At 45.3% G+C, this 115,343-nt stretch carries 46 protein-coding genes and 5 pseudogenes (2 of these 51 only partly in view); 34 read left to right on the forward strand and 17 right to left on the reverse strand.

Annotated elements, in window-relative coordinates:
• The 10 genes from PPM_RS12370 to PPM_RS12415 all read left to right on the forward strand — a co-directional run.
• Positions 1 to 36,324, forward strand: partial view of a non-ribosomal peptide synthase/polyketide synthase gene (locus tag PPM_RS12370; RefSeq protein ID WP_043921404.1) — the 3' portion only. Its footprint begins 5,928 nt before the window's first position; the window shows 36,324 of its 42,252 coding nt (coding positions 5,929-42,252); its start codon lies beyond the left edge, outside the window; the stop codon is at positions 36,322 to 36,324.
• A 692-nt stretch (positions 36,325 to 37,016) separates the two neighbouring features.
• Complete coding sequence (locus PPM_RS12375; protein WP_013371212.1) at positions 37,017 to 38,924, forward strand: carbohydrate-binding protein; 1,908 nt, start codon at positions 37,017 to 37,019, stop codon at positions 38,922 to 38,924.
• Between the two features lie 186 nt (positions 38,925 to 39,110).
• A complete protein-coding gene (bglS, locus tag PPM_RS12380; protein WP_013371213.1) occupies positions 39,111 to 39,824 on the forward strand; it encodes a beta-glucanase in 714 nt (237 codons plus the stop codon).
• A gap of 723 nt (positions 39,825 to 40,547) precedes the next feature.
• Positions 40,548 to 41,087 (forward strand): GNAT family N-acetyltransferase, encoded by a 540-nt coding sequence (locus PPM_RS12385; protein WP_013371214.1) that lies wholly within the window; start codon positions 40,548 to 40,550, stop codon positions 41,085 to 41,087.
• Positions 41,088 to 41,602: 515 nt separating this feature from the next.
• Complete coding sequence (locus tag PPM_RS12390; protein WP_025677748.1) at positions 41,603 to 42,343, forward strand: LytR/AlgR family response regulator transcription factor; 741 nt, start codon at positions 41,603 to 41,605, stop codon at positions 42,341 to 42,343.
• A gap of 1 nt (position 42,344) precedes the next feature.
• Positions 42,345 to 43,646, forward strand: coding sequence for a sensor histidine kinase (locus PPM_RS12395; protein WP_013371216.1), 1,302 nt, complete (start codon positions 42,345 to 42,347; stop codon positions 43,644 to 43,646).
• Positions 43,647 to 43,769: 123 nt separating this feature from the next.
• Positions 43,770 to 45,812: a serine hydrolase domain-containing protein gene (locus PPM_RS12400; RefSeq protein ID WP_013371217.1), complete on the forward strand. Its 2,043-nt coding sequence runs from the start codon at positions 43,770 to 43,772 to the stop codon at positions 45,810 to 45,812.
• 316 nt (positions 45,813 to 46,128) lie between these two features.
• Complete coding sequence (locus PPM_RS12405; protein WP_025677743.1) at positions 46,129 to 47,112, forward strand: LacI family DNA-binding transcriptional regulator; 984 nt, start codon at positions 46,129 to 46,131, stop codon at positions 47,110 to 47,112.
• A 198-nt stretch (positions 47,113 to 47,310) separates the two neighbouring features.
• Positions 47,311 to 48,546 (forward strand): MFS transporter, encoded by a 1,236-nt coding sequence (locus PPM_RS12410; protein ID WP_013371219.1) that lies wholly within the window; start codon positions 47,311 to 47,313, stop codon positions 48,544 to 48,546.
• Between the two features lie 26 nt (positions 48,547 to 48,572).
• Positions 48,573 to 50,042 carry a glycoside hydrolase family 32 protein gene (locus PPM_RS12415; RefSeq protein ID WP_043886105.1) on the forward strand — a complete coding sequence of 490 codons (1,470 nt, stop codon included), beginning with the start codon at positions 48,573 to 48,575 and terminating at the stop codon, positions 50,040 to 50,042.
• A 249-nt stretch (positions 50,043 to 50,291) separates the two neighbouring features.
• Here PPM_RS12415 and PPM_RS12420 read toward each other — a convergent pair whose 3' ends face one another.
• Positions 50,292 to 51,305, reverse strand: coding sequence for a LacI family DNA-binding transcriptional regulator (locus PPM_RS12420; protein WP_014599762.1), 1,014 nt, complete (start codon positions 51,303 to 51,305; stop codon positions 50,292 to 50,294).
• A 317-nt stretch (positions 51,306 to 51,622) separates the two neighbouring features.
• Between PPM_RS12420 and PPM_RS12425 the strand changes: the two genes are divergently transcribed.
• The 9 genes from PPM_RS12425 (at position 51,623) to PPM_RS12470 (ending at position 81,267) form a co-directional block, all read left to right on the forward strand.
• Positions 51,623 to 53,011: an MFS transporter gene (locus PPM_RS12425; protein WP_013371222.1), complete on the forward strand. Its 1,389-nt coding sequence runs from the start codon at positions 51,623 to 51,625 to the stop codon at positions 53,009 to 53,011.
• Between the two features lie 530 nt (positions 53,012 to 53,541).
• Positions 53,542 to 53,766, forward strand: coding sequence for a hypothetical protein (locus PPM_RS12435; protein ID WP_013371223.1), 225 nt, complete (start codon positions 53,542 to 53,544; stop codon positions 53,764 to 53,766).
• Between the two features lie 628 nt (positions 53,767 to 54,394).
• A complete protein-coding gene (fabD, locus tag PPM_RS12440) occupies positions 54,395 to 55,606 on the forward strand; it encodes an ACP S-malonyltransferase (RefSeq protein WP_013371224.1) in 1,212 nt (403 codons plus the stop codon).
• Positions 55,593 to 68,240 carry a non-ribosomal peptide synthetase gene (locus tag PPM_RS12445; protein ID WP_013371225.1) on the forward strand — a complete coding sequence of 4,216 codons (12,648 nt, stop codon included), beginning with the start codon at positions 55,593 to 55,595 and terminating at the stop codon, positions 68,238 to 68,240. The genes fabD and PPM_RS12445 overlap by 14 nt, the downstream gene beginning before the upstream one ends.
• 23 nt (positions 68,241 to 68,263) lie before the next feature.
• Positions 68,264 to 77,623 (forward strand): non-ribosomal peptide synthetase, encoded by a 9,360-nt coding sequence (locus PPM_RS12450; RefSeq protein ID WP_013371226.1) that lies wholly within the window; start codon positions 68,264 to 68,266, stop codon positions 77,621 to 77,623.
• A 12-nt stretch (positions 77,624 to 77,635) separates the two neighbouring features.
• On the forward strand, positions 77,636 to 77,986 hold the full coding sequence (locus tag PPM_RS12455; protein WP_014599764.1) for a hypothetical protein: 351 nt from the start codon (positions 77,636 to 77,638) through the stop codon (positions 77,984 to 77,986).
• A 39-nt stretch (positions 77,987 to 78,025) separates the two neighbouring features.
• Positions 78,026 to 78,718 (forward strand): response regulator transcription factor, encoded by a 693-nt coding sequence (locus tag PPM_RS12460; protein WP_013371228.1) that lies wholly within the window; start codon positions 78,026 to 78,028, stop codon positions 78,716 to 78,718.
• A 4-nt stretch (positions 78,719 to 78,722) separates the two neighbouring features.
• Positions 78,723 to 79,775 carry a HAMP domain-containing sensor histidine kinase gene (locus PPM_RS12465; RefSeq protein ID WP_013371229.1) on the forward strand — a complete coding sequence of 351 codons (1,053 nt, stop codon included), beginning with the start codon at positions 78,723 to 78,725 and terminating at the stop codon, positions 79,773 to 79,775.
• Positions 79,776 to 80,100: 325 nt separating this feature from the next.
• Positions 80,101 to 81,267: an alpha/beta hydrolase family protein gene (locus PPM_RS12470; RefSeq protein WP_013371230.1), complete on the forward strand. Its 1,167-nt coding sequence runs from the start codon at positions 80,101 to 80,103 to the stop codon at positions 81,265 to 81,267.
• A 192-nt stretch (positions 81,268 to 81,459) separates the two neighbouring features.
• On the opposite strand, the pseudogene PPM_RS12475 reads toward PPM_RS12470, so the two are convergent.
• Both PPM_RS12475 and PPM_RS12480 read right to left on the reverse strand, forming a co-directional pair.
• Positions 81,460 to 81,651, reverse strand: a pseudogene (locus PPM_RS12475) (TetR/AcrR family transcriptional regulator); the annotation flags it as partial.
• Positions 81,652 to 81,791: 140 nt separating this feature from the next.
• On the reverse strand, positions 81,792 to 82,667 hold the full coding sequence (locus PPM_RS12480; protein WP_013371232.1) for a LysR family transcriptional regulator: 876 nt from the start codon (positions 82,665 to 82,667) through the stop codon (positions 81,792 to 81,794).
• A 133-nt stretch (positions 82,668 to 82,800) separates the two neighbouring features.
• Here PPM_RS12480 and PPM_RS12485 point away from each other — a divergent pair, with 133 nt between their 5' ends.
• From PPM_RS12485 to PPM_RS12500, 4 genes are all read left to right on the forward strand, one after another.
• Positions 82,801 to 83,649 (forward strand): alpha/beta fold hydrolase, encoded by an 849-nt coding sequence (locus PPM_RS12485; protein WP_013371233.1) that lies wholly within the window; start codon positions 82,801 to 82,803, stop codon positions 83,647 to 83,649.
• Between the two features lie 155 nt (positions 83,650 to 83,804).
• On the forward strand, positions 83,805 to 85,046 hold the full coding sequence (locus PPM_RS12490; protein ID WP_013371234.1) for a YbfB/YjiJ family MFS transporter: 1,242 nt from the start codon (positions 83,805 to 83,807) through the stop codon (positions 85,044 to 85,046).
• A 72-nt stretch (positions 85,047 to 85,118) separates the two neighbouring features.
• Complete coding sequence (murI, locus tag PPM_RS12495; RefSeq protein WP_013371235.1) at positions 85,119 to 85,907, forward strand: glutamate racemase; 789 nt, start codon at positions 85,119 to 85,121, stop codon at positions 85,905 to 85,907.
• Positions 85,908 to 86,182: 275 nt separating this feature from the next.
• Positions 86,183 to 86,575 carry a tautomerase family protein gene (locus tag PPM_RS12500; RefSeq protein ID WP_013371236.1) on the forward strand — a complete coding sequence of 131 codons (393 nt, stop codon included), beginning with the start codon at positions 86,183 to 86,185 and terminating at the stop codon, positions 86,573 to 86,575.
• Positions 86,576 to 86,732: 157 nt separating this feature from the next.
• Here the strand turns inward: PPM_RS12500 and PPM_RS12505 are convergent, their stop codons facing one another.
• Complete coding sequence (locus tag PPM_RS12505; RefSeq protein WP_014599766.1) at positions 86,733 to 87,284, reverse strand: GNAT family acetyltransferase; 552 nt, start codon at positions 87,282 to 87,284, stop codon at positions 86,733 to 86,735.
• Positions 87,285 to 87,551: 267 nt separating this feature from the next.
• Here PPM_RS12505 and PPM_RS12510 point away from each other — a divergent pair.
• From PPM_RS12510 to PPM_RS12525, 4 genes and pseudogenes are all read left to right on the forward strand, one after another.
• Positions 87,552 to 88,211, forward strand: a pseudogene (locus tag PPM_RS12510) (MBL fold metallo-hydrolase); the annotation flags it as partial.
• 663 nt (positions 88,212 to 88,874) lie between these two features.
• Complete coding sequence (locus PPM_RS12515) at positions 88,875 to 89,621, forward strand: DeoR/GlpR family DNA-binding transcription regulator (RefSeq protein WP_013371240.1); 747 nt, start codon at positions 88,875 to 88,877, stop codon at positions 89,619 to 89,621.
• A gap of 26 nt (positions 89,622 to 89,647) precedes the next feature.
• On the forward strand, positions 89,648 to 90,502 hold the full coding sequence (locus tag PPM_RS12520) for a Cof-type HAD-IIB family hydrolase (protein ID WP_013371241.1): 855 nt from the start codon (positions 89,648 to 89,650) through the stop codon (positions 90,500 to 90,502).
• 582 nt (positions 90,503 to 91,084) lie between these two features.
• Positions 91,085 to 91,828, forward strand: a complete 744-nt coding sequence (locus tag PPM_RS12525) for a hypothetical protein (protein WP_014599767.1) — start codon at positions 91,085 to 91,087, stop codon at positions 91,826 to 91,828.
• A 1,089-nt stretch (positions 91,829 to 92,917) separates the two neighbouring features.
• Here the strand turns inward: PPM_RS12525 and PPM_RS12530 are convergent.
• From PPM_RS12530 to PPM_RS30045, 3 genes are all read right to left on the reverse strand, one after another.
• Positions 92,918 to 94,138, reverse strand: a complete 1,221-nt coding sequence (locus PPM_RS12530; protein WP_013371245.1) for a CynX/NimT family MFS transporter — start codon at positions 94,136 to 94,138, stop codon at positions 92,918 to 92,920.
• A gap of 202 nt (positions 94,139 to 94,340) precedes the next feature.
• Positions 94,341 to 95,138, reverse strand: a complete 798-nt coding sequence (locus tag PPM_RS12535; protein ID WP_013371246.1) for a dihydrodipicolinate synthase family protein — start codon at positions 95,136 to 95,138, stop codon at positions 94,341 to 94,343.
• 311 nt (positions 95,139 to 95,449) lie between these two features.
• A complete protein-coding gene (locus PPM_RS30045) occupies positions 95,450 to 95,638 on the reverse strand; it encodes a cupin domain-containing protein (protein WP_025679522.1) in 189 nt (62 codons plus the stop codon).
• Between the two features lie 473 nt (positions 95,639 to 96,111).
• Here PPM_RS30045 and PPM_RS12545 point away from each other — a divergent pair, with 473 nt between their 5' ends.
• Positions 96,112 to 97,026, forward strand: a complete 915-nt coding sequence (locus tag PPM_RS12545) for a LysR family transcriptional regulator (RefSeq protein ID WP_013371247.1) — start codon at positions 96,112 to 96,114, stop codon at positions 97,024 to 97,026.
• A gap of 840 nt (positions 97,027 to 97,866) precedes the next feature.
• Positions 97,867 to 98,952 carry an L-dopachrome tautomerase-related protein gene (locus PPM_RS12550; RefSeq protein WP_013371248.1) on the forward strand — a complete coding sequence of 362 codons (1,086 nt, stop codon included), beginning with the start codon at positions 97,867 to 97,869 and terminating at the stop codon, positions 98,950 to 98,952.
• Between the two features lie 592 nt (positions 98,953 to 99,544).
• On the opposite strand, the pseudogene PPM_RS12560 reads toward PPM_RS12550, so the two are convergent.
• The 4 genes and pseudogenes from PPM_RS12560 to PPM_RS12575 all read right to left on the reverse strand — a co-directional run.
• Positions 99,545 to 100,354: pseudogene (locus PPM_RS12560) on the reverse strand (zinc-binding dehydrogenase); the annotation flags it as partial.
• Between the two features lie 64 nt (positions 100,355 to 100,418).
• On the reverse strand, positions 100,419 to 101,522 hold the full coding sequence (locus PPM_RS12565) for a Ger(x)C family spore germination C-terminal domain-containing protein (protein ID WP_013371250.1): 1,104 nt from the start codon (positions 101,520 to 101,522) through the stop codon (positions 100,419 to 100,421).
• Positions 101,519 to 102,640, reverse strand: coding sequence for a GerAB/ArcD/ProY family transporter (locus tag PPM_RS12570; protein ID WP_013371251.1), 1,122 nt, complete (start codon positions 102,638 to 102,640; stop codon positions 101,519 to 101,521). The genes PPM_RS12565 and PPM_RS12570 overlap by 4 nt, the downstream gene beginning before the upstream one ends.
• A 1-nt stretch (position 102,641) precedes the next feature.
• A complete protein-coding gene (locus PPM_RS12575; protein ID WP_014599771.1) occupies positions 102,642 to 104,090 on the reverse strand; it encodes a spore germination protein in 1,449 nt (482 codons plus the stop codon).
• A gap of 604 nt (positions 104,091 to 104,694) precedes the next feature.
• On the opposite strand from PPM_RS12575, the gene PPM_RS12580 reads away from it, so the two are divergent.
• From PPM_RS12580 to PPM_RS12590, 4 genes and pseudogenes are all read left to right on the forward strand, one after another.
• Entirely contained in the window at positions 104,695 to 105,138 is a 444-nt protein-coding gene (locus PPM_RS12580) for an ASCH domain-containing protein (protein WP_013371254.1), read from the forward strand.
• A 43-nt stretch (positions 105,139 to 105,181) separates the two neighbouring features.
• A pseudogene (locus PPM_RS30620) lies at positions 105,182 to 105,475 on the forward strand (transposase); the annotation flags it as partial.
• Between the two features lie 230 nt (positions 105,476 to 105,705).
• Positions 105,706 to 106,089, forward strand: a complete 384-nt coding sequence (locus PPM_RS12585; protein ID WP_014599773.1) for a copper amine oxidase N-terminal domain-containing protein — start codon at positions 105,706 to 105,708, stop codon at positions 106,087 to 106,089.
• A 418-nt stretch (positions 106,090 to 106,507) separates the two neighbouring features.
• Positions 106,508 to 106,924: a hypothetical protein gene (locus PPM_RS12590; RefSeq protein ID WP_013371258.1), complete on the forward strand. Its 417-nt coding sequence runs from the start codon at positions 106,508 to 106,510 to the stop codon at positions 106,922 to 106,924.
• 220 nt (positions 106,925 to 107,144) lie between these two features.
• Here the strand turns inward: PPM_RS12590 and PPM_RS12595 are convergent, their stop codons facing one another.
• The 3 genes from PPM_RS12595 to PPM_RS12605 all read right to left on the reverse strand — a co-directional run bounded on the left by PPM_RS12595 (position 107,145) and on the right by PPM_RS12605 (position 111,021).
• A complete protein-coding gene (locus PPM_RS12595) occupies positions 107,145 to 108,491 on the reverse strand; it encodes a cellulase family glycosylhydrolase (RefSeq protein WP_013371259.1) in 1,347 nt (448 codons plus the stop codon).
• Between the two features lie 738 nt (positions 108,492 to 109,229).
• Complete coding sequence (locus PPM_RS12600; RefSeq protein ID WP_014599775.1) at positions 109,230 to 110,261, reverse strand: ketopantoate reductase family protein; 1,032 nt, start codon at positions 110,259 to 110,261, stop codon at positions 109,230 to 109,232.
• 13 nt (positions 110,262 to 110,274) lie between these two features.
• Positions 110,275 to 111,021, reverse strand: coding sequence for an acetoacetate decarboxylase (locus PPM_RS12605; protein ID WP_013371261.1), 747 nt, complete (start codon positions 111,019 to 111,021; stop codon positions 110,275 to 110,277).
• A gap of 170 nt (positions 111,022 to 111,191) precedes the next feature.
• Here PPM_RS12605 and PPM_RS12610 point away from each other — a divergent pair, with 170 nt between their 5' ends.
• A complete protein-coding gene (locus tag PPM_RS12610) occupies positions 111,192 to 112,076 on the forward strand; it encodes a LysR family transcriptional regulator (RefSeq protein ID WP_013371262.1) in 885 nt (294 codons plus the stop codon).
• A gap of 233 nt (positions 112,077 to 112,309) precedes the next feature.
• Here the strand turns inward: PPM_RS12610 and PPM_RS12615 are convergent.
• The 3 genes and pseudogenes from PPM_RS12615 to PPM_RS12625 form a co-directional block, all read right to left on the reverse strand.
• Positions 112,310 to 112,693: pseudogene (locus PPM_RS12615) on the reverse strand (Tn3 family transposase); the annotation flags it as partial.
• 176 nt (positions 112,694 to 112,869) lie between these two features.
• On the reverse strand, positions 112,870 to 114,021 hold the full coding sequence (locus PPM_RS12620; RefSeq protein WP_013371265.1) for a serine hydrolase domain-containing protein: 1,152 nt from the start codon (positions 114,019 to 114,021) through the stop codon (positions 112,870 to 112,872).
• A 30-nt stretch (positions 114,022 to 114,051) separates the two neighbouring features.
• Positions 114,052 to 115,343: the 3' portion of an erythromycin esterase family protein gene (locus PPM_RS12625; protein ID WP_013371266.1), read on the reverse strand. 64 nt of this gene lie beyond the right edge of the window; only the last 1,292 of its 1,356 coding nucleotides appear in the window; the start codon falls outside the window, past its right edge; its stop codon occupies positions 114,052 to 114,054.

Genomic DNA, 115,343 nt, shown 5'->3' on the forward strand with positions numbered 1-115,343 from the left:
GCTGCGTGGACTGATGAAAAAGAATCTAATTTGTTGTTCCACGCCTATGTGGAAGAACAGGCACAGCTTGTGCCGGATCACGTGGCCGTTGTATACGAGGAACGGCAGTTTACGTACCGCGAGCTGAACGAGCGTGGAAACCAGCTTGCTCGCAGATTGCGGAATGAGGGCATTGGACGCGAGTCCATTGTGGGTATTTTGAGCGAACGCTCGGTAGACATGCTGGTCGGTGTATTGGCGGTCTGGAAAGCAGGAGGCGCATATGTGCCGCTGGATGCGGATTATCCGTCCGAACGGATTCGCTTTATGCTCGAGGACAGTGGTGCGACGGTGCTGCTAACGCAAACCGGTTTGCAAGAGTGTGCACAGGTTTGGCTGGAGGCAAGTCGGCAGGCCTTGGTCGGAGGGCAGACTGAGGGTGAATTGAAAACAGCGGCTGGCGCTGAAACGATGGAAAGAGACAGCCTGAGTGAAGGCATAAGCTTGAAATTAGATTCGAAGTCTGACAGCGAAGAAGCATCCAAACCAGCAACAGGGCTGCGTCTGCATACCGTATTGGCATTGGACGATGAGTCGCTGTACACCGGGGATGCCACGGATGTTGAACCTATCAATGAACCACACGATTTGGCATATGTGATCTATACGTCCGGTACAACCGGACGTCCGAAAGGCGTCATGATCGAACATCGCAGCTTGGTGAATACGGCTGCGGCGTATCGCCGGGATTACCGTCTGAACCAGTTCCCGGTACGACTGTTGCAACTGGCCAGCTTTTCCTTCGACGTGTTCGTCGGCGATATTGCACGGACGCTTTATAACGGCGGCACGATGGTTATCTGTCCGAAAGATGATCGCATTGATCCAAGCCGTTTGTACGGATGGATTCGTGATTATCAGATTACCGTGTTCGAATCGACTCCGGCCTTGATCGTACCGTTTATGCAGCATGTGCATGAACAGGGGCTGGACATGAGCAACATGGAACTGCTGATCACCAGCTCGGATAGCTGCAGCGTGACGGACTACCGGGTGCTGCAAGAACGGTTTGGCGCAGATATCCGCATGATCAACAGCTACGGCGTCACGGAAGCGGCGATTGACTCCAGCTTCTATGACGAAGAGCTGTCGAAGTTGCCAAGCAGTGGCCATGTGCCGATTGGCCAAGCGTGGCTGAACGCACGCTTCTACATCGTGGACAGCCAGCTGAATCCGGTGCCGATCGGTGTACTGGGTGAGCTGTGCATTGGCGGTGCTGGCGTGGCACGGGGGTACCTGAACCGTGCGGACCTGACCGCCGAGAAATTCGTAGCGAACCCTTACGTACCGGGGGAACGTTTGTATCGCACAGGCGATTTGGCGCGGTGGATGCCGGACGGTAATGTGGACTTTATCGGCCGGATGGACTACCAGGTCAAAATCCGGGGATACCGGATTGAGCTGGGCGAGATTGAAACGGCGATCCAGCGAGTGCCAGGTGTGCGTCAAGCCGTAGTCATCGACCGGACGGACGAGCGTGGAAACAAATATTTGTGCGGATACATCACGGGAGAAGCCGAGCTGCGGATGGAGGAAGTACAGACCGAGCTGGAAGCCGGACTGCCAGCACACATGGTGCCTACACGTCTGATGCGACTGGAGACCATCCCGCTGACCAGCAACGGCAAAATCGACCGCAAGGCCTTGCCGGAGCCGGAAGGCAGCATCTATACGGGAGCAGGCTATGTAGCCCCGCGTACCCAGGTGGAGCAAGTACTGGCTGCGGTATGGGCTGGAGTACTGGGCGTGGAAGCCGTAGGCACGCAGGATAACTTCTTTGAGCTGGGTGGCGATTCGATCAAAGCACTGCAAGTCTCGTCTCGCTTGCTGCAAGCAGGCTATCGATTGAACATGAAAGACCTCTTTAGTAATCCGACAGTAGCAGCACTCAGTCCTTTGCTTCGTACAGATGTCAAGATGGCCAGTCAGGAAGAGGCAGTAGGCCCGGTGGAACTGACACCTATTCAGCGATGGTTCTTCGAGCAGCAGCCGGCCGACCTGCACCACAGCAACCAGGCGATGATGCTGTATCGAGCTGGGCGCTTTGACGTCGACGCGTTGCGCCGTACGATGGACCGTATGGTCCAGCATCATGACGCATTGCGCACGGTATTCCGTGAGACGGAGCAGGGCTATGTCGCTTGGAACCGCAGTGTAGCGGAAGGCGAGCTATACACGCTGGACATTGTAGATTTCAGCGCAGTGGAAGACGAATCCACCGCTGTTGAAGCCAAGGCGAGTGAAATTCAAGAGAGCATTCATTTGAGTGAGGGTCCACTTGTGAAGCTTGGTCTGTTTCACTGCGCTGAGGGCGACCATTTGCTAATCGTCATTCATCATTTGGTTGTGGACGGTGTATCGTGGCGTATTTTACTGGAAGATTTGGCATCCGGTTATGAGCAGGCTGTTGCAGGTCAAACCGGCACAGCGATCCGACTGCCGCATAAAACAGATTCATTCCAGGTATGGGCCAAACAGCTGTCAGCCTATGCCAGCAGTGCGACGATGGAGCGGGAGCTTGCTTACTGGCAGCATATCGAACAAGCAGAAGCTAGCCTTGTGAAGCCTTTGCCGAAGGATTTTGCAAATGACAATGCACGGCTTGGAGACAGTGAGGTTGTGACGGTCCGCTGGACGAAGCAGGAAACCGAGCAGCTGCTCAAACAAGCTCATCGCGCGTACAACACGGAAATGAATGACCTGTTGCTGGCTGCGCTCGGAAAAGCAGTCTATGACTGGTCTGGTTCCGAACGGGTGCTGGTCAATCTGGAGGGCCATGGACGGGAAGCCATTGTACCGGATGTGGATATTACGCGCACGGTCGGCTGGTTTACGAGCCAGTTCCCGGTTGTACTGGATGGAAGTTTGGGACAAGGGGGACATACCGCTCGTCTGATCAAAAGGATCAAGGAAGGGCTGCGTCATATTCCGCAAAAAGGCATCGGCTACGGTATTTTACGATACCTGTCGGATATGAATATGCTGGAGAAAGCAGGCGTGCGGTTACAGGCTCAGCCTGAGATCAGTTTTAACTACTTGGGCCAATTCGATCAGGATTATAAAGGCAATGATCTACAGCCTTCCGCCTATTCTATCGGTGTGCCTGTCAGCACGAACGCGACTATGGATTTTGCGCTGGATATCAATGGAGTAATCGAAGATGGCGAGTTGATGTTCACGATTCGCTACGGCACAACGCAGTTCCGTCATGAAACGATTGAACGGCTTGGAGAGCTGCTGGCATCCAGCTTGCGTGAGGTGATTCATCACTGTGTTGCCCAAGAAAGAACGATGCTAACCCCAAGTGATGTCCTGTTAAACCATGTAACGCTGGATGAGCTGGAGCAATTGGTGGAAGATACGCGAGATCTGGGCGAGCTGGAAAATGTGTATGCCTTAACGCCGATGCAAAAGGGGATGCTCTTCTACAGCCTGATGGATGAGAATTCGGCGGCTTATTTTGAGCAGGCCACCTTTGAGTTGAACGGACGCTTCGATGTGGTTACTTTCGGTAAAAGTTTTGATTTGCTCGTGCAGCGTCATGAGGCATTGCGGACGAACTTTATCAACTCCTGGAAGGATGAGCCTGTACAGGTCGTTTTCCGCAATCGTAGCGGACAATTATACTATGAAGACCTGCGCGGACTGGAAAAAGAGGAACGAAAAGCTCAAGTTGAAGCTTTTACCCTTGCCGATAAAGCGAAAGGATTCAATCTCGCAGAGGGCGCACTCATTCGTATCTCCATCCTGCAAACCGGGGATGAAACGTATCACTTTATCTGGAGCTTCCATCACATTTTGATGGATGGCTGGTGCTTGTCCTTTATGACACAGGAGGTATTCGGTAGCTATCTGGCACTGCGTGCGGGAGGGGAGCCAGTACTGGAGCCAGTCACGCCGTTCAGTCGATTTATTGAATGGCTGGAACGTCAGGACCGTGAGGCAGCCTTGCAATACTGGAGTGGGTATTTGGCGGACTATGAGCAGCAAATTACGCTTCCTCAGCAAAAAACACAGCCTAAATCGATGCACGTCGGGGAATATATCGCTGAAGATCTGGATTGCGAATTCCAGCCAGAGCTGGTTGCCCAGATTGAACGGGTGGCGAAGCAAAATCAGGTCACGATCAACACACTGATTCAGACGGTATGGGGCGTCTTGTTGCAAAAATATAACAATAGTTCGGATGTCGTGTTCGGCAGCGTTGTGTCTGGTCGCCCAGGGGATATTCCAGGTGTAGAGCACATGATCGGGCTATTTATTAATACCATTCCAGTGCGTGTGCAGTCTGAACAAGGCGAAACCTTTGTCGAGCTGATGAAACGAACCCAGCAGCAGGCGCTGGCTTCCAATGCCTACGATGCGTTCCCGCTGTATGAAATTCAGGCGCTGGCCGAGCAGAAACAGGATTTAATCAATCATATTATGATATTTGAAAATTATCCGGTGGAGCAACAGGTAGAGCAGTTGGGCAGTGAAGGACAGGAGCCCTTCACAATTTCGAATGTGGTGTCTACAGAGGAAACCAACTACGATCTGAACGTCGTCGTTATGCCGGGAGAAGGCATTAAAATTCGTTTTATGTATAACGCGCTCAGCTTTGATCAAGCAGGTATTGAGCGTCTATATGGGCATTTTGCACGTCTGCTGGAGCAAATTTCGCTCAACCCGCATATTCGGGTTGAAGAGCTGGAACTACTCACAGCAGCGGAAAAACAACAGATTACAGCGGCATTTAATGACACCGCTTGTGCATTCCCATGCAAACAGACGATCCATCAGCTGTTCGAGGAGCAGGTAGAATATACGCCAGACCAGGTGGCATTGGTGTTTGGACATCAGAGTCTGACTTATCGGGAACTGAATGAACGGGCCAACTCATTGGCACGCATACTTCAAGCACAGGGAGTAGAACCTGACAAACTGGTCGGCCTGATGGTGCATCGCTCAGTGGAAATGATCGTAGGTCTGCTGGCCGTTCTAAAAGCAGGTGGTGCTTATGTGCCAATTGATCCCGAATTTCCGTCCTCTCGTATTGCATACATGCTGGAAGATAGCGAGGCCACAGTGCTTCTGACCAGTCGTGATCTGTTGGAAGAGCATCATTGCCACGCCAATGCAATATTTCTTGAAGATAAAGAATTGTATCAGGGAGAGAACGGCAACCTGGAGACAGTTGCTCAGCCAGAGCATTTGGCATACGTCATCTATACGTCTGGTTCGACTGGAAATCCGAAAGGAGTTATGCTCCAGCACCGCTCGGTCCTCAATTTTATTACAGGGATGCGCGAAGTCATTGACTTTGAAGCCAGCCAAACCATTTTGTCACTGACGACCATTTCATTCGATATTTTTGTCTTGGAAACCATCTTGCCTCTGCTGGGTGGAATGACGGTCGTGCTTGGCGACAGCCAGCATCAGGTGAATCCTCAGGCACTAGGTGATTTGATTGCTCATCATCATATTGAGATGTTGCAAATGACACCATCCCGGGTGCAAATGCTGCTGGGTCATGAAGCAGGCTCCCGCGCGCTGCAAGGCGTGAAGGCAATTATGGTCGGGGGCGAAGCTCTTCCGTCCAAGCTGCTCGCAGCACTGCAAGAAATAAACGGTCCCCGTATTTACAATATGTACGGACCTACAGAAACGACAGTTTGGTCGACTGTGCAGGAACTGACCCATGCTCAACAAATCAACATTGGACGCCCTATCGCGAATACCCAAATATTTATCATGAATGCGAATGGGGAGTTGCAGCCAGTCGGTGTGCCGGGTGAGTTATGTATTGCCGGGGAAGGATTGGCCCGTGGGTATTGGAAACGTGAAGAACTGACGGCCGAGAAATTTGTAAATAATCCGTTTGCTGGTGACAAGGCAGACCATGAGCGGATGTATCGTACAGGCGATTTGGCAAGATGGATGCCGGATGGCAACATTGAATATTTGGGTCGGATGGACCATCAAGTGAAAATCAGAGGCTACCGGATCGAACTGGGCGAGATCGAATCGCAGCTGCTGCAGATGGAGTCCGTACAAGAAGCGGTCATCATGGCCCGCACGGACGAAACGGGTCAAACCCAGCTAGTGGCGTACTACGTGGCGAGTCAAGAGCTTGGAGCTAATGAGCTGAGGCAGGAGCTGGGACAAGAGCTGCCAAGCTATATGGTGCCGTCGTATTTCATCTGGTTGGAGCAGATGCCGCTGACACCGAACGGTAAAATCGACCGCAAGGCACTGCCTGCACCGGAAGGCAGTCTGCACAGCGGTGCGGATTATGCAGTGCCACGCACTGTAACGGAACGAGCACTCGTAGCGATCTGGCAGTCCGTCCTGGGCGTGCCAACTGTAGGTACTTTGGACAATTTCTTTGACCTGGGCGGCGATTCCATCAAGGCGATTCAAATCGTGTCGCGTGCGTTCCAGGTAGGCTACAAGCTGGACATGAAAGATTTGTTCCGCTATCCAACCGTTGCAACACTGGCACCGCATATGCATGAGACAAGTCGTATGATAGATCAGGGAGAAGTAACTGGAGAAACGACTTTGCTTCCGATCCAGCACGGGTTCTTTGCACAGGAGCAAGTAGACGTGCATCACTTTAATCAGGCGGTTATGCTGCACCGGGAGCAGGGTTTTGATGAGTCTGCTCTGCGTCAGGCACTTGGCAAACTAGCAGCGCACCATGATGCACTGCGGATGGTGTTCAGCAAGACCGAGCAAGGCTACCAAGCATGGAACCGCGGAATACAGGAGGGCGAGCTGTACCACCTGGATGTGCTGGACTTTAGCAATTTGACGGATGAAGTCATGCTCAGCACGGCAATTGAGACGAAAGCCAGTGAAATTCAAAGCAGTATTCAACTGCAAGAAGGGCCGCTGTTAAAGGCTGGCTTGTTCCACTGTGCAGACGGGGATCATCTCCTGATGGCAATTCACCATTTGGTCGTGGACGGGGTATCATGGCGTATTTTGTTCGAGGATTTGGCTGTAGCTTATGAACAGGCCATCCGTGAAGAGGCGCTCCAGTTACCAGACAAAACGGAATCATTCCGTTCCTGGTCACAAAAACTTTCCACCTATGCGAATAGCGCAGCCATGGAAAGTGAACACGCCTACTGGGAAGAATGGAATGCAGCCGCTTTGTTAGACCAAGTACGTTTGCCTGAGGATCAAGGGCAGGCTGAACCGTTTACCCTAGCTGACACGGATACAGTGGTCTTCCAGCTTACGGAGGAAGAGACAGAAAAACTATTGAAGCAAGCACACCGCGCATATAACACGGAAGTGAACGATCTGCTGCTGACCGCATTGGGCATGACGCTGTACACGTGGACGGGTCATGAACGCAGTCTGATTCATTTAGAGGGACACGGACGTGAGAACATTTTGCCGGATACGGACCTTTCTCGTACAGTAGGCTGGTTTACGAGTCAATATCCGGTATGGCTTGACATCGGCCGTGATCACGCTTTGTCGGAATGCATCAAACAGGTCAAAGAGAGTCTGCGTCATATTCCTAATAAAGGAATTGGCTATGGAATTTGGAGATATTTGAATGAATCTGGTCAAGCCGTTGGTCAACATCAAGCTTTTGCCGAGCCACAAGTAAGCTTTAACTATCTCGGACAGTTTGATCAGGACTTGCAAAACAGCGATATCCGTATGTCTCCTTACTCGATGGGATCGGTCATTAGTGACCGTACGAAGATGAAATATGCGCTCGAAGTGAGCGGAATCGTAACGAACGGCATCCTGGAACTGGAGATTCGGTATAACGGAAAAGCCTTCCGTAAGGACACCGTGCAGATGCTGGCTGATCTGTTGAAATCCAATCTGCTTGAAATGATCGAGCATTGTGTCACACGGGAGCGGACCGAATTGACTCCAAGTGATGTACTGTTTAAAGGTCTGACCCTGGAGCAATTAGATACGATTAAGGAGCAGACAAAGACGCTTGGGGAATTGGAAAATGTGTACCCGCTAACGCCAATGCAAAAGGGTATGCTGTTCCACAGTTTGATGAATGCAGAAACAGGCGTGTATTTTGAGCAGGCGACCTTTGATCTTGAGGGCTACTTTACACCGTCTATATTCGAGGAAAGCTTGAAGCTGCTGGTTAGTCGACATGCTATATTACGGACGAATTTCTATAGTGGCTGGCATGGTCAACCGTTGCAGATTGTCTATCGTCATAAAAATCCGAGCTTCTTTTATGAGGATGTCAGAGGGTGTGAACAGGCTGTAGCTGAATTTGTGGCCCAGGACAAAGCTCGAGGCTTTGATTTAAGCAAGGATGCGCTCATGCGCGTAGCTGTCTTCCGCACGGGTGATCGCTCATACCGTTTTGTATGGAGCTTCCATCATATTGTGATGGACGGCTGGTGCCTGTCCCTGATGACGGACGAAGTGTTTGGTGCATATGTTGCCTTGCTGGAGAATAAGCAGCCAGAGCTCGCACCTGTCAAGCCGTATAGTGACTATATCGAATGGTTGGAACATCAAGATGCACGGGAAGCGACCCGTTATTGGAGTAACTATTTGGCAGGTTTTGAGCAGCAAACATTGTTGCCTAGTGAGAACGTGCAAGCTTCTGTAGTAGAACGCGATGAAGATACAGACAGAAGCGGTGGAAGTTCAAATTCCGGTTATGTTTCGGAAAAGCTGCCATTTATGTTGGGTAAAGAACGGAGTGCCACATTAAACCGAATTGCCAAGCAACAACATGTAACGATTAACACATTGCTGCAGAGCGTTTGGGGCGTTATTTTACAGAAATACAATAATAATCAGGATGTTGTGTTTGGTAGTGTTGTATCCGGTCGTCCGGCAGAAATTGCAGGCGTAGAGAACATGATCGGTTTGTTTATCAACACGATTCCGGTACGGATATGCAGTGCACCGGATGCTACATTTGCTGAAGTATTGCAGCGTACACAGGAACAGGCTTTGGCCTCCAGTGTCTATGATACGTTCCCGCTGTACGACATTCAGGCACTGACTGAACAAAAACAAGACCTAATTCATCACATCATGGTCTTTGAAAACTACCCAATCGGGCAGCAGATGAAGCAGATGGGCGGTTCCGGCGAGACAAAGGCACAAACAGGCTTCTCTATTGCCAATGTGGCACTTGCAGAGCAAACCAACTACGATTTTAATCTGATTGTCGTACCTGATGAGGATATCTCTATCCTGTTTGAATACAATGCGCTGGTGTATAACCGGTCTGCAGTGGAGCGTATCTATGGTCATATCAACCACGTCATCGGACAAATCGTGGACAATCCGCATATCCATGTGAATGAGCTGGAATTGGTGACACCGGAAGAGCAGACACAGATCGTTCAGGTGTGGGGAGATACGGCGGCAGCCTATCCGCAGGATCAAACGCTAAGCGCATTATTCGAGCAGCAGGCAGCGAACACGCCGGAGCAAGTGGCGGTGTTGTGCGGAGCGGAATCGTTGACCTACGCAGAGCTGAATGAGCGAGCCAACCGTCTCGCACGCACCTTGCGTGCCGAAGGGGTTGAACCGGATCAGCCGGTAGGCATTCTGGTCCACCGTTCACTGGACATGATCGTAGGCATCTATGCGATCCTGAAGGCAGGCGGAGCCTATGTGCCGATTGATCCGGAATATCCGGCCGACCGCATCCGCTTTATGCTGGAGGACTCAGGCGCGAAGCTGGTGCTGACGCAATCGCATCTGGCGGAGCAAGCATCGCTGAGTTTCGACGGCCAGGTGCTGATACTGGATCACGAGGACATCTATCACGAAGATGGCTCGAATCTGGAGCCACTGGCTGGATCGCACCATGTCGCCTATGTCATTTATACCTCTGGCTCCACGGGAAAACCGAAGGGCGTGATGGTGGAACACTATTCCGTGCTGAACCGGATTTTGTGGATGCATGATCGGTACGGCTTGAGTGCGGAAGATACGATCCTGCAAAAGACCGCCTTCACCTTCGACGTGTCGGTGTGGGAGCTGTTCTGGTGGTCGATGGTCGGCTCGAAGGTAAGCCTGCTGTCCGTGGGCGGGGAAAAGAACCCGGAAGATATCGTCGACACGATTGCCCGCGATGGCGTGAGCACGATGCACTTTGTTCCAGCCATGCTGCATGCGTTCCTGGAGTACGTTGAGCAGCAGCCACGGGAAGTGATGCAAGCGAAGCTGGGCACACTGCGCCATGTCTTTGCCAGTGGTGAAGCGTTGCCGCCACAACATGTGGCCCGGTTCCAGCGGCTCGTATCGAGCCTGACCGGAGCGAAGCTGATCAACCTGTACGGCCCAACCGAAGCGACGGTGGACGTATCGTACTTTGATTGCGATCCGGATGAGGAATATACAGTTATCCCGATCGGGAAACCGATTCAAAATATCCGTCTGTATATCGTGAAGGAAGGCACGGAGCAATTGCAGCCGATTGGTGTGGCAGGGGAACTGTGCATCGGCGGTGTCGGCGTAGCCAGAGGTTACCTGAACCGTCCGGAGCTGACGGCCGAGAAATTTGTAGAGAACCCGTTTGCCGGAGGCAAAGCAGGCTATGAACGGATGTACCGCACCGGCGATTTGGCGAGATGGATGCCGGACGGCAACATTGAATATCTGGGCCGGATCGATCATCAGGTGAAAATCAGGGGTTATCGGATTGAGCTGGGCGAGGTCGAATCGCAGCTGCTCCAGGTGGAATCGGTACGAGAAGCCGTGGTCGTGGCCCGTACGGACGAAAAGGGCCAAAACCACATGGTGGCCTACTATGTCGCGGGACAAGTAGTCGAGGCCAGCGAGCTAAGAAGTGAGCTGGGACGGGAGCTGCCAGGCTACATGGTGCCATCCTACTTTGTACAACTGGAACAGCTGCCACAGACACCGAATGGCAAAATCGACCGCAAGGCCTTGCCGGCACCGGAAGGCAGCCTGCAAACTGGAGTCGATTATGCCGAGCCGCGTACGGCGCAAGAACGCGCTTTGGTAGCGGTCTGGCAGTCGGTACTGGGACTACAGACGGTTGGTATTTTGGACAATTTCTTTGATCTGGGCGGTGATTCGATCAAGGCGATCCAAATCGCCTCCCGTGCGTTCCAGGCTGGCTATAAGCTGGACATGAAGGATTTGTTCCAGTATCCAACCGTTGAAGCCCTGGCACCGCATATGCATGAGGTCCGTCGTATGGCAGATCAGGAAGAAGTCAGCGGGGAAACGGCGCTACTTCCGATCCAGCATTGGTTCTTTGCGCAGGAGCGCGAGCGTCCACAGCACTTTAATCAGGCGGTTATGCTCTATCGCGCCGAGGGTTTTGATGAGACAGCGGTTCGCCAAGCCATGGATCACCTCGTGAAGCATCATGATGCGCTGCGTACGGTATTCCATCAGACTTCCGCTGGTTATACAGCTTGGACTCGCCATGTAGAGGAAGGCACGTTATATACACTGGAAACTTTGGATTACCGTGAACGGGCCGCTTATGCGGAAGCGCTGGAAGCGAAGGCAACGGAAATCCAAAGCAGCATGGACCTGTCCGCAGGACCTTTGGTGAAACTCGGATGGTTCCGCACAGCGGAGGGCGACCATCTGCTGATCGCCATTCACCATTTGGTGGTGGACGGAGTGTCGTGGCGGATTCTGTTTGAAGATTTCTCGACAGGCTACGAGCAGGCGATCCAGGGAGAGTCCGTACGATTGCCATATAAAACAGATTCCTTCCAAACTTGGGCACGGGAGTTATCCTCTTATGCTAACCGTCCTGAGGCTGCATCGGATGAAGTCTATTGGAAGCAGCTGGAACAGGTCAAAGCTGAAGCTGCACCACTGCCTAAGGATTTTGCCTACGAGGGCTCCGTGAATGCAGACAGCGAAGTGCTAACGGTGGAGTGGACTGAAGCTGAAACCCAGCAACTGCTGAAGCATGCACATCGCGCCTATAACACCGAGGTCAATGATTTGCTGCTGACCGCGCTGGGACTCGCGGTGCACAACTGGACAGGCGCAGGACATGTACTGGTGAACCTGGAGGGCCATGGCCGGGAAGCGATCCTGCCAGAGGTGGATATTACGCGTACGATCGGCTGGTTTACGAGCTTGTATCCGGTGCTGCTGGATACAGGTGCAAACCTGACGCTGGCTCAGCGGATTAAAGAAACGAAGGAAGGATTGCGCCGGATTCCGCATAAAGGCCTGACCTATGGCACTTGGCGTTACCTGTCCTCTGCGTTGCCTGCAGATGAAGTGGGCACGATCGCAGCCGAACCGGAAATCAGCTTTAACTATTTGGGGCAGGTCGATCAGGATCTGCAAAACAGTGGAATTACGTTGTCCTCCTACCGTGCAGGGGAGACAGAGGATGCCCATTCACCGTTACTGTACACGCTGGATTTGAACGCAATGATCTCGGAAGGCACGCTGCGTTTGACGATCGCTTACAGCCGTAAGCAGTATCGTAAAGAAACGCTGGAACGAGTGGCGGGGCTAATGAAATCCGCTTTGCAGGAGGTCATTACGCATTGCGTCGCTCAGGAGCGGCCAGAGCTTACCCCAAGTGATGTATCCTTCAAAGGTCTGACGACTGGTGAGCTGGAACAGATTGCGGAACAGGCGGCACGTATCGGTGAGCTGGAAAATGTATACGCACTGACGCCGATGCAGAAGGGCATGCTCTTTTACAATCTGATGGATTCGCAATCGGGAGCTTATTTTGAACAGGCCTCCTTTGATCTGCGAGGACATTTTAATATCGCTGCCTTTGCAGCCAGTTTGGATGTCTTGGTGCAGCGGCATACGGTACTGCGCACGAACTTCTACAGCGGCTGGAAGGATGAACCGCTTCAGGTCGTGTACCGGAATAAGCGCAGCGAACTGTATGTTGAAGATTTAAGGGACATGGAGGACGAGCAGCAAAACGAATACATGCTCGAATTTACGCGTAAAGACAAGCAAAGAGGCTTTGACCTGGCACAAGACGCCTTGATGCGTGTCGCTGTGTTGCGCACAGGTGAGGAGACGTATCGTTTTGTATGGAGCTTCCACCATATTGTGATGGACGGCTGGTGCTTGTCGCTGGTGACCAACGAAGTGTTTGCAAGTTATTTTGCGATACTGGCTCATAAACAACCGGAACTGGCCCCTGTAACCCCGTACAGTCAATATATCGAATGGCTAGAGCAGCAGGATCGTCAGGCTGCATCGAGCTACTGGAGCAAGGTTTTGGAAGGGTATGAGGAGCAGTCCCGCTTGCCACAGGCAAAAATTCAGGGTAAGACGGGGTATCAGTCGGAGCGTTTGGATTTTGATCTGGGCGCAGATCTCACAGCTGGTATTCAGCGCATAGCCAAGCGTTATCAGGTCACCATCAATACGTTGATGCAAACCGTATGGGGCCTTTTACTGCAAAAATATAATGGCACCGATGATGTCGTGTTTGGCAGTGTAGTATCTGGACGTCCGGCAGACATTCCGAATGTGGAGCATATCATTGGTCTGTTTATCAATACGATTCCGGTGCGTATCCGCAGTCAGGTGGACAGCGTATTCTCCGACGTGATGAAGCAAACCCAGGAGCAATCGATTGCTTCCCATGTGTATGATACGTATCCGTTGTATGAAATTCAGGGGTTGTCGGAGCTTAAGCAGGATTTGATCAATCATATTCTTATTTTTGAAAATTATCCGGTAGAGGAACAAATAGAGCAATTAGGTAGTAGTGAGGCGTCCAGCTTCACGATCACAGGAGCCGAGTCTGTCGAGCAGACCAACTATGACTTTAACGTGGTAGTGCTGCCGGGGAACACCATTCACATGAGCTTTGGCTATAATGCCCTGGCCTTTGAACGGGAAAGTGTCGAGCAAATTCGAGGTCATCTGGTGCAGTTGCTGGAACAGGTGATAGCCAATCCGAACATTCGCGTACATGAACTGGACATGGTTACGATGCAGGAGCGTAAGCAGATCGTTGAGGTATGGGGAAACACAGCGGTAGCCTATCCAAGTAAACAAACGATTCACGGCTTGTTCGAAGTGCAAACTGCACAGACACCGGAGCAGACAGCCTTGTTCTTTGAAGGAGAGCAGCTGACTTATCGCGAGCTGAATGAACGCGCCAATCGATTGGCTCATACCTTGCGCAGTCAAGGCGTGACGAAGGATCGGCTGGTGGGTCTGATGACCGAGCGTTCGGTGGATATGATCGTGGGCATCTTCGGGATTTTGAAAGCTGGAGGCGCATATGTCCCTATTGATCCAACCTATCCGGAGGAACGTATCCGCTATATGCTGGACGACTCGGGTGCGAAGCTGCTGTTAACACAAAGTCATCTGATGGACAAAGCAGTTATCGATGGTCAAGTACTGGTATTGGATGGAGCGCAGGAGGTGTACCACGAGGATGGTTCCAACCTGGAGCCGCTGTCTGGTCCGAACGATTTGGCGTATGTGATTTATACGTCGGGTACAACCGGACAGCCGAAGGGCGTTATGCTGGAGCATCACGGGCTGTGCAATCTGAAAACGTATTTTGATCGGACGCTCAAGATTCGTGCGTCGGATCATGCGCTGCTATTTGCCAGCTATTCGTTTGATGCGGCTTGCTGGGAAATCTTCCAGGCGCTGTTCTGCGGGGCTACGTTATATGTGCCAACAACAGAGACGATTTTGAACTACGAACGGTTTGAGCAATATATGGCGGATCACCACATTACGGTGGCTGCTTTGCCGCCAACTTATGCAGTGTATTTGGAGCCGGGGCGGATGCCGCACCTGCGTATTCTGTTCACTGCGGGTTCAGCCTCATCCACCGAACTGGTATACAAGTGGAAGGATCAGGTGGCGTACTACAATGGCTATGGTCCAACCGAAAACTCGGTGGCAACATCCATCTGGCCGGTATCCGAGGATGAAAGGGCAGGACAACTCATTTCCATCGGACGTCCTGTGCCGAATCACCGGGTATACATGGTGGATGTGCATGGACATTTGGCGCCGGTCGGCGTAGCAGGTGAACTGTACGTGTCCGGTCCGGGTCTGGCGCGTGGTTATCTGGATCGACCAGAGCTGACGGCAGAGAAATTTGTAGCGAACCCGTTTGCGGCGGGTGAAGCCGGCTATGAACGAATGTACCGTACAGGGGACTTGGCGAGATGGATGCCAGACGGCAACATTGAATATTTAGGCCGGATCGACCATCAGGTGAAAATCCGGGGCTACCGGATCGAACTGGGTGAAGTCGAGGCACAAATCTTGAAAGTGGAAGACGTGCAAGAGGTCATCGTACTGGCCCAAGCGGACGAGCAGGGGCAAAACCAACTGGTGGCGTACTATGTCGCTGAAAGAGACGTAAGCGCTGGGGAGCTGCGCAGCTTCCTGGGTGAGGAGCTGCCAAACTACATGGTACCTTCGTATTTCATTCAGTTGGAGCAGATGCCGCTGACACCCAACGGTAAAATCGACCGTAAGGCCCTGCCGGCACCGGAAGGCAGTCTGCAAAGCGGAGCGGATTATGTAGAGCCGCGCACAGCGCTGGAGCAGACGCTGGCTTCGATTTGGCAGGGGGTACTAGGAACGAAGAGCGTCGGGATTCTGGATAATTTCTTTGATCTGGGCGGCGATTCAATCAAGGCGATCCAGGTATCGTCCCGCTTGCTGCAAGCAGGCTACAAGCTGGACATGAAGGATTTGTTCCAATATCCGTCCATTTCGCTACTGAGCAGTCATGTACAAAAAGTGAATCGTACGGCCGATCAGGGCGAGGTATCAGGCAGCGTCAAGCTGACGCCGATTCAGCAATGGTTCTTTGGATTATCATCAGCAGAGCCACATTATTTCAACCAATCGGTGATGCTGCATCAAGCAGAAGGTTTCAATCTAGACGCATTGCGTCAAACGATGACCAAGGTGACGGAGCATCATGATGCCTTGCGTATGATCTTCCGTCAGACCGAACAGGGCTATGAAGCGTGGAATCGCGGTGTGAATGAAGGCGAGCTGTACAGTCTGGATATTGTGGATTTGACAGATATGCCAACCCTTGCAGAGGTGGCAGCAACCATTGAAACGAAGGCGAGTGCCATTCAAAGCTCGATTCGTCTGGATGAAGGACCGCTGGTGAAGCTGGGAATTTTCCGCTGCACAGATGGAGATCACTTATTGATTGCGATTCACCATCTGGTCGTAGACGGGATCTCATGGCGGATTGTGTTTGAAGATTTTGCGACTGGCTATGAGCAGGCCGTTCGGGGAGAAGCGATTCGCTTGCCTTATAAAACGGATTCGTTCTCCACTTGGGCAGAACGGTTGTCTCAATATGCGAACAGTCCGGCCATTGACAACGAACGCGAATACTGGCAGCGTCTTGCCCACATGGAAGTTGCATCGCTACCTAAGGATCAAGACAAAGCAGCAGGACAGCCTTTTTGGGTCAGAGATAGTGAGACGGTGACCGTAGCTTGGAGCGAACAGGAAACCCGGTTGCTGCTTCAGGAATCACATCGTGCGTACAACACGGAGGTCAATGATCTGCTGTTAACCGCACTCGGCAGCGCATTGTACAACTGGAGCGGGCAGAAGCGTGTGCTGGTCAATCTGGAGGGACATGGCCGGGAGGCTATTGTTCCAGATGTGGATATCACACGTACCGTGGGCTGGTTTACGAGTCAGTATCCAGTATTGCTGGATGTCGATGGAAAGGCGGAAGTAGGGCAGCGCATCAAGCGGGTCAAAGAGGACCTGCGTCATGTGCCGCATAAGGGCATTGGCTACGGTATTCTGAAATATCTGTCTCAGGATAACGCTAATCTTTCCTGGAGCCTGCAGCCTGAGATCAGCTTTAACTATTTGGGACAATTTGATCAGGATTTGGAACAGAGTGACATCGTGCTGTCTTCGCATACGGACGGAGAACCGATGAGTGGTTATACCGTGCTGGAGCAGCCGCTGAATGTGAACGGCATGATTACAGCAGGCGTGCTGACCTTGGAAATTCGCTATGACAGCCAAGTATATCATCAGCAAAATGTAGAGAAGTTTGCCCGGCTGCTACGGGAAAGCTTGCAGGAAGTAATCAAGCATTGTGCCTCCCAAGAGCGGAGCGAACTAACGCCAAGCGATGTCTTGTTCAAAGGCTTGTCGTTGGAACAACTGGAGCAATTAACGGAGCAAACGGCTTCTGTGGGTGAACTGGAAAATGTGTATGCTCTTTCTCCCATGCAGAAAGGGATGCTGTTCCATAGCTTGATGGAACCCGACTCAGGTGCATACTTCCAGCAAGCCTCGTTTGATCAAAAAGGCAGCTTCGATGTTGCTGTTTTCCGCAAGAGCCTAGATCTGCTGACACAGCGTCATGAAGCGCTGCGGACGAATTTCCATCGGTTTGAGACCGGACACGGTCAGGAGCCATTGCAACTGGTGTTCCGTCACAAAGATAGCGATCTGTCCTTCAAGGATGTACGCGGAATGCCGAAAGCAGAACAACAGGCGTATATCCAGGCGTTGAAGCAGGAGGATCAGGCTCGGGGCTTTGATCTCGGTACGGATGCACTCATGCGCGTACAGGTATGGCAGACCGATGAAGAAACGTATCACTGGGTTTGGAGCTTCCATCACATTATCATGGACGGCTGGTGCTTATCGCTCGTTACGGGTGAGGTGTTTGGTACGTACTTTGCGCTGCTGGAGCAGAAACAGCCGGAGCTGGCTCCGATCACACCGTATGGCCAATATATCGAGTGGCTAGAGCGTCAGGATGAACGTGCGGCAAAAGAGTATTGGAGCAACTATTTGGCGGGCTTTGAACAGCAGACGTTGCTGCCTGGATCGGATACTGCATCGAAAGACCACGTGACGGACAGCAGGGAACATGCGGTATCCTCGACAGCAAGCGAAGCCAGCGAATATGTTTCTGAAAAAGTAACGGTAGATCTGGATCCAACGTGGAGCGAAGCCATGTACCGGATTGCAAAGCAGCAGCAGGTCACGATCAATACGCTGATGCAGAGCGTGTGGGGCGTTATTTTGCAGCAATATAATAACAATGAAGATGTTGTATTCGGCAGTGTCGTATCTGGACGTCCGACGGATATTGCGGGCGTAGAAAATATGATCGGTCTGTTCATTAATACGATTCCGGTTCGGATTCAAAGTGAACGAAATGCCACGTTTGTCGAAATCATGCGGAACACGCAGGAGCAAGCGCTGGCTTCGGGGGTATATGACAGCTTCCCGCTGTATGAAATTCAGGCGCTGACCGAGCAGAAGCAGCATCTGATTAATCACATTATGGTATTTGAAAACTATCCGGTAGAGGAGCAAGTCGAGCAGTTGGGTGAAGTTCGTCCGTCTGCATTTGACATTACGAATGTAGAGGTTGTTGAGCAGACGAACTATGATCTGGATTTGATTGTGATGCCGGATGAAACCTTCCGCATCATGTTCAGATACAACGCGAATGTGTACGACCGGTCTACGATCGAGCGGATGCAGGGACATGTACTGCATGTCATCGAGCAAATCGTGAACAATCCGCATATCCGTGTGAATGAGCTGGAATTGGTGACACCGGAAGAACAGGCACAGATCGTTCAGGTATGGGGAGATACAGCGGCAGCCTATCCGCAGGATCAGACACTAAGCAGTCTGTTTGAGCAGCAGGTCGCGAACATGCCGGAGCAAGTCGCGGTACTGTGCGGTGAAGAGTCGCTGACCTACCGTGAGCTAAACGAGCGAGCCAACCGTTTGGCCCGGACGCTGCGTGCGGAAGGGGTGGAACCGGATCAGCCGGTGGGCATTCTGCTTCACCGTTCGCTGGACATGATCGTAGGTATCTACGCGATCCTCAAGGCAGGCGGAGCTTATGTACCGATCGATCCGGAATATCCGGCTGACCGCATCCGCTTTATGCTGGAGGACTCGGGCGCGAAGCTGGTGCTGACGCAATCGCATCTGGCGGAGCAAGCATCGCTGAGTTTCGACGGTCAGGTGCTGGTGCTGGATCGTCAGGAGCAGGCTGGCAAGAATATTTACCACGAAGATGGTTCAAATCTGGAGCCCCTGGCTGGGCCGCACCATGTCGCCTATGTCATCTACACCTCCGGTTCCACCGGAAAACCGAAGGGTGTAATGGTGGAGCACCATTCCGTGTTAAACCGGATTTTGTGGATGCATGATCGGTACGCCCTGAGCGCAGAAGATACGATCCTGCAAAAGACCGCCTTTACCTTCGACGTGTCGGTGTGGGAGCTGTTCTGGTGGTCGATGGTCGGCTCAAAGGTAAGCCTGCTGTCGGTCGGCGGGGAAAAGAACCCGGAAGACATCGTCGAAACGATTGCCCGCGATGGCGTGAGCACGATGCACTTTGTACCAGCCATGCTGCATGCGTTCCTGGAGTATGTGGAACAGCAGCCACGAGAAGTGATGCAAGCGAAGCTGGGCACACTGCGCCATGTCTTTGCCAGTGGTGAAGCCTTGCCGCCACAGCATGTGGCCCGGTTCCAGCGGCTCGTGTCGAGCCTGGCCGGAGCGAAGCTGGTCAACCTGTATGGCCCAACCGAAGCGACGGTGGACGTATCGTACTTCGATTGCGAGCCGTCAGAGGAATATGCGGTTATTCCGATCGGGAAACCGATTCAAAACATTCGTCTGTACATCGTCAAGGAAGGCACGGAGCAATTGCAGCCAATTGGCGTGGCAGGTGAACTGTGCATCGGCGGTGTCGGCGTAGCACGAGGATATCTGAACCGTCCGGAGCTGACGGCTGAGAAATTTGTGAAAGATCCGTTTGCTGGCGGGGAAGCAGGGTATGAGCGAATGTACCGTACCGGCGATTTGGCGAGATGGATGCCGGACGGGAACATTGAATATCTGGGCCGGATCGACCATCAGGTGAAAATCCGGGGGTACCGGATTGAGCTGGGCGAGGTCGAAACGCAGTTGCTCCAAGTGGAATCGGTACGAGAAGCGATTGTCATGGCTCGTGCAGATGAAACGGGACAAAAACACATGGTCGCCTACTATGTCGCGGGGCAAGAAATCAGTGCCAGCGAGCTGAGAAGTGAGCTGGGGCAGGAACTACCAAGCTACATGGTACCGTCCTACTTTGTACAGCTGGAGCAGATGCCACTGAGTCCCAATGGCAAAATCGACCGCAAGGCACTGCCAGCACCGGAAGGTAGCCTGCAAAGCGGGGCCGAGTATGTTGCACCGCGGACGTGGGTGGAAGTGAAGCTGGCGCAAATTTGGCAGGATGTGCTGGGCCTGGCGCAAGTTGGCGTGAAGGAAAACTTCTTCGAGATTGGCGGACATTCGCTGCGGGCGACGACACTAACCTCGAAGATTCATAAGGAGCTGAACAAGCAGCTTCCTCTGCGCAGTATTTTTGAAGCACCAACGATTGAACAACTGGCAGCCGTGCTGGAAGGTCTGGATCAGGTGGCGTATGCGTCCATTCCGGTAACGGAAGAGCGTAGCTTCTATCCACTATCCTCGGCGCAAAAACGACTGTATGTGCTGCATCAGTTCGATTCGCTGGATGTGAACTACAACATGCCGTCGGTGCTGCAAGTGAGCGGTCCGCTGGACGTGAAACGAGTGGAACATATATTCCGTCAACTGATCGCCCGCCATGCGACCTTGCGTACTCGCTTTGAGCTGATCGACAGTGAGCCAATGCAATGGATCGAGGACACCGTACCGTTCGAGGTGGAATATACGAAGGTACAGGCAGAGGGTGCGACTGCGGATACAAATCAGGACACAACTACAGATAGGTACACCAGGGTCAACATAGAGGCGCAACAGCTGGTGCGGCGCTTTGTCCGTCCGTTTGATCTCAAAGCTGCGCCGCTGCTACGAGTAGGCTTGGTGGATCTGGGCATTCAAGGAGTAGAACAGGAATCCCAACATTTGCTTATGCTCGATATGCACCATATCGTCTCAGATGGGGTGTCCCTGGAGGTCCTGACTGATGAGTTTGTCCGTTTGTATGGCGGTGAAGAGCTGGCGCCATTGCGGATACAGTACAAAGATTATGCCGTATGGCAGCAAAGCGAAGCCCATCAGGAATGGATGCAGCGTCAGGAAGCGTACTGGCTCGATACCTTCCGAGGGGAACTGCCTGTACTGGATCTCTCTACGGACTTTGCCCGCCCAGCGGTACAGAGTACGGCAGGAAATATGATCGAATTTGTACTGGAGCGTGAGGTTAGTGAACGCCTGAAAGAACTGGCTGCCCAGACCGGCTCTACCCTGTATATGGTGATGCTAGCGGCGTACACCACACTCTTGCATAAATACACAGGCCAAGAGGACATTGTAGTCGGTACGCCGATTGCAGGACGACCGCATGCGGAGCTCAGTAATCTAGTCGGTGTCTTCATTAACACGCTGGCGATTCGTAATTATCCATCCAGCGACAAATCGTTCCTTGAGTATCTGCAAGAGGTCAAGGAACATGCGCTCAGTGCGTATGAGCATCAGGATTATCCTTTTGAAGAATTGGTTGAAAAATTGAATGTAGCGCGGGATACGAGCCGGAATGCGCTGTTCGACACGATGTTTGAATTGAAAACGTTGGAGCAGCGGGAGTTCGAGCTGGAAGGGCTGACCTTGAGCTCCTATCCACTGGATAATCAAACGGCAAAATTCGATCTGAGCTTGGAGGCGATAGAGCAGCCGGAAGGCATTCTGTGCAGTCTGGAATACAGCACAGTGCTGTACAAGCGGGAGACCATCACGCGATTGGCACAGCATTTTGCGGAAATCGTTCGAGCGATTGCCTATCATCCACAGCAGCCACTGGCAGTTTTGAATATGGTAACCGATGAGGAACAAGAGCAACTCATCTACGGTTTTGGAGAAGTGGGCGTAACGGATGTTGCTGTTGAAGCAGGAGCCCTGTTCCATACCTATGTGGAAAAACAGGCACAGCTTATACCAGATCAAGTGGCGGTGGTATACGAGGAGCAACAGCTTACGTACCGGAAACTGAACGAGCGTGCGAACCAATTGGCGCGTAGATTGCGAAATGAAGGTATCGGACGCGAATCGATTGTCGGCATTCTGAGTGAGCGCTCGGTAGACATGCTGGTCGGCGTACTGGCAGTATGGAAGGCTGGTGGCGCATATGTACCGCTGGATGCGGATTATCCGTCCGAACGCATTCGTTTCATGCTGGAGGACAGTGGTGCGACGGTGTTGCTGACCCAGACGGGATTGCAGGAGCGCGCACAAGCATGGCTGAATGAAAGCCAATGGACTTTGGGCGATGAAAAAGCTAAGGGTGAGCTGGAGACGGCGGTTAGCGTTGAAACGATGGAAAGAGACAACCTGAATGAAGGTTTGAGCTTGAAATCAGATTCGAAGTCTGACAGCGAAGCAGCATCTGAATCGGCAACAAAGCTGCGTCTGCAAATCATGCTGGCATTGGACGATGAGTCACTATACACCGGAGATACGACAGACGTTGATCACATCAACGAACCGCAGGATCTGGCGTATGTGATCTACACCTCCGGAACAACCGGACGTCCGAAGGGTGTTATGATCGAGCATCGCAGTTTGGTGAATACGGCTGCGGCGTATCGCCGGGAGTACCGTTTGAACCAGTTCCCAGTACGACTGCTGCAACTGGCCAGCTTCTCCTTCGACGTGTTCGTCGGGGATATGGCGCGGACGCTCTATAACGGCGGCACGATGGTCATCTGTCCGAAAGACGACCGACTTGATTTTAGCCGTCTGCACGGATGGATTCGCGATTATCAGATTACCGTGTTCGAATCGACTCCGGCCCTGATCGTACCGTTTATGCAGCATGTGCATGAACAGGGGCTGGACATGAGCAGCATGGAACTGCTGATCACTAGCTCGGATAGCTGCAGCGTGACGGATTACCGGGTGCTGCAAGAACGGTTTGGCGCAGATATCCGCATCATGAACAGCTATGGCGTCACGGAAGCGGCGATTGACTCCAGCTTCTACGACGAAGAACTGTCGAAGCTGCCAAGCAGCGGTCATGTACCGATTGGTCAGGCATGGCTGAACGCCCGCTTCTACATCGTGGACAGCCAGCTGAATCCGGTGCCGATTGGTGTACTGGGCGAACTGTGCATCGGCGGAGCCGGGGTCGCACGGGGCTACCTGAACCGTGCGGACCTGACGGCGGAAAAATTCGTAGCGAACCCGTACGTACCGGGTGAACGACTGTACCGCACCGGCGATTTGGCGCGGTGGATGCCGGACGGCAATGTAGACTTTATCGGCCGAATGGATGATCAGGTCAAAATCCGGGGCTTCCGGATTGAACTGGGCGAGGTGGAAGCGCAGCTGCTGACTGTGGATGGCATTGAGAAAGCCATCGTCACCGCCTGGGAAAACGAAAACGGAGACAAAGATCTGTGCGCGTATGTCGTCGCCTCGGAGGCGCTGAATTTGCCGGAGCTGCGCAGCACACTCCAGCCCAAACTGCCGAGCTATATGATCCCGACGTATGTCGTACCACTGGATCAATTCCCGCTGACACCAAACGGGAAAATTGACCGCAAAGCGTTGCCAGCACCGGAAGCGCGCCTCGAAGGAGGCACGGAGTACGTAGCGCCGCGCACACCGCTGGAAGAACAATTGGTACGTATTTGGCAAAGCGTTCTGAATCATCAGCGGGTAGGCATCCAGGATAACTTCTTTGAAGTGGGAGGACATTCTCTGCGCGCTACAACACTGATGGCGAAAATCCATCAGGAGCTGAATCACAAGCTGGCCTTGCGAGATATTTTCCAATATCCGACGATTGAGCAATTGGTACAGGTGATGGGTGAAGATCAGGCCCAGCAAATGTATGTATCCATACCTGTGGCGGAGGAGCGCGACTATTATCCCGTTTCCTCGGCGCAAAAACGGATGTACGTGCTGAGTCATCTGGAAGGTGGAGAGGTGAGCTACAACATGCCAGGAGCTTTGATTATCGAAGGTTCCTTGGATAAAAAGCGACTGGAGCAAGCCTTCCGCCAGCTCATCGCCCGTCATGAAACCTTGCGAACCCGATTCGAGATGATCGATGGCGAGGTGATTCAGCGGATTGAATCTAACGTCCCATTCAGCGTGGAGTATGTGCAAGCAAGCGAAGAAGAGACACCGCAGTACGCACAGGACTTTGTACGTGCCTTTGATCTCGCACAAGCCCCGTTGCTGCGGGTTCAGCTGATCGAAAACGGACCGGGGCGTCACGTTATGCTCTATGACATGCACCATATTATTTCGGATGGCGTCACGGAAGGAATTATCGTGCAGGAGTTCTCTCAATTGTACGAAGGCAAGGAGCTCCCGCCACTGCGTATTCAGTACAAGGACTATGCCGTTTGGCAGCATGCAGATATGCAAAGTGAACGTCTTCGTGCGCAAGAAAGCTATTGGCTGAACACCATGTCTGGTGAAATTCCGGTACTGGATATGCCAACGGATTTTACAAGACCCGCCGTACAGCGTCTGGAAGGAACTCGATTTGAGTTTGCGATCTGCATGGAGGACAGCGAGCAGTTGAAGCAGCTGGCCGCGCAAACCGGATCCACCTTGTACATGGTATTGCTTGCAGCGTATAACACACTCTTGCATAAATACACGGGTCAAGAGGACATCATCGTCGGCACGCCGATTGCCGGAAGACCACATGCGGAGCTGGGTAGCCTAGTAGGCGTATTCCTGAACACGCTGGCGATCCGTAATTATCCGTCTGGTGACAAAACGTTCCTGGACTACTTGCAAGAGGTCAAAGAGCATGCGCTCAGTGCGTATGAGCACCAGGAATATCCGTTTGAAGAGCTGGTTGAAAAGCTGAATGTAACGCGGGATACGAGCCGGAATGCGCTGTTTGATACGATGTTTGAATTGAAAACATTTGAGCAGCAGGAGTTCGAGCTGGAAGGGCTGACCTTTAAGCCGTATCCGACGGACGATCATACGTCCAAATTTGATCTGACCTTGGATGCTGTAGAGCAGCCAGAAGGCATTCTGTGCAGTCTGGAATACAGCACGGCGCTGTACAAACCTGAGACCATCGCGCGCTTTGCACAGCATTTTACTGAACTCGTACGAGCCATTACACTGCATCCACAGCAGCCACTGGCCGCTTTGGATATGGTAACTGTCGAGGAAAAAGCACAAATCCTCTATGGTTTTGGAGATGTAGGCGTATCAGATGTTACTGCGGTTGAAGCAGGAGCACTGTTCCATACCTACGTGGAAGAACAGGCCCAGCTTGTACCGGATCATGTGGCGGTGGTGTACGAGGAGCAACGGCTTACGTACCGGAAACTGAATGAACGTGCAAATCAATTGGCGCGTAGATTGCGAAATGAAGGTATCGGACGCGAGTCGATTGTCGGCATTTGGAGTGAACGCTCGGTAGACATGCTAGTCGGCGTTTTGGCGGTATGGAAGGCTGGAGGCGCATATGTGCCGCTGGATGCAGACTATCCGTCCGAACGCATTCGTTTCATGCTGGAGGATAGCGGCGCAACGGTGCTGCTGACCCAAGCGGGATTGCAGGAGCGTGCACAAGTATGGCTAAATGAAAGCCAAGAAGCCTTGACCGGAGGGCAGACGGAGGGCGAACTGGAAACAGCGGCTGGCGCTGAAACGATGGAATCAGGTGCTCTTCATGGAAACCTAAATGGAACAGCAGATTCGAAGTCTGACAGCGAAGCAGCATCCGAATCGGCAACAGGGCTGCGTCTGCATACCGTACTGGCATTGGACGATGAGTCACTGTACACCGGTGATACGACGGACGTTGAACCGATCAACGATCCGCACGATCTGGCGTATGTGATCTACACCTCTGGCACAACCGGACGTCCGAAGGGCGTCATGATTGAGCATCGCAGCCTGGTAAATACGGCTGCAGCGTATCGCCGAGATTACCGTCTGAACCAGTTCCCGGTACGACTGCTGCAACTAGCAAGCTTCTCCTTCGACGTGTTCGTCGGTGATATTGCACGGACGCTTTATAACGGGGGCACGATGGTCATCTGTCCAAAAGATGACCGCATTGATCCAAGCCGTCTGTACGGATGGATTCGCGATTACCAGATTACCGTGTTCGAATCCACTCCGGCCCTGATCGTACCGTTTATGCAGCATGTGCATGAACAGGGGCTGGACATGAGCAGTCTGGAACTGCTGATCACCAGCTCGGACAGCTGCAGCGTGACGGATTACCGGGTGCTGCAAGAACGATTTGGTGCGAATATCCGCATAATAAATAGCTACGGCGTCACCGAAGCGGCGATTGACTCCAGCTTCTATGACGAAGAACTATCGAAGCTGCCAAGCAGCGGCCATGTGCCGATTGGCCAGGCATGGCTGAACGCACGCTTCTACATCGTGGACAGCCAGCTGAATCCGGTGCCGATCGGCGTACTGGGCGAACTGTGCATCGGCGGCATCGGGGTCGCACGGGGCTACCTGAACCGTGCGGACCTGACAGCCGAGAAATTCGTAGCGAACCCGTACGTACCGGGGGAACGTTTGTATCGCACAGGCGATTTGGCGCGGTGGATGCCAGACGGCAATGTGGACTTTATCGGCCGGATGGACTACCAGGTCAAAATCCGGGGATACCGGATTGAGCTGGGCGAGATTGAAACGGCGATCCAGCGGGTGCCAGGTGTGCGTCAAGCCGTAGTCATCGACCGGATGGACGAGCGTGGACACAAGTATTTGTGTGGATACATCACGGGAGAAGCCGAGCTGCGGATGGAGGAAGTACAGACCGAGCTGGAAGCCGGACTGCCAGCACACATGGTGCCTGCACGTCTGATGCGACTGGAGACCATCCCGCTGACCAGCAACGGCAAAATCGACCGCAAGGCCTTGCCAGAGCCGGAAGGCAGCATCCATACAGGAGCAGCTTATGTGGCCCCGCGTACGAAGGTGGAGCAAGTACTGGCTGCGGTATGGGCCGGAGTGCTGGGCGTGGATGCCGTAGGCACGCAGGATAACTTCTTTGAGCTGGGCGGCGATTCGATCAAGGCTCTGCAAGTCTCGTCCCGCTTGCTGCAAGCAGGTTATCGACTGGAGATGAAAGACCTGTTCAGTCATCCGACGGTGTCTGCCTTGGCGCTGAAAGTCCAATCGGTGACAAGATTGGCGGATCAGAGCGAAGTGGTGGGCGCGGTGAAGCTGACACCTGTTCAACAATGGTTCTTTGAGCAAAACCTGACGGATGCTCATCATCATAATCAGTCCATCATGCTGCATAGCCAGGATGGGTTTAATGTAGCGGCGCTGCGCACAGCGATGGACCACATCGTTAGCCATCACGATGCACTGCGGATCGTTTTCCGTCCTACGGAGCACGGATATGAAGCTTGGAACCGCGCGGTGGGTGAGGGCGAGCTGTATACGCTGGAACGTATAGACTTCAGCCATGAGACTGAAGTGTCTACGGCGATCGAGGCTAAAGCAAATGAAATTCAGGCGGGGATTCATTTAAGCGAAGGACCGCTGGTGAAGCTGGGGCTGTTCCATTGCCCCGATGGAGATCATTTGCTAATGGCTATTCATCACTTAGTGGTGGATACCGTATCCTGGCGCATTTTGTTCGAGGATCTTACGACAGCCTATGAACAGGCATTGAACGGACAACCGATTCGTCTTCCGCACAAAACGGATTCGTTCCACACTTGGGCTGAGGCACAGTCTCACTATGCGAACGGTCCAGCAATGGAAGCAGAGCTCTCCTTCTGGCAGGAAGTGGAACAGGGGGCGTATGAGCCGCTTCCAAAAGACCAGCCGCAACTACAATCCTTGAATAAAGACAGCGAGCTTATGACGGTCACATGGACCACTCAGGAAACGGAGCAGTTGTTAAAACAGGCGCATCGTGCCTACAACACAGATATGAATGATCTGCTGCTGACCGCACTTGGCACGGCTATTCATCGCTGGGCGGGGATTGAACGCGTGCTTGTCACCCTGGAAGGCCATGGGCGGGAGTCCATTTTGCCAGAGCTGGATATTACGCGCACGGTGGGCTGGTTTACGACACAGTTCCCGGTTGTGCTGGATATGAGCGCAGGGCAAGACCTTTCACAGCACATCAAACAGGTGAAAGAAGGGCTACGCCGGATTCCGCAAAAGGGCATTGGCTACGGGATGCTGAGATACCTATCTGCAGCATGTGAGCAAGCGCATTTTGGAACCGAACCTGAAATCAGCTTTAACTATCTCGGACAATTTGACCAGGATATGCAACATCAATCCATTGGCGTGTCTCCTTACGCTAGTGGTGCCGAGCTTAGCGCACATGCAGCCAGATCGCACACCCTGGATCTGAACGGACTGATTTCCGAAGGTCAATTGCAATTGACGATCAGCTACAGCCATCAGGAATATCGCAAGGAAACGATGGAACAGCTAGCCGAAGCGCTCAGAACCAGCCTGCAGGAAATCATCGCGCATTGCGCGGGTCGCAAACAGCAGGAACTGACGCCAAGTGATGTGATGCTTAAACCTGTAACCTTGGCCGAGCTGGATCAGTTGGTCGAACGGACGCGTGACATCGGGGAACTGGAAAATGTATATGCCTTGACACCGATGCAAAAAGGCATGTTGTTTCATAGTCTGATGGATGCAGAATCAGGGGCTTATTTTGAACAAACGACCTTTGATTTGCGCGGACGCTTCCAGGCCGATATTTTCCAAGATAGCTTGAATCAACTGGCGCAGCGGCATGAGATCTTTAGAGCTAATTTCATTAGCGGCTGGCAGGATGAGCCCGTACAGGTGATTTTCCGCCATAAAGAGGTTGGTTTTAGATATGAGGATTTGCGTCATTTGGAAGATCAGGAACGCGACGCGTATGTGCAGGAATTTATTCGTAAGGATAAGGCCGCCGGATTTGATTTATCCCGGGATACGTTGATGCGCGTGGCGATTTTGCGGACCGGGGATGAGGATTATTACTTTGTCTGGAGCTCTCACCACATCCTAATGGATGGCTGGTGTGTGGCGTTGGTAACGGATGAAGTGTTTGAGGTTTATTTTGCAGCCGTAGAGCATAGAGCACCGAAGCTCGCCCCGGTGACTCCATACAGTCAGTATATTGCGTGGCTGGAAGCTCAAGATGTAGCAGCAGCCGCTTCATATTGGAAGGAATATTTGCTGGGCTATGATCAGCAAACGTCGATTCCAACCGGCAAAGTAGGCGCGAAAGCCGAGGGTGAACAATTTGAGCATGTGCTGTGCGATCTGGGCCAAGACTTGACCAAACGTATGGAAATGGTAGCCAAGCAGTATCACGTGACCACCAATACGCTCCTACAAACGGCATGGGGCTTACTGCTTCAAAAGTACAACGGTAGTAACGACGCCGTCTTTGGCGGTGTAGTATCGGGTCGCCCGGCAGATATTTCAGGGATCGAAAACATGGTGGGCTTGTTCATTAACACCATTCCAGTACGTATCCGTAGTAAGGCTGAGGACACCTTTGCCGACCTGATTAGAGCGAATCAGCAGCAGGCGCTGGCTTCTCAAGATTACGAAACGTATCCGCTGTATGAAATTCAAGCCTTGACCGAGCAAAAGCAAGAGCTGATCCAGCACATTATCGTGTTTGAAAACTATCCGGTGGAGGAGCAGGTCGAGCAGCTTGGCGAAGGTGCGGAGTCGGATTTTGTCATCAGCAATGCAGGGATGATTGAACAAACCAACTATGATTTCAATCTGGTCGTCATGCCGCAGGAAGCGATGAAAATCCGATTCGAATACAATGCGAAGTTATATGATTGGGAAGCGGTGGAACGGACGCAGGGTCATCTGGTACAGCTGCTGGAGCAGGTGGTAGCGCAGCCGGACATTCAAGTGCAGGAGTTGGATGTGTTAAGCGAGCAGGAACGCGAGCAAATTCTCCGTGTATGGGGAGATACAGCTGCTGAGTATCCAAGCAAGCAAACGATTCATGGTTTGTTCGAAGCACAAGCCGTGCAGACACCGGAACAGCCAGCATTGTACTTCGAAGGAGAGCAGTTGACCTATCGCGAGCTGAATGAACGTGCGAATCGTCTGGCTCGTACCTTGCGCAGTCAAGGCGTGACCAAGGATCATCTGGTGGGTCTGATGACCGAGCGTTCGGTAGACTTGATTGTGGGTATGTTAGGCATTTTGAAAGCCGGAGGCGCATATGTGCCAATCGATCCGACGTATCCAGAGGAGCGTATCCGCTATATGCTGGATGACTCGGGAGCAGAGCTGTTGTTGACGCAAAGCCACTTGGTGGACAAAGTAGCTTTCGACGGTCAGGTGCTGGTGCTGAATGGGGCAGAGAGTGTGCATCACGAGGATGGCTCCAATCTGGAGCCGTTGTCCGGTCCGAACGATCTAACGTATGTGATTTATACGTCGGGTACGACGGGGCAGCCGAAGGGTGTCATGGTAGAGCATCGCAATGTTGTGCGTTTGGTGAAAAATACAAACTACGCGCAGTTGGATGCTGACACGCGCATTTTGCAGACAGGCGCGATTGTTTTCGACGCATCCACCTTCGAAATTTGGGGAGCTCTATTAAACGGTGGACAGCTTGTGTTAGTGAGTCAGGATGTCATTTTGGACGCGCTCAAGCTTAATGAAGCTGTCCGCAGTCATGGCATTACCACGATGTTTCTGACCACACCGCTCTTTAACCAGCTGTCCCAGCAGAATCTGGCGCTGTTCGAGGGGGTACGGGAGCTACTGGTTGGTGGTGATGTGATGTCCGTACCACATATGAACCGGGTGCTGGAGGCCCATCCGTCCCTGCGAATCAGTAACATCTATGGCCCTACTGAAAATACGACCTTTTCCACAGTACACGCGATCACCGGTGTACAATCGGAATCGGTGCCAATTGGCAGACCAATCCATAATTCGACAGCGTATGTTGTGGACCGTTCGATGCGGCTTCAGCCCGTGGGGGTATGGGGTGAACTACTGGTAGGCGGTGACGGGGTAGCACGTGGTTACCGCAACCGTCCGGACCTGACATCCGAAAAGTTCATCGACAGCCCGTTCCGTAGCGGAGAACGCTGCTATCGCACAGGCGACATGGTACGCTTAAATGCGGATGGTTCGCTGGAATATAAGGGGCGGATCGATGCGCAGGTGAAAATTCGGGGCTACCGGATCGAACTGGGCGAGGTAGAAACGCAGCTGTTGAAACTGGAGGCAGTGCGAGAAGCTGTGGTCATCGCACGGGAAGATGAGCAAGGGCAAAAGCAGCTCTGCGCTTATGTGGTCGCCGATGAGGAAGTTGTCGCAAGTGAGCTACGCAGCGCTTTGAGCCAGAAGCTGCCGGGTTACATGATTCCTTCCTATGTGATACAGCTGGAACAAATGCCGCTGACACCGAACGGTAAAATCGACCGCAAGGCCCTGCCAGCACCAGAGGGCAGCCTGCAAAGCGGAGCCGACTATGTTGCACCTCGGACATGGGTGGAAGTGAAGCTGGCGCAAATCTGGCAGGATGTACTGGGTCTCACTCAGGTCGGTGTGAAGGAAAACTTCTTCGAGATTGGCGGGCACTCACTACGGGCGACGACACTGGCCTCGAAGATTCACAAAGAGCTGAACAAGCCACTTCCACTGCGCAGTATTTTTGAAGCACCAACGATTGAGCAACAGGCCGTTGTACTGGAACAGCTGGACCAAGTAACCTATGCGTCCATTCCAGTAACGGAAAAGCGCAGCTTCTATCCCCTGTCCTCGGCGCAAAAACGACTGTATGTGCTGCATCAGTTCGATCCGCATGATGTGAACTACAACATGCCGTCGGTGCTGCAAGTGAGCGGTCCACTGGATGTGAAGCGGGTGGAACATGCATTCCGTCAACTGATCGCCCGTCATGCGTCCTTGCGCACCCGCTTTGATCTGATCGACAGTGAGCCGATGCAATGGGTTGAGGACACGGTTCCGTTCGAAGTGGAATATACGAAGGTACAAGCAGAGGGTGCGACTACGGATACAGACACGAGGGTCGGCAAGAAAGTGGATGAGCTGGTGAGTCGCTTTGTCCGTCCGTTTGATCTCAAAGCTGCGCCGCTGCTGCGAGTAGGCTTGGTGGATCTAGGCGTCCAGGGAGTAGAGCAGGAATCTCAACATCTGCTTATGCTCGATATGCACCACATCGTTTCGGATGGCGTGTCCATGGGGGTACTGACTAATGAATTTGTCCGCTTGTACGACGGTGAAGAGTTACCGCCACTGCGGATACAGTACAAGGATTATGCCGTATGGCAGCAAAGCGAAGCCCATCAGGAATGGATGCAGCGTCAGGAAGCCTACTGGCTCGATACCTTCCGGGGTGAACTGCCTGTGCTGGATCTACCGACAGACTTTGCCCGTCCGGCGGTGCGAAGTACGGCAGGCGATACCGTGGTGTTTGGGCTGGAACGCGAAGTAAGCGAGCGTCTGAAAGAACTGGCTGCGCACACCGGCTCTACGCTGTATATGGTGTTGCTGGCGGCGTATACCGCCCTCTTGCACCAATACAGCGGCCAGGAGGACATCGTCGTCGGCACGCCGATTGCCGGACGACCGCATGCGGATTTGGAGCCGATCCTCGGCATGTTCGTCGGTACGTTGGCACTGCGAAACTATCCGACAGCGGAACATACCTTCCGCAGCTACGTGGAAGAAGTGAAGGTTCGCGCCCTGCAAGCCTACGAGCATCAGGACTATCCATTTGAGGAGCTGGTGGAAAAGCTGAATGTGAAGCGGGATATGAGCCGCCATCCGCTATTCGATACGATGTTTACCCTGCAAACGACCGAAGAAGGCGAACTACAGTTGGCAGACCTGAGCTTCCGTCCATATGGCTTGGAGCAAACGCCAGCGAAGTTTGACTTGACGCTGGAAGCCAGAGAGGAAGAGGCAGGCATCCAGTTCGGATTGCAGTATGCAACTGCGCTGTATCAACGGGAAACCGTTGAACGGATGACACGTCACTTTATTCGCTTGGCCGAAGCTGTGGCGGCGAACCCGGATGCGAAGCTGGGTGAGCTGGAGCTCATTACGACAGAAGAAACCGAGCGGATTCTGAAGGTATTCAATGATCCGAATGCGCATAGCGTACGCGGAACACTGCAAGGGCTGTCGCTCAGCGAGCGTTTTGAAGCGCAAGCGAAGAACCATCCTGAGCGGATAGCCGTGGTGTCTGAGGATATGGCGCTAACCTACGCTGAGCTGAATGAGCAGGCGAACCAATTGGCTCGTGTGCTACGGGCGAAAGGGGTTGAAGCAGATCAACCAGTAGGCGTACTGCTGGAACGTTCTGCGGATCTTCTGGTGAGCATTTTGGCGGTACTGAAGGCCGGAGGCGCGTATGTGCCAATGGATACGATGTATCCGCAGGAACGGATCGACTATATGCTTCAAGACAGTGGGGCGAAGGTTGTAATCACAAGCAGAGCCGCCAACCTGTCACTTCAACTGCCATCGACAGTACAAGCTATCGTTCTTGACGATCAGGACGTACAGGCTCAATTGGGAGCACAGGATGCGAGCAACCTGATCCCTGTCGCCGGCCTGTACAACCTGGCCTATATGATTTACACGTCAGGTACAACCGGTCAGCCGAAAGGGGTCATGATCGAGCAGGGCAGTGTCAGCAATCTGGTAGATGCTTTATACGAGCGGGTATTCAGCCGGTATGATCAGCCGCTTCACATCGCATGGCTGTCAGCCTTTGTATTTGACGCCTCGGTGAAGCAAATCTTTGCCAGCTTGCTGTTAGGTCACACCTTGCATGTGGTGTCCCGTGACGTCAGCCTGAGCGGGGAGCATTTGATTGCGTACTACCGTATGCACCGGATCGACCTGTCGGACGGCACACCTGCGCATCTGCATATTTTAAACGAAAGCGTCAGCGTGACCGAAGCGCCGGATGTGAAGCATTACCTGATCGGGGGCGAAGCCTTATCCGTGCAGTTGGTAAAGGTGTTCCTTCACAAGTGGTCCGGGTATCGTCCGGTCATTACGAACGTGTATGGTCCGACGGAAACGACGGTAGATGCGACGGCTTATACGATTGAAGATGTAGAGTCTCTGCATGTACTGCTGGAAAAAGGGGAGCATACGGTATCCATCGGAACGCCGATAGCGAACCAGGCAGTGTATATCCTGAACAACCAGCAACAGCTGGTGCCGATCGGTATCGCGGGTGAGCTCTATATCGGAGGTGCAGGTATCGCACGAGGATACCTCAACTTGCCGGAACTGACCGCTGAGAAGTTTATTCCGAATCCGTTCGGTGATGCGACGGCCGCTGATCCAGCGGACAGCACTTTCGCAAACCGGATGTACAGAACGGGCGACCTGGCACGGTGGCTGCCGGATGGCAGTATCGAGTATTTGGGCCGGATTGACCACCAAGTGAAAATTCGGGGGTATCGGATCGAGCTGGGCGAGGTGGAAGCGCAGCTGCTGACCGTGGACGGCATTCAAAAAGCCGTGGTCACAGCCTGGGAAAACGAAGACGGACACAAGGATCTGTGTGCCTATATCGTAGCTTCGGAGTCGCTGAGTTTACCGGAACTGCGGAATGCGCTGCAGCCGAAGCTGCCGGATTATATGATCCCGACGTATGTGGTACAGCTGGATCGTTTCCCACTGACGCCAAACGGGAAAATCGACCGGAAGGCACTGCCAGCACCGGAAGCGCGCCTTGAAGGAGGCCTGAAGTACGTGGCACCGCGGACGCCACTGGAGGCCAAGCTAGCCCAAATCTGGCAGGATGTCTTGAAGCTGTCCAGCGTAGGCGTCACCGACTCATTCTTCGATGTGGGTGGGCATTCCCTGCGGGCCACGACACTGGTGGCCAAAATGCATCAGGAACTGGGCAGCCGAATGACACTGCGTGAGGTGTTCCAACACTTTACGATTGAGCAGCAAGCCCAACTCATTGCAACGCACGGGACAGACACCTATACGGTGATCCCTGCTGCGACGAAACAGTCTTACTATCCTGTCTCCTCGGCGCAAAAACGACTGTATATTTTGAGCCATCTGGAAGGTGGGGATCTCAGCTACAATATGCCGGGTGTATTAACAGTGGAGGGACCGCTTCAGGCAGATCGACTGGAGGAAGCGTTCCGTCAGTTAGTAGCCCGTCATGAAACGCTGCGAACTTCCTTTGAAATGGTGGACGGCGAGGTTGTTCAGCGGATTTACGATCAAGTGGAGTTTGTCGTAGAACGCCTGCAGGCCAGTGAGTCCGAAGCGGAAGTGTATATCGAGTCCTTTGTACGCAGCTTCGATCTTCGGCAGGCACCGCTGCTGCGTGTCCGTCTTATTCAAACCGGACCCGAGCGCCATCTCCTGATGTACGACATGCACCATATTATTTCAGACGGGGTATCGTCTAACAATATCGTGCAGGAGCTGGGACAACTGTACGAGGGACAGGCCTTGAAGCCGCTGCCAATTCAGTACAAGGACTATGCGGTGTGGCAGCAGCAGGAAATGCAGCGTGAGTCCTACCAGCGCCGGGAACAGTTCTGGCTGGAGCATTTAGCCGGGGAATTACCGGTCCTGGATTTGCCGATTGCTTATCCTAGACCTGCTGTTCGCAGCTTCGAGGGGGCAATGTATGAGTTTACCGTGGCCCCGAATGTATCCGAGCAGTTGCACCGGATAGCGGCACAGACTGGAAGCACATTGTATATGGTGCTATTGAGCGCCTACACCGTCCTGTTGTCCAAATACAGCGGTCAGGACGATTTGATCATCGGTACGCCGGTAGCAGGCCGCTTGCTGCCTGAACTGGAGCCGCTGATCGGCATGTTCGTCAATACACTAGCCATCCGGCACCAGCCGCAGGGCAACCAAACTTTCCATAACTACTTGCTGGAAGCCAGAGATCGTACGCTGCAAGCCTTCGAGCATCAGGATTATCCACTGGAAGAGCTGGTGGAAAAGCTGGATGTAGCGCGGGATGCAAGTCGTAACCCGTTGTTTGACACTGTGTTTGTACTGGAAAATACGGAGTCGCAGGAAGCACAACTTGAAACACTATCCTTTAGTCCTTATGTTAAGGAACACAGGACCTCCAAATTCGATTTGACCTTGTCTATGAGTGATGAAGACGGGCAGATCAAGGGTTCCTTTGAATATTGCACGAAGCTGTTTGGCGCAGATGCTATTGAACGATTAACCGGAGATTTGATAGCGATCCTGTCACAGGTTGGAGCCAATCCAAATTTGCTATTAAGCGATCTTCAGGTAAACTCGGACGAGCAAGCAGAAGGCTTCTCGCCCGATTCCATCGATTTTATTTTCTAAATTAGTTTTCATTTTTCTAAAAAAATGATTTCACTTAGCAGGCAAGGGCAGCGGCTCCGTCCGATGGCCCTTGCCTGCTAAGTATTTTTTTCTAATATTACAACGATCCAGGCTTGTGATCTGGACTATTTATAAATGATAAAACCCTAGGGACCTTATGCAATAACCAACCCCATGTAAATTGCAGATTGCCCACCACAATTCCGTTTACCGGTGCTGCAATTTCTCTTAATATGAACAAAATCAAGCCAAGTAGGGCAGAAGAGCTTTTGCTCACTAATCCTACCAGATAGTCTGCCTTTAATTTGCCCGGCTACAATCAAATTCAAGGTTACATCCCTTTTGGTGTGCTCTTTTTAAATTAGAATGATATTGTTATATTTGATAGAGTATGGTATGATTATCCCAAATAAATCCATTATTCTATATCCAATTACATATTAATACTCAATTTTTTATATTTCTATATTTTATTAAATTAATACTGACATCATAAGGACAGAGATAAGTATTTAGTGACTCCTCTTGTAGAATTTTTCCAAACAATACTTTGTAAGCGATTTCAAACCAATTCTATCTCTTACCATTCTTCACGTCATTCTCCTTACGGGTAAAGGTCTGAGCATATCCATAAATTTGATATATTTACGGATAGCTCGGCTTTAGACCATATAAAAAACGGAGGTTATGTTATGATTAGAAAATGTCTAGTTTTATTTCTTTCCTTCGCTTTATTGCTGAGTGTCTTTCCCATGCTAAATGTAGATGCTGCCAATCGACCACTGGCTAAACTACCTGGAAATTCCAACCCTCTAATGGATCACAAATTGGGAGCTGACCCGTATTCATTGGTATATGATGGAAGAGTGTATATTTACATGTCAAGTGATACGTACGTGTATAACAAGGATGGATCGATTAAAGAGAACGACTTTAGTAGGCTGGATCGTATCCAGGTCATATCCTCCACAGACATGGTGAACTGGACGGATCACGGAACGATACCAGTCGCAGGTGCCAACAACAAAAACGGTGGAAGAGGCATTGCCAAATGGGCCTCTAACTCCTGGGCTCCAGCAGTTGCGCATAAAAAAATAAATGGCAGAGACAAGTTCTTTTTATATTTCGCCAATGGGGGAGCAGGTATTGGTGTCCTGACAGCGGACACGCCTATCGGACCTTGGACAGATCCCCTTGGCAAAGCACTTGTGACACATAGTACACCTGGGATGGCTGGCGTGACTTGGCTTTTTGACCCGGCTGTACTGGTAGATAATGATGGCACGGGATACCTGTATAGCGGTGGCGGAATTCCTAATGAATCCGATCCGGCTTCCATTGCAAATCCGAAAACCGCCAGAGTCATCAAATTAGGCGCAGATATGACAAGCGTTATTGGAAGTGCCACCACTATAGATGCTCCTTACCTGTTTGAAGATTCCGGTATTCATAAGTACAACGGCAAATACTACTATTCGTACTGTATCAACTTTGCCGGAACACACCCTCCACAGTACCCTGCTGGTGAAATCGGCTATATGGTTAGCGACAACCCGATGGGTCCCTTCACTTATAAAGGTCATTTCCTGAAAAATCCGTATACGTTCTTCGGCGTTGGCGGCAACAACCACCATGCTGTATTTAATTTCAAGAATGAATGGTATGTCGTATACCATGCCCAAACGGTCAGCAAAGCTCAAATTGGAGATGGAAAAGGCTATCGCTCTCCGCATATTAATAAGCTGGTGCACAAGGAGGACGGAAGCATCTCTGAGGTGCAAGGGAATATGACAGGAATCGCGCAGCTATCCAATATGAACCCGTATACCAGAGTTGAAGCGGAGACCATTGCCTGGCAAGCAGGCATTGCGACCGAACCCACGCAAGCCAGCGGCGGCCCGATTGGCAATCTGAATGTGACCAACATCCATAATGGGGACTGGATCGCTGTTGGAAAGGCTAATTTTGGCTCTACCGGAGCGAAGACGTTCAAAGCTAATGTGGCCACAAATGTCGGTGGCAATATTGAAGTACGGCTTGACAGTGAAACAGGTCCTCTAGTCGGTTCCTTGAAAGTGCCATCAACTGGAGGTATGCAAACCTGGAGAGAAGTAGAGACCACGATCAATAATGCAACAGGAGTTCACAACGTTTATCTGGTGTTTACCGGGTCAAGTAACGGTAATCTGTTGAATTTGGATGCCTGGCAATTCACTCCCAACACGGGGGAAAATACGGTAACAAAGGTTGAAGCCGAGAATATGAATATTGGCGGCACTCATGCAGGCAAGATCAGTGCACCGTTTGACGGAGTCGCCTTGTATGCCAATGCTGACTACACTTCATATTCACAGTATTTTGCCAACCCTACGCATAATATCTCAGTGCGGGGGGCTTCAAGCAATGCTGGTACGGCCAAGGTGGACTTGGTTATTGGAGGAACAACTGTAGGTTCCTTCAATTTCACAGGCAAAACGCCGACTGTCAAAACCTTGTCCAATATTACTCACGCTATCGGAGATCAGGAGGTCAAACTCACCTTGACGAGCGATGACGGCACTTGGGATGCCTACGTGGATTTCATTGAATTTTCGTTATGATCGCTCGTCGAAACAGTAGTTGTTCTGGACCTTTTGTAAAATCGAGAGATCCGCCTGTTATTCCAAGCGAGCGCAATCGGCGGGTGAAATGCTCTATTAATTGGTTTTCGGCAGACTGTATCGCGTTTGCTGGAAACGTATTCCACAACTTTGTTCATATTTGAAATTATTCTTGGAGGTGTATTTATGAAGAAGAAGTATTGGTTTACACTGGTGATCACGGGTATAGTTTCTCTGTTTTTTTCGGTAAGCGCTTTTGCGGCGAATGTGTTCTGGGAACCATTAAGTTATTATAATCCGAGTACATGGCAAAAGGCAGATGGATATTCCAATGGGGACATGTTTAATTGCACTTGGCGTGCCAATAATGTCAATTTTACTAACGATGGCAAAATGAAGCTTAGCTTAACGAGTTCTGCGTATAATAAATTTGACGGCGGAGAGTATCGTTCGAAGAATACTTACAGATACGGCTTATACGAGGTCAACATGAAGCCTGCTAAAAATACAGGAATCGTATCTTCCTTTTTCACATATACGGGACCTGCTAATGGCACGCAATGGGATGAAATAGATATTGAATTTTTAGGAAAAGACACAACAAAAGTGCAATTTAACTATTATACAAACGGGGTCGGTGGTCATGAGAAGGTTGTCGATCTGGGTTTTGATGCATCAAGTGGCTTCCACACCTATGCATTCGATTGGCAGCCAGGATACATTAAGTGGTATGTTGACGGGGTTCTAAAGCATACGGCAACTACGAACATACCGAAAACGCCAGGCCAAATTATGATGAATTTATGGAATGGCACCGGAGTAGATAGCTGGTTAGGTCCATATAACGGAGTCAATCCGTTGTACGCCGAATATGACTGGGTAAAATATACGAGCAATTAGTATGATTACAGCAGAAGAGGCAGCCCTGTAGGGCTGCTTTTGCGTGTTCAGGGGGAGATAGCTGAATAGACCCGCTAGGGGATTTTTTAGTTAACATAATGATGTTATGAAAAACTGCAAAAAAATAAGTGATTTTACTTAAATTTTTGAATAGATTTAGAAATAGAATTATCTCGAAATTCTTTTGGTGTTATAACCTATTTCGTTTTCAATCCCATAAATAGGAATGTCAGTATTTTCAAGTAAGATAGATGCTCTAGTTAACTTTTGAAGTAATATAATTTCTGAGAAAGATCTATTGGTAGTTCTTTTAATTAAATTACTTAGATAGTTTGGATGAAAATTGAAATACTTAGCTGTGGAAATTAAAGTACAAGTCATATAATTTTTCTCTAAGTAATTAAGTATTTCTATAACAGGTGTATTGTTGATTGATTTTGAGTTAGATTGGCTTGAGTCGTACTGAAATACCCTCAATAGCTCAGAAAATATAAGCACCATAAAGCAATCAATTATTCATTTGAACATAAAGATTTATATGAGTTTCACCTGAAAATGCTGGACTCCTTGTAATAGAGTCCGGCATTTTTTGGTTCTCCCAGTCTAACATAACTATTTAAACGGTTAGTTAAAAAAAAGCATTGCATTAAATACTTGACTCTCCCCATTAGGGGATACATTAAACTCAATTTGTAAGCTAATCAATTAAAAGGAGGAATCAAAATGAACTTAGATATTAGAGACATTAGAAAAAAAGATATAGAACCTATTAAAGCAATTATTGCGGATACTTGGAACGCAAAGGATTTTATAGAGGATGAGGGCGTGATAAATGCAGCAGTTACAATGATGTTCATAAGTCCAATATTAAATAAAAGTACTTTTGGAAGAGTAGCTACATTAGATGGAGAAGTCATTGGTGTAATTTTTGGTTCAAGAGTTGGTGAAACAACATCTTATAGAATGCTTCAGGAAGATTATACAAGTGAATTACTACAACTCTTAAATCTAAATGACATAGAACGAAAAGTATTTGTTGAACTCACCTCTATGACTAATGAGGCATACAGTAAGTTAATTAGAGGAAAAGAAGATGAGTTTCAGGGTTGCTTAGAATTCTTTGCTGTTTCTGAAAAAGCTAGAGGAAAAAAGATAGAGAAAAAATTATTTAATGAACTCATCTCTTACTTAAGAGATACAAAAGCAACTAAAATTTATGTGTATACAGACACAATGAGTAACTATGGATTCTATGATCATTAATGGATTTGTCCGTCTTGATGAAGCAGTAACTGTATTTAATCTACCTATCGGCAAACTCGAAAATACAAATTTTGCTTATGAATAGCTGTCCTTAATATTTCTATTCGTTTATTAAGTTCTTCTAATTTCTTTATGAATTTCTTCATTTTTCTGCTCTAAGTAAAGTTTAAGGTAATTAGTATCGGCTTTAGCAAATAAGGCTTTAATTTCTTTAAGACTTACATTACTTTGCTTACTAATTTTTATAATATCCAGATAGATGAATTGATTAATTATACTTTTTGTTCTCCATAATTTCCTCCAATAAGTCTTATGTGTGAAAGTCGTCGTTCTGCTAATACATCAATTCCTACCCTCCTAATAAATCACAAGTTGTGCTCTTACACAATAACTCGCATTTAAGGGATTTGAATTTGCGTTTTATCCAAAAGCTATGTATAGAATATTAAAATATTGTATACTGTTCAGACTATAATTCCATGCAACATGCAATGGGGAAGAGGTGTATGGTATTTATGTATAGAGTGGCTATTTGCGATGATGAGTACAAGCAAAGAGAGCTTGTTAAAAATATGCTGATTGCTTTATCCATCAAAACAAATATAGAATTTAAAATTGAGTTATTCAACTCAGGAGAACAGCTGGTAGCTCATTATTTAAACCATGAATTGCCATTCCATATCTTAATATTGGATATTGAAATGAACGGCATGAACGGAATTCAAACAGCTCAAAAAATAAGGAGTTTACGTCACCTTGATGAACAGATCATTTTTTTAACGAGCTATCCCGAATATATGCTAGAAAGCTTTGACGTAGTTACCTTTCAGTACTTAATAAAACCGATTGCTTCCCATATCTTTGAGGAAAAAATGATAAAACTGTGTCAGTATTTTCAATCTCTTGATAAAAAATTCGTTATCATCAAGTCAGCTTATGAAGAAGTGCTTTTAAAATATGATGATATCATTAGTATTGAAGTGGCCAAAAGCTTGACCATAAAAAACAAACTGCATTTTGTAACCTCTACACAAACCTATGATAGCAAAGGGATTCTTTCAGATTATGCTTTAGCATTAAAGGAATATAATTTTCTGCAAATTCATCGTTCGATTATTATAAACTTAATTCATGTCAAAAAATTTGCTGGCGGTGATGTTCTGATGTCAAATGATGTGAAGTTGCCTATTGGACGTTCTAAAATAAAAGAAGTTAAAGATCTATATACCAAATTTATGATCATGAAGATGCATTAATATGATGGAATATAACTCCCTGTTTCTTAACCTATGTGTTGTCTTGGTGATGTGCTTTCAGGTGAATTTTTACTTCAACTCGGTTTTTGATAAGTCCAGTCGAAAGCCGAACAGAATGATGTATTTCATTATTTTCGGGCTGCTGAATTTTTTATATTTAAGTGTTTATCTGTCTCCTACGTTTTCCTCCATTTTGGCGTTATTTGTCATATTTAGCTTGGCCCAGTCTTATACCGTGGAAATAAAGACAAAGATCATTTTTTCCATCCTTTATGCTGTGTTGATCACCATCGTTAATTTTATATCTCTTTATATTTTATATACTGTAGACTCTGTTAAAGTTAGCAACCTTAGCCATTTGAGCAGTCAAGATCACTTGATATTTTCTAAGGTTATGTTACTCAGCTGTATTATCATGTTTGCTGTCATTCAGATTATACGATTATTTGCCAAACGCAGAACCTTCCCTTTGCATGCCCGTTATTACATTTTATTTCTAATCGTTCCTATCATAAGTATATACCAGGTCAATGTTTTATCTGTTTATAGTGAAAAGAATATGTATTATTTTGTATCTATTATTGGCTTTATTTCCTTAAATGTTTTTATCATATACATCTTCGATAATGTCATTGAAAAATTCCAGTTAATGCATGAAAATGCTCAACTACAACATCAGATGGACTACCAAGATGCTAACTACGAAAAAACGGTTCACAGCTTTAAAAATATGAAAAGAATCATTCACGACACACACCAACAGTTTTTGTATATTGACGAATGTATCAAGAGAAATGAATTAGCTGAGGCAAGTGAACATATTAAGGTCACATTAAATAAAATCGAAGGAGCCTATCAGAGGGTTAACACCGGTAATCTGGTTATAGATGCTCTTGTCACAAATAGTCTTAATATTGCTCAGGCCAATGGCATCAAGGTGGATACCCAGCTCAACTTATACTCACAGAAAGTAAACATTGAACGTTATGACTTGTGTGTCGCTCTGGGTAATATGCTGGATAATGCCATAGAAGCATCTAAAAAGGTCAAAATTGCGGATGATAGGTACATTCTTATTAAAATACATTCCAATGAATCTGCGCTTTTCATTCACATTCTGAATCATATGGAGAATGAAGTTGCCCATTTGCATAGTCAAAAATCAAACCCGGATATTCATGGTATTGGCTTAACGAATATATCCAGAATATGTGACAAATACGGTGGAAACATGATCATTGAAACGAAAAATAAAATATTCAATAATATGGTTTTAATCCCATTTTATAAGGACAGTCCTTAAACATCATGCTGTTTAGGGATTGTTTTTTTCGTTTTAGGATGACTTTGCTATATGGAATCCTCGTTCATTGTATGATCAGTCCAGAAATAAAATCTGGGAACCTATAAGAGGAGGAAATATGGAATGAAGAAAATAATAGCTGTGTTCATTTCGGCCATGCTTTTTGTACTGCCGATGACGAATGCTTTTGCTCAAGACAATCCTAAACCCATTAAGGAAAAGGCGCGTAATCTGGCCTCGGAGCTGGTATCCAAATACGGTGTTAGCGGTGTGCAGTATGCCATTATGGACCATGGAAACATCGTATTATCGGATAGCGTGGGTGTAAAGAATAAAGCAACCAACGAGCCAATCACTAACGATACGATGTTCGGTATAGGCTCTACAAGCAAAATGTTTGTATCTGCTGCAACGATGATGCTGGTAGATGCCCATAAGGTAGATATTGATCAGCCACTAACAACATACATTAAGGACTTTACAATGGCTGATGAAAGATACAAAAAAATTACACCGCGTATGCTGTTAAATCATTCGTCAGGCCTTTACGGTGCTCACTATAAAAATAGTATGTTATTTAATGACAATGATACAGAAAATCATGATGAGCTATTGCTGAGATTACAATCAGAAACTTTAAAATCCAACCCCGGCGAATATTCTGTATATAGTAATGATAGTTTTCAATTGCTTGAAATATTGGTTGAACGGGTGAGTGGTCTAAGTTATACCGAATTTCTGGCAAAGCATGTTAGTGCCCCTTTGGGTTTGAACTCTACGAAAACACCACTCGATCAGTTTGATAGACAAAAGCTGTCCAAAACTTATTTTCCTGCGATTGAGGGAGCCTTACCCGTTGAAAATGCCAATGTCATCGGGACGGGGGGCTTATACTCTACCGCAGAAGAATTGACCCAGTTTGCAGAAGTATTAACAGGGAATAGAACTGATATTTTATCTGAACAATCAGCAAAGTCCATGCAAAGCCATGAATATCGAAAAGGAATATGGGTATCTGAAGAGACAAACAGCTTTAATTATGGCCTTGGCTGGGACGCGGTTCGTTTGGCACCATTTAGTGATTACGGAATAACTGCGTTGTCCAAGGGGGGAGACACTGTTTTGTATCACTCTGTCTTGATCACCCTACCAGAGCATCATATCTCTATGGCTGTGCTTTCATCTGGAGGGTCTTCCATCCTGGATAGTATTTTTGCTTCTAATGTTTTATTGGAGCATTTAAAAGACAAGGGCATCATTAAAGACATTCTACCGGATAAAAGATTTGAACCTCCTGTAAAAGTGGAAATGCCATCTGACTTGCTTTCTTATTCTGGATTATATGGCACTGTGGGTACAACCATCAATGTAGAGATTAAAAATGGAGAGTTTGAGTTACCAGCTTTTCTGGATGGACTCGTCCCGGCGCAAAAATATGTGTATTCAGGCAATGGAGCATTCAAAAGCAGTGATGGCAGTGTAGCCATAAGCTTTGAGAAACAAAAAAACGGAAAAACGTATATTAAGGCTAACTTCTATTTAAACTTTCCGGGATTAGGTCAAATGGTTATGGTAAATTATGAATATCAAAAGCTTGATGCCAATCCTCTAAATACTACAGTTAAAAAAGCATGGGAACATAGAAACGGGAAAAATTATTATGCCCTGGATGAAAAGATATCTTCTATTTTTTATTTGGCTCCATCATTTATTACGAAAAAAATATCCGTTTATCATGAGGGATACGCAAATGGTACTAAAATTGTGGATGAGAATAAAGCCGTTAATGCCGTTGAAATTCCAGTTATGAGTGGAAGAGATGCATTTGATTTGAATTTTACTACCAAGGATGGCTCAGAGTATTTAACCATAGATGGACAGTCCTACATCAGTGAGGATGCTATTAAACCTATCCTAGGAGGGAAATCACAGTACACTATACCATCCAATGGCCAAGCCATATGGTTTAAAATAGATAAAAACGTAGCCCATAAAACGATGACCGTTGATGTTCCAACAAGTGGAGGGTTCGCTGTCTATGATGAAAACGGAGCGGTTGTAGATTTTTCAACTGCCAGCCATAACAATTCGGTTGTTCTGCCCCAAGGGGGATTGATCGTTTTGGGTGGCCAAGCAGGGGATGGATTTAAAATCAATATAAATTAAGCGTGTAGCCGCTCCTGAAAATTCAGGAGCGGCTATTATAATAGAATATCTCAAAACGCCTTGGCGCTATCGAACACGAGGGAAAGCAGGGTAACTTAGTACTTGGAAGCATCTTCAGCCAATTCATTGATGGGATGACTTTAAATGTAAACGCTTGTTAAAAGCTTATATGAGCAGAATGGAAGAGCTAATGTGTATACAATATTCTCGATGCATATACAGCACGTAATGCTGGAGACATGTTTTTTCACGTTTAACCATGTTAAAATAATAGGATACTTGGAGACTTGGCATGGAGAGAAGGCAGGTTGAAACAATGAAACCAAAACTTAACGATGTTGCACAATTAGCTGGAGTTTCACCGACCACGGTTTCTCGCGTACTTAACAATCGTGGCTATATCAGTCAAGAAACAAAGGATCAAGTTCATAAAGCGATGCAGGAGCTAAATTATTTTCCTAATGATGTAGCTCGGTCATTATTTAGTAAACGAACAAATCTGATAGGATTAATCATTCCAACTACAAGCAACCCATTTTTCGGAGAGCTGACTTTCCATATAGAGAATATTTGTGCGTCATTAGGCTATAAGCTGTTGCTTTGTAACAGTTTAAATCAGCTGGATAAAGAAGAATCTTATGTCGATATGCTTATGCGAAATCAAGTTGACGGTATTATCGTCGGTACACACAACCGAGGTATCGTAAATTATGAACAGAAGAATATTGCCGTCATTGCGATCGATCGCTTCCTATCCGATTCAATCCCAGTTGTAGGATCAGATAATTATTTGGGTGGCAAACTGGCGTCAGAACTGCTTATTGAAAAGGGGTGCAAGCATATTTTTCACATAAATGGCCCTGTTGAATTGGAAACACCAGCAAGCTTAAGAAGAAAAGCATATGAAGATGTGATGGAGCAGTATGGTCGAAAGGCAATTACCTATGAAGTACATGATCCCTTTCACCAACAGAATCACAATGAACCGATTAAACGCTTGCTCGATGAACATCCTGAAGTAGATGGATTGTTCGCGAGTAATGACATGGTGGCTGCGTCTTTTATTGCTGAAGCAAGAAGAAGAGGAAAACGGGTTCCTGAAGATATCCGCGTAATTGGATATGACGGAACTGAAACAACCCGCAATCTTCTCCCTGAATTAACGACAATTCAGCAACCAATACAGGAAATCGCGAGATCTTCCATAGAGTTACTTATTAAAGAAATTGAAGGTGGATTCAGTGATGTCCCGCGAGAAACCTATCTACCAGTGAAACTTATTGAAGCTAGTACAGCTTAACACAATTTCCATAGTTTTTAGCATTGTGATATAAGATGGGCTATCCTTATTAGAGTAATTGAAATCAAAGAGGAGAGCTCTTTTTCTTTTGAAGATATGTCAAGCGGTTGACATATGAAAGCGGTTGACATATAATCGATCTGTAAATACGAAAGTGCTTTCATTTACATTAAATGTTCAACTAGAGGAGCGTTCGATATGAGAAAGTCAAAGAGCATGTACTGGAAACTAAGTGCCTATTTCTTCTTTTTTTTCTTTACTTGGTCAGCAAGTTATTCATTGTTCTCCATCTGGCTAGGGCAAGAAATCAGTCTGAATGGTGCTGAAACAGGTGTTATCTTTACTGTAAACGCTATCTTTGCGCTTTGTATGCAACCGCTTTATGGCTATATATCTGATAAAATCGGATTGAAGAAGCATATTTTATTTCTAATCAGTTCTTTACTCTTATTTGTGGGTCCTTTCTATATCTTTATCTATGGACCGTTACTTCAATACAATGTATTTCTCGGCGCCATTGTAGGTGGATTATACTTGGGTATTGCTTTTTTGGCAGGGATTGGAGCCATCGAATCTTATGTCGAGAAAGTCAGCCGAAAATATGACTTTGAATACGGAAAATCTCGTATGTGGGGCTCACTAGGTTGGGCAGCAGCAACATTTTTCGCTGGTCAACTCTTCAATATCAACCCTAACATTAACTTCTGGATTGCATCAGTATCTGCTGTCGTTCTGTTTATCATTATGATGACAATTAAAGTTGAAATGACAGATTCCGAGATGGAGCGAACAGAATCCGTTAACTTTAAGCAAATCGGCCATTTGTTTGCAAATAAGCATTTGTGGTTCTTCATTTTATATGTTCTTGGTGTTACCTGTATTTACAATGTGTATGACCAGCAGTTCCCGAATTACTTTTCATCGACGTTCTCAACGGTTGCATTAGGCAATCAAGTTTACGGTTACTTAAATTCCCTACAAGTGTTCTTGGAAGCAGGCATGATGTTCTTAGCGCCTTTCATTGTCAACAAAATTGGAGCAAAAAAGGGTCTGATATTGGCAGGGTTCTTGATGGCGTTCCGGATCATGGGTTCAGGCTTAGTTATTGGACCTTATGGAATCTCAGCTATGAAATTGATTCACGCATTGGAACTGCCAATCATGCTGATCGCCGTATTTAAGTACTTGGCTGCTAATTTCGATACGCGTCTGTCTTCGATCCTATATCTGGTGGGATACCAGTTTACGAGTCAGGTAGGAGCTTCGATTTTCTCGCCAATCGCCGGTATGTCTTATGACATTAGAGGCTTTGCAAATACGTACGTAATTATGGGTGTTTTCGTATTCGCCTTTACAACCATCTCAATCTTTACCTTAAAGAAAGAACCGAAAAAGCTAGAACCCAAGCCTAACAAGCATATTAAAACAGCATAGGAGGAAGACAAATGAACAGCACATATATTAACAACACGAAGCAAGCTGAGGAAGCATTAAAACAAGCAGAAGCGAAAATGAACAAGCGATACCGATTAGGTTATCATATTATGGCACCAGCAAACTGGATTAACGACCCCAATGGGTTAATTCAATTCAAAGGTGAATATCACGCCTTCTATCAGCATCATCCTTATGATGAGAACTGGGGCCCAATGCATTGGGGCCACGTGAAGAGTAAAGACCTTGTACATTGGGAGCATTGTCCGATTGCATTAGCGCCTGGAGATGCGTGTGACCTTGATGGTTGCTTCTCAGGCAGCGCAGTAGATAATAACGGCGAACTGACATTGATCTATACTGGTCATCACTATATTGATCAACCAAGCAATATCTTTTTCCAAAATCAAAATGTGGCAGTAAGCACAGATGGCATTCATTTTACAAAACTAAGGCAGAATCCCGTAATCGCTGAACCTCCGACTGATAGCTCACAGCATTTCCGTGATCCGAAGGTATGGAAGCATGAGGATACATGGTACATGATCCTAGGTAACAGCACGAAAGAAGATCTGCCACGTGTTATTCTATATACATCTCCTGATCTTAGGACTTGGACCTATCATGGTGTGCTTCTGCAGGGAGATAAGAATATGGGCTTCATGTGGGAGTGCCCTGATTTCTTTGAACTGAACGGTAAGCATATATTTATGTTCTCCCCACAAGGTATTAATGCGCAAGGAGATAAGTACAATAACTTGTTCCAGACGGGATATTATGTTGGCGAATATAATTATGCTAGTAATGAATATAAGCATGGAGAGTTCATCGAGTTGGATACTGGTCATGACTTCTATGCAGTTCAAACTTTTCTAGATGATCAAGGTCGCCGCATTGCGCTTGGTTGGATGGATATGTGGGAATCGGATATGCCGACGAAAGCAGACGGCTGGTGTGGAGCAATGACGATCCCACGTTTAATTACGTTGGGTGACAATAATAGAGTACTGATGACTCCAGTTGAAGAAATGAAGTTACTTCGTCAAAGTAAACATGTTTTGTATCAATATGGCGCTATTTCTGGAAGTTACTTCAAGGAAGTTGAAGAAGACTTGCTTGAAGTGAAGGTCGTGTTCGACCTGACGAAGTCAAGTGCAGACCTGGTAGGCTTGAAGTTTCGTGGAGCAGGTCGAGAAGAAACGGTTATCACGTATTCTATTCTGGAGCAGAAACTAATGCTTAATTGTTCTAAATCAGGTAAAAAGACAGATGGAGTACGTCAAACAGCCTTCAATGCTGAGGGACAGCTGACATTGCATGTATATCTGGATCGTTCATCCATTGAAATGTTTGCGAATGAAGGGCAAGCTACGATGACAAGTCGCATCTATCCGAGTGAGAAATTGCTAGGCATAGAAATCATAACAGAGGGTGGAGAGGCGCTAGTAAATGGGCTGACATATTGGAAATTGAAAGATATCTGGCAAGCTGAATAACTTGATGAAAAGGTTGCTTTCTGAGTCCTTGTAATGACTTAGAAAGCAACCTTTTCGGCAATGGCGACTTTCCCCGGAAATGCTCACCTACATGATAGCCAACTAAACCGAGCCTGGTTTCTGCGTATCCTCAATCATGCCCTTTTGGAAAAACACAAGAGAACGTTTCCATTATTCGGCGTCGGATTCGCTGAAAAGGCCATCCCAGCCGGTTAAGCACTTCCAGTAACCGCGTAGGACCATCAAAGGTTAGGATACTCTATGTTTTGTAATGCTGTCCCGAATTTCTAACTGATGCGATATGGACCAGTGGACAGCTGCTAATTCTTCTCCTCTAATAAGCTTAATGAGATTGCGGGCGGCAACCATGCCCAGTTCGGATGCTGAATATCGGACAGTTGATAATTTAGGCCGGATTATTGTAGCCATATCAATGTCGTCAAATCCCAAGAAGGAGACCTGTTCAGGTACTTTTACACCATTTTCGGCCAGAAAGTTCATAGCACCTATGGCAATTCGGTCCGTTGCGCAGAACACCGCACTAGGCAATGGGCCTGAATGATAAAGTTTTCTCATAGAGGTTATGCCGTCTTCAACTGAAAAGCCGCTTTCCAACACACGTTCGGCACGTACTGGCAGGTGAGCGGTCTTCAATGCCTGTTCATAGCCCAAAAAACGCTGATTGCCCACTGAAATATCCCCCGTTGGTCCCTGCAGCATCGCTATATCTTGATGCCCCTGCTGAATTAGATAAGTTACCGCTTCAAAAGCAGCCGTTATGTTGTCAACATGCACGGAAGGAATGGATTGGTCTCGAAAATCCCGTCCGACAAGGATGCAGGGAATTCCCGCCGCTTCAATGAGCGCAAATAGCGCATCCCGGATTTCGCTTACCGATATAATAATTCCGCTCGCCTGCATTTCACGGAACATATTGTAATAGTGTATTTCAGAATCCTCGTCCCCCCCTGACAAGGCGATTATGACATCGAAGCCGTATAGATGCGCTACTTGATTGATGCCTTCAACCATGTCATCAAAGACGTTGTTTTTAATCGCGGGCAGAAGTACCCCAATCAGAGATGTATCATTCTTTACCAGTGTCCGTGCTATGGCATTTGGACGGAATTGAGTGGCTTCAAGGACATCCTGAACTCGTTTGCGTATTTCACTGTTCACCGTCTGGCTGTTATTGATAACTCTGGAAACCGTTGAAATGGAGACGTTGGCCATTCGAGCCACATCTTTTATAGTCATTTTCATTGTACACACCGACTTTCAAGCAAGTATTTATTTAGAAAAAGTTTCTCAAAGTGGATTGAATTAATTATATCAGTTTATTGAATTGTTTATTGAGTTTAACAAAGATTCCAGAGCAAAGAAAGCGCTTGACCTTGGTTTATAAGGAGAGTATAATCAACCCCGGAAAACGTTTTCTAGTATTTTCTGGACAAAAACAATTGTTTTTACCAATAATCAGCTGGATTCAAGGTATTTCAGCTTGTTTTTTTGATGATTAAGAAAACGTTTTCTTGATGGCATTGAATTGTAGAGAATAACAAGGGAAAAGGAGCATGAGCATGAGAAGTTCGAGCGATATTGTTGTAATGGGAAATGAGACTTCAGTGCAAACCGGTTCAAATATTACGCTGAAAGAAAAAATTGGTTATGGATTCGGTGATTTTGCCAGCCAGTTGCTGTTTGCCGCCGCAATGACTTTTCTGTCCTATTTTTACACAGATGTAATCGGGATCAGCGCTGGGGTCATTGGTACTTTAATGCTAGTTGCACGCGTACTGGATGCGTTTATTGATGTCGCGATTGGGGCTTTGATTGATAAAACGAAGAGCAGACACGGGAAGGCCCGTCCTTGGTTACTGTGGATGTCCGGGCCATTTGCATTGTCTGGAATTCTCTTGTTCACGGTTCCAAGTGGAAATATGACGATCACTATTCTATACATTTACGTTACCTATCTGCTAATGAACTTTATCTATTCCAGCATTAATGTCCCTTATGGTGTGCTTAATTCCATGATAACGCAGGATTCTTACCAGCGTTCTCTGCTTAATATTTTTCGTATGAGTCTAGCGAATATTGGTGCATTGCTAATTAATTATTTCACCCTCCCGTTAGTGAAGTCATTCGGCGGCGGTCAAAAAGGGTGGATTTACACCTTTATTATATTTGGCTTGCTCGGAACCTTTTTATTTCTCGTTACCTTCTTCAGTACCAAGGAAAGGGTTACTCCATCTGTTGTACAAAAGCCAATTCCGTTTGGACGCGCTTTTGGAGCGCTGATGCGTAATAAGTATTGGAAATTGATCCTTGGGTTTGCTGTGGTCTATTTTATAAATAACGCACTGGGCACAGGTATGAATATTTACTACGCACGTTATGTGTTAAAAGACGCCAATCTGATTGGAGTCCTCGGCATATCCTTACTGCTTCCTTCCCTGTTTGGTTATATGCTATTGCCCCCCGTCGTCAAGCGGATCGGTAAACGAAATTCCTCCATTATCGGAAGTATCCTCCTGATTGTCGGATCGCTTGTCATTGCCGTCAGCCCCACAAGTCTGATGGCGGTCTGTCTGGGACTCGTTATTAAAGCGCTTGGGCATGCCGCTATTCTCGGAACCTTCTTTGCTATGTTGGCAGATACCATTGAATATGGCGAATGGAAGACAGGGATGCGCACCGAAGGACTGGTGTACAGTGCGGGCAGTTTCGGCACAAAAGCGGGAGGCGGTTTGGGAGCGGCACTTATCGGTTGGGGACTGGCATTGGGAGGATATGCTGGTGGACAAGCTACAATCAGTACTACTGCGCTAGCGTCTATTCATTTCATGTTTATCTACGTCCCAATTATCTTGGCTATCCTGCAAATTTTATTGCTGGCATTTTACAATCTAGATAAATTATTTCCCGGTATTGTCAAAGAGCTTGAATTCTTAAAAAACGCTGAATAGCTACTTGGTAAATGAGGTAGCCCATGAATGAACTCATCCTATTGTTGAAGTGAATAGCAGTAAGGCAGTTCAAGAGGGGCTGCTTTTTTCATAGAGGGGTATTCGGATTTTATTCATTTATAAAAGGACAGGGCAGCGTGGTATTATCCCCTTCTAGTAGACAAGAGAGAAAAGACCTCTGTTAAGATGGATTTAATCTTGTTGAATACGGAGGGGATTTTTCATGGCTAAAAAGGGACAATCATTCCGGCAATACTCCTTAGATGTAAAGATGGAGGCAGTCCGGTTGGTGAACGAAGAACATATGAGTATTCGTGAAGTGACGAAACAATAATCGCTGCGGTTCGAACTGTGGGTATCCATAAATTTGAAAATGGCTAAAGTAATTCCAAGTCATTTCCTGCAGCTGATCTAATAGTCGATAATCTTATTGTTATATAGGTCTTTGATGGCAGATAGGTTTTAACTCCTCATCTCGTTCATCATATTTTACCTGAACATTCAGCTAACTTAGTGCAGACAAACAGTATATGACCTACGAAGCGTACGAAACGATCCGGCAGTTGGGAATCCAGTGGCCTGCCGCTCAGGCAGATGTTGCTCTCATTCGGCAGAACATTAAACACAATGATTGCTATGTGCTGGAAATTGACGGGGTCATTCAGGCTACTGTCACCCATCTGAGATATAAGACCCTTGATTTTATAACCGACTTGCCGTTTGTGATATGGTTCGCTGTAGACCCGGCTAACTGAAGTAGTTCCGATTACAGGGAACGGACGAAGCTAATTCATTTAACGAAAGGGGCTTAATGATCCCTGCCATGATCTGTTATTACAAACCATGCCTGATTTTTTAGACAAAAAAGGACATGGTTTGTGTGTATAATATACTTAACATTATATTTCCATACTTTAATTTACTTTTACGCTTAATGTAACAAAAACATTCATATCTCATCATTTTCTCTTATTAAAGGAATTGGATGGATATTGACATTTTTCGAGTCCATATTTAATATATAAATAAAATATTCCATATTTAACGCTTACTTATAGAAAAACACCCTGTATGACTCCAGTAATTTCACACCATTCATCTATGATGCTGAATTTTAGCTTTCAAGCCTGAAATTTCAGTATACTCCAAGGTTTTTACACTTCCAAGTCTACTCACACACCTGACTTTTGTTCACAATCACACCACGAACGGAACCCTATTACCAATTCACTTCCATATGTCGATTACTGTTTTTTGGCAATCGACTTCGTTGCTTTTTACTGCAGTTTTCTCTACATCTTAATGTCACCATACATATGTATACATACATGAAATGTAAAGATACCTTTGTTCTTCCATAATTTTTGTGGAAAGGGGTTTGATATGAATCGTATGGCTTTGGTTTTTCCTGGACAAGGATCTCAGTATGTAGGAATGGGGGCTACATGGCATAGCGGCTTTGCAGAAGCGGATCGCTTATTCGAAGAGGCTGCTGATATTTTGGGATATGATCTGAAAGCTTTATGCATAGCAGGTCCGATGACCAAGCTATCCAGAACATTCTATACGCAGCCCGCACTTCTCACGATCAGTGTCATTGCATTCCGGCGTTATATGCATGAAATCGGAATTATCCCTGAATTTTCAGCTGGTCATAGCCTAGGTGAATATTCAGCGCTGGTAAGCAGCGGTGTTCTGTCCTTTGGAGACGCTTTACGATTAGTCCAAGAGCGGGGACGCTTTATGGAAGAAGCCGCAATGACAAAGCTGGGCAGCATGATTGCCATTCGCGGAGCTGAGCTGGGCGAAGTGGAAGAATGCTGTCGTTTGTACTCCACAGTCGATCAGCCTGCAGCCATTGCATGTTACAATTCACCTAGCCAATACGTCGTTTCAGGTCATCATACCTCTGTCGCTTTGGCAGCTGACGAGTTAGAACAGCGAGGAGCCCAAATTACGCGGTTGCAGGTCAGCGGCCCTTTTCATAGTCCGCTTATGCAGCCTGCTGCGGACAGACTGGCCGCAGAGCTGCAAAAGTACACTTTAAATGAAGCGAAATGGCCCGTGATCTCCAATGTGACCGCTCAGCCATACCGCGATCTTGACAGCATACGCCAAGGATTGATTTTGCAAATGACTCACCCGGTTCGATGGGTTCAAACCGTGCAATATATGATGAATCATGGCGTAAAACAAGGCATCGAGTTAGGTCCACGAACAGTGCTGAAAAATTTAGTGAGGGAAATAAGCCCTAATATCGAAGTGTTGTCCTTGGACAGAGACTTGGATCGCTTTGAACTGGGCAGCCGTTTCTCGATCCGTGATTGGATTGCCTGTTCCCTGTCACTAGCAGTGTCTACTCCCAACGCCAATTGGAATGAAGATGAGTATCGAAAGGGTGTTATTTTACCTGTGCGCAGACTGGAAAAATTACTGCGAAACTTGGAATCAGGCAGCAGTTCGCCTCCTGCTTCTGAGCAAAGACAGGAAATACTGGAGTGTATTTGCCTTGTGTTGCAAACCAAACAGGTCTCCGAAGGAGAGCGGAAAGCAATGCTAGAGCAATTGAGGAGGGATCAGGATGGAGCAGTTTAAAACCTTAATTGAAATCATTCAGGACCGTGCAAGCCGGGATGAGAACGGAATCATTTTTATTTCCGGTGATAAACAAGAGGAATACGTATCCTACAGGAAACTTCTGGAGCAAGCATTACAGGTGCTTTATGAATTACAGGAACAAGGAGTAAAACCCGGCGATGAGCTGATCATACAGATCGACGACAACCATAACTTTTTGAATGTATTTTGGGGTTGCCTGATTGGTGGAATCGTTCCTGTACCTGTAAGCATAGGGAATAATGATGAGCATAAAATGAAATTGTTTAAAATCTGGAACACACTCTCCCGCCCATATATGGTTGCAGATGAGAAGGTATTAGAGCAGCTTGAAAAATACGCGCAACAGCACGAGCTGCTGGATTCCTTTGAGCCGGTTAAAAAAGCGACTTTTTCAAGCCATAGATTCGATTATTCCACTCAGAATAAAGGCGTATTTCATATATCCAAACCGGAGGAGCTAGCTTTTATCCAATTCTCCTCGGGTTCTACAGGCGATCCCAAAGGAGTCATGCTGACGCATGAAAATCTAGTTTACAATATCCGGGATATTGCAAATCAAACAGACATGAGCTCCAAGGATGCTTATTTGGGCTGGATGCCGCTTACGCATGACCTGGGATTGATCGCATTTCATTTAACCTGTGTGATTGCTAATGCCAAACAGCTGATTATGCCGACGGCACTTTTTATCAGGCGTCCGTCTTTGTGGCTGAAAAAAGTATCGGAGCATAAGGTTACTCAAATATGCTCTCCCAATTTTGGATATAAATTTTTTCTCGATCAGTATAAACCTGAAACAGCAGCTAACTGGGATTTGACGAGTGTTCGTATGATTTTAAATGGAGCTGAGCCAATATCTGTAGAGCTTTGTCATGTGTTTATGGATGCAATGAGTGTTCATGGTTTGAATAAAAATGCCATGTTACCCGTCTACGGGCTGGCAGAAGCGAGTGTAGGTGTTTCCTCTCCGCCTCTGGACAAAAACACTTTTATTCCCATTCATTTGAACCGGCACCAGTTACACGTTGGTGAGCCTGTCGAAGAAGTGGACAAGTCTGACAAGCGGTGTCTTACTTTTTTGGATTTGGGTTATCCATTGGCTAATACCTCTGTCCGTATTTGTGATGAACAAAATCAGGTGCTTGATGATGGGGTGATTGGATACACGCAAATCCGCGGCAAAAATGTTACATCCGGATATTATAACAATCCAGAAGCTACCGCAAAGGTTATAACGGAGGATGGCTGGCTTATCACTGGAGATTTAGGGTTTATGCGAAACGGACGCCTGACTATTACCGGTAGAGCCAAGGATATCATTTTTGTGAACGGACAGAATGTCTACCCACATGATATTGAGAGAATCGCCGAGGAACTGGATGGTGTGGAACTCGGAAAAGTAGCTGTGTGCGGTGTACATGATACGCAAACAAGGCAGGATCGTATTATAGCCTTTGTAATGCACGCAAAAAAAATAGAGCATTTTGTACCGCTTGCCCAAAAGCTGAAAAGCCATCTGAATTACCGGGGAGGCTGGCATATTCACAAGGTGGTTCCGATCCGGCGTATACCTAAAACAACCAGTGGAAAGGTTCAGCGCTTCAAATTAGCCCAGAGTTATGAGCAGGGCGAATTTGATGAAATATTGACAGCACTGGCCGAGGCTGTTCGGGTCACACAATCAGCTGAGCGTGCGGTCTTGCCTCAAGGAGAAGTAGAGAAGAAGCTGATTGGAATATGCCAGGATATTTTAAATATAAAGTCGATCGGGACAGACGACAGCTACTTTGATATCGGAGTAACTTCCTTGCAGCTTGTTCAAATTGTGGACCAATTGGAGGATCAATTAGGGATTCATATTGAGGTGACGGACTTCTTTTCCTATCCGACCATCGCCAAGCTGGCTGCGTATATCTCCAGTCAAAATCTAAGCGGAGATGCAACTGCAACAGCAGAGTCCAAAGCCAAGGAAGAAGCAAATGTCCGAGATATCGCCATCATCGGCATGTCAGGCAGGTTTCCTCAAGCGAAAACATTGGAGCAGTTTTGGGCGAATGTAGCATCAGGCGCTGATAATATCGGCCCGTACAGCGACGAAAGAAGAAAAGATGCCGAAGCTTTTCTTTCGCGTCTGAATACGGAAGGACGGAATATGCAAATTGCAGAAGGCGGTTATCTGGATGAAGTAGACAAGTTCGATTACTCCTTCTTTAAACTGACTCCAAGAGAGGCTTCGCTCATGGACCCGAACCAACGGTTATTTCTAGAAACAGCCTGGAGCACGATTGAGGATGCAGGGTATGGGGGAAAGCAACTGGCAGGCCAAAAGGTCGGCGTATATGTCGGCTTCTCCAAGACCAGCTTTGAATATGAGCGTTTGTTGTCCGAGGTAGAACCAGGCGCGTTGCCGAACTTTGCCATTGGTAATTTACCGTCCATTATTTCCAGCCGGATTGCATATTTGCTCGATCTGAAAGGTCCGGCAGTAACAATTGATACAGCATGCTCTTCTTCACTCGTTGCAGTGCATTTGGCCTGCAAGTCCATCCTTAATGGAGACTGCGACATGGCCTTGGCAGGTGGAGTGAAAACGATTTTGCTGCCGCTGAAAGCCGGTATTGGCATGGAATCCTCCGATGATCGGGCACGCGCCTTCGACGACCAGTCGGACGGAACAGGCTGGGGTGAAGGAGTTGGTGCTGTTTTCCTGAAACCGCTGCGCAAAGCGGAACAAGACGGCGACCACATTTTAGCCGTGATCAAGGGTAGCGCCATCAATCAGGACGGCAGCACGATTGGTATTTCCGCGCCTAATGCGCTGGCTCAGGCAGAAGTCATTTTGCAGGCGTGGCGCGATGCACGGACTGATCCTGAAACGATCAGCTATATCGAAGCGCATGGAACCGGAACCAAATTGGGCGATCCGGTTGAGATTGACGGCATTACCAAGGCTTTCCGCAAGCATACACAGCGTAAGCAGTTTGCGGCGATCAGCACGGTCAAAACGAATATCGGTCATTTATACGAAGCCGCCGGGATTGCGGGCTTGATCAAATCCGTGCTGTCCATGAGGCACCAGCAAATTGCGCCGCTTGTTCATTTTCGCACACCAAACCAGAAGATTCATTTTGAGGAATCCCCGGTATATGCCAATACGAAGCTGAGGGAATGGAGGACGGACGGATTCCCGAGAAGAAGCGGGGTGAGTTCCTTTGGATTCAGTGGGACGAACTGCCATGTGGTGCTGGAGGAGTATATAGAGAAGACAAAACCAGATCCAAGTCCAACGGGCAGCAACAATAAATCATCACCGCTGCTGTTGACCCTGTCGGCGCGGAGTGAATCCTCTTTGCGCCAGTTGGTCGGACGATACGCAGAACAGTTCGGGCGCGTGGAAGAGATCGTGATGGAGGATGTATGCTATACGGCTAACACAGGCAGAAGCCATCTGAATCACCGGATTGCTGTGACTGCTGCAGGAGCGGATGCGTTAAAAGCGAAGGTGCTTCAGTTGCATGAACAAGGCAGAGTCGTCGAAGGTGTATACACTGGAATAGCGGATAGCATAGGCAGCGCAGAGATGGTCACTGGAAGCTTGGACACGCTCCAATCCCTGGAGCAGCTGTCTGCCAAGTATGTGCAAGGAGCGCAGATCAATTGGAATGCCCTCTATGCAGGTAAGCGTTATAAAAAGGTTTCTCTGCCTACGTATCCATTCGAACGGAAAAGATGCTGGATTAACGTGCCTGAACAGGTTCGAGCGGAACAGAAAACGTCAGTTCATGAAAACTCAACAGTAAAGGAGTCTGGAATGATGGGGAACGAGTATTCAGCGCCAGCATCTGCTGCCGATGATCAGCATAAATCATCTATACTTCTAAAGCTAGCGAAAATGATCGGTAACGTGTCCCAGCTCAGCCTGGAAGAACTGGAGCCGCAGACACATTTTCTCGAGCTTGGGTTGGATTCCATTAATTTGTCCCAGGTTCGCCACAGTATCAAGGATACCTTCGGACTGGACATTCCAATGAACGAATTTTTCGAATCGTTGACCACGCTGGAACGGTTGGCCAGCTACGTAGCCGAACGGGCGAGCATTTCTACTTCTGTTGAACTCCCGGGTCAGTCTATGGAAAATCGTCCAGAAGCAACGCTGAAACAGTTTCATCATGCAGCTTTTCCGTTAAGCCAACCGACTCTTAAATCCGCCGTTCCGGCTGGACCCACACGGGCTCCAAACTTTCCAATCGCTACAGCTCCTACGGCTGTAGAGCGAATTGTGCAGCAACAGCTGCATCTGATGTCACAGCAGCTTGACATTCTCCAGCATCAGCCGGCTACATCCGTAATAGCTTCCGAGTCATTAAGCCCTCAAACAAGCGCCTCTCCATCGGGAATTAGTGAAAGCACGCAGATCATCCATACTGAACCGAAGCAGAAAGTTGCGGCTGGATTAGCACCAGTTCCATCCGTAAAGGCTGCTTCCAAGCAGGCAGGACATGAAGCCAAGCCGTATACGCCCTATAAAAAGCTGGATGTTAAAGCAAGTGAATTGCTTTCACTCCGTCAGGAACAACACCTGCAAGAGCTGATAGAGCGCTACACGGCCCGTACGTGCAGCACCAAAAAATACACTCAGCAATACCGCTCCGTATACGCAAATAACCGGAATGTGGCTGGCTTTCGGCCTGTTTTGAAGGAAATGGTGTACCAAATTGTATCCCAACGTGCAGACGGGGCTAAAATCTGGGATTTGGATGGCAATGAATATATCGATTTGACGATGGGCTTTGGCGTAAATTTGTTCGGGCACAATCCGGCCTTTATTCGTGAAAAAATTGAGGAAGAGCTGAAGCACGGCATGTGTATCGGCCCCATGTCCAACATAGCCGGACAGGTGGCCGAGCGAATATGCAAGATGACCGGGGTGGAACGGGTTGCCATGTATAATTCCGGCACCGAGGCCGTTATGGTCGCGCTCCGTTTGGCGCGTGCTGCCACAGGACGAGCTAAAGTCGTCATTTTTGCTGGCTCGTATCACGGTACATTCGACGGGGTGTTGGCACTGGGGAGTGCGGGTGACAACAAGGAACATTCGACGCCTCTAGCTCCAGGCATCTTGCAGCATATGGTAGACGATGTCGTCGTGCTTCCTTATGGGACGGACGATTCCCTGAATTATATTCGCACTCATGCGCATGAATTGGCCGCGGTCATGGTGGAGCCGGTGCAAAGCCGCCGACCCGATTTTCAGCCCAAAACTTTTTTACAGGAAATTCGCCAGATTACGGAACAGTCGGGCACTGCCTTCATTTTTGATGAAGTCATCACAGGCTTTCGAATTCAGCCTGGAGGGTCTCAAGCGTGGTTTGGAGTACATGCGGATCTCGTGACCTACGGTAAAATCATTGGCGGTGGGCTACCTATTGGGATCGTTGCCGGAAAAGCCGCCTTTATGAACGGGATTGACGGAGGCACATGGAGATTCGGGGACGATTCCTATCCACAGCATGAGCAGCAGCGAACCTTTGTCGCAGGAACTTTCTGCCATCATCCGCTGGCCATGGCTGCATCTTTAGCGGTGCTGAACCATTTGGAGAAAAATGGCGAGCAGCTGCAAAATCGGTTGAACAGCCTTACCTCGGCGTTAGCGGCGGAGCTAAACAGCTATTTCACTGACGAACACGTACCTATGAAGATCGTTCACTTTGGCTCCCTTTTCCGCTTTGTGCTCAAGGGCGATCTGGAGTTGTTCTTTTATCACATGCTGGACAAAGGCATCTATATTTGGGAAGGACGCAACTGCTTCATGTCCACGGCCCATACCGAGGAAGATATAGCGAGAATCGTACAAGCCGTCAAGGATAGCGTGGACGAGCTGCGCAAAGGTGGCTTTTTACCGGACCCGCCCCCGAATGGGAACAGCCCGGGGCCGGGCAGGCAGCCTATAATGGAACCTGCAGAATCTTCAGCTGCAGACACTGTTATTGCGTTAACGCCAGATCAAAAACAGCTTTGGTTCGCCTCTGTTTCAGAACGCGGCGATTCTCTATCTTTACACGAAACCGCCTTGTTGCGGTTTCGTGGTACGCTTCAGCAGCAGGCGTTCAACGAGGCTGTCCAGACCATTGTAAACCGTCATGAAGCCTTACATATCTATATGAGCGGAGATGGAGAAACTCAGGTGATCGCTCCTGAGATGAAAGTGGAAGTCCCGCTCTATGATTTTACCACTCACCATCCCGATGAACAGGAGCAGCATCTCCGGGCATGGATGATCAAGAACAGCGAAACCCCGTTTAACATGATACCAGGTGAGCCACTATTCCGGATTCACCTACTAAAAATATCAGATGAGGAGCATCTGAGTGTCTTTACGTTCCATCATTTTATCGCGGATGGTTGGTCAATCGGTGTATTTATTGAGGAACTGGAACACATCTATTCTGCGCTTGTCCGGCATGCTGACTACAACCTTCCTGAACCGATACCTTTTCGGAATTATGTGGTTTGGCAGCAGGACCAGTTGAAAGCAGGAAAGGAAGAGGCCCTGGCTTTTTGGTCGGCGATGCTGGAAAAACAGCAGCCTGTCCTCCAGCTGCCATCTCCAGTGAGGGGAGTGCAGATTCTGTCCTCTAGAGGAAGCAGACATGCCCTAATTCTTGAGACGCCGCTTGTTAAACAATTGAGGTCTGCTAGCATAAAGCTTGGCAGCAGTCTTTTTATAACGCTGTTATCCGCCTTTCAGATTTTTCTGCATCGCCTGACAGGGCAGCGGGAAATAACGGTGGGGGTTCCCACCGCAGGACAATCCCATATGGACGCATTCTCTTTGATCGGCAACTGTGTCAACCTGCTTCCGGTCATCAGCGAAGTGCGTCCTGATTCTACTTTTATGGAGCATGCTCACACGGTCAAAAAGCGCATGAATGAACTGGAAAGCTATCAAAAGTACAGCTTTGCCGGACTCGCTCAGCTGGGGCTAAAACATTTACCTATCATAAAGGCTGTATTCAATATGGATCGACCGATTCCGCGTTTTCAATTCCATAAACTGGAGACGGAGCTCGTTGAACATGAGGTATCATTCAGCAAATATGAGTTGTTTTTGAACGTGACAGAGACGCAGAAGCAATTACGTCTTGATTTTGACTATAATGCAGATCTTTTTCAGCCAAACATAATCTTGGCCTGGTCAGGATATTTCCTGAATCTGCTGCATTCCCTTGTAGAGGAAGAAGGGGCTCGCGTTTCCGCGCTGACGTTACTCCGTGCGTCGGAGACCGAAAAACTTCGAGCAGCATGGGCAGCGAATACCGATGCCAATGGAAACTATCTTTGCGCCCTTGATGCGTACAAGCATTTGGCGCCTGTCGGGACAGCAGGGGAGGCGTATCAAGCCTCAGCAGCAGGTCTGTTGGGAACGACCCAGGAATGGGTTTATGTGGAGAACGATGGTAAGCTGCGGCATATCGGAAATTTGAATCGGGTCATCCATATTCGCGGGCATCAGGTTAATCTGGAGCAGTTGGAGAAACACCTGCTGCAGGTTCTCCAATTGGAGTCCTGCGTCATTACACCGCAAACGGACGAAACTGGAATCGTCTCATATATAAGCGCCTATGTGGTCGCAAACGCATCGAAGCCTTGGGAAGCAGACGCATTAAAAAAGGCTGTAATTGAAATGCTTCCAGATTATACGCAGCCCCGTTTTTGGATTCTGATGGATCATATTCCTCTTCTGCCGAATGGCCAGCCTGATCTACAGGCTTTGCCAGCACCGGGACAAGCAGGCGTATTCGCTAAAACAGGCATCGCTTCAGAGAACCGAGGTATGGAAGATCAACTTGTGGACATTTGGAAGGACGTTCTGAATGTAACGGATATCAGCCATGACGATAACTTTTTTCAACTGGGCGGTGATTCGCTAAAAGCGACGGTGATTCTGTCGAGAGTCGGTAAGGAATTGGGGGTACACATTCCGCTTAGCCGCATTTTTGAGCTGCAAACGATTGCTGATCTGACTGCATATATTGCGGGTGGGAGCAAGAGGGCCTACGAACCGATTGTAGCTGTGAACAGACAAGCCTTTTATCCGGTATCTTTTGCCCAAAAGAGAATGTACGTGCTTGAACAGCTAGGAGCCGGAATGGCCTATCATGTCCCTGGCCAGCTTTTCATAGAGGGAGCTCTGGAGGTTCCCCGCTTCATTGAAGCCGTTAAGGAAGTTATTTCTAGTCATGAATCTTTTCGGACATACTTCGATCTGGAAGACGGGGAAGTGGTGCAAAAAGTTCGGGACACCATTCCATTCGATATCCCGCATACCCGTATTTCCAAGGAAGAAGCAAAACAGGCCAGGACCTTGTTTGTTCAGCCTTTTCAGCTGGGAACAGCTCCTTTATTCCGCGCCGAACTGCTCGAATTTATCGAAGGTGGCTTCAATCTGCTCGTGGATATACATCATATCGTGTCTGATGGTTTTTCCATGGCTGTACTGCTTAATGAAATCATTCAACGGTACCAGGGTAGACAACTTGCGAACATTCAGCTTCATTATAAAGACTTTGTTGCTTGGCAGAAGCAGCAAATAACTGATGAGGCATGGAAAGCGCATGAATCATATTGGCTTCAGAACTTGAATGGGGAGCTTCCTATTCTAAATATGCCAACAGACTTTCCACGTCCGCAAGTACAAAGCTTTGAAGGTGACAGCTTGACCGTCACATTGGAATCCAAACTAGCGAGCAGACTCTATAAATTGGCCCAGGATACAAAGTCCACGATCTTTATGGTGCTTTTGGCGGTTTATAATGTCCTGCTGGGCAAATATGCGGGTCAAGAGGACATCATCGTAGGTACACCTGTTGCCGGAAGACGGCATGTAGACACGCAAGCGATGATTGGCATGTTCGTCAATACGCTGGTGCTTCGTAACCAGCCGCAATCTTCTTTAACGTTCCAATCCTTTTTGCAGGAGGTTAAGCAAAACTTGCTGCTGGCACTGGAGCATCAGGAATACCCGTTTGATAAGCTTGTAGACAAGCTGGAACTGGTACGCGATGTAAGTCGAAATCCGATATTCGATACGATGTTCAGTTTGCAAAATGTCGGCACAGATATTGTGGAAGCAGGAGGTATTCGTTTTAAACCGGAGGAATTCAACGCGGGCATATCCAAGGTGGATTTTTCATTGCATGTGACCGAAGAAAAAGAACGATTGTTCTTCACTTTAGAATATGGCACAAAGCTGTTTAAACCGGAGACCGTCCGGCGGCTGGCAGAGCATTTTGTACGAATTTTGGAAAAAGTAACGCAGGATGCAGGGATGCGGTTGGCCGATATTACGATTATTTCAGATGAGGAGAAGCAATTACAGCTAACCGTATTTAATCGTACCGTCGTACCTTTCCCGTTTAATGAGACAGTACACGGGCAGTTTGAAAAGCAGGTTGAACAGACGCCGAGTCATACAGCATTGGTGTTCGGAGATCAGCGTCTGACCTACCGGGAGTTGAATGAACGTGCTAACTCACTGGCACGGGTGCTTCAAGCGAATGGTGTAGGACCCGATAAGCTAGTCGGTTTGATGGCGCCGCGTTCAGCGGAAATGATGATCGGCTTGCTTGCCGTGCTAAAAGCAGGTGGTGCTTATGTGCCTATCGACCCTGAATATCCGTCAGCCCGTATCGAATATATGCTGAGTGACAGTGAGGCTGCCGTACTCCTGACCAGCCACGATCTGGCAGGAGAACACCATTATAACGCCAACATTCTGTTTATTGAAGATGAGGAATTATATCAAGGAGAAAAGACCAATCTGGAAGTTACGACTCAGCCGGAGCATTTAGCCTACGTTATCTACACCTCTGGCTCAACCGGAAATCCGAAAGGAGTGATGCTCCAGCATCGCTCGGTGCTGAATTTTATCACTGGGATGCGTGAAGTGATTGACTTTGCAGCGAATAAAACGATTTTATCGCTAACTACCATATCGTTTGACATTTTCGTTTTGGAAACGATTCTGCCCCTGTTGGGCGGCATGACCGTCGTGCTGGGCGATCGTCATCATCAGGTCGATCCTCAGACACTTGGCGAATTGATTACTACACTCCACGTTGACATGCTGCAAATGACACCATCCCGGCTGCAATTGCTGCTGGGCCATGAGGAAGCTTTCCGTGCGCTGCAAGGTGTGCAGGAGATTATGGTCGGGGGAGAAGCGCTTCCGTCTAGGCTGCTGGAAGCATTGCAGAAATTGAACGGTCCCCGCATTTATAACATGTATGGACCTACGGAAACAACAGTTTGGTCGGCAGTGCAGGAACTTACCCATGCCAAACAGATCGACATTGGGCGTCCTATCGCGAATACGCAAATGTATGTCATAGATGCGCAGGATAGATTACAACCCATCGGCATACCGGGCGAGCTATGCATTGCAGGGGAAGGGCTAGCCCGCGGCTATTGGAACCGCGAGGAGTTGACGGCGGAAAAATTTGTGGTTAATCCATTCTCCACAGGCACACGAATGTACAGAACGGGTGACCTGGCTCGCTGGAAAGCAGATGGGAACCTGGAGTTTATCGGCCGAATCGATCATCAGGTAAAAGTACGCGGATTCCGGATTGAGCTGGGCGAGGTTGAACATGCCTTGATGAGCCATTCTGCAGTTCAGGAGGCTATTGTCACTGTCAATGAAAGCCAAAATCATGAATCCGTACTATGTGCCTACATTGTACTGAATACAGAAGAAGCACCTAGCTTGACGGCCATTCATGAACATGCTGCCAAACTGCTCCCCTATTACTCGGTTCCGTCTCACTTCGTTTTTCTGGATCAGATACCGTTGACACCGAACGGCAAAACTGATCGAAAAGCATTGCCAGAGCCTGAAGAGCTATCCCGGCCGGGTGTGGCCTATGCAGCGCCACGAAATGATGTGGAAGAGGCTTTGGCCGCCGTATGGCAAGATGTTTTGGGACGCGATCAGGTAGGCATTCAGGATAACTTCTTCCTGCTCGGAGGCGACTCTGTTAAAGCCGTTCAAGTCATCGCGCGTATGCGTCTTCACGGGTATTCGCTGGATATCCGGCACGTATTGGAGCATCCGTCCATTGAAATCCTGAGCGGCTATGCAGAAGCACTGGCCCTTCCGATTGAGCAAAGCCCAGTAGATGGGGAGGCGCCACTGACACCGATACAACGACATCTAATCCATTGGTTCGAACGGTGTTCAGCATCCGAGGCACTTCCTGCTACAGCGTCAGTACTACTGTTAGCAAAGTCGGGCTTTGAAGAGCCGCCCTTGCGTGCCGCATTGAAGAAAATTGTAGAGCACCACGATGCTCTGCGCCTTGGCTTATTACAAGAGGCTGACGGATCAGTTGTGCAAACTCACAAAGAGTTGAATGAGGAGCTAATGACTTTGGAGGTGCTGTCGATAACGGGAACGGAAAGCGAAGCACGCAGCCAATTGGCAGCTGAATGTCAACGTCTTCAAAGCAGCCTGCGGCTGTTTGAAGGACCGCGAGTTCGAGCAGGGCTTTTCCGAATGGGTAGCGGTGATCATCTTTTCCTTGCTATAGACCCGCTAGTGGCTGACGCCATTTCATGGAATATTTTGCTGGAAGATCTGGCAACAGGCTACAGGCAAGCGCTGGACAAGGAAACGATTGTCTTACCGTACAAAACGAACGCTTACCAAACGTGGGCAGAGCATCTAGAGCATTATGCGAATAGCAAAGAGCTGCTCAAGGAGCAGGATTATTGGAACAAGATAGAGGTCTCTGAGTGGGGGACGCTTCCCAAAGACCATGGAGTCATTACGGATTCTGGATCGGAGAGACCGACACACCAGCTCCACCTGCAATTATCACCAGACGAAACCCGGCAACTGATGACACAAGTTAATCATGCCTACAACACCGTGCCAGATGAAGTGCTGCTGTCCGTACTAGGTCAGACAGTATCCGAATGGTCAGGACTAGAACGGATTGCGCTCTGCGTGGAAAAGCCGGTCCGAGAGCCGGGGGAACAGAGTTCGCTGGATTTCTCTAGAACGGTGGGGCAGTTTACGTCCGTGTATCCAGTTGTACTGGACATCAAATCTGCAGATGATATTTCGATGCTGCTCAAACGTGTGAAGGAGACCATTCGACAGGTTCCCAACCAGGGGCTGGGCTACGGTGTATTAAAATATCTGACCGAAGTCAGTAATCAAACGAATTCCAGCATTTCTCGTTATCCGGAAATCGGGTTCCGTTATATAGACTCCGTGGACCCGGAAACGGTATATTTTTCAACATCGCCGCTGGAAGCTGAGGTGGCATCAGGTTCCCAAGCTGCAAATAGCGCTTCACTTTATGCTCTCTATATAAGCAGCCGAATGGAAGATGGAAAATTAAACATCCGACTAACCTATGACCGAAATGCATGCGAAGAGTGCACGATCAAGCAGCTTCTCTCTCGCTTTAAAACTCACCTGTTAAATGCCATCCGTCATTGCCTGGATCACTCCGGTCAGGAACTGACACCAACAGACGTAGGCGCGGATGATCTGGACCTGGAAGAGTTTGAAGAGATGAAGCACTTCTATGAAAGCCTATAATATTCGGCCGAGGGGGAAATCCGATGAGTAAAAGCCTTGAAATCGAAAAAGTGGCTAATTTAACGCCTTTGCAGGAGGGGATGCTCTTTCATACAGTGATGGAGCCGGAATCACAGGCTTACTATGAGCAAGTACGAATGACCATCCGGGGTGAACTGAACCTGGAGGCTCTGCAAAAGAGCTTCCAGACTCTGGTGCAGCGTCATGAGGCGCTTCGTTCGAATATTTATCATCAAAGCGCCTCCCGTTCGCGGCTCATCGTGTTTAAGGAGCGAAATGCGGTGCTTCGTTACGAGAATTTGATAAATATTCCCGAGGCAGAGCAAGCTGCAGCCATTCGCAGCTATGCAGACACAGATCGGAACCAGCGTTACGATCTGAGCAAGGATTTACTCATTCGTCTGACGGTGCTTCAAACCAAAACGCACGTATATACGCTACTTTTAAGCTTTCATCATATAATTATGGACGGTTGGTGCCTCGGCATCGTTATGGAAGAGCTGTTCGCGGCTTATGAAGCACTGAAAGCGGGTAAGACTGTACAACTGCCGACACCGCAGCCTTATACGGGCTATGCCCGTTGGCTGGATAAGCAGGATAAGAAGGCGGCGAAGGAGTACTGGCAGTCCATTCTGAACAGCTATGATCAGCCAGCCGTGCTGCCAACCCTGCCTGTAGCACATTCACTCCTGGCAGATACCGGGTACCTGCTGCATGAGCATAAAATAACACTCACGGATGAAACAACCCGTCATTTGCGAACGGTGGCAGAACACAACGGCACAACTCTTAGCAGTCTGTTTCTGGCCGCATGGGGAGTGGTGCTTGGAGGATACAACCAAAGTGAAGACGTCGTTTTCGGCACCGTTGTTTCCGGTCGGCCGCCGGAGCTTGCAGGTGTAGAACAGATGTTGGGACTTTTCATAAACACCATACCGGTACGAATCAAATGGGATGCAGACCAGCCGTTTTCAAGTCTGCTTCGTGAAGTGCAGCGCAACATGGTTCAATCGCGAGCATATGACTATTGTTCACTCGCTGAAATACAGGCCCAGTCTGTGCTCAAGCAGCAACTTATGGATCATTTTGTTGTATTTGAAAATTACCCACTGGAGGATATAGTTGGTCGGCCTGATTTGCAGGAACGGCTTGGATTTGTCGTAGAGGACGCCCAGTTATCTGAAGAAACGCCTTACCACTTCAATATCGAAGTAGAAGACGGAAAAGCACTGGGCTTTATGCTGTCCTACAACAGCTATGTCTACAGCGATGAAGCCATGAAACGGTTAGCCGGACATTTGGAGCACGTACTCGTTCAGATTGCACATGCACCTGAACTCCCGCTGGAGGACATTCGCCTGCTGACTGCTAGCGAGAAGGCTGAGCTCACCAATGTATGGAGCGGACCAGTTGCCGCCTATCCTGCTGGGACGTTCCATGGAATATTTGAGGCGCAGGCAGAACGTGTCCCGGAACAGACTGCTGTTATCTACGAAGATACCGCACTGACCTATCATGAGCTGAATGAGAAAGCCAATCTGCTTGCTCAAGCGCTACAAAGCCGCGGGGTCGAACACGAGCATCTCGTCGCCGTGATGCTTGAGCGTTCAGCAGATATGATTATCGCTGTGCTAGGCATTATGAAAGCGGGAGCTGCCTACGTACCTGTCGATCCGACCTACCCGAAGGAGAGAATTACTTACATGCTGCAGGATAGCAGGGCTACGATTATGCTCACGCAATCTTCTCTGACTGAACTACTGGCAGATGTGGATTTTGCAGGTGAAGTGCTGGATTTGCCAGTATTACTTCAACAAGCTTCGCAAGCGGAGCAGGCCTACCAACAGGGGCCCACTTACACACCTATCCATGATCCTGAGGCTTTGGCTTACGTCATTTACACATCGGGAACGACGGGCAACGCCAAAGGCGTGATGATCGAGCATCGCCATTACGTAAATACGGCGTGGGGCTATAGGGAAGCTCACCAGTTAAAAGAATTTCCAGTCAAGCTCCTTCAGATTGCCAGTATGTCGTTCGATGTCTTTGCAGGTGATCTGGCCAAGACATTTGTGAACGGGGGCACCATGGTCATCTGCCCGCAGGATGTGCGCAACGATCCTCCAGCTTTGGCCCAGGTCCTCGAGCAGCATAAAATTACGACGTTTGAAGCTCCGCCAGCCTTGTTGACGCTGCTTATGGACTATGTTTATGAACACGGTACAGATGTCAGTGCCATGAAGCTGCTTACTACAGGCGCGGACAGCTTTGGCGTTGATAATTATCGGACACTTTTGAATCGCTTCGGTGATACGATGCGCATCATGAATACCTATGGTGTAACCGAAGCGGCAATTGATTCCAGCTTTTATGAAGAAACTGCTGAACGTCTGCCTTCATCCGGTATCGTCCCGATTGGAAAGGCACTGCCCAATCATAAAGTATATATCCTGGATGAGGCTTTGCGTTCGCTCCCGATCGGTGTAACCGGGGAGCTGTGCTTGGGCGGTGCCTCAGTAGCCCGCGGATATTTGCACCGTCCTGACTTGACGGCGGAGAAATTTGTACCGAATCCTTTTGTGAACGGAGAGCGTCTGTACCGCACCGGAGATCTGGCACGCTGGCTGCCGGATGGCAACATTGATTTCATCGGCCGAGTTGACTTTCAGGTGAAAATTCGTGGCTACCGGATCGAACCTGGGGAAATTGAGTCGGCCTTACTCCAATTAGACGAGGTACGCCAAGCGGTAGTTACGGATAGAACGGATAAGACCGGACAAAAGTATTTGTGCGCCTACGTAGCAGGAACAGCCGACAAATCCTTCCTGCGGACAGAGCTGGCCAAGCAGTTGCCGAGCTATATGGTGCCCCAACATATTATCGTGCTGGATCAACTGCCTTTGACCCATAACGGCAAAATTGATCGCCATGCGCTCCCAGAACCCGAAGGTTTTGTGTTGACCAATATCGAATATGAAGCGCCGAGGAGCGAATTGGAGCAGACACTCGCTTCCATCTGGGAGGAAGTTCTTGGCGTTAAACCGATTGGCCTGCGCAACAACTTTTTCGAGCTTGGCGGAGATTCTATCAAAGCACTGCAAATTGCAGCCCGGTTGAATGCAAAGGACCTCAAAATGGACATGAAGGATTTGTTCCGTCATCCGCAGATTGATTTGATCGTTCCTTATATTAAGACAATAACACGGATCATCCCGCAAGGAGCAGTCCAAGGTGCAGTGGAGCTGACGCCAATCCAGTGGGAATTTTTTGAGTATCATCAAACCGAACGTCATCATTACAATCAGGTTGTCATGCTCCAGAACACCGAAAGATGGAATGAAACCTGGCTGAGAAGCGCCATGGATAAGCTGACCACGCACCATGATGCCTTGCGAATTACCTTTGATGAGCGAGAAAAAGAACCTGTCGCCTATAACAGAGGCACAGCCGAAGGTGAATGCTTCACATTGGAAAGCTACAACTTATTACATGCTGATCAACCTGAGGCAGAAATCTTACAATTGGCTGACGCGTTACAACGCGGCTTTGATTTGCGTAACGGCCCGCTTGTGCGTTTGGCTTTATTCCGGCTGCAGGAAGCCGACCATTTATTAATCGTCATTCACCATCTTGTCGTAGACGGTGTATCGTGGAAAATTCTGTTGGAAGACCTGGAAAAAGCCTATCAGCAGGCTGCTAACGGTCAAAAGCTACAACTGCCTGCCAAAACTGATTCCTATAAGGAATGGGCAGCACGTTTATCCAAGTACGCGCATAGCGCGCAGGTGCGTCAGGAAATAAACTATTGGAATGAGGTAGAAGCCCGTGAGATACGTCCTCTGCCAAAAGATCATGAGGTTTCGGTTAGCCTCATCCGTGACGCACACCAATCAGAAGTGACACTCAGCCGGGAAGAAACTGAAAACCTGTTGAAACACGCGCACCATGCCTACAATACAGAAATAAATGATATTTTACTGACGGCGCTAGGATTAGCTTTTTATGAATGGAGCGGACATGCTGAAATTGCAGTCCAGGTGGCTAGTCATAACAGGACGGATTGTATTAAAGACATTGACGTATCCCGTACAGTTGGACGGTTTACGTCCGTATATCCGTTTGTGATACATGTGAGCAAGCCCGAAGATCAGGCCTATCAAATCAAGCTGGTTAAAGACAATTTGCGGCGTGTACCCAACCAGGGTGCTGGCTATGGTATTTTACGCTATTTGACCAACAGGGAGCAGCAGGATAAAACAACCCTTTTTTCTGCCAAGCCACCTGAGATTAGCTTTAGCTTTGACGAAGAAACCAGAGAAGGTACAACATGGCGTACCTCGGCACTATCCATGTTTGCCGGTTCTGCAATCAGCCCTCTGACTGAAAAAGCACCCGGCTTTGGTATTCATGGTGTGGTGGCTAAGGAGAGACTCAGCATTGTATTCGAATATAACGCGCATGAATATGAAGAATCGACGGTGACGCAACTTACAGCCAGCTTTAAGAATCATCTGATCGAACTTATTCGCCATTGCTGTGCTAAGGAAACAGCAGAACAAAGCCCGACGGATTTTACATATGGGCAATTGTCTTTGGACCAGTTTGAAAATATTGCAAACCGTTTGACAGATAAGCTGTTAAACCACCAAGTGAAAATTAAAGACCTCTATCCGCTTTCCCCGATGCAGGAGGGAATGCTATTTCATGCCATAGCTGATGAAAAGTCAGAGGCTTATTTCGAACAAACGATTATTACCATTCATGAAGCTATGGATACCGACCTAATCAGCCGAAGCCTACAAAGGCTGATTGACCGCTATGATATTTTCCGTACGGTATTCGTGTATAAGGAGACGGATCGTCCGCTTCAGGTTGTACTGGAGGAACGATCAGCTACTCCTGTGCATACCGAAGATGTGCGCGGTCTACCAGAGGCGGAAAAGCAGAGACGACTTCAAGCCATTTTACAGGAAGAGCGGCAGAGAGGTTTTGACCTGGAGAAGGAAGTTCTTATCCGGTTAGCGCTTGTGCAGTGGGATGAGGATATCTCGAAGCTTATCTGGATTTCTCATCATATAATTATGGACGGCTGGTGCCTGCGAACGGTAGCCAAAGATTTTTTTGAAATTTACACATCACTTCGGGACGATACGCCTTTAACATTAGAGCCCGTCTATCCATTCAGCAGCTTTATTCAGTGGTTGAAAAGACAAAATAAAGAGGAAGCAGCAGCATACTGGAACCATTTTGTGGATGATTTTGAAAATGAAACCGTCGTGCCCGGCTATACCCGCTCCGTTGATTCTTCGTTTCAGGCAGAGCAGCTCATATGCACATGGGGAGAGCAGCTGACCCAAGGCATGGAACAAATCGCGAAGCAAAACCGTGTCACCGTCAGCACCTTATTTCAAACCGTATGGGGCTTGTTACTACAAGCGTACAACAATAGTAATGATGTCATTTTCGGGTCCGTTGTGTCGGGCAGACCTGATGAAATCCCTGGGATTGAAAATATGATCGGATTATTCATTAATACCATACCTGTACGTATTAAAAGCTCCGCAGAACTTCGGTTTTCCGACTTGCTTACGTCTATACAGGATTCCTTGATGGAGTCCAATCGGTATTCCTATTTTTCCTTGGCTGATATTCAAGCCCATAGTGTACTAAAACAAAACCTGATCCAGCATATTGTTGCCTTTGAGAATTTCCCCGTTTCGGAAGAACTTGTGGACACGGAAGTAAAATCCAAATCTCTCCGTGTTGGTAAAGTTGAGGATATTGAACAGACCAACTATGATTTAAATGTAATTGTCATGCCTGGGCGCGAGCTGGAAATCAAATTTAGTTATAATGCATTGACGTATAACAAAAATGCGATCAAACAATTGGCTGCCCACCTCATCCAAATCATGGAGCAAGTGATTCAGAACCCAAATATCCGGGTTTCGGAGATTGATCTTTTGACGGCAGAGGAAAAACAACAGATTTTGTTTGAATTTAACGATACACGAAGACCGTACCCATCGGATCACACTATACATCGCGCCTTTAAAGAACAAGCAGAGAAAACACCGGAAGCAGTGGCGGTTTTATTTGAAGATTGTGAGCTAACCTACCGCGAATTAAATATAAAAGCTAATCAACTGGCCTCGAAACTGCGGAAACTGGGCGTTGTGTCAGAAACCATCGTAGGCATCTTGACTGAACGTTCACCGGAAATGATTATCGGTATTCTTGGTATTTTGAAGGCGGGTGGAGCCTACTTGCCGCTGGAACCTTCTTATCCGCAGGAACGGATTATGTTCATGCTTCAGGATAGCGGCAGCGAAATTTTGCTAACCCTGTCCGGCAAGGGAAAACAGATGAACACTTTCAATTTCTCGGGTATGGTTCTGGATCTGGCAGACATCAACTCCTACGATTCAGACGACTTCATTCTTTCTGAATCGATGACGGCAGACGACCTGGCGTATGTCATGTATACATCCGGTTCAACCGGGCGTCCCAAGGGTGTCATGATTGAACACCGGAATGTCATACGGCTAGTGAAGAACACCAATTACATGCCGTTTGCCGAGAACGAACGCATTTTGCTAACAGGGGCGCTCGTGTTCGATGCCTGTACTTTTGAAATTTGGGGAGCTTTGCTGAACGGATTGCGCTTGTACATTGTACCGGAATCCGTAATCTTGGATGCTGTTCAGCTTGGTGAAGCGCTGGATCGATATCATATTACAACGATGTGGATGACATCGCCTTTGTTTAATCAGCTCACCCAGCATAAACCAAATCTCTTTGCTTCGCTAAATCACCTGCTGGTGGGCGGGGATGTGCTTTTATCCGGGATCATTAATACAGTGAGATCACATTCTCCGGGACTGAACGTTATCAACGTTTATGGCCCTACGGAAAACACCACCTTTTCTACTTATTTCCCGATTGATAAGGAATATAACAGCATTCCTATTGGTCGTCCAATTGGCAATTCAACCGTTTATATTTTGGACTCTTCAAGCAGGCTGCTTCCTATTGGTGCTCAAGGAGAAATATGTGTTGGCGGGGATGGTCTCGCGCGTGGCTACCTGAACCGGGATGATCTGACCCAGCTAAATTTTGTCCCTAATCCATTCATTCCGGGCGAAAAAATGTATCGGACAGGTGATTTGGGCAGATGGCTACCCGATGGCAATCTGGAGTATCTCGGACGGATAGACCAGCAGGTTAAAATCCGCGGATTTCGTATTGAACCTGGGGAAATTGAAACCCAGCTCATGAGGCATGATGCAGTTCAGGAGGCGCACGTAACGGTAAAAAGCACAAACGATGGTCAAAAAACGCTCTGTGCTTATATCTCAACCGACGTACCGCTATCTAAGAGTGATATGAAGACCCATTTGACTGGCCAGTTGCCGGATTATATGATTCCTGCCCAGTATGTGTTCCTGCGGGCTTTTCCTCTGACAACGAACGGTAAAATCGACCGCCAAGCATTGCCTGAACCAGAAATGGCCAGCGGTACCGATATGGAATATGTTGCTCCGACTAATGAAGTGGAACAACAGTTGGCGGACCTGTGGCAAGCAGTGCTTGGCGTTGAAAAGGTCGGCATTGACGACGGCTTTTTCGAGCTTGGAGGTCATTCATTGAAGGCCATTCAACTGGTATCCAAAATGCAGGAATCGAACATTCCACTGGATATACATCAATTGCTGCGATATCAAACGATCAGAAACCTGGCCAAGCTATTACAACGTGGTGAAGAGGGCGGAGAGAACACGGATACGCTTATTGCGAAAACTCAGGAGGTTGAGCAGGCAATTGCCGATGCGTTTGGTGTACAGGCATGGCTTCATTTCGTATCCGCCGATAAGCAAGACTATTTGTTCCTGCAAGTTAAGCCTTTTCACACAGAACAAGTTCAGGCAATCACAGCATTTATCCAATCTCGTATCCATCCAGACCTTCATCCCCATTATATCGTTCGCTGGGGAACCGACGAACCAGATAGAATTTTTGGGACTCTACCAACTAACGAAGAACAAGAAACCTTACTTAAACTACAAGCCGATGAATGGCTTGCTAGCATTGCCGAGTCAAATATAAGCTGGAATACCAATATATTAAGTCTAAATGCTATTGGGTGCTATCCGCTTGCACCAGCTCAGCAGTATCATTTGCAGCATTTTACAGGCTCGGGCATGGCAATACAGTTAGATAGCTACTTGGACACCGAGCGTTTGACCGCAACAGTTCAGCGGCTTCTTCACCGCCATGAATTGCTAAGAAGTGTGCTTGTTCAATCGTCCAGAGCATGGGAATGGGAGCTGCATCCAGCTCCAGAGCATCTTTCTATACCGATTGTTGATCTCTCGGATCAGCCGGTACAAGCACAACGTAGGCTACTTTTATCTATCGCTTCCAGCCTGTTTTTAGAACCTTATGAACTTACACAATCGTTGCAGTACCGGATTGTCCTGGTTCGCTTAAATTTGCGTGAACATCTGTTGTTATTTCCTTGCTCGCACATCATCTTTGATGCTACGAGCAGCGACATCTTACGCAGACAGCTTCTTGATGAATATCATCACCCGCAACAGGAATATACGATAGAAGAGGTGCAGTACCGGGATTATGTGAACCATATCCGTCAAGGCCCTCAAGGAATCAGAGATCAGGAAATCAGCGAGCAATTCGAACTTCAGAGATTTGGTGAGAATAATGAACGTATCCACGCGCTGACCGAAGAACGCAACTATGCTGACACTACTAGATATCGCTGGACGCTGAATTTAGACGGAATTTCAGAGCAGCACGGCCCTGCGATGATGTGGGAGATTTCGCTTCAAATGGCTGTACGTTTTTTCAGCAGCTATTTCGAAGGCTCTGATGTTCCGCTTTGGCTTACTAATTATGGAAGACAATATGGCGACCGGAATTATTTTGGAATCGTAGGCGAGTGTATTGATCATATCCCCGTTGTACTGCAGGAAGATGACATGGAACCCTATGAAAAGAGCATCCATACCCATCTGGACTTTGCTTCACGCTATCATTTGAACTTTTTCAACCTGATCTTCAATGCGGAAATGGAGGAAGCTTACCCGGTATCCAGTAGCTTTTTGAAAAAGGGACTTGGGCAGCTGCCCATCGTATTCAACTATTTAGGTGAGGGACGCGATGATGCAGAATTGCTCGACAATCTATATACTGAAAGCACACAGACTAATGTCAACAAGGTTATTTTCTTCGAGTCAGAGCATGTAGGGGATATTCTGAAAATTTCACTTACTATTCCATATAAAGAAAACCGGCAGTATATCCATCAAATCTTCCAGACTGCTAGTGACAGGCTTTTGAATGCTTTGACTATTTTGCAGTAAGAAGATGAAGATGTGAATCTATTGTTTAAGGATAGCCGTTTTATCCGTTTCTTCGCATCTCGTACTTCTGCCAATATCGCGGACAGCATTTATTCTATCGTCCTGCTGTATTTTGTTCAGCAATCGACACAATCGGTGGTGATGCCCAGCTTCACGTATACGGCCGTATCTGCGGCGTCGATTTTCAGCTTTCTCGGGGGTCCTTTGGTGGACCGTTATTCACCGCCTTTGTTAGCCAGCATCGCTTTATTTACGCAGGCTGTGTTAATTTTGGCCGTCCCGTTTCTCATTCAGGGCGGGATGGCCAATCTGATCGCTATTCTTGTTATTGTATTCATTGCATCATGCTGCCGCAACTGGTAGACTCGCAAAAGTATATTAAAGCAGCTCGGAGGTGCAAAAGTGCAAAAAAAGATATTAGTAGTAGATGATGATAAAGATATAGTAAAACTCATAACAAAGAGTTTAAGTTATGAGGGATTTGAAACGATTCCAGCATATTCTGGGAAAGAAGCCTTATGTGCATTGAAAGAAAATCACATTGATTTCATCATTCTTGATATAATGATGCCTGGTATGAATGGTCTTGATGTCTGCCGAAGCATCAGAAATTCTTATAATGCTCCAATTCTGTTTTTAAGCGCTCGGGATAAGGATATTGATAAAATCGTTGGGCTCGAAATAGGGGCAGATGATTATATGACAAAGCCCTTTAGCATTCAGGAGCTTACTTCCAGGATAAGGGCCAACTTCAGAAAAGTTGACAGACTGCTTAAAGAGTGGAATGAACTTAGTCCCAATAGAGAAAGGACTGATTCTCCTCTCATCTTGAATGATAAGACCTTTGAAGCATTTCTAAATAACAGAAAGCTTAACTTATCAACAAAGGAATTCCAAATATTGTCCATGCTCATGCATAACCCCAATAATGTATTGACTCGTGAGCGGATATATGAATATGTCTGGGGAGACGAATACGGAGAATTAAATACCGTAACGGTTCATATAAAAAATATCCGTAAGAAACTTGGTCCTGAATATGACTTTATTAAAACAATTTGGGGCATCGGATATAAGTACAAGGAAAGAGAGTAATGGTATGAAACTGAAAATAAAGCTGCCTTTACTGTTCCTAGTGATGTTTATAGTTTTTATGGTTTCAATTGGAATCTATTTAAAGTTTATCTTTGCAGCATATTCACCTATATCCAGTTCATTACTGAATCCCTCATATATAGGATTACTCTTTCCTATATTTGCTATTGCCTGTTTCATCTTTATTATTTTGATTATGTATATTTATTTTTTTATAGAAAAACCAATCGGACTGCTTAATACCAGATTGGAAAGAATAAATATTGTGCATCCATTGCCTCCACTTGCATTAAGGAGTAATGATGAAATTGGAGACCTTTATAATCACTTTAATAAGATGGAAAAGAGGCTCCAACTAGCACACAAAGAGCAAACGGATATCATTGCTGCCATTGCTCACGATCTAAAAGCACCATTAACATCTATTAATGGTTTTGCTGAACTGTTAGCTATGCAAAAGGGTCTATCAGAAAATGAAAAGCAGGAATATTATGAGTTGATACAAAAAAAGTCAAAATATATGGCTGAACTCATCAATGACTTTGTAAGCTTCACCAAAGAGAAACAGGATTTAGAATCCATGACTGTGAAACCCGTTGATGCATCAAAATTATTTGAAAACATTGCCCTAGAATATGAATATGAGCTATCAGGACTTGACTGTGAGCTTGTTTACAAACATTTATTCACGGGAAATGTAATGCTTATGGTCAATGAAATTATGATAGGTCGGGTCTTTGGTAATCTCTTCAGTAATGTTGTAAGATATGGAAGGAAAAATGAGTTAAAAGTGTATATGACTGGATACTCACAAGGTTCTTATGCCTATATTGAAATTGAGGATAATGGGACTGGAGTGCCGGATAAGGATATCTCTTCACTATTTCTTAAATTTTTCACTGTGGATAAATCCCGGCAAATTGAAAATGGCGGGATAGGGCTTGGACTTGCAAGCTGTAAATCAATTATTGAACATCATGGTGGAGAAATCTATGCATATTCTTCTGAGTATGGCGGTCTGGGCATAAAGTTCAGCCTTCCACTTGCAAAACACTAATTTTATTTTTTTACAATAATTTAGAGGCCGCTGCTGGTTGAAAGTACAGAACATAGGCAGTGGCCTTTTTGCTTTTTAGTACTTTATGATTTTTTATATTCTCTTTATAAAGTTTTATTTTCCTTTTAGAGAAGCTTTATTTTTATATCTTAAAATTTACTTGTAGCTTAAACACTACAAGTAAATTGATAGGAGGAAATGATATGGTAGAAAATCAAGTTTGCGGCACCGACATAGATAGGTGCTACCATTTCGAAACATACACCCTTGCTTAATCAGAGAAGGACGGTAGTAATCAATAGAACTAGAAAAGGGGGATACTGCAATGTCAATTGAATTCAGTCGTTGGCCAAACAACTATATGATGTCATATCAAGTAACTAAAGCTCTAGGCATGGCAAGTCTTGGTGCTACTGATGTCACCGAAATTTATGAAGCATGCAAAAAAATAGATCCCAATGATAAGGAAACATGGCATAGGGAATGGCTCATAACAGCAGAGGCCTTGGAAAGACATGGCAAGGAGGCAGAAGCTTTTGGAAACTGGTATACAGCACGTAACTGCTACATTCGTGCTTGCAATTACCACCGAATCGCTGAATATGCTGTGATGGATAATGACACCGAGAAAATCCGTATATTTAGGAAGGTAAATGAACTCTTCGAAGCTGCCGGAAAGTACTTCGATGTCAAACCCGAGAAAATCCAAGTAGATTATGAGGATGTCAAGTTGGATGGGTACTTTTTCTCACCTTCTTGGATAAAAGGTCCGAAGCCCACAATTTTGGCTCTCAATGGTGGTGATGAGTGGTCAATTGAGAACTATTTCTGGTTAGGGCCTGCCTTTATTTCGTGTGGATATAACTTTATGGTCTATGACCAGCCTGGGACCGGTCTCTCAATGTACGAAAAGGGAAAGGGCAGACGAGCTGACAGCGAGGCTTTTCATTCAAGAGCAATCGACTTTCTTCTGACTAGACCGGAAGTGGATCCTAGCAAGATTATTGTCCATGGTGAGAGCTTTGCGGCATACGACTCCCTTAGATTTGCTTCCTTCGACCACAGGATTGCTGCCGTCATCTCTGACGGAGGCACCCACGCATTCGACTGGGAAGCAATGCTAAAATGGATGCCGCCGAGTTTGGCTGCTCACGGCATGAGAATCCTGGGTGCAAAAAGCTTGGATGACTTTGCGGAAAATCCTCGTTTTGCCTACAATCTCGAGGGCGTGCTTCACCAGATAGAATGCCCGCTTCTTGTGATGCACGGTGCGGAAGAGATATTAGTTCAGCCCAATCCACTAACGCAAGCTCTTAAAAATTACGAGCAGGCTGGTTCGAAAAACAAGACGTTCTTCGCCATAGAGGATAGAAGACTTGGCGGATTAGAACACTGCCAGGTAGACAACATCAACGTGCTGCATGAGGTAGTACTGAATTGGCTTTGTTCCGTTGGTCTTGGCCCTTCTGCACCTAGACCAAGTGATTGCTAGGACATTTTTAAGTTAATTAGAAGGTGGATCTTATGAAACTTACATTAGTTACAGGTGGAAATGTGTTTGTTAGAAAGCATGTAGCGAGATATTTATAATTTAAGAATCATGAAGTTTAATATAAGGGGGCTCGCTAACATTTTAACCGTTCTATACGCTTATATTAGCGGACATGCATTTTTGGCTGCAAATTATTTCTTTTAATTCATTAATGTGTGTCTCCATGATTTGATTCAATAAATCATATTTGTCCTGATAATGAAGATAAATCGTACCACGGTTTACGTTTGCTTGGTCTGCAATGTCTTGAATGGTAATGTTATCGAAGTTTTTTACAGCCGTTAGCTCTATAACAACAAGAAAGCAGCCGACCAATGTGATCAGCTGCTTTCTTTGTTTTGTTGCCCATGACGCCAGTCCGCTAGAAGGCTGCGGTTTCTATAAGTTAATTACACAGTATGGTTTGTTCTCGTTAATATGGTGCTCTAAAATGTAGGATTTTGTCGATAACTTTCGATGGCAGATTACGTAAGAATGAACCTCTGTTTTGAAATCCGGATAAATTCGGACATAGCTGCAGTTTCATAAGTATCTTTACGACGTATGAATAGAGTCGGGGTTTTATAGAATTCTTCCGAGATTTCTTGAGATCGCAAGTTATATTGAACCGTGGCTCTTTCAACCACCGAGCGAGGTAAAAGGGATACTCCGAGACCAGCATGAATACATCCAAGGATTCCTTCCAATGTTCCGAACTCCATGATCTTAGCAGGAATAATTCCTTGCAAATGTAACCAATCCTCGAGTTTTCGTCGGTATGAACACCCAACACGAAATACTAGTAAAGTCAGATTTTGCAATTGTTCAGGCTGATCTATTGAGGGGAATTGTCCTCCCGATATAAACGCAAGTTCCTCAACCCCTACCTCAGTAATATCGAGCTCAGCATGATCAACTGGCGCAGCTACGAAAGCTCCGTCCAACTCGTATTTCAACACTAAATGGATAAGTTCTTCCGTCGTTCCAGTTTTTAATGCCAAATCCACCTCTGGATAGGATTTATGGTAATCAGTGAGAATAGATGGTAGCCGAATCGCAGCTGTGGTTTCAGGCGATCCGATCCGAAGCGGGCCTCTTGGGATTGAGTTATCTGCCACGACTCGTTCTGCCTCTTGAGTAAGAAAGACAATTTTCTCAGCATAGGACTTGAGTGTCTCTCCGGATGTTGTGAGCCGAACCCCTTGCCGGCCACGACGAAATAACGCTGTTTTCAGTTTCTTTTCAAGCTGCTGGATACGGATGCTTATACTCGACTGAACATATTCCATTTTTTCGGCTGCTCTGGTAATGCTTCCTTCGTTCGCAACCGCCAGAAAAATCTGCAAGTCCCGGATGTCCACCGTCATTCCTCCATTTTATTATTGATAATTTTGATATTACAAATCGTATAAATTCATTTTACACGATATTTTTGAGGAGTTACAATTAGTTTAGTAAGCGGCAGGTCTTATGAAGAAAACAGGAGGTTATAGTATGAGGGCTTATCATTCATTAGAGATAGAAGGATTAAACGTATTTTATCGTGAGGCTGGTAATCCCAATAAGCCAGTCATTTTATTGCTTCATGGCTTTCCATCCGCAAGTCATATGTTTAGAGAGCTAATACCTATTTTAGAAAAAGACTACTATTTAATTGCTCCTGATTATCCGGGGTTCGGGAATACCTCATCACCTGACAGAGAAGATTTCCAGTATACATTTGACCATATTACTGAAATTATCGAAACTTTCATCGATAAACTAGGGCTTACTAAATATGCGTTATATGTCTTTGACTACGGAGCCCCTATTGGCTTTCGCATTGCCAAGCACCATCCAGAACGTGTAACAGCAATAATAAGCCAAAATGGCAACATTTATCGTGAAGGACTAGGAGGAAAATGGGCGGCACGAGAAGATTATTGGCGTTATCCTACACAAGAAAAAAGGGAAAGTTATAGGACAGCATTTGCGCCTAACACAATCAAGGGCCAATATGTTGATGGAACAAAGGAAAGTCAAGTTTCCCCAGATGGCTATACTCTTGATATAGCTTATATGTCCCGGCCGGGAAATGATGAGAAACAATTGGATTTAATTTTTGATTACCAAAATAATGTAAAAATGTACCCGGAGTTTCAACAGTATCTCCGTGAATATCAGCCGCCCTTGCTAGCAGTCTGGGGTGAAAATGATGTTTCCTTTATTCCGGCTGGTGCTGAGGCTTTTAAGAAAGATTTACCTAAAGCCGAGATTCATTTATTAGATACTGGGCACTTTGCATTGGAAACACATGCATATGAAATTGGAGAACTAATGTTGGATTTTTTAGGAAAACAATAGAATTTGAAGATTCAAAAGTTGGTAAATCCCGGATGGTTTCTACCGTCATTTCTTGTTATAGGAATTGATTTTTTTAATGTTAACCAGGATTTATGTTCATATTAATTGATGTATTGAGAGGTAAATTGAATTTAGAAGGGTGACAGGTCAGTCTCATGGAGAATTCAGGAGCTAAAAATGCGAAATTGTTTAATTCCACAAAGACCATGATCGGTGGTTTAGTTATGCTCATTATTGCAATGGGAATCGGACGTTTTTCATATACTTCCATACTTCCATTGATGCAATCACAAGCTCATCTATCCGCTACGGAATCCGGATATTTGGCAGGGAGTAATAACTTGGGTTACCTTATCGCTGCCTTTGGTGCAGGTTTCATAACCTGGGGATCCCGAAGAGCCTATCATCTTCGGATGCAATTGGTACTCTGCATCATTTTAACGGGACTTATGGGAATCACTTCATCATTTTTATGGTGGATGATTTTGCGCTTTCTTGCTGGAATTAGCAGCGGCCTTATTTTCGTTCTATCATCAAGTTTAGTGTTGGATGCGTTGTTTTCAGATAAGCGTGAAAAATGGGTAGGTATATTTTACGGAGGAGTTGGCGTTGGTATTGTTTTAGTTGGTTTACTTACGCCTTTTCTTAGCATTTTCACTTGGAGGGGGCCTTGGATCGGCCTTTTGATCATTAGTATCATCCTTATCGTACCCGTTTGGTCATTTATCCACGATAAAGAGCCGAAACCTATAACTCAAAATGCTGAATCCCTGAGTTCATCAGCGGAAAATCCATCTATTTTCGGCTGGCTACTTATTGCTTATGGACTTGAGGGGTTAGGTTATATAGTAAGCGCGACGTTTCTTGTAGCAATGGTTAAGCAAATGCCTCATATGTCAAGTTTTGCTGACTTTAGCTGGATTATCGTTGGGATAGCGGCGGTACCATCAACAGTGATCTGGTCCTGGTGGGCGAGTAAAGTCGGTTATATCAAACCATTGATTATTGCGCTTATCCTGCAGGCTGTTGGGGTCATACTGCCTGTATGTCTTCCCAATATATTCGGCGTAACGTTAGGATCTGTCCTTTTTGGAGGCACTTTTATGGGCATCTCCATGCTTGCTCTCGCCGAGGCTCGTATGTCTAGACCATCCAGTGGTAGTAGAGCAATTGCTTTGATGACAGGATTTTATGGCATAGGTCAAATACTCGGTCCAATCGGAGCCGGAATCGTGTTGGAAATGGCGCATAGCTACAACCTATCACTACTTCTTGCCGCTTTGGTGCTTGTTGTTGCTGCTATAATATTGCTATCCGGTGCAGTCATTTCAAGTCAAAAAGGAGCGGTAGGAAATTTAAACCATGCTCACATTCATCCTGGTCAAGAGCTTAGTTAGATCCTGGGCAGTTTGCTTTGGAATCAGATACAAATGGAATTGTGAATTGATTCCTTATTGGAGGAATAAAAAATGCAAATAGGTTTTTTTGATTCTGGTATTGGAGGCATTACTGTATTGCATGATACATTAAAAGTTTTACCTAATGAAGATTATATGTATTACGCAGATACATTAAATGTTCCATATGGGCACAAAACGAAAGATGAAGTTAAAAAGTATGTTTTAAATGCTATAGAATTTATTAGCCAGCAAAAAGTAAAAGCGATAGTGATTGCTTGTAATACTGCCACAAGCGCAGCAATCGAAGAAATAAGGGGAAAATACAGTATTCCAATCATTGGTATGGAGCCTGCCGTAAAACCAGCTGTTAAATCAAAAAAAAATATAGATAAACGAGTTTTAGTAACTGCTACTGCTTTGACTCTAAGGGAAGAAAGACTTCAAAATCTTATTACTAAATTAGATAACGAGCATGTTGTTGATTTATTACCTCTTCCGAAATTAGTTCAGTTTGCAGAAAGTTTTGAGTTTAACGAGCAAATAGTGCTGCCTTATCTTCAAGAACAATTATCTATATATGATTTAAGTAAGTATGAAACTATTGTTTTAGGATGTACTCACTTTTCTTACTATAAAGATATATTTAGAAAATTATTTTCATCGGATGTTAATATAATTGATGGAAATAATGGTACTGCAAAAAATCTAAAAAAAGTACTGGAAGAAATGAATTCTTTAGATGAAGGCAATGGCAATATTTCATTCTATTGTTCAGGGGTCAAAGTCGAGGATAAGGCTAAATTAAAAGAGTTTAATAAACTGTTCAAAAGATTGGATGCTATTAACGAATATAATTGAAAAGTCTGCCAGCCTTTCGGAGTAAACTTCTATCTGCCTGAGCAATCAGAAGATTCGGAAGAAGCAGTTTACCGGATCACAGATTATCTGAATAAATACCGCATCAAACTTAGAACTGCTCAAAATCCATCTCATATAAAGTTTTCAGAATCATTTGAAGAGCAGCTACTGGTACTGTTGGAGGAGCGTGTACCCTTAGTCCGATAATTTTCTTTTATTAGAATGGTTGATAATAAATAGGGAAAAATAATTTTTATTAAAGGGAGGAAGTTAAAATGCCATTACTTCGTTTTGATCTTATTAAAGGACGAGATAAAGCAAGCCTAAAAAAACTTTTGGATGTTGCCCACCAAGTTGTTGTGGAAGCTTTTGACGTTCCTGAGCGAGATCGTTACCAAATCGTTCACGAACACCCGGCGGACCATATGATTATTGAGGATACTGGGCTAGGATTTAACCGTACCGATAGTCTAGTTATTCTCTCCATAATAAGCAAAGCCCGGCCAAAAGAGAAGAAACAAAAGCTCTACTCCTTGCTGGCTGAAAGGTTAGAAGCTGAATGCGGCATCGCACCAACCGATTTAATGGTATCTATTGTTGAAAATAATGATGATGATTGGAGTTTTGGACTGGGGGAGGCACAATTTTTGACCGGTAAGTTAAGCTGATTCAATGCTAGTCGTTTCGATCTTAATCGGTAATATCTCTAATTCTAATCGCCCTTAAATTGGCCTGGTAGGCTAGTTGAAGGGCGATTTCCATGAGGTTTGGTATTGAGATGGTAAAATAGGCTTATGGATGGTCCAAAATTACAATTACATCCAATCATTCTGATGTGAAACAACCCAATTCATAGTAAGTATTATTGTTGAAATCAAAGCTTTTAATCACGTCAAGACCAAGCTTTTTGGTATGGGCAGCGTAAGATCTATGATTGATGTGGTTTATAAAAGTTATCAATATCGGATATTTTTTACTCATTTGCATTCTGGAAAAATCAAAAACCTTTCGGAGTACTACCGTCCCCCTGTAATCCGTATCAATGCAAATTGGCCCATACTGATAAGTGTTTTCAGTAGAAAGCGTAATCCCCTTATATTCTGTATCTTTCAAATCGTCAATCATAAATTGAAAAAGAGGCCACTTAGCCCAATACTTCCATGAGGCAGCCATCACATAAGCAATAATCTTCTGGCCATGACATGCAATTGTAATTCCATTTTCTTTTTCAATTAATTCCTTAAATTGTTCTTCTGTAAATAAGGTTGTTACGAAGCCATCGGGTTTGTCTTTTTCACTAATGGTTGTAATGTGATATTTTTTTTGTAATTCCACTATAGCAGATATATCATCAACAGTAGCGTTTCTATAAATCATTGTTATCCTCCTATATGAAATGAGCTTAAAAAAACTTTACTTCAGCATTCGACATATTGCAACCTATAGGTTTTTGCGAGAGGAAGGCTACACTATGATCAGGAGAGCGTTAACAGGGGGAGAGCGACTGGAATTTCTATTATCCTACCTGTCTTACAAGGGAACATTGGAAAAGTTTTTTAAGAATTTTCCCAAGAGGGAGAGGATTTTCAGATCGACCCACTGCAGATTAGTGTAGCCCCTGACGAATAAGCAAATGGAGTTAGAATTGATACAGGGCTTGGGATTGATAGTATCAAAAGAATAACAGAGCAGTTGACATCTTTACCTCTAAAAGTTATTACGACACATGTCCACAATGACCACATAGGTAACCATGGCGAATTTGAACGGATCTTTGTCCATAAAGGAGATGAAGACTGGCTAATTAACGGGATTCAAGGCTTAACAATAGAGCAAATCAGGAAGAATATTAGAAGAGATATAACCTTGCCTACTCCAGAAAGGTTTAATCCGGATACATACCAACCCTTTAAAGGAAAGCCGACAGGTTTGTTGAAGGATGGTGATATATTCGATCTAGGGGACAGAAGATTAATTATATATCACACTCCAGGACATTCTCCTGGTCATATTTCAGTTTTCGATGAAACAAAAGGGTATTTATTTACTGGCGATCTGCTCTATGATGAAGCGCCAATATATGCCTTTTATCCTTCAACGAACCCTGTTGATTTAGTGAATTCATTAGAAAAGATTGCAAGAATACCCAACGTCAAAATGGTATACGGTTCTCACAATACATTAGGACTTAATCCAATAATTTTAGTTGAAGTAAAAATTGCAGTTAAATTTCTGAGGGAACATGATCTCGTCAAATTTGGAACTGGGATTCATAAATTCAACGGATTTAGTGTTCAGTTCTAATAATCTTGTCAAACTAACGGGAAACGTTAGCTCAATAAAATAGCGACAGTCTAGGACTTTATTTCGTGTTATTAGATCAATCAGAGATTTCTGGTTGGCCTTTTTTCTTAGGCATCATATGATGGCGGTAGCCGAGAGAACGTTGACTTTATTGGGGCGGGCCCGTCGTGAAAACAGTTCTCTCACTGCCCTCAATGACCATGTTTGAGCTGGTTGAGACAGGGATCTCGTATCACAAGCGAAGCTATGGGGGAACCATCGTGGGAGTGGCCGCAACTTTAATATTAGGGAGTGTGTTATGGAGCCGGTTGTAGGATTAGATGTGGATTAGTTTCCTATTTTAATACGCGAGGAGTGCAAGCATTTTATAATCAATCCACTTCAAACTAAACGTGCGAGAAACATGCAACTGCGAAAAGTAAAAACCGACACTGCAGATGTCAAAAGATTGAATTTATCAATAAATAGGCAAAATGAATAAAGTCCCTGGACTCTTAATGCGATGTGCATGCGGATCGGGGACTTATCATGTGAAATACTCAATATAAGCGGTTTGCTTAATTTCTGAAAAAACACTTAAAAACACTTAACAAAAAGCGTTAAATTGCTTATGATGAATATAGGGAAAGGGGGAGGGATTATATTCACCAAGAGGAACGACTTTTGAAAATTTTGGAGTATCTCCAAAGCCGTAACCAATTATCAAATTCGGAAATTTGCGATTTATTGAACATCTCGAGAGATACGGCAAGAAGGGATATTGTTAAGCTTGTTCATGAAGGGGGGGTTATCAGAACCCATGGAGGTATTGCCTTACCCTTATTAAAAGAAGAAATAAGAGCCTACAAGGAACGTGTAACCTCAGCAACAAAGCAAAAGATGCTTATTGCAAAAGCAGCTTCTGAGCATATCGCTGACGGAGATGTATGCTTCATGGATGTATCGACTACCATTCAACTGCTCTGTGGGCAATTGGACAAGAATCTGACGGTTTACACACACTCGTTGGATAATGCAGAAGCTTTATCAGCAAAAAGTGAAATTAACATAAATTTGCTCGGGGGCAAATTTAATCATGAAAACCGTTTTTTTTATGACTACGACACGGCTATGCAGTTGAACGATGTTTTTTTTGACAAAGCTTTTTTAGGAGCTGCCGCCATTATGGAAGACGGAGTGTATTTTGCGAACCGTGATGATGCTTTAGTTAAAAAGCTGGTATCGAGGCGTGCCAGAGAAGTATTTTTACTTGCCGATTTCAAAAAATTTAATTTAACAAGCCCGTTTAAAGGTCTGAATTTTTCCGAAATTGATATTCTAATTACAAATCAGGATGCCCCGAAGCATTCATTGCTGATGTTGCAGGATAGCGGAGTAGAAGTTATCAAGGTGCTTGAGGAAGAAAAGTGATAAAAAATCGCAAGGGAGCATGGGCCATGATACAAGCAATCTTTAGCGATATTGACGGGACGTTGTTAAATTCAAAACATCAAATTACATTCGACACCAAAAATACAATCCAAAAGGTTGTGGGAGGAAATATCCCTTTTGTACTCGTTTCAGCGAGAATGCCAAGCGGCATTTTTCCTCTTCAGCAAGAGCTCAATATTAACGCTCCCGTCATTTGTTATAGCGGTGGTCTAATATTGGGCTGTAATAGGGAAATCCTCCATAGCATCTGTTTATCGAAAAAGAGCATTAAACAAATATACGATATTGTATCGGATCATTATCCTTCTATTAGTTTTAACTTATATGGCTATGACCAGTGGATCGTTGATAACACTCAAAATCCTTGGGTAATTCAGGAAGCGGGAATTATTAATGGCTCTCCCATACAGAGGGTGCTTTCCTCATATATAGAAGAAGATCATGATACTCACAAAATTTTATGCATGGGACCTCCCGAAGACGTTGAGCGGCTTGTACAACAAATCAAAAATGAAGTTACTGGTATCAGTGTCTATAAATCCAAGGGAACCTATCTGGAAATTATGGATGAGATGGTGTCCAAATCGTATGCCATTCAGGAACTCGAGGGGATATTTAATATTACTCATCGTGAATCGATGGCCATTGGAGACAACTATAATGACATGGATATGATTTTGTACGCAGGCCTAGGAATTGCAATGGGGAATGCGCCAGAGGAAGTTAAGAAAATTGCCGACTGGGTCACATCGAGTAATGATGAAGACGGTTTGAAAATAGGCTTGGAGAAATACATTTTGTCCGTTTGGAATGATCCAGTGACATTGGATATACAAACACCAAAAAACTGTAGGCATTAGAAATAGAACAGAGGGGGACACATAACCCTGAGGATACTGAGTTTGTATCTTCTCGGTCTGCGAGTGACGAGAACGGTAGAAAAAGAAAAGCAGAGTGAGACGACAAAAAGAGATCAACGTGTTTCGACCGTTGATCTCTTTTTGTTGTGCTCACTCAGCACGACAGATTACAAAAGAGATGAGGAAAGTTAGGTTGGGAGTTTGGTCGTCTGGATTTGTAGTGAAGAGCTTATTTACCTGTAATGCAGAAGAGCAGAAGGGATTAGCGATGCACGTGGCATCAAAAGTCAAGTTTATTAAACTAAAGGGCAGGATAGTCAATTTTTTCACAAATACTTTACATTTGAAAGAAATTTGCGAAATTCGTAGATAAGAGGTCATGAGAAAGTGATGTAAGCTTTTGGATGCTAGGTGAACAAGGAGAGCCTGCTTACCTTATGACGGATTTTCTTATAATGGACTGGTTAAAACCCATGAAAACGTGGATTCTTTCATAGGACTTTAGCAGTTAGATACCATTCATAGATATAGTGAATAAGTGGATAGTGTATAATGAAGAAAATAGGAACGGAGGACAAATCGGTGAAGATACAACTATTGGTACTAATCATTTCTATTGGTGGAGTAGTATTAGCGACATTCATTTCTGTGTTTGCTGTGCTTCGATTGAAAAAGAGTCATCAAACGGCGAGTGACGAACAGAAGAATAGTAGAAAAGTAAACTTAGCCATACCGTCTAAAACATTTGAAGTTGAACTCCATCAATCACTCTTTCAGGACTGGGGAAGTGGTGTGAAGGAATCATCGTTTCAAGACGATAAATCTAGTGTTTATCTAGAAGTTTATAATCATGGAAATATCCCAGCAGAAAATGTCATGGTTGAGATTGCGGTTGATTTTGATGAATTAAATGATTTTATGAAAGATCATACAGCTTTCAATGATGAAGATAATCATTCATTTTATCTTTCTGAGGAAGAAGAAAAAGTCGTTATTTCATTTAACAAAGTAGAAAATATCAAACATGAAATCAGTTTTCATCTTGAGGAATTGGGAACGATTCATCCTGTTGGCGCAGAAAAACACGGTATAAAAATACATCTTCCTAGATGGTACATATACTTATTGAACATAAAGGCATTTAATGAAAACTTGGATTTATTCAGTTTGAATATCATATTGGTGTACAAAGATCCGAATAATGAAAGTAAATTATGTACAGAAGAGTTTTTGATTGAACCTGAGATACATATGGCGAAGAGGGAAGAAGAGCATTCTAATAATAAGGTGAAGTATAGAATTAAGGGTGAGTTAATAATAGAATAACTGTTTGGCACGGTTTATACGGCTTCCAGTAGGTAGTCGTTCTTTTTTTTGTTTCAAAAGATACTTAACAATATGGCCAGCTACAAGGCAATTAAAATGAACAAATGGACTTCAAGGATCAATGTGAAATCGGTGAACCTATTTAGGTAACTTTGCGTCATTAATGTAGGAACATTTTTGTCATTGGATAAAAATGGGGAGAATATGGACTAAGTAATTGTAGTGACACAAATCTCCCCTAAGTCTAGCCTCAGGGATAAATACAGTGAGATTGATGAATTTTACCTGATTTATATCATGAAGAATCCACGTTGCTATGCGGGTTTTCTAAGACATCTTCACAAAACCCGTATTTCTTTTAGTTTGATTAAATTATTATTTAGTCTTTATTTAATAAGGGTTTTATATATTGTGTCACAATATATATATATTTGATTGTAAGTATAGGTTTAAGCCATAGACACATCGGCAGAGGAATAGCCACAGAAGCAACAGCGAAAGCGATAGCTCCTATCCATTATGAAAAGAAACATGAATTCATTCATGCTTTTTGCAATCCTGCTTCTAATGTCATTTGTCGCAAGCTTGGCTTCTTCTTATTGGTGAATGTGATTTTGAATACCCTGTTGGTACTACCATACGATGTAATGACTGGAGGCTGAGGGTCGGGGACGGCTTATCTTAGTTGTGTAAAATAGATATTAATTGTAATTTGCAAGAAATATGTCGTACCGTTCGGCACAATAGCATGCAGCGCTTCCATGAGCTTGAGTGAGGAAACTAAATCATTTCCAGGGAGCTTAATGATTAAGTGGATCAATTCGAAAGATCCCAGGAAATAAAGAAATGATCTCGCCAAATTTGGAACTGGGATTCATAAATTCAACGGATTAGCATTCAGTTCTAATAATCTTGTCCAACTCACGGGAAACGTTAGTTCAATAAAATAGCGACAGTCGGTAAGAAGTTCTCTTGTTTTCAACTATCCATTCCCCTTTATATATTAATACCAATTACAAAAAAGTCTCAAAAACAAATGTTTTTGAGACTGGGTTAAAAACCAAGTATTCTTGTTTACTGACTGGTATCCTATGCTACATATTCATTTTTTCCTGCGCCTATACCCGTGATAAAGATAATAACAGAAGTTAAAACTAACATCAGTAAGGAAGTATTCCAATTATGTGTCACATCATGCAACCATCCAAATAAGACAGGGCCGATAGCAGACAAAAGATAACCTAATGATTGAGCCATACCGGATAATTCTGCTGCCTCATTCGTATCTTGAGTACGTAAACTAAAAAACATCATAGCTAAACTAAAGGCAAATCCCACTCCAATTCCAACCATAATTATCCATATTGGAATAAGGATCGTGCTTCCGTGTAAGATACCGAATACCCCTCCAATAAGCAAGACGACTGAAACCAGTACTAATGAATGCTGCTTCTTTAAACGTCCAGCTAAAATAGAGACAATAAACGTAGTAGGAAGCATAGCAAATTGCATTAAAGACAACATCCAGCCAGCTTCATGAGTGTTCAGCCCTTTTTGTTCAAGAATTTCAGGAAGCCACGTTATCATGGTATAAAAGATTAAGGATTGAAAACCCATAAATAACGTGACATTCCATGCTAGTTTAGAATGCCATAAGTTTATAGATTTAACTTTCTTTTTAGTTTGTACAAATCTAATAGATTTATGTTGATTTTGTATTAGTGGTAACCAAAAGAAAAGTGTAAGAAGAGATAAGATTCCCCAGCATCCGAGACCTCCTGACCATCCTAACCCTGATAATGAGGAGATGGAGATACTTATACCGGATCCAATAGCTCCACATAAATTCATAGAGACTATATAAATCCCTGTTATCATTCCTACATTTTGTGCAAAGTTATGTTTAATGAGACTGGGGAGTAATACATTACCAATGGCAATACATGAACCAATTAAGATTGTTCCTATAAATAAGGTTATTACACCACCAAAAGAACGTATTCCAAATCCAATGGTTAATAAGATTAAAGAAATAAATAGGATAAACTCCGTACTAAAACGTTGAGCTAACTTAGGGGCAAAAGGGGATAAGAATGCAAAAGTAAGTAAAGGTACTGTAGTTATTGTCCCTGCTAGTATATTAGATATGCCTAAACTGTCACGTATAGAATTTATTAGTGGACCCACTGATGTTAGTGGGGCTCTGAGATTGGCTCCCATTAGGATGATACCTATAATAAGTAATCCTATTCTAGGCTTTAGATCCGGTTTCGGTTGTCCTAGTTGATTGGTTTTTTGTGAAATACCCATGATCGCTATAGATCCTCCGTATTTAATACTAAAGGCTTTTCTAAATTAGGTAATCAATTCATTTATTGTTTGGATTGCCACACTTCCATATTGTTCCACAATAGTAACCGTAAAGCAGAGAACATAATAAAATGTTGTTTTCTACTTGACGGTTACTTTTAAACATTTTAATTAAATTAAGCGAATTTTTGGACTTCTCCCGTTAGTTAATAGGAGAACGACATGCCCCTACTTTTATACCTAAAGAATTATAGTGATTTTTTATGTTTATGATGGCTTGACCACTTGTAACTTTATTAATTAATTGTTTTATCTTCCAAAGGTCTACTGGTTTATTCATTAATAAGTCATTAAAAATTTGTTTGATTTCTTGTGGGTAAACATTTCCTACCATACTAGAAAGTCCATTACATCCATTCATTATCTTTTCTATAAGATTTACATCTCCACCAGCAAACATGATGAAATCATCTGGTAAGTCAGTATTATGGTGACGTTTGGCATCACTCTCTTCTTTAAGTCCTACAAGGTTAGAGTACTTCTGGTTAATAACAGTCTTTAATGATTCAGCACTTAGCTCAAATCCTGTTCGGAAAGGATTATTATAAAGGACAACGTTTTTGGTGGTATGTTGTAGCAGCTCATTGATATAAGAAATAGCTTGTTGTTGTGTCGGCTGAATGTAAGGTGGAAACTGAATTAGAATAGAATCAAAAACAGATTCCTCAAGCTTTTTAACCAGTTTTATTGCATTTCTTGTTGTTGTAGCTGATACGCCAAACATCAGTTCAACATTTACAAATTTTTGTTGATTAAAATAATCAATAATATGGATACGCTCTTCAATGCTCATTGAATTTTGTTCGCCTGTCGTAGCAGACACAAGTAGTGAATCTATCCCGTTATCTGTTAAATGTTTAACAATAGGATTGAATCCTTCTAAATATAAGCTCTCATCATCACGAAAGGGAGTTGGAATAGCAACATTAAAATTTTTCATCAGTTATATCCTCCAGTGTATATACATTACAAGAACTAATTTGTACATAAGGCCAAATACTAAATCCTTTCAGATAATTTTTAAAAGGTATATTTGAATGACTAAATTGTTCTATGTTCATGTTGTTTAAAGTTTGGTTACATTCTTACAGGCCAAAAGTATTAACTAATCTTTTCTAGTTATTCTTTGTTTGTGTATCTGGTTTGACTATGTGACGAGGTGTACTACCCACCGGTTTCTCTAAAAACCAAGTGCCCATTGAAGTAAGAACCGGTACATTTTGAAACGTGTAAATAATAGCATCCTGTTTGTTAAGTGTTGCAATGCTCATGAGCAGAGCAAGGAGGAGCTAAGAATAGGTCACCTTTTTTCAATTCAATCTTTTCTCCATCCACGATACTATAACCCTCGCCCTGAAATACTAGATTGAGAGCTACATTAGTATGACAATGAGCTTTATTATGCCCACCAGGTTTAAAAATTTGGACGACTACTTTCATAGTTGATGAAGTTCCATGCGTATCCCCTGTATGATTATGAATGAGTGACAATGTTCCACGGCCACTTTAAAGAAAGCCTTCCGATACAGATTAATTGAGTAATGGATAAATGTCTTTCCATTTCCATGAACATGCTCGAACGGCAGGCTTCCTACTCTTTATTAAAAACTCACTGTAGTAGATAATCTCTGTTTTTTGACTACCCATCTTATCACCCCCACAAAATTTTTACACAGTTTAAAGAATTTATACTTTTAGGATTAAAGACTTTACTTTGATCTCTGTGCAACTAATAGTCTAAGACAGTTCAATCAATAGTACAATTCAATTATTTATATAATAACCATAGGTTTAACCTATGGTATAATGTGTAATATCTAAGATTGTTTATAGTATTCCTATTGAATTCATGTTAATGAACTTGCAAAATGCAAAGGTAGGAACTATTACCGTTTAAATCAGGAGGCTTAAGAATGGAGTTAAGACAACTTGAATATTTTTACGCTGTGTGCCAAGAGCTACATTTTACAAGAGCAGCAGAAAAGGTAGGGATTTCTCAACCTTCTTTAAGTCAACAAATTCGTTTGTTAGAACATGAAATTGGCACACTTTTATTTGATCGCATGGGTAAAAAGACGGCTCTTACGGAATCAGGGGAATTACTCTTAAAGTATACACGTAACATTTTTCATGAACTGGAACAGGCAAAAACCTCAATAGATGAACTAAATGGCCTTCAAAGAGGAACCATTTCTATAGGCACCTTGTTAACCGTTGAAAATTACCTCATTCCGCCCACATTACGTAGTTTTCATCATCTATATCCTGGTGTTAAGATATCTGTGTTTGGATTACGTACTGGGGATATAAAAAAACAACTGTTAGAAAATAAGCTGGATATAGGCATTGTTTTTTTACCTATGAAAGGGGATGAATTAGAAACCATTTCTTTATATAGAGAGGAAATGGCGTTTGCAGTGCCTGTTGGACACCCGTTAGAGAATCAGGATAAATTAGGTATAGAAGTCTTGCAAACAACACCTTCCATCTTACTTCCTGAACAATACTTTATAAGACAGCTTATAAATAAAGCTTGTAAAGATGTGGGGTTTATTCCAGAACCGGTCTTTGAAATTACAACCATGCAATCTTTAATTAATATGGTTATAGATAGGATAGGGGTAACTATATTACCGCGACCTTACTTAGAGTACCTTAACCATCCTCGTATCAGAATTATTCCCATTTTAAATGTTAATCTTGCTCGATATATAGGAATTATCTACAGGAAAGATAAATACCTGAGTGCTGCGACACGTATTTTTATTAATACTCTAAAAGAGGCCTCACTCCATTTGACTCAGAATTTTATGAAAGGCACTGATTAAAAAGTCCACTCATTTTTATTAATCTTTATTTATATACTACTGGACATATAAAAGAAAGAAGCTACGACGGTCAGTTCTTTTTTGGATTGGAAAAGTCAGAGGGAATAGCTTCAGGTGCTATTAATATGTAAAGAGAACGGAAAAGTCACCATTTCAATAATAATAAGGTCATCTTGAATCACTGATTGAATCGTATCAAAGGGCAATCGCGTAGGTAAAGATGCGTACGAAAAACCGTATTGTGATGGTGGGCAGACTTGAATTATCTCGATTCAGATATGAATTTGACTTTTGAGAAAATAATGAGGTTTTTAGACTTTCAGACGAACTACTTGCCAAAGACAACGGAGAGTCACCGTCAAAAGGCTTCGGCTTGCGCCGAAGCCTTTTGTTTTTTGAGATGTCTTGGACATTTTCAAAAAACTTAATTAAATTCGTTATTATTAAGCAGTGAATCCCCATTTATACAATATGCCGGCTTTGATCTCTTCCTGAAGTTAGCCTATCTTCATTTTAGAAATATCGACAAAAATTAGCTCATCTCCGTATTTGAGCACCGCACACTCATTCAAAAGACTAGTATTACAGGCAGCAAAGTGAAATCCACATCGCCAATGTGTCGCATGATGCTACTTACCTGCACGGATGTTGATGACTAACCAGCTACAAACTGGTCGGCATCATAAAATTGAGGTGCAACAACCAGCAGAGATTTACTCTACTCTGCGTCTATGTTTTGGTTAGAAAAAGAATCATTAAGAGCTAGGCATTAGAAAAAGTTTTAAACATATTATAGGTAATATCCGTTCAAATATGGTGGGGAGGATATTAAAAAAAACTATGTTACCTATGGAAGAATATTTCGGTAAGTTAGAACTCGTTTATTCATTTTATGGGGCTATGCCTACAGGCGTTAGTGTGTCAGAAACCGGGCGTATCTTCATTTGCTTTCCGAAATGGGGAGATGACGTTAGATTTACGGTAGCGGAAATTGTTGAGGGTCAGTTGCAGCCTTATCCTAATTTAGAAACGAATTTGATCAACCCATTGAATATCGCTATGTCCTTCATCAGTGTCCAAAGTGTTGTTGCAGATGGAAGGGGAACCCTGTGGGTACTGGATACGGCTGCACCAAATTTTTCTGAGCCAATTAAAGGAGGGGCAAAATTAGTCGCGGTAGATTTAGAAACAAATACAATAAGAAAAGTATATACATTTGCAGATGATGTAGTCTTGCCGACAACGTATTTGAATGATGTCCGATTTGACTTTCGTGTAGGTAAAGCAGGTTACGCATATATAACGGATTCTTCTTCCAATGGTCCAGGCGCTATTATCGTCGTAAATTTAGAAAACGGAAATGCGTATAGACGGTTGCATGGAGCCAGCTCAACCTCGCCCGATCCGTATTTTGTACCGAAAGTGGAAGGCAAAATTTTGATGAATCGAAACGCGGATGGTTCGACATCTCCCTTTCGGTTGGCCTCTGATGGTATAGCCATTTCCCCTGATGGAAAAATGTTATTCTATTGTCCATTAACCAGTCGCCAGCTATACTCAATCTCAACAGAATCGTTAAGAGACAGAACGATACCGGATTTCAAGTTAAGTGATCTTGTGCAGTATTGGGGAGAGAAGGGGGCATCTGATGGGATGATCACGGACGCAAAAGGAAACGTTTATGCTGGAGATTATGAAAACGATAGTATTCGAAAGATATTGCCGAATGGAATCATGGAAACCATCGCCCATGATCCCAGAATTTTATGGCCAGATACTTTTTCTATTGGTCCGGATCAATACTTATATGTAATTGTGAACCAATTACATAGACAGGCAAGATTTCATTATGGAAAAGACCTGCGAAAAAAACCGTATAGTTTAGTACGTTTGAAAATTGATGAATTACCTGCACCTACCTTTTGATAAATAGAACCCATTGTTCAAATTGACTCTATTGCGTAGATCATGCATTTTATTATTTTGAGGAATTTAAAGGTTTCCGAACGGCTGTCTACTGAATTAAGGGGAACGATAGCTCAATAAAACTAAAAGAGGCAGTGTTTCACGATGTTGTGATCTCAAACGGGATGACATGGTCACACGAGTACAACCCTCGTCATGGACATACCAGCCAGTGCTTAAGTAACCCAGCCCAGCCAAACAGCGCATAGTTCAGCTGTTCGTTGAAAATAAAGTATTAGACAGGAGTGATTGATTTAACGCGGTCTTTGAAAAGAAGAATCGTCAACTTTTGAAATATAAGTTTTAAACTGCTCCATTAATGAGAACAATGGCGTTCTAGGACTTGTTAAATAAAGTCTTAGACTGCCGTTGCCATTAAACTAACGTCTCCCGTTAGCTGAATCGTTTTCTCTTTATAGAAGATTACATGTTAGTACTATTTCCACTTTACAAACAAATTCCGAATAAGCATCTTATCTCGCAACTCTAACGCAAATTTTTCCAAACTTCCCGCCACTAGATAGCCGACTGAAAGCGTCTCGGATATTATCTATGTCATATATAGAATCAATAGCTGGCTTGAGATTACTTTGCTCGACAGCTGCAACCATTTGTTCCATGTGTTCTGTACTGCCAACACGAAAACCTTTTAGTGTCAGGCAACGTTGAGTTATTTGGGTAATATTGAATTGGCCTATACCGCCAGTTACATAACCGACCATGACTACAGTTCCGTTTTGCTTTGTACATAATAGTGTCTTGTCGAACGTGGCATTCCCAATGGTCTCAATCGAACGTCAACACCTTTGCCCCCAGTTAGTACCAAGACCTTCTCGTGCCATTCCGGATTTTCAGTGAAATTAATGCATTCATCGGCACCCAGTTCTTTAGCTTTTGCAAGAATTTCATCATTAATTTCCGTAATGATGACCCGTGCACCGGCTGCTTTGGCAAATAATAGACTGGCGACACTTACTCCGCCTGTTCCTAATATCAAAATGGTTTGCCCAGGTCGGATTTCACCCTTATTAATTACTGCATTCCAAGCTGTAACCCAAGTACAATAGATGACACCAGCCTCGTCCCAATTCAAGTTCTTTGGCATCCTTACAAGTGCATTTTCGTTAATTGTAAATAATTCTCTCAAACATCCGTCAGTTCCAAGGCTAAGATCAAGTCCTGTAGCTTCTTTTTCTGGGGTCAACAGTCCATCATGCCACATTGCGTAATCACTTGTTATGACTTTGTCTCCGACCTTAAACTTCGTGACTTTATCACCGACAGCGACAACCTCTCCTGAGGCATCACAGCCGAGAATCGGGTTATCCCTACCTCTGGAGACCCTACCGTTTATCAAATACAAATTTTAATTTCCCCTTAAATTTCCCATACATACCTAAAGAGGGGATTTTGACACACAGCAAGTACTAACGATGATATTGATAAGAAGGAATTGCCGGGAGCGGGTTGAGTGTAAGGTGAACTTTCACCTGATAATTTAGACTTCTTTTTGTTTTCTGCCACTCTTCTCCAGAAATAGGCTTTGAGAATGGATGAAGTGCTACATATCCCATAGATAACGGGTCTACATCCCACTTCTGCATTTTCTGAAGAAGTTCCGTTGTACGCTCCTTCAGAAAGTTTTCAATTTCACTTTGCAATTCCATCAGGTTGTTTGTATCGCCTAAATAACGATCTCCCTGATATTCCACCAGTCTGGCGTACAAATTGACATTCACCGCGTAAATGCTGTCGCCGCGGTTCCAATGAAGGTCTACTTTTGAGCGAACCTGGCCGAGAAGAATGGAAAACTCAGGGAGGGGCAAAAGTTTAATATAATTTACATTATCCAGCAGCTGAAAGATGTGGTCTTGCCGGAGGGAAAGTTTTCCCGCCATTTTATCCTTCTGGAAGAGGCCGGTGCCTTCATACTTAAAATCATCCGGAGTTGCTTCAAAAACGGGTAGGACCGGATCGGATAAAGGATTATGATATTTTTGCAAAAAGCGGTGCAGATTGATGACCGTCATCGTACCCTGCTGTTTGTTTTCATAATGTTTAAACATACGATACAAAAAATACTCCAAATCCTTCTGTTTCTCAGTATTAGTCATGATATATTCATCGAAATTTCCGTCGACAACAACAAGATATAATCGCTGTGTTGTTTCCGGGTCCAATAAAAGAGAGGTAACTATTGACGCAATTCCCTTGCGGGCAAGAGATTCGCTGATAAAGAGCATCCGCAGCTGCCCGAGCTTGTATTCGCGGAAATAATTAAGGCTGAGATACTTTCTGCCTTCTTCGAGCATATGCACCTCTTTAGTAACCAGCTTTTTGGAATCATGGGTAAGCGGAGGTGCCAGTGTGCTGATTTTGATTTTACCTTCGCTGCCTTCGCTGAGAGAAAGAAAGGTCACAGGGGCAATTTCTTCGATGGTATTGTTCTCGGTAAGCGATGCACAAGACGTCATTAGCGGCAAGCTTAATAACAATGTCAGGATGATAAGCGATGCTTTCCGTAGTTTCATATATATGTATTTCCTTTCCGCCGCATTGCGATCAGCAAAAGTATAGGAACCAAAAGAAAGGTAGCCGCTTCTGAGTACATAAAAAATCCGGGCCAAAGGTTCTGGAGTGTATCGGCTTTCCAGAGCTTTTCGTTTGCAATGACAAGGAGGGTGCCCATAAGGAAGCAGCTTGCTAAATATCCGAACCGGCTGTTTTTTTCGAGAGTTTTGCCTGCCGTGATCTGCAGGGCACCATAGAACATCAACAGAAACAGCGAGACGGCAAAGACGACGTTAAACATAAAAAAAGAAATTAGAAGGATTTCAATCCGTTCGAATATAGGTGATTGCAGGTAACTGATCATATTGATTACCGGATACCCGGCCGTTTTCAAATACTCGTGTCCATAATAGAGGACTGTGGCAACAAAAAGAAGCAAATACTCAAGTATAGTGAATAGATTAGCGATGGTCAGGTGTTTAATCGTTTTTCGATCCGGCTTCAGCCATGGCACTAAAAAGATAAGATACTCCGGACCCGACAATGCCGACCAGCAGATGACAATACCTCTCCAGGAGTCCAGCGGCGGGTGGAGCGGTATCAAGGGATACAGTTGTTTATAATCTGCGACCGGCGGGAAATAAAAAGGAAGATAGCAGAGGGTGAGCCATATGGTACCGAAAAAAGCAATCACAATGAAACGGAGAGCCCTTTCCATTCCATTAGAGGCTAAGTAACAGCTCATCAATAGAATGGCGATCAACGGAACAGTCCTATTCATCACGGGGAAAATATACTCATGTACAATCCCGCTATATCCCAGTACGATCACAGAAGTTTTGAGGAACAGCGGAATCAGCCCGACCGCAGCCAGCAGACGAACGGTTTTGGGACCAAACAGTTCCTTAAAGCCTTCAAGTCCCCGTGTCGCCCAGGGAGAGGTCAGCCACTTGCACAACATCCACAGCATCAGCTGAGAGAGAAGTCCCAGTCCCAGGATCACCCAAAGCATATAGAAATGGGCCAGGTACATAGGCATGATGAAAAAATAATAAAGCATTTGAAGTCTGTTTATGAGCAGCCCGGCATACAAGTTGCCAAGCGTTTCCTTTTTACCGAACAGCGTGAATGCGGACATGTCATCGTCTCCTGCGGCTGTATCGCCATTTTTTCAAAGGTTTCAAATAGGAAGGTCGCGTTTCCATCCAATGAAGGCTTACCCTGATTATAAAATCTTTCCAGTCCTTAAAATAAAGGGGAGTCAGAGGAGCCAAATACGGCTCTCTCAGTGAAGTTAATCCGTTCAAATGCGCCAGCAGAGCGATTAAACCTAATATGATTCCGAAGATGCCAAAATAAGCGGCTAAACAGAGAAGAGTCAACTGGATGACCGTGTTTGCTTTGGATATCTGGTAATTAGGCGACAGAAAAGAGGCGATCCCCGATACACCTAGAAGAACGATCAGCACTTTGCTGGCAAAACCGGCTTCAACCGCTGCCTGTCCAATAACGATGCCGCCTACGACACCTAAAGTTTCACTCGTTTTGTTCGGCATCCTTAAACTTGCCTCTTTAATAATTTCCAATATTACGAGCATGATCAAACCCTCCCAAAATGGGGTGAATGGAAGCTTGCTTCGGGATTCAATCAGGACAAAGAGGAGAGGCAGGGGGATCATCTGGTAGTGGTGGGCCGTTAAGGCAACATATACCGGAATTAGTATCAGCGACAAAAAAAAGCTGAAGAACCGGAGTAAACGCAAAAAACTAGCGACTATCCAGCGGTGGATATAGTCTTCGGGCGATTGGAAAAGATGAAAAAATGTTATAGGTCCGATCAGAGCAAATGGAGAATTGTCTACCAGGATCACGACCTTGCCCATGGCCAGCGAATAAGCGCATTGATCAGGTCGATCCGTTTGCTGCAGCTGCGGAAAGAGGCTGTTGCTGTGATCTTCGATAAAAACTCCGATTTGGCCAGAATCAAGGAATATATCATAGTTCAAGGCAACTAACTTCTCTTTAGTGTTAGAGATAAGGTTAGTATTGGTTAAACCCTCAATGTATAGCAGAGAGACTGAAGTAGAACTAAGCGAACCGGCTGTGAACTGTTCCGACTTCAATGTACTTAAAGGAAGCCGCCGGCGAATCAAAGTTATATTCTGATCAATCTGCTCCGTAAAACTATCCTGCGGCCCGTAAATAATGGTTTCCGTTTCTGATTTTCCTACAGGACGACCCAGTGTAATCGGAAGAAGAGTAGTCCACCATTGATTTAACGCAGGCTCATGTACGATCACCGCTGCCCGCATCAGTTGCTGTTCTGCATCTTTAAGTGTATGAATTTCTGTGAATTTACAGTTTAGAATACGCTCCGGAACCGGTCTGTCATTTATAGTAAGCAATGGCTTCAGGATGGATTCATTGATGCGTGCCTCATCGACCAGCGTATCCAGATATATAATCCAAATTGGATTTCCGGAAGGTGGGCAACGTTCAATGATACTGGCTTCTGATATGCCGGCAAGCATCGTTTTTAAAACATCAAGGGTTAACCGATAGGTATTTATTTCGGAAGATTTCCACATGTAATCACCATTATCTTTATGGATTTTTCATTAAGCTTTATTATGGGCATTTGATTGGAAAATCATCCGTTCTTAGTTGAATTTAAGTGCCTTAAATGAGAAGGGACTCGCATGAATTGAGCCGCGTCTGTGCAAACGTTGGAAGAAATAATCGGGCTTAACGAGAGGAGTGACGTTAGATGAAAGATAAATTAGATAATGCAATCTATTCAAAGGCGTGTAACACCTTTCGGAAGTGTCTTGGAGGAAGTCCCCGTTCAACAAGCGGATGACGAAACTTATGCCAGAATAATGAGCAGCGTAGTTATACCTGAACCGATCGTTCCGACTGGTTGGAATTCAGAGTGCAATCCGCGATGGCGCATTGGAAATTGAGAGCAATGATCTTCAGAAGCTGCTTGGACGGAGGTCCGACCACGTCACTCGAAGAGGGTCTGCGTCAAATCGCAAACGAAATTCAGGCTTAATCGAGCGTGCTAAACAGAGGTTGTTCTCAAAGGTCTATTGCGAACGGAGGGAATGCGTCCTTTTTATGCGGGAATGGAAAGTCTCGAGAATGTTTGGGGAATAGTAATTCATTATGACAGTAATGGAGCGTAGAGGAATGAAAGTATTATCCATGATTCAACCATGGGCGACTCTGCTTGTCCAAGGCGAGACTCTATATGAAACCAGATCCTGGAAGACCCGGTACCGCGGACCGTTGGCTATTCATGCAAGCCAGAAAGTCGATAAGCAGGCCTGCAAATATGAACTCATACGTTCTTTACTCGCCAAGAATGGCTATACGGAACAAAGCCTTCCTACGGGGGTTATCCTTGCTACTTGCGAGCTTACAAATTGTTATCAAGTTATCGACGCTAATCATACGTCAGCCATTCTGGATTGCGGGAAGGTTGTGACGGGTGAGGACTTCCTGTTAGGCGATTACAGTCCAGGTTATTTTGCGTGGCAAATAGCGGGTTTCCGTCTGCTGAAGCCCTATATTCCAGCGAAGGGTAAACTGGGACTATGGGAACATCCGATAGACGAAGAGTTGATGATATGACCTATGTAAACAATTAATTAATGGAGGTTCTGACTTCAGTCCGTCCTGCAATTTACTGACCAGCCACACGACGATTGTGTTTTCCCTATACATACTGCTGGCGTGGCATCATCGGAAAAGCACGGATGCGCGTTCCTTTGACAGAATGTTTTATTTGTTGTGCAACGAAGTCGGTACGCTCGATTGGGTCGTTGCCCTGCAACAGCTGCGGATTTGATCAACCAAGTAGCCCTAAAAGCCGATAAGAAGATTTCAGTTCTTATTCGGCGTCAACTCCAGCAATGGATTGCCACTTTGACCAGTTACATCAAGCCTTGTTTCATGCTGCGAAAGTTGAGTTAGAATGTATGGGAGACCACTGCAAAAACACCCCCCAATATATTCGTTATGGAGAATAGGACGGGGCTCTGCGGGAAAAATCAAATTAAAAAAATAAGGGGGTGGGCGCGTGGTAAACCTTTCTGATGGGATGTCTTTGCCCCGGATCGGTCAAGGTACGTGGTATATGGGGGATAAACCGTCCAAGAAAAATGAAGAGCTTCGCACGTTTTAAATATTAATGGTAGCATGGCCAATGAACAGAATCCCATTGTTATAGACAATGTAACATTGGTTCCAATACGAACAGTTTCTCTTATTCCAAATCTAAAAGTGGACTGGGATAACAAAAGCAAGACGGTTATGGTGACCGATTCAGATACGAAAAATAAACTGAATCTAACCGTAGGTAGTAATAGTGCGTATGTCAACGATAAGAAGGTTTCTGTGAGCGTAAATCCTACTGTTAAAGAAGGCGCTGTATATGTACCTTTTCGTTTTATAGGGGAGGCACTAAATGCAAAAGTATTGTGGCATCCTGATTCTAAAACAGTTGTTACTTATAAGCCTAGTCAAACTCTACTCCAACGCTATGCCAGCAATAAACTAGATTATACCTTTAAAGAAGGATGATACTAGAAATATGGAGCTCAAAAATATTTTTTGGCTTGTTCCAACAAAAGTCATATAGGAAAAGGGGTAAACTTGTTGTCATAATCTCTAATACGGCAAACTTGTTGTCACTGGACAAGAACGATTAATTTAAATGAATTACGAGTTTTCCCTTATACATATTCACAAAACCCGTATTTTGTACATATGTATTACATGAGCTGCTGAGATAAAACTTCTTCTCAACGATTGTACATCTGTCCAGTGACACAAAGCTTACCTCTTTTTTGACACAAAGTTTGCCCCTTTTGAATTAATGACACAAAGTTTATCCTCTTTTATTGCAAGTTGTTAGCTAGAACTAGGTCGATATAGAGAAACTTGCGCTATTACATCTTGTAAGGGTACTGCCGGTATACCCTTGAAAGGCGACATTTGTTTGGAAATTGTCAGCGAAGAGTGTCAACCATTATTCGACGAAGTTCAGGCCTACCTCAGCCAATCCAAGGATGTTATTCCTTTGGAGCAACTTTATCAAGTCATCGTGAGCTATGTTTCCTTTTTGGAGTCGAAAGTCCCCTGGCTTTGCGCCGTCAGCCGCGCATCTACCGGACATCGCCCGCTTCATTCGCCGCTATGTCAATGGATGCGTACAACATGTAGATATTTATATAACGAGGCTTCAGCAAAAGGAGATATTTCGGACGTTGACATTGTATACACCGTAGAAGCTTTACTGGCAACTCTCCATAACATTGATTTTCATTTAAAAGATGAAGGACTTTCGACGAAACAAATTTTGAAAGGAATTCGCAGACTTTACATTGATGGCTTGAAAGCGTCAAAAAGTGGATGACCCTACGATCAAATCGAAATGACACTTAAGATCGGAAACGACAAATAAGCGCTGCATAGTTCGGCGCTTATTTGCATGCGTTGTCATTTAGGTGGCAATTCGCTTAAGAAGTTCTATAAACATTCCAACGACTAACAAATGGGTGCAGTTTTTTGCCTAAATTCAGTTTAGATGAGAAATTCGAGGTCATTCGTAGGTATCAGCGTTGAAATTATTAACATCATTCTGATTGTGCGTCAGTCGGTGTAGTAGTGTATGTATCTGTAAGCACATCAGTCGGTGCAGCCGCAGGCACATTCTCCGTTGCTGATTCACTGTTCTGGATTAGTGCTCTCGGATAGGTCCGTGCACGTTCATTGTACCAGTCAAACAAGAAACGGGCCATCGCCTGACGTCGCGTATCCCCATCCCACTTTAACCCGGCCGTTGGGTCTGCAAATGAACTCCTTGCTCCTGCTTCCAGCAGAAATCCATTCATGTGTGCGGTCATGCTGACATTACCAGCTGCTGTAAAAATCGACTTCGTGTTTTTCCCAAATCCATCATTAGAGCCGTTAAACAAGTTCCAATACTCTGAGTCGCCGGGCTGAGTTTTGAACCAGGTAAACTCTGTAATATTTATTGGATAGGCTTGAGCTGCCGCTTTAATGTTGGAATTCCATTGCGATTGTAGCTTGTCCTTGTCATCATGTGCTCCGTAGCCCGGATACCAGTGGACAGCATAGCCGTAGTTGTTCAATGGGTCCATCAGCGGGTGTTTTGCTGCCGGACTGTAAAATTGGTCGTATCCAAGCCCTGCAGCCCATATAACATTATCCGCTCCTTTACTTCTAATCGTGGAAATGATAGAGTTTTGGAATCTTCTGAGATCATTCCAATGGTCAACAAAATCATTTTCGCCGGCATAGCCCCCCCAATGCCCATTCGCATACGACTTAATGGGCTCGTTGATTAGTTCAAACATGACGTTATCCGCGCTCTTAATAGCTGGCTGCGAGGCAAGATACCCCCATATTTGATTGAATTTGTCTAAATTGGATTGTGTGGTAGCTTGGTCGTTAGCCAAAGTGAAATCGAGACCAAGAGTCACATAAATACCCTTTGTTTTCGCATAATTGATATATGGTATAATCACATTTTGTGTAGCTGCTTGTAAACCTGAAAAGTTGTATGAACCTGCGGCCACATCTCCCATATCCTGGCGATCAATAAACAATCGAACCTGATTCATATACCAGCCGTGGTTGCTTCCATACTTTGGTCTGGTGTCTGTAAAGGTGTCGGTGATATCCTTCAAATAGGCCAAAATTGCTGCATGACGATTGTTACCATTCAAATTGAGATAATAATTACTGTTTTGATAGGTCCAGTATGCACCAGACGGCTGATGCCAGCCATTCAAAACAATAGGTTTTCCGCTGCTGTTCACCAATTGATTGCCCCTGACATGAAGCTTTCCCATAGGCATACCTGACCATGCATCTACATGTTGACCAAAGGTCGGTGTTAAAGGCGTTAAGAATACAAGTATCAGAACTATTTTACATACCATCCCTAATTTTTTCAAAGAAAGACCTCCTCTTTAAAAATTAATTGTCCATTATGCCAAAACAATAAAATGGTATAAACATGTAGTAGCCTGCTTCCTGAAGCTACCCCAATTCAAAATCATCATTCCCCCCTTTAAAGAATATTTTAATTCTAATTTGCATTTCTTGTATCTAATTGTAGTACTTACATTTACAAACCACAACTTGATAAATTTTTTTTTTTTTGAAATTATTAGGTTTACTATAGTGTTCGCCCTGATTACAAGCCACGACAACGATACCAAATGTGTAATAACTAAAGACTGTCCTCTTTTGTACGATCGTTATTATCTCAAAAAAATTATTACGTAGTTCGTTAGTTTTCTAAGCAAACGGGACATGATAGTTTAAAAGTAAAAAAACAGGAACCTGCGGTCCGAGTAACGTAGGCGCTGTTGAGGGCTTAACCGTCGGGAGGGGCTGCTCACCAATCGGATCGATCTTGGCATTGTTTATCTACCGCTGGATCACAAGCAGCTAGAGAGCAATTTTGTTGAACCCTTCCATTTAGCATAATGCCACTATTAGTCTATAACTTTATTTTCACAGTCTCATGTAGTGCTTCCTCTGTTAAGTTCTTTGTTTTTCTATGCAAAAAAACCTGTCATTTCGACAGGTTGAATAATCATAAAATATGCAGCGTAAAAAACATGGAGCGCATCATTTCTGTTAAAGAAGTCCAGAGGGATGTCCTGCCGGCTCCAAACCTATGTTTCTTATTGGCTATTCAATAACTCTTTAAAAGCTTTTAGATTTGTATCAAAATTAGGCACAGTTTGAGATTCTTCTGCAGATTTGACTTGGGCTACAACTAAATCATTAAATGGTGTTGAAATACCAGTCCCTTCTGCCATTTTGGGAACCACACCATTAATGTAATCAATTTCAGTTTTACGTTTCTTCTCAAGATCCTGAAGCATACTTGCTCTTAGCAGCCTGGACGGTTCCATGACTACCCTAGAGGTTTGGATACGTTCAGGAATATCATTTTCGCTTCTTAATTCCAAAGATTCTATATCAAATCCACCCATTTTAGCAAATTTGACACCCTTTGCGTGTCCAATCTTGATCGTCTCATCTGCGATATGAACTGCACAAATAATGCTAATTTCATTGTCAAGAATGTCTCCATATTCTCCGTTTAATGCTGCAGATAAACCACTGAATGCATTATTGATCAGTAATTTTGACCACTTCGTTCCAACTAAGTTATCGGAAATGTGTGTTCCGCCGACAAGGTCTAAAGCCGATTTAATACGTTGTATTCTTTCTGTGACTTCGCCGTTTAATTCTCCAATTTGAAAAGCGTACTTTTTAAATTGCGTATACTCGGTTGTAAGGCTAGATACGCCTGGTTCAATAAACGTAGCACCAAATTCAACAGAACCTGCAATAACACGTTCTTCACCAACAATTGAAGCAACGTTCTTTTCGGGTATACCGTTTTGTAGAGAACATACAACACTATCGTCCCTTAGAAAAGGAAGTAACTCTTTAAGAACAGAGTCGTTATATAATTGTTTTGTTAGCAGTAAAACTAAATCATACTTGCCTGACTTGTTTTCAGGGATGATGGCTTTTACCTTTGCTTGAAATTCCGTCGTACCCACTACTTTAGCACCTATTTGATTTAAAGTATCTACATGTGCTTTGTATGCATCAATCAACTCAACATCCATTCCGCCAGCAGCAAGATATGCTCCAACTATGGTTCCTAAAGACCCTGCTCCTAAAATTGCAATTCTCATCTCAAAGTCCTCCTTATTTTTCCTCTAAGTAGTTGTATACAGGTTGTGCAGCGTTTAAGGTTAAATCCGTAAGGATATGAGATGCTGAAACGACTTCTAATACAGGCAAATCTGCAAGAGGTGCCAGTGCATGCTCAAATAATTGAAGTCGAGCAGGACCTGTCCAAGCCCCTTTAACCTCTATATTCGTTATTTGTGTTCGTACTAAGTCGCAGATTCTTAAATCTCCATTGTAATCAGTAGCAATCTTAACCATAAAGTTAGGTCGACAAATTTCATTTTTAGCTAGTTCCTTATCCATCTCAAAATGCTTGTACCCCATGGTGGCTGTGGCTACGCGAAGTGTACCGTAATCAAGTGTGCCAACAAGAGTATCTGAATCTACATAAAGCTTGGGAGCACCTAACTTCTTCGGATATGCAGTTAGCTCCCGACCACTTGCAATCGCTGGAAAGTTGTCAACGTACATCGAATGCACGTAATCTCCGTCCTCTCCATTAAATCGGACAGGAATTACTTGTCCAGCCTCAGTATAAGCACCTAGTCCGGAAACATCGGGCATCCACATCACTTCGAATTTAACCAAGGGATCACCGATTTCTAGGGGTTCCGGCACTGCTGTCCGTAAAGCTTTTTCATCCGTTCGGTAAATAATGTTAAGATATTCACGATTAACAAATTTATAGGTTGGCACCGAATATGCCGGTGCTGTTAATGGTGTATTGAAATTTTTGAATGTGTTATTTACATCAATTCTCATAGAAAGTACCTTCCTTTCTTGCTCAAATTTTGCACTTTTCATTATATGTCGCTTGAGTTTGATCTTGTTCACTTCACTTGATGACATTATCTTATATCTATATTTACATTTAATCTAATACATAATAAGGTATGTATATATTTATCATAATAAATAAGGAGACAAGCTAAATGGAGTTGCTTCAACTCAAATACTTTCAGACAGTTGCTTATACCGAGCACTTTACTAATGCAGCCAGACAATTGAATATTGCTCAGCCCTCTTTAAGCCTGACTATTAAAAGACTTGAAGAAGAATTGGGAACAACCTTATTTGAAAGGAAAGGGAGAAATATTCAACTGAGTTCGTCAGGAAAGATTCTTTTGAAACACGTAAACAGGATTTTTACGGAGATTGAAAATGCGCAAATGGAAATTAGATCGGAGGAACATCAAATTGCCAACACCATAAGAATATCAATTTCCAATTCAAGATTCCTTACAGGACTCATCAGTGAATGTATTACCCGCTTTCCTGAATCAAAAATACTTCAAACCATCGGAGTCAAAAGCGAAATATTGACAAGTTTAAAAAAAGGAGAAATGGATTTAGGAATAACAGGTCATCCTATTCAAGATGAAGAGCTAGAGAGTTGTTTACTGGTAAATGAAGATATTGTTCTGGTTTTACCTTCGAACCACAAACTTACGGGTAAAAACGAGATCTCATTAAGTCATGTAGCCAATGAACCATTTATTACTCTTGCTAATAATGTAGAATATAGTGACTTTACAACCATGCTTTGTGAAAAAGCTGGATTCATCCCAAATATTTCCTTTGAAGTCGATTCTTATTTATTGGTTGAAATTTTAAAGGTTAATCAGGGAGTGGCTTTACTCCCTATTTCAATTTGTAGAACACTAGGGTTGAATTATATTAAAATTACGGATAAAGCTTCAAAATATCCTGTCAGCTTATCTTGGAAAAAAAATAAATTGTTATCTTCTTCAGTGAGAAATTTTCGTGACTTTATTATTTTGTTCTATAAAGATAATTATGTAATTTTCAAGATTTAAAAAATATAGTTACATAATTATCTTAGATTATCCTACATTTCCCGGATTGTTCCCGAAAACTTCTTTTAAAAATGAGGCACAAAAACCTTATAGTTGATAATCCTCTTCAATTACGGTTAACCATACATGTTCTTGTTTTTTCGGCTAACGATATCTGTTCTTGGCTTTTGGTTTGGACAAAAACAGATATTGTTAAAACAAAAAGCCGCTGCAACGCGACTATTAAGCTTGTATATACTTGATTTGTTCTTTAGTAGACCATCTATTATGTAGACAGCTTCCCATACTCCGCAGGGAATGAAGTGACTAAATAAAGCAATGTAGGTATCTGAAATATGATGATAAGCAATTCCGCCATACCCACCATAACGAATATGATATTCAGATAACAAATTTTCTTCGTACAAATCGAACATCGTTCCGTCTGCAGCAGCTGTCTTCCCGTCTCCCCATAGTTTAGGCAGGCTTAGTGTATTGTATTGATTCAGAATGTCACGTATGGCTGCATCGATCTTCTGGGCAGTTACATGTCGGCGGTTTACAAATGAGAGCATATGGGGTGTAACTAAACTTCGCATATGTTTGGATGTTTGGGCTGGCCCAAGATTGCACCCGTATCCATCGGTAATCCGATCAGGAAAATGTCCCATGCGTTCGCGCAGGTGTGAGTTATAACGTAAATTGAGACTGTTTATCTCGGACATTCCGTCGCGGGCAGAGGAAACGGTCGGGCCGAGATGGCAGCAAGCTGGCACCGGAATAGGAAATTTCCGGTGCCAGCTTGCTGGTGTTCTTAATGTGATGAAGAGCCAATGAGTTGCTCGGCAATGCTTTTGGAAAGAGGCAACGTATTAATTTCAGAAGGCATCGCATTGATATTAAGGGTTTGTACATAATCCCCGCCGCGAGTTCCACCTGCGAACGTTGCGAATCCTGGAAAGTTGCCGCCATGCCCCCAAATCATAATACCATTCGTCAGCTTTGTTCCAAGGATCCCCAAGCCGTATTCACCTGCTGGAGTTTCAACCCCAGTTAACATCTGATCTAAAGTAGCTGGTTTTAATAGCTTGCCACTAAGTATAGCTTTGAAGAATGTATTCATATCATCCGCTGTGGAGATCATAGATCCCGCAGCATCTGCCCAAGAGGGATTCATTTCAGTTCTGTCTATGAATTGACCGTCGAGTACGAAGTATCCTCGTGCATGTTCACCTGGAATAAACGAGTAGTCGTCGGGTACATAAGTGTTCGTCAGATTAAGGGGAGCTATAAAACGTTTCCTAATATGTTCCCCGTATGTTTCTCCAGTAGCCTTCTTAATAATCATCCCTGCTAGTACCGTATTCGTATTGGAATAAACCCATTTCTCTCCAGGCTTGGAGGTTGCCTTCATGCTCAGTCCGGTACGAACTAATTCGTCTGCAGTAAAGGAATGTAACGGGTTTGGGAGTAATTTATCGAGAATATCCTTGTGTTCTGAATAGTCAGGAATACCGCTTGTTTGGTTTAATAGTTGCCGAATCGTGATATGTTCCCCTTCATATTCTGTACCCTTAACAACATCAGGCAGCCATTTTTCTATCGTGTCATCCAGGCTCAGTTTTTGTTCATCAACAAGCTGAAGAACGACCATTGCAGTAAACGTCTTTGTTAGACTACCGATCCGGAAAGTAAAGTTCGTCTTAACCGGGTCGGTACCGTAAATGCTTGCTTCACCGGAAGCATATGCCCATTTTGATCCTTTGTTTGAGGAAGCTACAATTATGCCCGGTATATTTTGATGGTTAGCAGCTTCATCGATAAGTTGCTTGGCTTTGGTCTGTGAATTTTGACTGTAAGTAGTAACGAGGGGATCCGCCTGCTTTGCAAAACCAGTTCCTTGTAATGGCAGTAATAGAGCCGCGGTAATCATTGCCGATACAGTGAGCATAGAAATTTTGTTCATTTCGTTTCTCCTTTTGATTAAGGATTCGTATTATTCATTCATTTGTGATGGAGTGACCTTTTTGATATAGAAAAGGATGTCAAATGTCTTGCCGAATGCAGCGTCTACAAACAAAGGTACTTCAGGTCCCAATTTTGTTATTCCGGCAAATGTAGGACGGGTTTCATCTAACCAAGTTTTCACCGAACCGCTTGCTTTGCGCAAGTCTACAAAAAATTGATCATGTTTGACTTGTCCGACGGTATAGTTAATGCTATTAGGGTCATCGATTCTAACCGTTCCGTAAGGACCGAATTTGCCGCTTTCATTAACAACGTTATATGAACCTGAATGGATTGAAGTCCCGATGGATACGTATTTGTCGCCGTAATGTTTAGCCAAATGTTGTCCTGACATCTCCGGATATACGAATGGAAGAGTATTGGTTTTGGATATATGTCCGTTATGACCCCATACAATGGTTTTCCCCCATTGTTCTTGTGTCCACTTCGCATTTTCATACATTGCAATATCATGTCTTAAGAAGAACTCCGGCTGTTGTTCAGCTGAAAGCATATGAATAAATTGCTCGATAATACGGGAGCTATGCAATGCCCATGCGTAAGCTTCTTTTTGCTTGCCGGCATTAGCTTTATTTTTTTCTAGCAGCTCAATAATAGACCGGGCATTGGAAAGATGCTTTTCTTTCTCATCTTTCGGCAGTTTCTCAAAACTTTCTTCATCTTTTGCTGCGGAAATAAGCTCTTTCATTTTGTCATTTAATTGAGAAACCAAATCCGGATGATATTGTTGGATATAGTCCGAAATTTTGTTAAACACAGGTTCATCTAATTTTTTTTGATCCATCCCGATTACACGTATTTTGTTGGGATGTTTGGGATTGGCATTGTAGTCACGAATCCATTCCAACATTTGCGTCATTTCTTTATTGTTAAACACGGGGCTAAGAATTTTGTCTGGATGCCCTTTACCTGTAAGAACATATTGATCAAGCATCAATCCTTTCCCCCAGTCCTCCTCTAAGACGAGGTTTGTAAACCCCAATTCCGTAACCATATACTGTACGATACGGTGTTTCATCGTGAATACTTCATGCATGCCATGAGAAGCTTCGCCTAAACCAACAATCGAAGCAGACCCTATCATCTCTTTAAGTGGTTGTAAATCTTCCAAAGAAGCACGAGGCTCTGTTGTTGTTAATTTGCTTGCATTCTTCTCCAGCCACTGTAATGGAGTCTGGTTGTCCTTCATGGCAGTTTCAAGTTTAGATGCAGGCGTATTGCCCGAACTGGATGGTGTTGATGGGATTTCTTCTGTGGAAC

Origin of the sequence: Paenibacillus polymyxa M1, from assembly GCF_000237325.1 — a bacterium.
Taxonomy (GTDB): Bacteria; Bacillota; Bacilli; order Paenibacillales; family Paenibacillaceae; genus Paenibacillus; species Paenibacillus polymyxa_C.

Bases quoted from the DNA above. Each gene is read 5' to 3' on its own strand.
- PPM_RS12375 (WP_013371212.1), top strand. From the start codon at position 37,017: ATGATTAGAAAATGTCTAGTTTTATTTCTTTCCTTCGCTTTATTGCTG.
- bglS (WP_013371213.1), top strand. From the start codon at position 39,111: ATGAAGAAGAAGTATTGGTTTACACTGGTGATCACGGGTATAGTTTCT.
- PPM_RS12385 (WP_013371214.1), top strand. From the start codon at position 40,548: ATGAACTTAGATATTAGAGACATTAGAAAAAAAGATATAGAACCTATT.
- PPM_RS12390 (WP_025677748.1), top strand. From the start codon at position 41,603: ATGTATAGAGTGGCTATTTGCGATGATGAGTACAAGCAAAGAGAGCTT.
- PPM_RS12395 (WP_013371216.1), top strand. From the start codon at position 42,345: ATGATGGAATATAACTCCCTGTTTCTTAACCTATGTGTTGTCTTGGTG.
- PPM_RS12400 (WP_013371217.1), top strand. From the start codon at position 43,770: ATGAAGAAAATAATAGCTGTGTTCATTTCGGCCATGCTTTTTGTACTG.
- PPM_RS12405 (WP_025677743.1), top strand. From the start codon at position 46,129: ATGAAACCAAAACTTAACGATGTTGCACAATTAGCTGGAGTTTCACCG.
- PPM_RS12410 (WP_013371219.1), top strand. From the start codon at position 47,311: ATGAGAAAGTCAAAGAGCATGTACTGGAAACTAAGTGCCTATTTCTTC.
- PPM_RS12420 (WP_014599762.1), bottom strand. From the start codon at position 51,305: ATGAAAATGACTATAAAAGATGTGGCTCGAATGGCCAACGTCTCCATT.
- PPM_RS12425 (WP_013371222.1), top strand. From the start codon at position 51,623: ATGAGAAGTTCGAGCGATATTGTTGTAATGGGAAATGAGACTTCAGTG.
- PPM_RS12435 (WP_013371223.1), top strand. From the start codon at position 53,542: ATGACCTACGAAGCGTACGAAACGATCCGGCAGTTGGGAATCCAGTGG.
- fabD (WP_013371224.1), top strand. From the start codon at position 54,395: ATGAATCGTATGGCTTTGGTTTTTCCTGGACAAGGATCTCAGTATGTA.
- PPM_RS12445 (WP_013371225.1), top strand. From the start codon at position 55,593: ATGGAGCAGTTTAAAACCTTAATTGAAATCATTCAGGACCGTGCAAGC.
- PPM_RS12450 (WP_013371226.1), top strand. From the start codon at position 68,264: ATGAGTAAAAGCCTTGAAATCGAAAAAGTGGCTAATTTAACGCCTTTG.
- PPM_RS12465 (WP_013371229.1), top strand. From the start codon at position 78,723: ATGAAACTGAAAATAAAGCTGCCTTTACTGTTCCTAGTGATGTTTATA.
- PPM_RS12470 (WP_013371230.1), top strand. From the start codon at position 80,101: ATGTCAATTGAATTCAGTCGTTGGCCAAACAACTATATGATGTCATAT.
- PPM_RS12485 (WP_013371233.1), top strand. From the start codon at position 82,801: ATGAGGGCTTATCATTCATTAGAGATAGAAGGATTAAACGTATTTTAT.
- PPM_RS12490 (WP_013371234.1), top strand. From the start codon at position 83,805: ATGGAGAATTCAGGAGCTAAAAATGCGAAATTGTTTAATTCCACAAAG.
- murI (WP_013371235.1), top strand. From the start codon at position 85,119: ATGCAAATAGGTTTTTTTGATTCTGGTATTGGAGGCATTACTGTATTG.
- PPM_RS12500 (WP_013371236.1), top strand. From the start codon at position 86,183: ATGCCATTACTTCGTTTTGATCTTATTAAAGGACGAGATAAAGCAAGC.
- PPM_RS12505 (WP_014599766.1), bottom strand. From the start codon at position 87,284: ATGATTTATAGAAACGCTACTGTTGATGATATATCTGCTATAGTGGAA.
- PPM_RS12520 (WP_013371241.1), top strand. From the start codon at position 89,648: ATGATACAAGCAATCTTTAGCGATATTGACGGGACGTTGTTAAATTCA.
- PPM_RS12530 (WP_013371245.1), bottom strand. From the start codon at position 94,138: ATGGGTATTTCACAAAAAACCAATCAACTAGGACAACCGAAACCGGAT.
- PPM_RS12535 (WP_013371246.1), bottom strand. From the start codon at position 95,138: ATGAAAAATTTTAATGTTGCTATTCCAACTCCCTTTCGTGATGATGAG.
- PPM_RS30045 (WP_025679522.1), bottom strand. From the start codon at position 95,638: ATGAAAGTAGTCGTCCAAATTTTTAAACCTGGTGGGCATAATAAAGCT.
- PPM_RS12545 (WP_013371247.1), top strand. From the start codon at position 96,112: ATGGAGTTAAGACAACTTGAATATTTTTACGCTGTGTGCCAAGAGCTA.
- PPM_RS12550 (WP_013371248.1), top strand. From the start codon at position 97,867: ATGTTACCTATGGAAGAATATTTCGGTAAGTTAGAACTCGTTTATTCA.
- PPM_RS12565 (WP_013371250.1), bottom strand. From the start codon at position 101,522: ATGAAACTACGGAAAGCATCGCTTATCATCCTGACATTGTTATTAAGC.
- PPM_RS12570 (WP_013371251.1), bottom strand. From the start codon at position 102,640: ATGTCCGCATTCACGCTGTTCGGTAAAAAGGAAACGCTTGGCAACTTG.
- PPM_RS12575 (WP_014599771.1), bottom strand. From the start codon at position 104,090: ATGTGGAAATCTTCCGAAATAAATACCTATCGGTTAACCCTTGATGTT.
- PPM_RS12580 (WP_013371254.1), top strand. From the start codon at position 104,695: ATGAAAGTATTATCCATGATTCAACCATGGGCGACTCTGCTTGTCCAA.
- PPM_RS12585 (WP_014599773.1), top strand. From the start codon at position 105,706: ATGGCCAATGAACAGAATCCCATTGTTATAGACAATGTAACATTGGTT.
- PPM_RS12600 (WP_014599775.1), bottom strand. From the start codon at position 110,261: ATGAGAATTGCAATTTTAGGAGCAGGGTCTTTAGGAACCATAGTTGGA.
- PPM_RS12605 (WP_013371261.1), bottom strand. From the start codon at position 111,021: ATGAGAATTGATGTAAATAACACATTCAAAAATTTCAATACACCATTA.
- PPM_RS12610 (WP_013371262.1), top strand. From the start codon at position 111,192: ATGGAGTTGCTTCAACTCAAATACTTTCAGACAGTTGCTTATACCGAG.
- PPM_RS12620 (WP_013371265.1), bottom strand. From the start codon at position 114,021: ATGAACAAAATTTCTATGCTCACTGTATCGGCAATGATTACCGCGGCT.